General features: G+C 54.7%; 113 protein-coding genes and 3 pseudogenes (1 of these 116 running past the window's edge). 50 read left to right on the top strand and 66 right to left on the bottom strand.

From position 1 onward, the window contains the following. Nucleotides 1-181 precede the first annotated feature (181 nt). On the bottom strand, nt 182-748 hold the full coding sequence (gene gmhB, locus AC007G_RS15555; protein WP_004858176.1) for a D-glycero-beta-D-manno-heptose 1,7-bisphosphate 7-phosphatase: 567 nt from the start codon (nt 746-748) through the stop codon (nt 182-184). A gap of 188 nt (nt 749-936) precedes the next feature. Between gmhB and metN the strand changes: the two genes are divergently transcribed. The 6 genes from metN (at nt 937) to proS (ending at nt 6565) form a co-directional block, all read left to right on the top strand. Then, on the top strand, nt 937-1968 hold the full coding sequence (gene metN / locus AC007G_RS15560; RefSeq protein ID WP_032689395.1) for a methionine ABC transporter ATP-binding protein MetN: 1032 nt from the start codon (nt 937-939) through the stop codon (nt 1966-1968). Further along, entirely contained in the window at nt 1961-2614 is a 654-nt protein-coding gene (locus tag AC007G_RS15565; protein ID WP_032689396.1) for a methionine ABC transporter permease MetI, read from the top strand. The genes metN and AC007G_RS15565 overlap by 8 nt, the downstream gene beginning before the upstream one ends. 84 nt (nt 2615-2698) lie before the next feature. Next, nucleotides 2699-3514, top strand: coding sequence for a MetQ/NlpA family lipoprotein (locus tag AC007G_RS15570; protein WP_004858169.1), 816 nt, complete (start codon nt 2699-2701; stop codon nt 3512-3514). Between the two features lie 108 nt (nt 3515-3622). After that, nucleotides 3623-4030, top strand: a complete 408-nt coding sequence (rcsF, locus tag AC007G_RS15575) for an Rcs stress response system protein RcsF (RefSeq protein ID WP_004858168.1) — start codon at nt 3623-3625, stop codon at nt 4028-4030. Beyond that, a complete protein-coding gene (tsaA, locus tag AC007G_RS15580; RefSeq protein ID WP_032689397.1) occupies nt 4027-4734 on the top strand; it encodes a tRNA (N6-threonylcarbamoyladenosine(37)-N6)-methyltransferase TrmO in 708 nt (235 codons plus the stop codon). Before rcsF ends, tsaA begins: the two co-directional genes overlap by 4 nt. Before the next feature lie 112 nt (nt 4735-4846). Beyond that, on the top strand, nt 4847-6565 hold the full coding sequence (gene proS / locus AC007G_RS15585; protein WP_142630722.1) for a proline--tRNA ligase: 1719 nt from the start codon (nt 4847-4849) through the stop codon (nt 6563-6565). A gap of 157 nt (nt 6566-6722) precedes the next feature. Here the strand turns inward: proS and nlpE are convergent, their stop codons facing one another. From nlpE to AC007G_RS15600, 3 genes are read right to left on the bottom strand one after another with little or no spacing between them, the layout of a single operon-like run. After that, on the bottom strand, nt 6723-7421 hold the full coding sequence (gene nlpE, locus AC007G_RS15590) for an envelope stress response activation lipoprotein NlpE (RefSeq protein ID WP_085397085.1): 699 nt from the start codon (nt 7419-7421) through the stop codon (nt 6723-6725). Nucleotides 7422-7463: 42 nt separating this feature from the next. Continuing rightward, nucleotides 7464-7877, bottom strand: a complete 414-nt coding sequence (gene arfB / locus AC007G_RS15595; protein ID WP_032689400.1) for an alternative ribosome rescue aminoacyl-tRNA hydrolase ArfB — start codon at nt 7875-7877, stop codon at nt 7464-7466. Beyond that, nucleotides 7874-8419 (bottom strand): YaeQ family protein, encoded by a 546-nt coding sequence (locus tag AC007G_RS15600; RefSeq protein WP_032689401.1) that lies wholly within the window; start codon nt 8417-8419, stop codon nt 7874-7876. The genes arfB and AC007G_RS15600 overlap by 4 nt, the downstream gene beginning before the upstream one ends. A 196-nt stretch (nt 8420-8615) precedes the next feature. On the opposite strand from AC007G_RS15600, the gene AC007G_RS15605 reads away from it, so the two are divergent. Continuing rightward, entirely contained in the window at nt 8616-8816 is a 201-nt protein-coding gene (locus AC007G_RS15605) for a YaeP family protein (RefSeq protein WP_004858155.1), read from the top strand. After that, complete coding sequence (gene rof, locus AC007G_RS15610) at nt 8803-9063, top strand: Rho-binding antiterminator (protein WP_004858152.1); 261 nt, start codon at nt 8803-8805, stop codon at nt 9061-9063. The genes AC007G_RS15605 and rof overlap by 14 nt, the downstream gene beginning before the upstream one ends. A gap of 15 nt (nt 9064-9078) precedes the next feature. Here rof and tilS read toward each other — a convergent pair whose 3' ends face one another. From tilS to rpsB, 20 genes are all read right to left on the bottom strand, one after another. Continuing rightward, nucleotides 9079-10380 (bottom strand): tRNA lysidine(34) synthetase TilS, encoded by a 1302-nt coding sequence (gene tilS / locus AC007G_RS15615; RefSeq protein WP_032697304.1) that lies wholly within the window; start codon nt 10378-10380, stop codon nt 9079-9081. Between the two features lie 66 nt (nt 10381-10446). Beyond that, nucleotides 10447-10836, bottom strand: a complete 390-nt coding sequence (locus AC007G_RS15620) for a VOC family protein (RefSeq protein WP_032697300.1) — start codon at nt 10834-10836, stop codon at nt 10447-10449. Between the two features lie 42 nt (nt 10837-10878). Next, nucleotides 10879-13035: a lysine decarboxylase LdcC gene (locus AC007G_RS15625; protein WP_032698101.1), complete on the bottom strand. Its 2157-nt coding sequence runs from the start codon at nt 13033-13035 to the stop codon at nt 10879-10881. Between the two features lie 113 nt (nt 13036-13148). Further along, on the bottom strand, nt 13149-14108 hold the full coding sequence (gene accA, locus AC007G_RS15630; protein WP_015585101.1) for an acetyl-CoA carboxylase carboxyl transferase subunit alpha: 960 nt from the start codon (nt 14106-14108) through the stop codon (nt 13149-13151). Between the two features lie 12 nt (nt 14109-14120). Next, a complete protein-coding gene (gene dnaE / locus AC007G_RS15635; RefSeq protein ID WP_032697298.1) occupies nt 14121-17603 on the bottom strand; it encodes a DNA polymerase III subunit alpha in 3483 nt (1160 codons plus the stop codon). 37 nt (nt 17604-17640) lie between these two features. Further along, a complete protein-coding gene (gene rnhB, locus AC007G_RS15640) occupies nt 17641-18237 on the bottom strand; it encodes a ribonuclease HII (RefSeq protein WP_032689404.1) in 597 nt (198 codons plus the stop codon). Further along, nucleotides 18234-19382: a lipid-A-disaccharide synthase gene (lpxB, locus tag AC007G_RS15645; protein WP_099973317.1), complete on the bottom strand. Its 1149-nt coding sequence runs from the start codon at nt 19380-19382 to the stop codon at nt 18234-18236. Before lpxB ends, rnhB begins: the two co-directional genes overlap by 4 nt. Continuing rightward, a complete protein-coding gene (lpxA, locus tag AC007G_RS15650) occupies nt 19382-20170 on the bottom strand; it encodes an acyl-ACP--UDP-N-acetylglucosamine O-acyltransferase (protein WP_032689406.1) in 789 nt (262 codons plus the stop codon). Before lpxA ends, lpxB begins: the two co-directional genes overlap by 1 nt. Before the next feature lie 3 nt (nt 20171-20173). Next, nucleotides 20174-20629: a 3-hydroxyacyl-ACP dehydratase FabZ gene (gene fabZ / locus AC007G_RS15655; protein WP_004858132.1), complete on the bottom strand. Its 456-nt coding sequence runs from the start codon at nt 20627-20629 to the stop codon at nt 20174-20176. A gap of 171 nt (nt 20630-20800) precedes the next feature. Further along, a complete protein-coding gene (lpxD, locus tag AC007G_RS15660; protein WP_004858130.1) occupies nt 20801-21826 on the bottom strand; it encodes a UDP-3-O-(3-hydroxymyristoyl)glucosamine N-acyltransferase in 1026 nt (341 codons plus the stop codon). A 3-nt stretch (nt 21827-21829) separates the two neighbouring features. Next, nucleotides 21830-22315 carry a molecular chaperone Skp gene (gene skp, locus AC007G_RS15665; RefSeq protein ID WP_004858127.1) on the bottom strand — a complete coding sequence of 162 codons (486 nt, stop codon included), beginning with the start codon at nt 22313-22315 and terminating at the stop codon, nt 21830-21832. 122 nt (nt 22316-22437) lie between these two features. Further along, nucleotides 22438-24867, bottom strand: coding sequence for an outer membrane protein assembly factor BamA (gene bamA / locus AC007G_RS15670; protein ID WP_032689407.1), 2430 nt, complete (start codon nt 24865-24867; stop codon nt 22438-22440). A 31-nt stretch (nt 24868-24898) separates the two neighbouring features. Then, complete coding sequence (gene rseP, locus AC007G_RS15675) at nt 24899-26251, bottom strand: sigma E protease regulator RseP (RefSeq protein ID WP_032689408.1); 1353 nt, start codon at nt 26249-26251, stop codon at nt 24899-24901. Nucleotides 26252-26262: 11 nt separating this feature from the next. Continuing rightward, on the bottom strand, nt 26263-27120 hold the full coding sequence (gene cdsA, locus AC007G_RS15680; protein ID WP_032697297.1) for a phosphatidate cytidylyltransferase: 858 nt from the start codon (nt 27118-27120) through the stop codon (nt 26263-26265). Between the two features lie 12 nt (nt 27121-27132). Further along, nucleotides 27133-27891, bottom strand: a complete 759-nt coding sequence (ispU, locus tag AC007G_RS15685) for a (2E,6E)-farnesyl-diphosphate-specific ditrans,polycis-undecaprenyl-diphosphate synthase (RefSeq protein WP_004858119.1) — start codon at nt 27889-27891, stop codon at nt 27133-27135. 249 nt (nt 27892-28140) lie between these two features. Then, a complete protein-coding gene (gene ispC / locus AC007G_RS15690; protein WP_046853075.1) occupies nt 28141-29343 on the bottom strand; it encodes a 1-deoxy-D-xylulose-5-phosphate reductoisomerase in 1203 nt (400 codons plus the stop codon). Between the two features lie 239 nt (nt 29344-29582). Then, the gene (gene frr, locus AC007G_RS15695) at nt 29583-30140 is read right to left on the bottom strand and encodes a ribosome recycling factor (protein ID WP_004858114.1); all 558 of its coding nucleotides are present in this window, start codon (nt 30138-30140) and stop codon (nt 29583-29585) included. Between the two features lie 150 nt (nt 30141-30290). Then, nucleotides 30291-31016 (bottom strand): UMP kinase, encoded by a 726-nt coding sequence (pyrH, locus tag AC007G_RS15700; protein ID WP_004858112.1) that lies wholly within the window; start codon nt 31014-31016, stop codon nt 30291-30293. A gap of 147 nt (nt 31017-31163) precedes the next feature. Next, the gene (gene tsf / locus AC007G_RS15705) at nt 31164-32015 is read right to left on the bottom strand and encodes a translation elongation factor Ts (RefSeq protein ID WP_015585106.1); all 852 of its coding nucleotides are present in this window, start codon (nt 32013-32015) and stop codon (nt 31164-31166) included. A gap of 117 nt (nt 32016-32132) precedes the next feature. Next, nucleotides 32133-32858 carry a 30S ribosomal protein S2 gene (rpsB, locus tag AC007G_RS15710; protein ID WP_032689411.1) on the bottom strand — a complete coding sequence of 242 codons (726 nt, stop codon included), beginning with the start codon at nt 32856-32858 and terminating at the stop codon, nt 32133-32135. Between the two features lie 323 nt (nt 32859-33181). On the opposite strand from rpsB, the gene map reads away from it, so the two are divergent. The 4 genes from map (at nt 33182) to AC007G_RS15730 (ending at nt 38056) form a co-directional block, all read left to right on the top strand. Further along, the gene (map, locus tag AC007G_RS15715) at nt 33182-33976 is read left to right on the top strand and encodes a type I methionyl aminopeptidase (protein WP_032689412.1); all 795 of its coding nucleotides are present in this window, start codon (nt 33182-33184) and stop codon (nt 33974-33976) included. A 59-nt stretch (nt 33977-34035) separates the two neighbouring features. Continuing rightward, the gene (gene glnD / locus AC007G_RS15720; RefSeq protein ID WP_032698105.1) at nt 34036-36699 is read left to right on the top strand and encodes a bifunctional uridylyltransferase/uridylyl-removing protein GlnD; all 2664 of its coding nucleotides are present in this window, start codon (nt 34036-34038) and stop codon (nt 36697-36699) included. A gap of 35 nt (nt 36700-36734) precedes the next feature. Continuing rightward, entirely contained in the window at nt 36735-37559 is an 825-nt protein-coding gene (gene dapD, locus AC007G_RS15725; RefSeq protein WP_004858103.1) for a 2,3,4,5-tetrahydropyridine-2,6-dicarboxylate N-succinyltransferase, read from the top strand. 107 nt (nt 37560-37666) lie between these two features. Further along, nucleotides 37667-38056, top strand: a complete 390-nt coding sequence (locus AC007G_RS15730; RefSeq protein ID WP_004858100.1) for a DUF3461 family protein — start codon at nt 37667-37669, stop codon at nt 38054-38056. Nucleotides 38057-38146: 90 nt separating this feature from the next. Here AC007G_RS15730 and AC007G_RS15735 read toward each other — a convergent pair whose 3' ends face one another. The 3 genes from AC007G_RS15735 to dgt all read right to left on the bottom strand — a co-directional run bounded on the left by AC007G_RS15735 (nt 38147) and on the right by dgt (nt 42573). Further along, nucleotides 38147-39304 carry a CdaR family transcriptional regulator gene (locus AC007G_RS15735; protein WP_032689414.1) on the bottom strand — a complete coding sequence of 386 codons (1158 nt, stop codon included), beginning with the start codon at nt 39302-39304 and terminating at the stop codon, nt 38147-38149. Between the two features lie 179 nt (nt 39305-39483). Next, nucleotides 39484-40923 carry a serine endoprotease DegP gene (gene degP, locus AC007G_RS15740; protein WP_004858096.1) on the bottom strand — a complete coding sequence of 480 codons (1440 nt, stop codon included), beginning with the start codon at nt 40921-40923 and terminating at the stop codon, nt 39484-39486. A gap of 135 nt (nt 40924-41058) precedes the next feature. Next, the gene (dgt, locus tag AC007G_RS15745) at nt 41059-42573 is read right to left on the bottom strand and encodes a dGTPase (protein WP_142630723.1); all 1515 of its coding nucleotides are present in this window, start codon (nt 42571-42573) and stop codon (nt 41059-41061) included. Nucleotides 42574-42657: 84 nt separating this feature from the next. On the opposite strand from dgt, the gene mtnN reads away from it, so the two are divergent. The 3 genes from mtnN (at nt 42658) to AC007G_RS15760 (ending at nt 44915) form a co-directional block, all read left to right on the top strand. Then, the gene (gene mtnN, locus AC007G_RS15750) at nt 42658-43356 is read left to right on the top strand and encodes a 5'-methylthioadenosine/S-adenosylhomocysteine nucleosidase (protein WP_032697294.1); all 699 of its coding nucleotides are present in this window, start codon (nt 42658-42660) and stop codon (nt 43354-43356) included. After that, nucleotides 43349-44149 carry a vitamin B12 ABC transporter substrate-binding protein BtuF gene (btuF, locus tag AC007G_RS15755; RefSeq protein ID WP_032697293.1) on the top strand — a complete coding sequence of 267 codons (801 nt, stop codon included), beginning with the start codon at nt 43349-43351 and terminating at the stop codon, nt 44147-44149. The genes mtnN and btuF overlap by 8 nt, the downstream gene beginning before the upstream one ends. Before the next feature lie 142 nt (nt 44150-44291). Continuing rightward, nucleotides 44292-44915 (top strand): TRIC cation channel family protein, encoded by a 624-nt coding sequence (locus tag AC007G_RS15760; RefSeq protein ID WP_032689418.1) that lies wholly within the window; start codon nt 44292-44294, stop codon nt 44913-44915. A gap of 56 nt (nt 44916-44971) precedes the next feature. Here the strand turns inward: AC007G_RS15760 and erpA are convergent, their stop codons facing one another. Next, a complete protein-coding gene (erpA, locus tag AC007G_RS15765; protein ID WP_004858085.1) occupies nt 44972-45316 on the bottom strand; it encodes an iron-sulfur cluster insertion protein ErpA in 345 nt (114 codons plus the stop codon). 81 nt (nt 45317-45397) lie between these two features. Continuing rightward, nucleotides 45398-46816, bottom strand: coding sequence for a H(+)/Cl(-) exchange transporter ClcA (clcA, locus tag AC007G_RS15770; protein ID WP_049267597.1), 1419 nt, complete (start codon nt 46814-46816; stop codon nt 45398-45400). Between the two features lie 178 nt (nt 46817-46994). Here clcA and hemL point away from each other — a divergent pair, with 178 nt between their 5' ends. Next, complete coding sequence (hemL, locus tag AC007G_RS15775; protein ID WP_032689420.1) at nt 46995-48275, top strand: glutamate-1-semialdehyde 2,1-aminomutase; 1281 nt, start codon at nt 46995-46997, stop codon at nt 48273-48275. A 75-nt stretch (nt 48276-48350) separates the two neighbouring features. Here hemL and fhuB read toward each other — a convergent pair whose 3' ends face one another. The 5 genes from fhuB to mrcB all read right to left on the bottom strand — a co-directional run bounded on the left by fhuB (nt 48351) and on the right by mrcB (nt 57097). After that, the gene (fhuB, locus tag AC007G_RS15780) at nt 48351-50333 is read right to left on the bottom strand and encodes a Fe(3+)-hydroxamate ABC transporter permease FhuB (protein WP_032697291.1); all 1983 of its coding nucleotides are present in this window, start codon (nt 50331-50333) and stop codon (nt 48351-48353) included. Beyond that, complete coding sequence (gene fhuD / locus AC007G_RS15785) at nt 50330-51220, bottom strand: Fe(3+)-hydroxamate ABC transporter substrate-binding protein FhuD (protein ID WP_032689422.1); 891 nt, start codon at nt 51218-51220, stop codon at nt 50330-50332. The genes fhuB and fhuD overlap by 4 nt, the downstream gene beginning before the upstream one ends. After that, nucleotides 51220-52017: a Fe3+-hydroxamate ABC transporter ATP-binding protein FhuC gene (gene fhuC, locus AC007G_RS15790; RefSeq protein ID WP_032689423.1), complete on the bottom strand. Its 798-nt coding sequence runs from the start codon at nt 52015-52017 to the stop codon at nt 51220-51222. Before fhuC ends, fhuD begins: the two co-directional genes overlap by 1 nt. A gap of 46 nt (nt 52018-52063) precedes the next feature. Then, a complete protein-coding gene (fhuA, locus tag AC007G_RS15795) occupies nt 52064-54316 on the bottom strand; it encodes a ferrichrome porin FhuA (RefSeq protein ID WP_064793524.1) in 2253 nt (750 codons plus the stop codon). Between the two features lie 228 nt (nt 54317-54544). Beyond that, nucleotides 54545-57097: a bifunctional glycosyl transferase/transpeptidase gene (gene mrcB, locus AC007G_RS15800; protein ID WP_032689425.1), complete on the bottom strand. Its 2553-nt coding sequence runs from the start codon at nt 57095-57097 to the stop codon at nt 54545-54547. Between the two features lie 611 nt (nt 57098-57708). On the opposite strand from mrcB, the gene gspS reads away from it, so the two are divergent. After that, nucleotides 57709-58083 carry a type II secretion system pilot lipoprotein GspS gene (gspS, locus tag AC007G_RS15805; protein ID WP_032697290.1) on the top strand — a complete coding sequence of 125 codons (375 nt, stop codon included), beginning with the start codon at nt 57709-57711 and terminating at the stop codon, nt 58081-58083. 40 nt (nt 58084-58123) lie between these two features. Here the strand turns inward: gspS and gspB are convergent, their stop codons facing one another. Together gspB and pulA are read right to left on the bottom strand one after the other, a co-directional pair. Further along, the gene (gspB, locus tag AC007G_RS15810) at nt 58124-58672 is read right to left on the bottom strand and encodes a type II secretion system assembly factor GspB (RefSeq protein ID WP_032689427.1); all 549 of its coding nucleotides are present in this window, start codon (nt 58670-58672) and stop codon (nt 58124-58126) included. Nucleotides 58673-58760: 88 nt separating this feature from the next. Then, complete coding sequence (gene pulA, locus AC007G_RS15815) at nt 58761-62042, bottom strand: pullulanase-type alpha-1,6-glucosidase (RefSeq protein WP_032698110.1); 3282 nt, start codon at nt 62040-62042, stop codon at nt 58761-58763. Between the two features lie 290 nt (nt 62043-62332). Here pulA and gspC point away from each other — a divergent pair, with 290 nt between their 5' ends. The 13 genes from gspC to AC007G_RS15880 are packed head-to-tail and all read left to right on the top strand — an operon-like array spanning nt 62333 to nt 74002. Beyond that, nucleotides 62333-63193 carry a type II secretion system protein GspC gene (gspC, locus tag AC007G_RS15820; RefSeq protein WP_046853080.1) on the top strand — a complete coding sequence of 287 codons (861 nt, stop codon included), beginning with the start codon at nt 62333-62335 and terminating at the stop codon, nt 63191-63193. Nucleotides 63194-63235: 42 nt separating this feature from the next. Beyond that, nucleotides 63236-65176 carry a GspD family T2SS secretin variant PulD gene (pulD, locus tag AC007G_RS15825; RefSeq protein WP_046853156.1) on the top strand — a complete coding sequence of 647 codons (1941 nt, stop codon included), beginning with the start codon at nt 63236-63238 and terminating at the stop codon, nt 65174-65176. Beyond that, the gene (gene gspE, locus AC007G_RS15830) at nt 65173-66666 is read left to right on the top strand and encodes a type II secretion system ATPase GspE (RefSeq protein ID WP_142630724.1); all 1494 of its coding nucleotides are present in this window, start codon (nt 65173-65175) and stop codon (nt 66664-66666) included. Before pulD ends, gspE begins: the two co-directional genes overlap by 4 nt. A gap of 1 nt (nt 66667) precedes the next feature. Beyond that, entirely contained in the window at nt 66668-67882 is a 1215-nt protein-coding gene (gene gspF, locus AC007G_RS15835) for a type II secretion system inner membrane protein GspF (protein WP_047664070.1), read from the top strand. A 20-nt stretch (nt 67883-67902) separates the two neighbouring features. Then, nucleotides 67903-68325: a type II secretion system major pseudopilin GspG gene (gspG, locus tag AC007G_RS15840; protein ID WP_112150119.1), complete on the top strand. Its 423-nt coding sequence runs from the start codon at nt 67903-67905 to the stop codon at nt 68323-68325. Further along, nucleotides 68325-68843, top strand: coding sequence for a type II secretion system minor pseudopilin GspH (gene gspH / locus AC007G_RS15845; protein WP_032689433.1), 519 nt, complete (start codon nt 68325-68327; stop codon nt 68841-68843). Before gspG ends, gspH begins: the two co-directional genes overlap by 1 nt. Beyond that, entirely contained in the window at nt 68840-69205 is a 366-nt protein-coding gene (gene gspI / locus AC007G_RS15850) for a type II secretion system minor pseudopilin GspI (protein WP_032689434.1), read from the top strand. The genes gspH and gspI overlap by 4 nt, the downstream gene beginning before the upstream one ends. Beyond that, a complete protein-coding gene (gene gspJ, locus AC007G_RS15855; RefSeq protein WP_032689567.1) occupies nt 69205-69801 on the top strand; it encodes a type II secretion system minor pseudopilin GspJ in 597 nt (198 codons plus the stop codon). The genes gspI and gspJ overlap by 1 nt, the downstream gene beginning before the upstream one ends. Further along, entirely contained in the window at nt 69798-70784 is a 987-nt protein-coding gene (gene gspK / locus AC007G_RS15860; RefSeq protein WP_479466622.1) for a type II secretion system minor pseudopilin GspK, read from the top strand. Before gspJ ends, gspK begins: the two co-directional genes overlap by 4 nt. After that, nucleotides 70771-71973, top strand: a complete 1203-nt coding sequence (gene gspL, locus AC007G_RS15865) for a type II secretion system protein GspL (RefSeq protein ID WP_032697282.1) — start codon at nt 70771-70773, stop codon at nt 71971-71973. Before gspK ends, gspL begins: the two co-directional genes overlap by 14 nt. Next, nucleotides 71966-72460, top strand: coding sequence for a type II secretion system protein GspM (gene gspM / locus AC007G_RS15870; RefSeq protein WP_142630725.1), 495 nt, complete (start codon nt 71966-71968; stop codon nt 72458-72460). The genes gspL and gspM overlap by 8 nt, the downstream gene beginning before the upstream one ends. Beyond that, nucleotides 72450-73190 (top strand): type II secretion system protein N, encoded by a 741-nt coding sequence (locus AC007G_RS15875; protein WP_142630726.1) that lies wholly within the window; start codon nt 72450-72452, stop codon nt 73188-73190. The genes gspM and AC007G_RS15875 overlap by 11 nt, the downstream gene beginning before the upstream one ends. A gap of 14 nt (nt 73191-73204) precedes the next feature. After that, complete coding sequence (locus AC007G_RS15880) at nt 73205-74002, top strand: prepilin peptidase (protein WP_142630727.1); 798 nt, start codon at nt 73205-73207, stop codon at nt 74000-74002. A gap of 20 nt (nt 74003-74022) precedes the next feature. Here the strand turns inward: AC007G_RS15880 and hrpB are convergent, their stop codons facing one another. Continuing rightward, complete coding sequence (hrpB, locus tag AC007G_RS15885) at nt 74023-76452, bottom strand: ATP-dependent helicase HrpB (protein WP_142630728.1); 2430 nt, start codon at nt 76450-76452, stop codon at nt 74023-74025. A gap of 72 nt (nt 76453-76524) precedes the next feature. Here hrpB and thpR point away from each other — a divergent pair, with 72 nt between their 5' ends. The 9 genes from thpR to panD all read left to right on the top strand — a co-directional run bounded on the left by thpR (nt 76525) and on the right by panD (nt 83628). Then, nucleotides 76525-77061, top strand: coding sequence for an RNA 2',3'-cyclic phosphodiesterase (gene thpR / locus AC007G_RS15890; protein ID WP_142630729.1), 537 nt, complete (start codon nt 76525-76527; stop codon nt 77059-77061). Continuing rightward, nucleotides 77061-77777 (top strand): DNA/RNA nuclease SfsA, encoded by a 717-nt coding sequence (gene sfsA / locus AC007G_RS15895; protein ID WP_142630730.1) that lies wholly within the window; start codon nt 77061-77063, stop codon nt 77775-77777. Before thpR ends, sfsA begins: the two co-directional genes overlap by 1 nt. A gap of 164 nt (nt 77778-77941) precedes the next feature. Then, nucleotides 77942-78397, top strand: coding sequence for an RNA polymerase-binding protein DksA (gene dksA, locus AC007G_RS15900; protein ID WP_032689443.1), 456 nt, complete (start codon nt 77942-77944; stop codon nt 78395-78397). A 62-nt stretch (nt 78398-78459) separates the two neighbouring features. Next, a complete protein-coding gene (gluQRS, locus tag AC007G_RS15905; RefSeq protein ID WP_032689444.1) occupies nt 78460-79341 on the top strand; it encodes a tRNA glutamyl-Q(34) synthetase GluQRS in 882 nt (293 codons plus the stop codon). Nucleotides 79342-79391: 50 nt separating this feature from the next. Then, nucleotides 79392-80786: a polynucleotide adenylyltransferase PcnB gene (gene pcnB / locus AC007G_RS15910; protein WP_071824645.1), complete on the top strand. Its 1395-nt coding sequence runs from the start codon at nt 79392-79394 to the stop codon at nt 80784-80786. Continuing rightward, nucleotides 80783-81262 (top strand): 2-amino-4-hydroxy-6-hydroxymethyldihydropteridine diphosphokinase, encoded by a 480-nt coding sequence (gene folK / locus AC007G_RS15915; protein ID WP_032689445.1) that lies wholly within the window; start codon nt 80783-80785, stop codon nt 81260-81262. The genes pcnB and folK overlap by 4 nt, the downstream gene beginning before the upstream one ends. Before the next feature lie 122 nt (nt 81263-81384). Then, complete coding sequence (gene panB / locus AC007G_RS15920) at nt 81385-82176, top strand: 3-methyl-2-oxobutanoate hydroxymethyltransferase (protein ID WP_004858008.1); 792 nt, start codon at nt 81385-81387, stop codon at nt 82174-82176. 11 nt (nt 82177-82187) lie between these two features. After that, the gene (gene panC, locus AC007G_RS15925; protein ID WP_032689446.1) at nt 82188-83042 is read left to right on the top strand and encodes a pantoate--beta-alanine ligase; all 855 of its coding nucleotides are present in this window, start codon (nt 82188-82190) and stop codon (nt 83040-83042) included. Between the two features lie 205 nt (nt 83043-83247). Next, nucleotides 83248-83628, top strand: coding sequence for an aspartate 1-decarboxylase (panD, locus tag AC007G_RS15930; RefSeq protein WP_004858002.1), 381 nt, complete (start codon nt 83248-83250; stop codon nt 83626-83628). 59 nt (nt 83629-83687) lie between these two features. Here panD and AC007G_RS15935 read toward each other — a convergent pair whose 3' ends face one another. Then, entirely contained in the window at nt 83688-83930 is a 243-nt protein-coding gene (locus tag AC007G_RS15935; protein WP_032689447.1) for a hypothetical protein, read from the bottom strand. Then, the gene (locus tag AC007G_RS15940) at nt 83930-84133 is read right to left on the bottom strand and encodes a DUF2778 domain-containing protein (protein WP_260612549.1); all 204 of its coding nucleotides are present in this window, start codon (nt 84131-84133) and stop codon (nt 83930-83932) included. The genes AC007G_RS15935 and AC007G_RS15940 overlap by 1 nt, the downstream gene beginning before the upstream one ends. Nucleotides 84134-84141: 8 nt before the next feature. On the opposite strand from AC007G_RS15940, the pseudogene AC007G_RS15945 reads away from it, so the two are divergent. After that, nucleotides 84142-84339: pseudogene (locus AC007G_RS15945) on the top strand (aspartate 1-decarboxylase); the annotation flags it as partial. A gap of 284 nt (nt 84340-84623) precedes the next feature. On the opposite strand, the gene AC007G_RS15950 reads toward AC007G_RS15945, so the two are convergent. From AC007G_RS15950 to AC007G_RS15975, 6 genes are all read right to left on the bottom strand, one after another. Then, complete coding sequence (locus tag AC007G_RS15950) at nt 84624-85100, bottom strand: DUF2778 domain-containing protein (protein WP_134935618.1); 477 nt, start codon at nt 85098-85100, stop codon at nt 84624-84626. Continuing rightward, nucleotides 85097-85579, bottom strand: coding sequence for an Hcp family type VI secretion system effector (locus AC007G_RS15955; RefSeq protein ID WP_032698132.1), 483 nt, complete (start codon nt 85577-85579; stop codon nt 85097-85099). Before AC007G_RS15955 ends, AC007G_RS15950 begins: the two co-directional genes overlap by 4 nt. Before the next feature lie 277 nt (nt 85580-85856). Continuing rightward, nucleotides 85857-87104: a polysaccharide deacetylase family protein gene (locus AC007G_RS15960; RefSeq protein WP_032689569.1), complete on the bottom strand. Its 1248-nt coding sequence runs from the start codon at nt 87102-87104 to the stop codon at nt 85857-85859. 62 nt (nt 87105-87166) lie between these two features. After that, nucleotides 87167-87607: a PTS sugar transporter subunit IIA gene (locus AC007G_RS15965; RefSeq protein ID WP_032697273.1), complete on the bottom strand. Its 441-nt coding sequence runs from the start codon at nt 87605-87607 to the stop codon at nt 87167-87169. Between the two features lie 119 nt (nt 87608-87726). Then, nucleotides 87727-88497: an ABC transporter permease gene (locus AC007G_RS15970; RefSeq protein WP_032689450.1), complete on the bottom strand. Its 771-nt coding sequence runs from the start codon at nt 88495-88497 to the stop codon at nt 87727-87729. Beyond that, the gene (locus AC007G_RS15975; protein WP_004857993.1) at nt 88494-89420 is read right to left on the bottom strand and encodes an ABC transporter ATP-binding protein; all 927 of its coding nucleotides are present in this window, start codon (nt 89418-89420) and stop codon (nt 88494-88496) included. Before AC007G_RS15975 ends, AC007G_RS15970 begins: the two co-directional genes overlap by 4 nt. Nucleotides 89421-89526: 106 nt before the next feature. Between AC007G_RS15975 and can the strand changes: the two genes are divergently transcribed. Continuing rightward, on the top strand, nt 89527-90189 hold the full coding sequence (gene can / locus AC007G_RS15980) for a carbonate dehydratase (protein ID WP_032689451.1): 663 nt from the start codon (nt 89527-89529) through the stop codon (nt 90187-90189). A gap of 61 nt (nt 90190-90250) precedes the next feature. On the opposite strand, the gene hpt is transcribed toward can, so the two are convergent. Continuing rightward, nucleotides 90251-90787, bottom strand: a complete 537-nt coding sequence (gene hpt / locus AC007G_RS15985) for a hypoxanthine phosphoribosyltransferase (RefSeq protein ID WP_004857989.1) — start codon at nt 90785-90787, stop codon at nt 90251-90253. A 761-nt stretch (nt 90788-91548) separates the two neighbouring features. On the opposite strand from hpt, the gene AC007G_RS15990 reads away from it, so the two are divergent. Further along, the gene (locus tag AC007G_RS15990) at nt 91549-92433 is read left to right on the top strand and encodes an endonuclease/exonuclease/phosphatase family protein (RefSeq protein WP_142402409.1); all 885 of its coding nucleotides are present in this window, start codon (nt 91549-91551) and stop codon (nt 92431-92433) included. Beyond that, complete coding sequence (locus AC007G_RS15995) at nt 92420-92893, top strand: hypothetical protein (RefSeq protein ID WP_106510633.1); 474 nt, start codon at nt 92420-92422, stop codon at nt 92891-92893. Before AC007G_RS15990 ends, AC007G_RS15995 begins: the two co-directional genes overlap by 14 nt. Nucleotides 92894-92990: 97 nt before the next feature. Here the strand turns inward: AC007G_RS15995 and AC007G_RS16000 are convergent, their stop codons facing one another. From AC007G_RS16000 to AC007G_RS16025, 6 genes are all read right to left on the bottom strand, one after another. After that, nucleotides 92991-93182, bottom strand: a complete 192-nt coding sequence (locus tag AC007G_RS16000) for a hypothetical protein (RefSeq protein ID WP_106510634.1) — start codon at nt 93180-93182, stop codon at nt 92991-92993. A 108-nt stretch (nt 93183-93290) separates the two neighbouring features. Next, nucleotides 93291-93875 carry a hypothetical protein gene (locus tag AC007G_RS16005; RefSeq protein WP_479466623.1) on the bottom strand — a complete coding sequence of 195 codons (585 nt, stop codon included), beginning with the start codon at nt 93873-93875 and terminating at the stop codon, nt 93291-93293. 301 nt (nt 93876-94176) lie between these two features. Beyond that, nucleotides 94177-94698 carry a hypothetical protein gene (locus AC007G_RS16010; RefSeq protein ID WP_022065044.1) on the bottom strand — a complete coding sequence of 174 codons (522 nt, stop codon included), beginning with the start codon at nt 94696-94698 and terminating at the stop codon, nt 94177-94179. A gap of 18 nt (nt 94699-94716) precedes the next feature. Continuing rightward, on the bottom strand, nt 94717-95493 hold the full coding sequence (locus AC007G_RS16015) for a hypothetical protein (RefSeq protein ID WP_224354398.1): 777 nt from the start codon (nt 95491-95493) through the stop codon (nt 94717-94719). A gap of 26 nt (nt 95494-95519) precedes the next feature. Further along, nucleotides 95520-95696 carry a hypothetical protein gene (locus tag AC007G_RS16020; protein WP_022065042.1) on the bottom strand — a complete coding sequence of 59 codons (177 nt, stop codon included), beginning with the start codon at nt 95694-95696 and terminating at the stop codon, nt 95520-95522. A gap of 341 nt (nt 95697-96037) precedes the next feature. Beyond that, nucleotides 96038-96220, bottom strand: a complete 183-nt coding sequence (locus tag AC007G_RS16025) for a hypothetical protein (RefSeq protein ID WP_128696711.1) — start codon at nt 96218-96220, stop codon at nt 96038-96040. Between the two features lie 303 nt (nt 96221-96523). On the opposite strand from AC007G_RS16025, the gene AC007G_RS16030 reads away from it, so the two are divergent. From AC007G_RS16030 to AC007G_RS16040, 3 genes are read left to right on the top strand one after another with little or no spacing between them, the layout of a single operon-like run. After that, a complete protein-coding gene (locus AC007G_RS16030) occupies nt 96524-97381 on the top strand; it encodes a TIGR04255 family protein (protein ID WP_106510637.1) in 858 nt (285 codons plus the stop codon). Nucleotides 97382-97390: 9 nt separating this feature from the next. Next, nucleotides 97391-98089, top strand: coding sequence for a hypothetical protein (locus AC007G_RS16035; protein ID WP_106510638.1), 699 nt, complete (start codon nt 97391-97393; stop codon nt 98087-98089). 13 nt (nt 98090-98102) lie between these two features. Further along, nucleotides 98103-98990, top strand: a complete 888-nt coding sequence (locus tag AC007G_RS16040; protein ID WP_106510639.1) for a hypothetical protein — start codon at nt 98103-98105, stop codon at nt 98988-98990. 40 nt (nt 98991-99030) lie between these two features. On the opposite strand, the pseudogene AC007G_RS16045 reads toward AC007G_RS16040, so the two are convergent. From AC007G_RS16045 to AC007G_RS16095, 11 genes and pseudogenes are all read right to left on the bottom strand, one after another. After that, nucleotides 99031-99355: pseudogene (locus tag AC007G_RS16045) on the bottom strand (phage portal protein); the annotation flags it as partial. Nucleotides 99356-99490: 135 nt separating this feature from the next. After that, nucleotides 99491-99835, bottom strand: a pseudogene (locus AC007G_RS16050) (single-stranded DNA-binding protein); the annotation flags it as partial. 295 nt (nt 99836-100130) lie between these two features. Then, the gene (locus tag AC007G_RS16055; protein ID WP_479466624.1) at nt 100131-102485 is read right to left on the bottom strand and encodes a toprim domain-containing protein; all 2355 of its coding nucleotides are present in this window, start codon (nt 102483-102485) and stop codon (nt 100131-100133) included. Then, nucleotides 102475-102660 (bottom strand): DUF4222 domain-containing protein, encoded by a 186-nt coding sequence (locus tag AC007G_RS16060; protein WP_154987611.1) that lies wholly within the window; start codon nt 102658-102660, stop codon nt 102475-102477. Before AC007G_RS16060 ends, AC007G_RS16055 begins: the two co-directional genes overlap by 11 nt. After that, nucleotides 102647-102862, bottom strand: a complete 216-nt coding sequence (locus AC007G_RS16065) for a hypothetical protein (protein WP_479466625.1) — start codon at nt 102860-102862, stop codon at nt 102647-102649. Before AC007G_RS16065 ends, AC007G_RS16060 begins: the two co-directional genes overlap by 14 nt. Continuing rightward, complete coding sequence (locus tag AC007G_RS16070; protein WP_479466626.1) at nt 102859-103053, bottom strand: hypothetical protein; 195 nt, start codon at nt 103051-103053, stop codon at nt 102859-102861. Before AC007G_RS16070 ends, AC007G_RS16065 begins: the two co-directional genes overlap by 4 nt. Next, nucleotides 103046-104131 (bottom strand): host cell division inhibitor Icd-like protein, encoded by a 1086-nt coding sequence (locus tag AC007G_RS16075; protein ID WP_479466627.1) that lies wholly within the window; start codon nt 104129-104131, stop codon nt 103046-103048. Before AC007G_RS16075 ends, AC007G_RS16070 begins: the two co-directional genes overlap by 8 nt. Next, nucleotides 104121-104738: a BRO-N domain-containing protein gene (locus AC007G_RS16080; RefSeq protein ID WP_479466628.1), complete on the bottom strand. Its 618-nt coding sequence runs from the start codon at nt 104736-104738 to the stop codon at nt 104121-104123. Before AC007G_RS16080 ends, AC007G_RS16075 begins: the two co-directional genes overlap by 11 nt. Before the next feature lie 139 nt (nt 104739-104877). Then, complete coding sequence (locus AC007G_RS16085; protein WP_053289919.1) at nt 104878-105162, bottom strand: helix-turn-helix transcriptional regulator; 285 nt, start codon at nt 105160-105162, stop codon at nt 104878-104880. A 96-nt stretch (nt 105163-105258) separates the two neighbouring features. Then, a complete protein-coding gene (locus AC007G_RS16090) occupies nt 105259-106098 on the bottom strand; it encodes a hypothetical protein (RefSeq protein WP_479466629.1) in 840 nt (279 codons plus the stop codon). A 91-nt stretch (nt 106099-106189) separates the two neighbouring features. Beyond that, nucleotides 106190-107416 (bottom strand): tyrosine-type recombinase/integrase, encoded by a 1227-nt coding sequence (locus tag AC007G_RS16095; protein ID WP_465052608.1) that lies wholly within the window; start codon nt 107414-107416, stop codon nt 106190-106192. A gap of 400 nt (nt 107417-107816) precedes the next feature. Between AC007G_RS16095 and AC007G_RS16100 the strand changes: the two genes are divergently transcribed. Then, a complete protein-coding gene (locus AC007G_RS16100; RefSeq protein WP_032689452.1) occupies nt 107817-110207 on the top strand; it encodes a glucose/quinate/shikimate family membrane-bound PQQ-dependent dehydrogenase in 2391 nt (796 codons plus the stop codon). A gap of 90 nt (nt 110208-110297) precedes the next feature. Here AC007G_RS16100 and cueO read toward each other — a convergent pair whose 3' ends face one another. Further along, on the bottom strand, nt 110298-111923 hold the full coding sequence (gene cueO / locus AC007G_RS16105) for a multicopper oxidase CueO (RefSeq protein WP_142630731.1): 1626 nt from the start codon (nt 111921-111923) through the stop codon (nt 110298-110300). A 146-nt stretch (nt 111924-112069) separates the two neighbouring features. On the opposite strand from cueO, the gene AC007G_RS16110 reads away from it, so the two are divergent. The 3 genes from AC007G_RS16110 (at nt 112070) to speD (ending at nt 114301) form a co-directional block, all read left to right on the top strand. Next, the gene (locus tag AC007G_RS16110) at nt 112070-112417 is read left to right on the top strand and encodes a YacC family pilotin-like protein (RefSeq protein WP_015585138.1); all 348 of its coding nucleotides are present in this window, start codon (nt 112070-112072) and stop codon (nt 112415-112417) included. A gap of 205 nt (nt 112418-112622) precedes the next feature. Further along, complete coding sequence (speE, locus tag AC007G_RS16115) at nt 112623-113492, top strand: polyamine aminopropyltransferase (RefSeq protein ID WP_032689454.1); 870 nt, start codon at nt 112623-112625, stop codon at nt 113490-113492. A gap of 14 nt (nt 113493-113506) precedes the next feature. Beyond that, nucleotides 113507-114301, top strand: a complete 795-nt coding sequence (speD, locus tag AC007G_RS16120) for an adenosylmethionine decarboxylase (RefSeq protein ID WP_032689455.1) — start codon at nt 113507-113509, stop codon at nt 114299-114301. A 26-nt stretch (nt 114302-114327) separates the two neighbouring features. On the opposite strand, the gene AC007G_RS16125 is transcribed toward speD, so the two are convergent. Both AC007G_RS16125 and AC007G_RS16130 read right to left on the bottom strand, forming a co-directional pair. Continuing rightward, nucleotides 114328-115095: a DeoR/GlpR family DNA-binding transcription regulator gene (locus AC007G_RS16125; protein ID WP_032697270.1), complete on the bottom strand. Its 768-nt coding sequence runs from the start codon at nt 115093-115095 to the stop codon at nt 114328-114330. A gap of 9 nt (nt 115096-115104) precedes the next feature. Next, nucleotides 115105-115343, bottom strand: partial view of a D-threonate 4-phosphate dehydrogenase gene (locus tag AC007G_RS16130; protein ID WP_099001335.1) — the end only. The gene runs 745 nt beyond the window's last position; only the last 239 of its 984 coding nucleotides appear in the window; its start codon lies off the right edge, out of view; its stop codon occupies nt 115105-115107.

Here is a 115343-nt window from a genome sequence, read left to right on the forward strand (position 1 = left end):
CCCGTATAATACGTTTTCCTCTTGCAGAGTCAACCTCATTTTTCAGAAGTTTTCTCTTTCAACCCGGCGGCTTGTTTGCCGTTGTTCCGTGTCGATGGAGGCGCATTATAGGGAGCCGAACGGGAATGACAAGCGGAAAAATGCATTTTTATTTCAACCGCTCATCTTTTGTACTTAACGCCTATTTTTGCTGCTTTTTGATGGCTTCCGGCAGGTCTGCCAGGCTATTCAGCACCCAGTCTGCGGCATTTTCCGCTTCCGGCGTGACCGGCTTGCCGGTACGAACCAGGACTTTAGTCCCAATAGATGCGGCGGCGGCGGCCTGCATATCTTCTACTTTATCGCCAACCATATAAGAAGCAGCCATATCGATATGAAGATAGTCGCGTGCCGAGATCAGCATTCCCGGATGCGGCTTACGGCAATCACAGGTTTGACGAAACTCTTCAACCGTCCCCTGCGGGTGGTGCGGACAGTAATAGATACCGTCCAGATCGATACCGCGATCGGCCAGAGACCAGTCCATCCATTCGGTCAGCGTTTCAAACTGCGCTTCCGTGAACTTACCGCGCGCGATACCGGATTGATTGGTGACCACCACCAGGGCGAATCCCATCTCCTTTAGCTGACGCATCGCGTCAATGACGCCATCGATAAATTCAAAGTTGTCGATTTCGTGGACATAGCCATGATCGACATTAATCGTGCCGTCACGGTCGAGAAAAATTGCGGGTACTGACTTTGCCACCGGTTTGCTCCTGATAAAGGCTAGTCTGATTAGTATCGCATGTTTCTGGAGGCAAGAAAGTGCTCATTATACAGAGGCTGATTGATTTAGACGTCTGGATGCCTTAACATCCATTTCATTGACAGGCATCGCCTGGACACGGCAGAAGAAAATGCCACGGCAAACGGCTAAACGATAATAAATAACTGATGATTAAACTTTCGAATATCACCAAAGTGTTCCTGCAGGGGAATCGCACCATACAGGCTCTGAACAACGTCAGCCTGCATGTCCCTGCCGGACAAATTTATGGCGTGATCGGCGCATCCGGCGCCGGTAAAAGTACGCTGATTCGCTGCGTTAACCTACTGGAACGTCCGACCGAAGGCAGTGTCCAGGTTGACGGTCAGGAGCTGACCGCGCTGTCTGAAAAAGCGCTGACCCGCGCACGTCGCCAGATTGGCATGATTTTCCAGCACTTTAACCTGCTGGCCTCGCGCACCGTCTTCGGCAACGTGGCGCTCCCTCTGGAGCTGGATAATACCCCGCAGGCGGAAATTAAGCGCCGCGTGACCGAACTGCTGGATCTGGTCGGTCTTGCCGATAAGCATGATAGCTACCCGGCAAACCTTTCCGGCGGTCAGAAACAGCGTGTGGCTATTGCTCGCGCGCTGGCAAGCAACCCGAAGGTGCTGCTGTGTGACGAAGCCACCAGCGCCCTGGACCCGGCAACCACGCGCTCCATTCTGGAACTGCTGAAAGATATCAACCGTCGCCTGGGGCTGACTATTCTGCTGATTACCCACGAGATGGATGTCGTCAAACGTATCTGCGATTGCGTCGCGGTAATCAGCAATGGTCAGTTGATCGAGCAGGATACGGTGAGTGAAGTCTTCTCTCACCCGAAAACTCCGCTGGCCCAACAGTTTATTCAATCCACACTGCATCTGGATATTCCGGACGACTACCAGGCTCGCCTGAAGCCGACCGCGCTACCCGATAGCGTCCCTATGCTGCGCATGGAGTTCACCGGTCATTCCGTCGACGCTCCGCTGCTCTCTGAAACCGCCCGCCGCTTTAATGTGAATAACAACATTATTAGCGCGCAGATGGATTACGCCGGCGGCGTGAAGTTCGGCATTATGCTGACCGAGATGCACGGCACGCAGGAAGATACCCAGGCGGCCATCGCCTGGTTGCAGGAACACCATGTAAAAGTAGAGGTACTGGGATATGTCTGAGGCAATGATTTGGCTGCTGTTGCGCGGCGTATGGGAAACGCTGGCCATGACCTTCGTCTCCGGCTTTTTCGGTTTTGTCATCGGCCTGCCGGTGGGTGTGCTGCTGTACGTCACCCGCCCGGGACAGATTATTGCCAACGCCAAACTGTACCGGACGCTGTCCGCGCTGGTTAACATTTTCCGTTCCATCCCTTTCATTATCCTGCTGGTGTGGATGATTCCTTTCACCCGCGTGATTGTCGGTACGTCCATCGGGCTGCAGGCCGCCATTGTACCGCTGACGGTTGGCGCGGCGCCGTTTATCGCCCGTATGGTGGAGAACGCGCTGCTGGAAATTCCGACCGGGCTTATCGAGGCATCCCGCGCGATGGGCGCCACGCCGATGCAGATCGTGCGTAAGGTGCTACTGCCAGAAGCGCTGCCGGGTCTGGTAAATGCCGCAACCATCACCCTCATTACGCTGGTCGGCTATTCCGCGATGGGCGGAGCGGTGGGTGCCGGCGGTCTGGGGCAGATTGGCTATCAGTACGGCTATATCGGCTACAACGCTACGGTAATGAATACCGTGCTGGTATTACTGGTTATTCTGGTTTATTTAATCCAATTCTCTGGCGATCGTATCGTCCGGGCTGTAACTCACAAATAACATTATCTACACCCCCTCATTCGGGTCGTCTCCGCGCGGCCCAATGACTCGTGTACACACAGACTCTTACAGAAAGGAAATAACATGGCCTTTAATTTCAAAACCTTTGCGGCAGTCGGCGCATTAATCGGTTCTCTGGCTCTGGTGGGTTGTGGTCAGGATGAAAAAGATCCGAACCATATTAAAGTCGGCGTCATCGTTGGTGCCGAGCAGCAGGTTGCCGAAGTGGCACAAAAAGTGGCGAAAGAGAAATACGGTCTCGACGTTGAGCTGGTGACCTTCAACGATTATGTTCTGCCGAACGAAGCGTTGAGCAAAGGCGATATCGACGTTAACGCCTTCCAGCACAAACCGTACCTCGATCAGCAAATTAAAGACCGTGGCTACAAACTGGTGGCCGTGGGTAACTCCTTTGTCTATCCGATTGCCGGTTATTCCAAAAAAATCAAATCACTGGATGAGCTGCAGCCGGGCTCGCAGATTGCCATTCCTAACGATCCGACCAACCTCGGTCGTTCCCTGCTGCTGCTGCAACAGGTGGGCCTGATCAAACTGAAAGAAGGCGTTGGTCTGCTGCCAACCTCGCTGGATATCATTGAGAACCCGAAAAACCTGAAGATTGTTGAGCTGGAAGCACCGCAGCTGCCGCGTTCCCTCGACGATGCACAGATTGCGCTGGCGGTCATCAACACTACCTACGCCAGCCAGATCGGCCTGACCCCGGCCAAAGATGGTATTTTCGTAGAAGGTAAGGACTCTCCGTACGTGAACCTGATTGTTGCTCGCGAAGACAATAAAGATGCGGAGAATGTTAAGAAATTTGTTCAGGCTTACCAGAGCGATGAAGTCTACGAAGCCGCTAACAAAATCTTTAACGGCGGCGCAGTGAAAGGCTGGTAATCTCTTTTCACCGTAATATCATTCAGGACGGGCTTTATGCCCGTCTTGTCATTTATGCAAGCACCTGATTCAATAGCGCCCTGTTTGATCATTTATTGAGGAAATACTATGCGTGCTTTACCGGTCTGTTTGTTAGCACTCATGTTAAGCGGCTGTTCTATGCTAAGCAGATCTCCCGTCGAACCTGTACAAAGCACCGCAACCGCACCGGCCAAAACGGAGCCAGCCAAACCGAAAGCAGTACGTCCGGCGCCGGTAAGAATTTATACCGATGCCTCCGCACTGGTCGGGAAGCCATTCCGCGATCTCGGTGAAGTGACCGGCGAATCATGCCAGGCCAGCAATCAGGACTCGCCGCCCAATATCCCGACCGCCCGCAAGCGTCTGCAAATCAACGCAGCTAAAATGAAAGCTAACGCGGTCCTTCTGCACAGCTGTGAAGTCACCAGCGGCACACCAGGATGCTATCGCCAGGCCGTTTGCCTGGGTTCAGCGCTTAACGTCTCGGCGCAATGAGTGCTTTTCAGTTTGCGCAGATAGGCGTTATCCGCTCGCCATATAAAGAAAAATTTGCCGTCCCGCGCCAGCCAGGCCTGGTCAAACATGGCGGCGGCGAATTGCATCTGCTGCCGCCTTATAACCAGGCTGATGCCGTCCGCGGCCTGGAAGCATTCAGTCATCTGTGGGTGCTGTTTGTTTTCCATCAGACGATGGAAGGCGGCTGGCGCCCCACCGTGCGCCCTCCCCGCCTCGGCGGCAATGCGCGTATGGGCGTGTTCGCCACGCGTTCAACGTTTCGCCCGAATCCCATCGGGATGTCGCTGGTTGAACTGAAAGGTGTTCGCTGTCATCAAGATCAGGTCATCCTTCAGCTTGGCAGTCTGGATTTGGTAGACGGTACGCCGGTCGTCGATATCAAACCTTACCTGCCGTTTGCCGAAGCGCTGCCGGATGCCAACGCCAGCTACGCCCAGCAGGCGCCGCAGGCGGAGATGGCGGTCAGCTTTACCCCTGAAACGCAGGCGCAGCTCCTCGCCCTGGAACAGCGCTATCCGCACCTTACAGCGTTCATCTGCGAGGTGCTGGCGCAGGATCCGCGGCCGGCCTATCGTAAAGAGGAAGAAGCGGGAAAAACTTATGCCGTCTGGCTGCTCGATTTTAACGTACGCTGGCGCGTGATTCCGTCCGGTTTTGAAGTCTTTTCCCTTGAACCGCGCTAATTTTATTTTCCTCTCTTTTGGCATCTTTGCCACACTGGTAAACTAAACCACTTTTTTTGTTTCAGGCTGGTCCCCCAGCCTGTTCCGATCGTCCAAATGGAACCGTAACAACATGCGTACTAGCCAATACCTGCTCTCCACTCAAAAGGAGACACCTGCCGACGCCGAAGTCATCAGCCATCAGTTGATGCTGCGCGCCGGGATGATCCGCAAGCTGGCCTCCGGGTTGTATACCTGGCTGCCGACCGGCCTGCGCGTCCTGAAAAAAGTCGAAAACATCGTGCGTGAAGAGATGAACAACGCCGGTGCCATCGAGGTGTCCATGCCGGTAGTTCAGCCAGCGGACCTGTGGCAGGAGAGCGGTCGCTGGGAGCAGTACGGTCCGGAACTGCTGCGTTTCGTTGACCGCGGCGAGCGTCCGTTTGTTCTCGGTCCAACGCATGAAGAGGTCATTACCGACCTGATCCGTAACGAGCTGAACTCTTACAAGCAGCTGCCGCTGAACTTCTTCCAGATTCAGACCAAGTTCCGTGACGAAGTTCGCCCGCGCTTTGGCGTAATGCGCTCTCGTGAGTTCCTGATGAAAGATGCCTACTCTTTCCATACCTCTCAGGAATCGCTGCAAGAGACCTACGATGCGATGTATGCTGCCTACAGCAAAATCTTCACTCGCATGGGTCTTGATTTCCGCGCGGTACAGGCTGACACCGGCTCAATCGGCGGTAGCGCGTCTCATGAGTTCCAGGTTCTGGCGCAGAGCGGCGAAGATGACGTGATCTTCTCTGACAGCTCTGACTTCGCGGCCAACATTGAGTTTGCTGAAGCAGTTGCGCCGAAAGCACCGCGCGCGGCGGCAACTCAGGAGATGACGCTGGTCGATACGCCGAATGCGAAAACCATCGCCGAGCTGGTCGAGCAGTTCAACCTGCCGGTTGAGAAGACCGTCAAAACCCTGCTGGTTAAAGCAGTTGAAGGCAGCAGCTACCCGCTGGTTGCCCTGCTGGTGCGCGGCGACCACGAGCTGAACGAAGTGAAAGCAGAAAAACTGGCGCAGGTTGCCAGCCCGCTGACCTTCGCTACTGAAGCAGAAATTCGCGCCATCGTTAACGCAGGTCCAGGTTCTCTGGGGCCGGTGAATATGCCGATTCCGGTGGTTATCGACCGTACCGTGGCGGCGATGAGCGATTTCGCTGCCGGCGCCAACATCGATGGTAAACACTACTTCGGCATTAACTGGGATCGCGATGTGGCGACCCCGGAAGTTGCCGATATCCGTAACGTTGTCGCCGGCGATCCGAGCCCGGATGGCCAGGGTACGCTGCTGATTAAACGTGGCATCGAAGTGGGTCACATCTTCCAGCTGGGGACCAAGTACTCACAGGCGATGAACGCCTCGGTGCAGGGTGAAGACGGCCGTAACCAGGTGCTGACTATGGGCTGCTACGGTATCGGGGTAACCCGCGTGGTGGCTGCTGCCATTGAGCAGAACCATGACGACCGCGGTATTATCTGGCCAGATACGATCGCCCCTTTCCAGGTCGCTATCCTGCCGATGAACATGCACAAATCCTACCGCGTGCAGGAGCTGGCTGAGAAGCTGTATAGCGAGCTGCGCGCACAGGGTATCGAAGTGCTGATGGACGACCGTAAAGAGCGTCCGGGCGTGATGTTTGCCGACATGGAGCTGATTGGTATTCCGCATACCATCGTGCTCGGCGATCGCAACCTCGACAATGACGATATCGAATATAAATATCGTCGCAACGGCGAGAAGCAGCTGATCAAAACCGGCGATATCGTGAATTACCTGGTTAACGCTATTAAAGGCTGAACCCACCGCTAAACGTAAAAAGGCCCCGCATCTGCGGGGCCTTTTTTATGTTGGCAACGAGGTTCGCTGCTCCGTTTTCCGCAGCGTTTGTTTGCCGCGTTCGCGAGAAAACGACTTACTGGTTACACTCTTTGCCCGGCACGAAGCGAGAAAACACTTACTGGTTACACTCTTTGCCCGGCACGAATTTACTATTTTTATCCGCCATCAGCGTTTTCACCATCTCCCCGCTATCGGGGTTGGCTTCCAGCGTAAAGTGCCCTTCTACCACCAGCAGCACCGGGCGCGTTTGCGTCCCGCGAGCGGCGGCATAATCGCGCTCAAGCTGGGCATTGTTAGCCACCGCGATCCGCTTACCGGTCGCGCAGTCGGTGAAGGTGGCCGCATCCGCCATATAGAAATACATCCCGCGCATGGTCATCGGCGTAGTCGGCAGGCTGGCTTTGACCGATTTCAGGGTGTAGTTGAGCGTTGACTCAATGGGGTTACCTTCCCGATCGAGCATTTCCAGGGTTTCCCCCTTCGCGCGATAGTAGGACTTCTCCCCTTTGCTGTCGGTCAGGACCAGCTTATCGGCGGTCCGCGCCCAGGTCCCGTACGAGGCGAACGATGACGGTTCACGGCTGACGCCCTGGTAACGTTCGTTCATAACCCAGCTGCCATCCTTTTCGAGGAACAGCGAGGTTTCAATCCCTTCACAATCGGCGCAGGGCAAAATGCCACGCCAGCTTTGCTGCATCGGCTTCAGTTCTTCCATCGGCGCCGGCTGTAACATCTCGACATCCGAACGATGGTTGCAGCCAAATAGCGCAAAGAGCGAACACGCTACGGCAACGGAGAGTACGATTTTCTTCACTGTTAATTCCTTATAATCCATTCCACCCGTTCGCCATGCCGCCTACTGACGAACTTTCCCCCGCAGCGCTTTGACAGAGGACTTTTGCGCCTTCGAGGCAAGACGACGCTCTTTTGACGCCCGGGTCGGCCGGGTCTCACGGCGACTTTTTTGCACTGCGGTTAATTCTTTTATTAACGCAACCAGACGGGAAATGGCCGCTTCGCGATTCATTTCCTGGCTGCGATATTCCTGAGCCTTAATGATAACCACACCCTCGGCAGAAATTAAGTGGTGACTGGCGGCCAGTAATCGTTCTTTATAATAATCAGGCAGACTGGATGCTTTTATGTCAAAGCGCAGATGGATGGCGGTAGACGCTTTATTCACGTGCTGACCGCCCGCGCCCTGCGCGCGTATCCCGGACAAGGTTATCTCTTCATCCGGAATAACCACGCTGCGGCTAATCGTAATCATGCCGACGGCTGCCACGCCGTTAAATGAATTTCCAGATTATTCTTAGCGTCAGATAGCCAGATGCCGCCGTCCTGTAAAGTGGCCTGTAGCACCATTGAACGATCGGCAAAAGCGCTGAGCCTGGCGAGCTGCGCATCATCCAGATACCAGACCGTCAGTTTGCTAAACTGCGCCATTTTGCTCTTGTTCTGCTGCCACCAGATTTCCGCTGCCCGGCTATTGTAGGCAAACAACACCACCTCCTGCGCCCGTGAACACGCTTTTTTAATCCGCCGCTCATCCGGCAAACCAAGCTCAATCCACAGGTCAACGCCGAGATGATCGTTGAGTAGCCAGAGTTCTGCCTCATCCTCTGACGAGAGGCCGCGGGTAAACTGCAGACGTTCGTCGGCGTATTTGATCCACGCCAGCAGGCGTAGCATCATGCGCTCCTGGGTTTCCGACGGATGCTGAGCCAGCGTCAGGCTGGCATCCAGAAACTGGTTGCGATCGAGATCGGCAACGTTCACCGTAGCCTTATAAATTGTCGCTTTCAGCGCCATGAATACTCTCCTGAAATAAATGGCGTACATTGTAGCGAAACGGGCGACAAAAGGCTGCCGGCAATCGGCGGCTCTCTTTTCATCCTGCTGATATTGCTTAAATGACTATGGTATAGTCACCTTGCTAAACAGAGTGTATCTTCGTAGGCTTAAACTTGCATCCCACGGTTGAGTCAGAATACTGACAGGAGGGCATGTGGACCAATATTGTGAGTTAATACGCAAGCGGTATGCGGAAATAGCCAGCGGAGACCTAGGGTATATTCCAGATGCGCTGGGTTGCGTGTTGAAAGTATTGAATGAAATTGCGGCGGATGAGGCCCTTTCGGAGTCAGTCAGGGAAAAAGCCGCCTGTGCGGCAGCAAACTTACTGGTGAGCGATTATGTCAATGAATGATACTTATCAACCCATCAACTGTGATGATTATGACAACCTCGAACTTGCCTGCCAGCATCATCTGGTGCTTGTCCTGACGCTCAAAGATGGTGAGCAGCTGCAAGCGAAGGCAAGCGATCTTATCTCGCGCAAAAATATCGAGTATCTGGTGGTGGAACTGAGCGGAAACATTCGCGAACTACGCCTGGATAAAATCGCCAGCTTCAGCCACCCGGAAATCGGTACCGTGGTGGTCAGTGAGTCCTGAATAAAAACGGGTGGCTCAGCCGCCCGTTTTCCTCCATATCATCTCTACCCCTTCGCCTTCCCGCGCTTCCCCTTCGCAGGTTACGAACAGCGAATCCGCCGCCGCAATCAGCGTCTCACCGTAGAACAGTAGCGGTGTGGTATCGCGGCGCCAGGGGGCCACGCCCAGCTCCTGCCAGATTTTCTTCAGCTTGCGGCCACCGTGACGACCGACAATATGCAGATTCCCGCTGGCGCGAAAGCGCACCGTCACCGGCTCTTCACCACGCGGGGCGCGTAGCGGTCCGCCTGGTTGCAGCGCCAGTTCGCCAAGACCTTCAGGCAGCCGTAGCGGTTGTCGGTAGTCCGGCCACGGTAGCAGCGCATTCGTCTGGCCGGGTTGATACCTGACCCACCACAGCCGCTGCTGATAACGGCGCACGGAAAAATCGCCAAGACGCAGACAGGGAAAGGCATCCTCCCGCGCCAGCGCGACTTCGCGCCAGATTCGCTCCGTCATCTCGCGCGAGGGCATCGGCGCAGAGTGCCTGGCCAGCCAGCGCCGCAGCAGCGCGGCGCGGCGCGGCGCGCTCATGGACGCCAGCGCGTCGATAGCTAACGAACCGTCATCCGCCACCAGTTTTGCCAAATCTTCCGCCAGCAGTTCATCCAGCAGCTGCTCCTGTTCACCGCACAGGCTGGCGCTACGCGCGACCGCTTCACTAAAGTGGGGCCAGCGCGCGTTAAGCTGCGGGACAACGCGCAGGCGGAGGAAGTTACGATCGTAGGTATCATCCTGATTACTCTCGTCCTCAATCCAGCTGAGCTGATGAGCCAGCGCCCACTGGTGCAGCGTCTCACGACGGGTATTCAGCAGAGGACGCAGCAGCCGGGTAGCGGCAAACCCGGAGGACGCCGCCATCGCCGCCAGCCCGGTTGGGCCGCTGCCGCGTTTGAGCGCCAACAGGAAGGTTTCACACTGATCGTCGAGGTGTTGAGCCGTCACCAGGGCTTCTCCCGGCCGCAGCGCCCCCCGGAAAGCCTGGTAGCGTGCCTGACGCGCATGCGCCTCCACGCCCAGGCCGTCATCCGCCAGGGTGACGCGCTCGACCACCAGCGGAACCTGCCAGTGCTGACAAACCTGCTGGCAGTGCGCAACCCAGCTATCGGCATTCGCGCTCAGGCCATGGTGAATATGGATGGCCCGCAGCTGCAGCGTCGGGTCCCGTTCACGCCAGCAGACCAGTTGATGTAAAAGCACCGTCGAATCCAGACCGCCGCTGAAGGCGACTAAAAACTGACGATAGGGGTGTAGGGTGTGCGCAATATCGGGCGTCATCATCTTGATAGTGTCGCTGGGGAGATAGCCCGGCACGTTACCGGGCCGGGCGCGCTCTGGCAAGGGTTACTGCTGATAAATCTCCAGCGGCAGGCCGTCGGGATCGTTAAAAAAGGTGAAGCGTTTGCCGGTAAAAGGATCGATGCGAATTCCCTCACAGGCCACGCCATGCTTTTCCAGATGAGCCACCGCAGCGTCAATATCATCCACGCTAAAGGCCAGATGACGCAGCCCACAGGCTTCCGGACGGCTCGGACGAGCTGGAGGGAACGGGAAAGAGAACAGTTCAATAACATACTCGCCGTTCAATGCCAGATCGCCCTTCCACGAGTCGCGCTCTTCACGATAAAACTCACTCTGCAACGTAAAGCCCAGAATATCGCAGTAAAAGGCTTTGCTCTGCGCATAATTGGTCGCGATGATAGCAATATGGTGAACCCGTTTTAAACCCAGCATGTCTACTCCTCCAGTTAATGCCATCCAGGTTACTCGCGCCGCTTAGCGCGGTGCAAGCAGTGAGTCATTTTTTAAGACTCGTACCCGGTAGACGCCGTCGTCCCCGCGCTTCGCCCCGTGGATATCCGTTTCAAAGCCCGGATAATGGCGGCCAATCGAGCAGAGCATCAGCAGGAAATCGAGCACCGCCCGGCTCTCTTCGGTAATCATCTCTCCGGGCATCAACAGCGGTACGCCCGGCGGGTACGGCAGAATCATATTAGCCGAAATGCGCCCAACCAGATTTTCCAGCTCAATGGTTTCGACTTCACCTTTGATTTGCCGCTGCCAGGCCTGATGCGGCGTCATTTTCATTTCCGGCAGCACGTCAAACGCGCTCAGCATCAGCTGTGAAAGCTGGTGCTGACGGATCAGGCGATGGATCCCCTGCGCCAGATCCTGAATACGCATATTGCGATAAAAATCGGGATCTTCCGCGTAGAGATCCGGCAGCATGTTCTTCACTCGCAGGTTGAGATCGTAGGCGCGCTTAAACTCGGTTAAGCCGCGCAGCAGCCCCATCGCCCGGGTTTTATCGATGCCGATGCTGAACAGAAACAGCAGGTTGTAGGGACCCGTTTTTTCCACGACCACGCCGCGCTCATCGAGGAATTTCGCCACCAGCGCCGCCGGGATCCCCTCACCGTCCATATTGCCCTGTTCATCCATTCCCGGCGTCAGGATCGTCACCTTCACCGGGTCGAGGAACATATGATTATCGTCAGCGTCTTTGAAACCGTGCCAGTTCTCCCCCCCTGCCACCGGCCAGCACTGCACCTGCTCAATATCCTCCGGCTGCCAGATATCAAAGAACCAGCCGTCAGTCTCTTCACGCAGACGCTGGACCTCTTTGCGGAAATCCAGCGCTCGCTCAATGGAGCGTTGGATCAAACGCTTGCCAGAATTGCCGCGCAGCATGGCCGCCGCGGTTTCTATCGAAGCCACGATCGGATAGCTCGGCGACGTCGAGGTGTGCATCATAAACGCTTCATTAAAAGTCTCTTCGTCGTAGCTGCCTTTAATGTGGATCAGCGAGGCCTGCGACAGCGCGGCCAGCATTTTGTGCGTTGATTGTGTTTCGAAGACCACCTTACCCGGAATGCGATCGCCGCTCATCCCGCTTTTCCCCTGGTAGATCGGATGGAAATGAGTGTAAGGCACCCAGGCCGAATCAAAATGGATCGAGGGCACATCGAGCGTCTCTTTGATCCAGGTGGTGTTATACAGCAGCCCGTCGTAGGTGGAGTTGGTAATCACCGCATGTACCGGCCACCCGGCTCCGCTCGTGGTATCGACCTTCTGCTGAATGCTGTCGCGGGTGAATTCCCGTTTCGGTATGCCGCCCAGAATACCCAGCGCGTTACGCGTCGGTTTCAGCCACAGTGGAACGACATCGCTCATCATCAGCAGGTGCGCCAGTGACTTATGGCAGTTACGGTCAATCAGCAGCGTGCTGCCCGCCGGCGCCGAATACATGCCGACAATTTTGTTCGACGTCGAGGTGCCGTTCGTCACCATGTAGCTCTGCTCGGCACCAAAGGCGCGGGCGATATACTCTTCAGCCTCCAGGTGCGGCCCGGTATGATCGAGCAGCGACCCCAGCTCGGTAACCGAAATCGACACGTCGGCTTTCAGCGTATTGCCCCCGAAAAAGTCATAAAACAGGCAGCCAACCGGGCTTTTCTGGTACGCGCTGCCCCCCATATGCCCCGGCGTACAGAAGGTATATTTTCCCTCCTGCACATAGTTGAACAGGGCTTTGGTAAACGGCGGCGTAATGTTATCCAGGTATTCACGCGTGTACTGGGCGATTCGGGTGGCGATCTCTTCTGCCAGGCCAAGCGCGTATTCAAAGAACCACAGCGTCATACGCAGATCCTGACTGCTGACATCCATCGTCGAATGCGCGTTGATAAAGGCGTATAGCGGGAGATACTCATTCAGCTGATTGATATCGCTGCACAGATCGGCGTTGTACTCATCCCAGTCAAAGATGACCCCGCAGATCCGCGGATTATGTTCGATAAACTGCAGCAGGTCGGCGCTGTTTTGCGGCCAGATAGTCTGAAAGCCTTGCCGTTGCAGGGCCGCTTCCAGCTCTTTGATCGGTTCGTCTTTGTGGTAGACGCCGTGGGGCCCCATGATGGCGATGATATTCACGCTTTCCTCCTGGAATTGACCTGAGTCAGGCATCATAGCAATCGCGCTGGCGTATCGCACATAAAAAAGGGGCCGGAAAATCCGGCCCCAGGCAATATTGACGCGAAAAATAATCAGGCGTAGCCGTAGCTCATCAGACGCTGGTAGCGACGATTTAACAGCTCCTCTTCACTCAGGGTGTCGAGGTCAGCCAGATCCGCCAGCAGCTGCGCCTTCAGGCTTGCCGCAATGGCTTCCGGGTTGCGATGAGCGCCGCCCAGAGGTTCCGGGATAATTGAGTCAATCAGCTTCAGCTCTTTCAGACGCGGAGCAATGATCCCCATCGCTTCGGCCGCCAGCGGGGCTTTATCCGCGCTTTTCCACAGAATGGAGGCGCAGCCTTCCGGTGAAATGACCGAATAGGTGCTGTACTGCAGCATGTTGACCTTGTCGCCAACGCCGATCGCCAGCGCGCCGCCGGAACCACCTTCCCCGATAACGGTACAGATGACCGGAACGCTCAGACGCGACATTTCGCGCAGGTTACGGGCAATCGCCTCAGACTGGCCGCGCTCTTCCGCACCCACGCCCGGGTACGCACCCGGGGTGTCGATAAAGGTGATGATTGGCATTTTGAAACGCTCAGCCATCTCCATCAGGCGCAGCGCCTTACGATAGCCTTCCGGCGCCGGCATCCCGAAGTTGCGGCGAATCTTCTCTTTCGTTTCGCGCCCTTTCTGGTGGCCGATAATCATCACCGGACGCCCGTCCAGACGCGCAATACCGCCAACAATGGCTTTATCGTCAGCGTAAGCGCGGTCGCCAGCCAGTTCGTCAAATTCGTCGAATGCCAGGCGAACATAATCCAGGGTGTACGGGCGACGTGGGTGGCGTGCCAGTTGAGCAACCTGCCATGCCCCCAGATCGGCGAAGATTTTACGCGTCAGTTCAACGCTTTTTTCGCGCAGACGATGCACTTCTTCGTCGATGTTAATATCGAGTTTCTCATCCTGACGGCTTACCGCAGTCAGGGAATCGATTTTCGCTTCCAGCTCTGCAATCGGCTGTTCAAAATCAAGGAAATTCAGACTCATAGTATTCCTGTATTAGTCAAACTCCAGTTCCACCTGCTCCGAGCCGATAAGGCCACGCAGATCGTTGAGTAAACGATCGCTCGGAGAGACGCGCCATGTTGCGCCAAAACGCAGCCGCGCGCGCGCATCCGCCCTCTGATAATAGAGGTGTACTGGAATGGTTCCCGAACGGTGGGGTTCCAGAGACTGACGGAGTCGGTTTAAAAGCTGGTCATCAATTTGCCTGTCCGTCAGCGAGATAGCAAGCCCGCGAGCATATTTTTCCCGGGCTTCGTCAATGTCCATGACTTCACGGGCGGTCATTTTAAGCCCCCCGCTGAAGTCATCAAAGCTGACCTGTCCGCTGACGATAAGTATGCGGTCTTTTTCCAGCAATTGCTGATATTTATCCAGCGCGTCGGTAAATAACATCACCTCCAGACGCCCGGAACGGTCATCCAACGTACAGATACCGATACGATTGCCGCGCTTGGTGACCATTACCCGCGCAGCAATAACGAGCCCCGCCGCCGTGGTGACTTTACCACGATCGGTCGGATGCATGTCTTTGAGTCTCACGCCACCAACATAGCGCTCAATCTCTTTCAAATACTGGTTGATAGGATGACCCGTCAGGTACAGCCCCAGGGTCTCCCTTTCACCATCCAGCACCACCTGCTCCGGCCACGGCTGGCAGTTGGCATAGGATTGCTCGATTTGCTCCGGCTCTTCCGCCAGCACCCCGAACATATCCGCCTGGCCAATCGCCTCGGCTTTCGCATGCTGATCGGCGGCCTTCAGCGCATCGCCCAGCGAATTCATTAATGCCGCGCGATGCGGCCCGAGGCGGTCAAACGCCCCGGACATAATCAGTTTTTCCAGCACCCGACGGTTCAGCTTTTTGGTATCGGTGCGGGCGCAAAGATCGAACAACTCGCGGAAATAACCGCCGTTGTTACGCGCTTCAATAATGGCTTCGATCGGCCCTTCGCCGACCCCTTTAATCGCGCCGATACCGTAGACGATTTCACCGTCGTCATTCACGTGGAAATGGTACAGACCGGAGTTAATATCCGGCGGCAGGATTTTCAGGCCCATCCGCCAGCACTCGTCGACCAGCCCCACCACTTTCTCGGTGTTATCCATATCCGCGGTCATCACCGCCGCCATAAACTCGGCCGGATAGTGCGCTTTCAGCCACAGCGTCTGGTAGGAGACCAGCGCATAGGCAGCCGAGTGCGATTTGTTAAATCCGTAACCGGCGAATTTCTCCACCAGGTCAAAGATTTTGATCGCCAGCTCGCCGTCAATGCCGTTTTTCCTCGCCCCTTCCTCAAAGGTGCCGCGCTGCTTGGCCATCTCTTCCGGCTTTTTCTTACCCATCGCACGACGCAGCATATCCGCGCCGCCGAGGGTATAGCCTGAGAGCTCCTGGGCAATCTGCATGACCTGTTCCTGATACAGGATAATGCCATACGTCGGCTCAAGCACCGGTTTCAGACACTCATGCTGCCACTGTACGTCCGGGTAAGAGATCTCTTCGCGGCCGTGCTTACGGTCGATAAAGTTATCTACCATCCCCGATTGCAGCGGCCCCGGACGGAACAGGGCCACCAGCGCGATCATATCTTCGAAGCAGTCGGGCTGAAGGCGTTTAATCAGGTCTTTCATGCCGCGCGATTCAAGCTGGAAAACCGCAGTGGTTTCCGAGCGTTGCAGCATATCGAAGCTTTTCTTATCGTCCAGCGGGATCGCCGCGATATCCAGCGGCGGCTCGCCGTTCTTCGCCCGCCGCTTGTTGATCATCTCCAGCGCCCAGTTGATGATGGTCAGCGTACGCAGGCCAAGGAAGTCGAACTTCACCAGCCCGGCGTATTCGACGTCGTTCTTATCAAACTGGGTGACCGGATGCAAACCTGCTTCATCGCAATATAGCGGGGCGAAGTCGGTAATTTTGGTCGGGGCGATAACCACCCCCCCCGCATGCTTACCGGCGTTACGCGTGACGCCTTCCAGCTTACGCGCCATGTCGATCAGCGCTCTGACCTCTTCGTCAGCTTCGTAGATCTCCGGCAGCTGCGGCTCGGCCTCAAACGCTTTCGCCAGCGTCATCCCCGGGTCGGGCGGCACCAGTTTCGAGATCCGATCCACGAACCCGTACGGATGGCCAAGCACACGACCCACGTCGCGAATAACCGCTTTCGCCGCCATCGTACCGAAGGTGATAATCTGCGATACCGCATCGCGACCGTACATCTCCGCCACGTGCTCGATAACCTGATCGCGCTTCTCCATGCAGAAGTCGACGTCAAAGTCGGGCATCGATACACGTTCAGGGTTCAGGAAACGTTCGAACAGCAGATCGAATTCCAGCGGATCCAGGTCGGTGATTTTTAAGGCGTAGGCGACTAACGACCCGGCGCCGGAACCACGTCCCGGCCCTACCGGTACGCCGTTATCCTTGGACCACTGGATAAACTCCATGACGATCAGGAAGTAGCCAGGGAAGCCCATCTGGTTAATCACCTGAAGTTCGATATCCAGTCGCTCATCGTATTCAGGTCGGCGTTTAACGCGCTCTTCAGGATCAGGGAACAGAAAAGCCAGACGCTCTTCCAGGCCCTCTTTTGATTTTTTAACCAGATAATCTTCCGTCGTCATATCCCCGGTCGGGAACTGCGGCAGGAAGTATTCGCCAAGACGTACGGTAACGTTGCAGCGCTTGGCGATTTCGACGGTATTTTCCAGCGCTTCCGGAATATCGGAGAACAGCTCGCACATTTCATCTTCGCTGCGCATATATTGCTGCGGCGAGTATTTGCGCGGGCGCTTCGGATCGTCCAGGGTAAAGCCGTCATGAATCGCGACGCGGATCTCATGCGCATCGAAATCACCGGTTTCCAGGAAACGCACATCGTTAGTCGCCACGACCGGTATACCGCGCTCTTCAGCCAGCTGCACGGCGGCGTGTAAATAGGCCTCTTCATCGGCGCGACCGGTGCGGATCAGCTCCAGATAGTAGCGATCCGGGAAATGCTCCTGGTAGAAAGAGAGGCATTGATCGACCAGCGCCATATTGCCACGCGTCAGGCTGACACCAACATCGCCTTTACGCGCGCCGGAAAGCAGGATCAGTCCTTCCTGATGTTCGGCCAGCCAGTCCCGGTCAATCCACGGTCCCAGCGCGCCATAGCCGCGTTGATAAGCACGTGAAATCAGCAGCGTCAGGTTTTGATAACCCACATTGTTGGCCGCCAGAACCGTGAGTTCGGTGAACTCATCGCCCATCAGTTCGCTCTGGACGTGAAAATCCGCGCCGACGATGGGCTTCAGACCTGCGCCATGTCCCGCTCCGTAGAACTTCACCAGTCCGCACAGGTTAGTAAAATCGGTGATCGCCAGCGCAGGCATGCCAAGCGAGGCCGCCTTTTTCACCAGCGGCCCGGTTTTTGCCAGCCCATCGATCATGGAATAGTCGCTATGCACCCGCAGGTGGACGAAACGTGGTTCAGACATCTTCAGATTCCGGTTTACTTATTTCTCGACACAAGAATCAGGACGCAAGGCCCAGCGCGCGTTTTACCGGGCCAAAACTACGCCGATGATGCTCGGTTGCGCCATGTTCGATCAGTTTTTCCAGATGGAAAGCGGTAGGATAGCCTTTATGCTGCGCAAAGCCGTATTGAGGAAATTCAAGGTCCAGCTCAGCCATTTCCGCATCGCGCGCGACTTTAGCCAGAATAGACGCTGCGCTGATTTCTGCCACCCGGCTATCGCCTTTGACCACCGCCAGTGAAGGCACAGGTAGCGGCGGGCAGCGGTTGCCATCAATCAGCACAAACTCCGGCACCACCGGCAGCGCAGCAACGGCGCGCTGCATCGCCAGCATGGTCGCATGCAGAATATTCAGCTCGTCTATTTCGTGCGGTTCCGCACGGCCGAAACTCCAGGCTAACGCTTTCTCTTTGATTTCATCGAACAGCGCCAGACGACGCTTTTCGCTTAATTTTTTGGAGTCATTCAGACCGACAATTGGCCGTGCCGGGTCAAGGATCACCGCGGCGGTCACGACCGCTCCGACCAGAGGTCCCCGACCGACTTCGTCTACGCCGGCGACCAGGTGAGTATGCGGATACACAAACTCAATCATTTTGCTAACTCCAGTACGGCGTCCGCCGCCTGCTCATCCGCATTGCAGCGAATTTGTTGATGCAGCGCGCGGAAAGTGTCATGCATTTCATGGCTGGTTTTACCATCGGCCAGCAGCGGCCGCAGCGCATCCGCAAGCGACGCAGGCTGGCACTCATCCTGCAGCAGCTCTTTGACCAGCTCGCGGCCGGCCAGCAGGTTCGGCAACGAAACGTAGTCGGTTTTCACCAGGCGTTTCGCCAGCCAGAAAGTGAACGGCTTCATACGATAGCCAACCACCATCGGACACTTGGCCAGCATGCACTCCAGCGCCGCGGTTCCGGAAGCCAGCAGGGCCGCATCGCTGGCGATCATGGCATCGCGCGCCCGACCATCCAGCAGATGCACCGTAAGCTCCGGCGCCGTTTCCGCTTTAATTCGTTCGAACTGCTCCCGCCTTCTGGCATTCACCAGCGGCACCAGCACCTGCAGGTCGGGGTAATCGTTACGCAGAATCTGCGCGGTTTTCAGAAAGTCTGCGCTGAGCATTTCTACTTCAGCGCCGCGACTCCCCGGCAGCAGCGCCAGGCAGTGCGCATCCCGGGCAATGCCCAGGCGATCCCGCGCGGCGTCTTTATCCGGATCCAACGGCATGGCATCCGCCATGGTATGGCCGATAAAGCGGCAGGGAACGTTAAATTTGTCGTAAAACGCTTTTTCGAAAGGCAGAAATGCCAGTACCAGATCGGTGGATCTGCCAATTTTGAAAACGCGTTTTTGCCGCCATGCCCAAACCGACGGGCTGACGTAATGGATAGTTTTGATACCCTGCTTCTTCAGATTACCTTCGAGGGTGATATTGAAGTCAGGCGCATCAATACCGACGAATACGTCTGGTTTAAGCTCGGTAAATCGCCGGGTGAGATCGGCGCGGATATGCAGCAGGCGACGCAGGCGACCAAGCACTTCAACAATGCCCATCACCGCCAGCTCTTCCATCTCATACCAGGCCTCACAGCCTTCGGCCTGCATCAATGGCCCCGCCACGCCGACAAAGCGCGCATCGGGAATACGTGCTTTAAGGGCGCGGATGAGACCTGCGCCAAGAATATCGCCGGAGGTTTCTCCGGCGACCAGGGCAATCGTCAGGGGACGCTGTGCAGACATTAACGAATCAGACCGCGCGTGGAGCGGGCGAAGAAATCGACAAATGGCTGAACTTCAGGATACTGAGTCGCCAGCTCGGCGATTTCCGGCTTCGCTTCATCCAGCGTTTTCCCGCTGCGGTACAGCAGTTTGTACGCATTGCGAATCGCGGTGATGGCTTCGCGGCTAAAGCCACGGCGCTTCAGCCCTTCAATATTGACGCCATACGGCGTTGCGTGGTTGCCCTGGGCAATCACGAACGGCGGGACATCCTGCGCGACGCCGGAGCAGCCGCCGACCATGACGTGTGCGCCGATGATGCAGAACTGATGGACTGCCGTCATGCCGCCGATGATAACGAAATCATCCAGCGAGACATGGCCGGCGAGCGTGGCATTGTTGGCCAGAATACAGCGGTTCCCGACCGTACAATCGTGCGCGACGTGAGCGTTGATCATCAGCAAGTTATCGCTGCCCACCTTCGTTAATCCACCACCCTGTACTGTGCCACGATGGATGGTGACGCTTTCGCGGATGCGGTTGCGGTCGCCAATTTCCACACGCGTCGGTTCACCAGCGTATTTCAGGTCCTGGTTAACTTCACCGATGGAAGCGAACTGATAGATCTCGTTATCACGACCAATTTTGGTATGGCCGTTAACGACAACATGAGACTTCAGTACGGTACCTTCGCCAATTTCGACGTTAGCACCAACAATACAAAACGGGCCAATATGGGCGTTAGCACCGATAACGGCGCCTTCTTCCACGATGGCAGTCGGATGAACAAAGGCGGTTTTATCAATCACGTATCAGGCCTCCCGGCTACGCGCACACATCATCGTTGCTTCGCAAACCACTTTACCATCAACCAGCGCGACGCCTTTAAAACGCGTCAGGCCGCGACGGGTTTTCTCGAAAGTGACTTCCATAATCATCTGATCGCCTGGTACTACCGGACGTTTGAAACGCGCTTCATCAATCCCGGCGAAGTAATAGAGTTCACCCGGTTCGAGCTTGCCGACGCTTTTGAATGCCAGAATGCCGGTGGCCTGCGCCATCGCTTCCAGAATCAGTACGCCCGGTAAAATCGGTTTACCAGGGAAGTGCCCCTGGAAAAACGGCTCGTTAACAGAAACATTTTTTACTGCGCGCAGAAAACGACCTTCTTCAAAATCCAGCACACGGTCTACCAGCAGGAACGGGTAGCGGTGAGGGAGAAGTTCCAGAATCTCTTCAATGTGCAGAGTATGAGTTTCAGTAGTCAAAATACTCTTCCTGTCTAAATATACTAAAAGGCAATAATAACACGGCCTGCGGCAATCTTATGAATGCAACAGGCCGAAAATTTTTACACTACATCTCTCAGGCAGTATCCTGGTCAGCGGTGGTTGCCGCCCGGATACTGCTTTGCATGATTTTGTGTGTCAACGGATGCGCTAATCTTGCTGATTAACCTTACGCTCAATCGATTTGAGGCGTTTGTTTATCTCATCAATATTCATCACCAGCGCCGCGGTTTTACGCCACACCTTATTCGGTTGCAGCGGAATCCCTGAAGAATAGACGCCAGGCTCGGTGATAGGACGCATGACCATCCCCATCCCGGTGACGGTGACTTTGTCGCAGATTTCCATATGTCCGTTAATCACGCTGGCTCCGCCAATCATGCAGTAACGGCCAATTTTCAGGCTGCCTGCCATGATAACGCCACCTGCAACGGCAGTATTGTCACCAATCACAACGTTATGCGCAATCTGACACTGGTTATCAATGATAACGCCATTGCCGATCACGGTATCATCCAGCGCACCACGGTCAATGGTCGTACAGGCGCCGATCTCCACGCGATCGCCAATGATGACGCGACCCAGCTGCGGGATCTTCACCCAGTTGCCGCGATCGTTGGCATAGCCGAAACCATCGGCACCGATAACGGTGCTGGACTGAATCAGGCAATTCTCACCGATCTCAATCTCGTGGTAAACGGTCACGTTGGCCCACAAACGGGAGCCAGCACCAATTTTCGTCTTTTTCCCAACGAAGCACCCGGCGCCAATCACCACATTGTCACCAAGCACAACATCAGATTCGATCACGGCGTTAGGGCCAATCGAGACGTTTTTACCCAGCGTCGCCGTGGCATCAATCACCGCACTCGGGGCGATATCCTGCGCCGGCTGCGGCGTGGTATCCAGAATTTGAGCCATGCGCGCATAGGTCAGGTAGGGATTACGCACTACCAGCGCGGCGCTTTGGGCAAAAGGTAAATCATCCTGCGTCATGACAACGGCAGAAGCCTGGCAAGCGGCCAGGTGTTCACGGTACTTAGGGTTGACCATGAACGTAATATGACCTGCTTTTGCAGTCTGCATGGACGCAACGCCGGTGATGACGATATCGCCATCACCGTGTAATTCTGCATCCAACTGCTGTGCTAGATCAGCCAGTCGAATAGAAGGCATTACTTATTTAACCTGTTTCAGCACATCAGCGGTGATGTCTTTTACATCGCTGCTGTTGTATGCAACGGCATTAGAATCAACAACCAGGTCGATGCTCTGGCTGCTCGCTACGCTCTTCACAGCAGTCTGGATACGGTTAACCAGTTTGCCGCGCTCTTCGTTGGAGCGACGTGCACGATCCTGCTCAAAAGACTGCGCCTTCTGAGAGAAGGTCTGGCGCTGAGCCATGACGTCTTTTTCCAGCTTGGTACGATCGGCACCCGGTTTCATGGACTGCAGACGCTGCATTTTGGACTGCAGATCGCCTTCCATACGCTGCAGCTCGCTCGCGCGGCCTTTGAACTCGTTTTCCAGCGTGTTAGAAACGCCTGTTTTCTGGGCAACCTGTTGGAACAGGCTGTTCATGTTAACCATTGCAATTTTATCTGCCGCCTGAGCGGAAGTTACCATTGCTAAACCCAGACCTGCAGCTAATAACCACTTTTTCACAATTAACTCCTTACCATCCCATGAGTACCCAGGGGTACCGTTATTTGCGTGGCCAGGCGATAACCGTGATTATCGCCTAAAGTCAGCGCTATACTGCACTTACATTCCATTGCTGCCCGCAATTACCAGGTTTTACCAATGTTAAACTGGAACTGCTCGGCCTTGTCTCCTTCGTACTTTTTAAACGGTTGGGCGTAGGAGAATACCAACGGCCCCAACGGCGACATCCACTGCACCGCAATACCAGCGGACATACGGATGTTGCTCGGATCACCGTAATCCGGATAACCCGCATAAGCGCTCGAATCCCAGTGAGTATCCCACACGGTACCCATATCCCAGAAGAAGGAGGTACGGACCGAGTTAGCATATTTATCGCTGATAAACGGCGTCGGTGTAATCAGCTCCAGGCTGGCAACGGCCATGGCGTTACCGCCGACTGCATCATCCGATTTACACGGCGCAGACTCAGTGCTCTTACAGTTACTGTCATAGTTATCATCGCCATCGTGGCGATTGCTGGCCGGGAAATAAACCGCTTTCGGACCAATGGTGTTCGACTGGAACCCGCGCACGGTGCTTGAACCACCGGCGTAGAAGTTCTCGTAGAACGGCATCTCTTTGCTGCCAATACCGTCGCCATAGCCGAAGCGAGTACGTCCGAGAACCACCCATTTATGATCGTTGTCGATCGGTACATAGGTCGCCGTATCCAGCGTAGCTTTGTAGTATTCGTTATCCGAACCTGGAATGGTCACTTTACCATTCAGGTTGACACGCGAACCTTCCGTCGGGAAGAAGCCGCGGTCGAGCTTGTTATAGGTCCAACCGTAGTTGAAGGTGAAGTCGTTGGCGCTGAATGAGTTTTTATCATCGGTGTTTTCCGGATATTGACCCATCGAGTTCAGATAACGCCACATCGACACCTGCGGCTGCATATTGGACAGGGAGTTATGGACATACCCTAAGCCCGCGCGCAGCGTATTGTATTCGTTGATCGGGAAGCCCAGCGTAACGTCCGTACCATAGCTTTTGTTGGTATAGTCAGACAGATCCGCGTCGTTCGCGTCGAAGTCGTTATAGAAAATACGACCACCGAGACTCACGCCATCAACGGTGAAATACGGGTTAGTGACCGACAGTTCAGTATAGGTCTGGTAATCGTTTTTGGTGCCGTTAATTCCGACGGAATAGCCGGTACCCAGCCAGTTGTCCTGCTGAACGCCGGCCTGGAAGCTCACACCGCTTTCCGTACCGTAGCCGATACCAAAGTTGAAGCTACCGGTGTTACGTTCTTTGACCTTATAGACCACGTCGACCTGATCCGGGCTGCCCGGTACGCGCTGCGTATCGGTATCAACCGTTTCGAAATAGCCGAGACGATTCAGACGATCCTTACCCTGATCGACCAGGTCGCTACCCAGCCATGCCCCTTCCATCTGACGCATTTCGCGACGCAGAACGGAGTCTTTGGAGGTATCGTTGCCCTCGAAGCGAATTTTACGTACGTAGTAACGGTTGCCCGCATCGACGTTGACGTGCAGCTTCACGGTCTTATCGCTATCGTTAATTTCCGGCTGAGACTGGACGCGCGGATAAGCGTAGCCATAGCGACCGAGGAGTTTCTTAATATCATTCTCCATTTTGGTCACTTTGGCGCCGTTATACAGCTCGCCCGGCTCCACTTTGGTCAACGCTTCGATTTCTGCCGAATGCCCCGCCAGATCGCCCGTCACCTGCACACCGGACAGCTTGTACTGGTCGCCTTCGGTGATGTTTACGGTGATGTAGATGCCTTTTTTATCCGGCGTCAGGCTCACCTGGGTGGAGTCGATGTTGAAACGTGCGTAACCGCGATCCAGATAGTAACTGCGCAGGGTTTCGAGATCCCCGGCCAGCTTCTGCTTCTGGTATTTACGATCGCCGACCACGTTCCACCACGGCACTTCATCGCGCAGCTGGAATGTTGAGATCAGTTCATCGGTACTGAACGCATGGTTACCGACAATGTTAATCTGCTGGATTTTCGCCGAGACGCCTTCCTGGAATACCAGTTTCAGGTCGACGCGGTTACGCGGCAGCGGGGTCACGACAGCTTTTACGCTGGCGCTGTACTTACCGACGCTATAGTAGAAATCTTCCAGCCCTTTCTCGATATCAGCGAGGGTCGTGCGGTCAAGGGACTCCCCAACGCGAACGCCGGATGCCTCAAGGTTTTGCTTGAGCATGTCATCCTTCACCGATTTGTTACCGGAGAAAGTGATGCTGGCAATCGTTGGGCGCTCTTTCACCTGCACCAACAGGGTATCACCATCGCGCAGGACGCGGACGTCCTCAAAGTTGCCAGTGGCAAACAAAGCACGAATGGTGTTACTGATATCATCATCGGTCACCGTATCGCCAGGACGCACGGGCATACTGAGGAGGGCCGCACCAACAGCGACACGCTGCAAGCCTTCGAAATGAATGTCCTTCACCACGAACCCTTCAGCACCGTATACGGTTGCGCTGCTAAACAGCAGCGACGCTATGAGCAACTTTTTCATCGCCATCGTTATTATGCGTTCTTCCTAACAAACTCTCTTATAACCGAGAGAAATCATTGAAAAGTGCAAGCCCCATTAACAACACCAGCAGTATTGAGCCAATGCGATAACTAAAGTCTTGAACTCGCTCGGATACCGGCCCGCCCTTCAGCTTTTCAATCGCCAAAAATAGCAGGTGCCCCCCGTCCAGGACGGGAAGCGGGAACAGATTGATTATTCCGAGGTTCACGCTAATCAACGCAAGGAACATCAGATAGTAAATCAATCCAAACTCCGCTGACATTCCAGCCCCCTGGGCGATAGAAATCGGCCCGCTGAGGTTGTTCAGTTTGACATCACCGGTTATCAATTTACCCAGCATCCTGACGGTTAATGACATCAGTTGCCAGGTTTTATCCGTGGCTTCAGCAATGGCGGCAAACGGCCCGTACTGACGCACTGTCTTATATTCATCAGGCAGCGGGATGACCTTAGGCACTACCCCTGCAAACCCTTCGGCTTTACCTTTTGCGGCTCGGCTATCTGGCGTCAGCGTAACAGACAAGGGACTCCCCTGTCGCTCGATGTCCAGAATCAGCGCCTTACCCGGATTATCACGCACCAGATTTACAAACGTCATCCACTGCGTTAACGGTTGACCATCGACTTTAACGATCCTGTCGCCCGCTTGCAAACCGGCCTTCTGCGCCGCCGAGCCAGATTGTACTTCAGCCAGCACCGTATCAATCTGCGCGCTGCGAGGCTGAATACCCAACGAGGTCACCGGATCTTGTTTATCCGGCTCAAACGCCCAGTGCCGCAGATCGAGGATTTTATCCTGGCGCTGACTGCTCCCGAAAGGGGCGACCGTAACTATTGTTTGCTCGTCGCCAATCTTCGAGACCAGCGCCATACGCACTGCATCCCAATCAGGCGTTTCGATGCCATCTATCGCTTTAAGTTCCGTTCCTTTTGCAATTTGTGCGTGTGCGGCAATCGAGTCGGGTACTATTTCACCAACAACCGGACGGACGCCAGGAACACCGATGATAAACACCAGCCAGTAGGCAAAGATGGCAAAAATGAAGTTGGCGACAGGGCCTGCGGCAATGACGGCCGCACGCTGGCCAACGGTTTTGTTATTGAAAGCGTAGTGGCGCATCTCTGGCGCCACCGGCTCGACGCGTTCGTCGAGCATTTTGACATAGCCGCCGAGTGGAATAAGAGCGATGACGAATTCCGTTCCCTGCTTGTCAAAACGTCGCCATAACGCTTTACCAAAGCCGATGGAAAAGCGTTCAACGCGAACGCCGCAGCGACGAGCCACCCAGAAATGGCCAAACTCATGCACGGTGATCAATACGCCCAGCGCAATGATAAAGGCAGCCAAATTCCAGAGAACGCTTAGCATAAAACCTTCCGTCAAATCGTCCTGAAGACCAACAATAGCAGACAAGCAAACACCGGTACCGCCGCCGTCAGGCTATCGATACGATCCAGTATTCCACCGTGTCCGGGAATCAGATGACCGCTATCCTTAATGCCGGCCTCTCGCTTAAACATACTCTCTGTCAGATCGCCCAGCACCGATGCCAGTGCCGCAACAACGGAGCACACCAGCAATACCGTTGGGGTAACATCCAGATTTGCCCACTGGCCGTAGGCCCAGGAGATGACCGCCGCCGTCACCAGACCACCGAAGAACCCCTGCCAGGTTTTACCCGGAGACACTTTCGGTGCCAGCTTATGCTTGCCGAACATCTTGCCAAACATATAGGCGCCAGAATCCGCGCCCCAGACCAGAATCATCACGTACAGCAGCCACAGCGCGCCGCTGTAATGGTTATCCGCATAATGCCAGGCACGCAGCGCCAGCATGCCCCAGAAGAACGGGACGATAGTCAGAATACCAAAGATCAGCCGCAGCACCTTCGAGTTGCGCCAGAAAGCCGCGGACGCCGGGTAAGAAAGCACCAGCAGCAGCGCCACAATCCACCAACCAAACGACGCCCAGAGCGATCCTTCAACCAACGGTTGATGAACGTCGTAGTGATATTCCGGCATCAGGAAAAGCATCAACGCCAGTAACAGGCCACACAGCAGCGCCAGCCAGATGCGTTGTGAAGTTGAAGTGAAACCGCTAAATTGCCCCCACTCCCACGCAGCGAGCATACACACCACGAGCGTGACGATGGCAAAACCCGCAGGCGGCAACAGAAAAAGCGCCGCAATGACTACGGGGATTAAAACGAAAGCCGATATCAGGCGATACTTCAGCAAAAGTGACCCCCATCAGGCATGATTGCCACCCGGCTCAGTGCCGCCGAAACGACGCTCTCGATTAACAAAGGCATGGAGTGCACCTTCAAAGTCCTGTTCTGCAAAATCGGGCCAAAGAACATCGGTAAAGTAAAGTTCGGCATACGCAATTTGCCAAATCAAAAAATTACTGATGCGATGCTCTCCCCCGGTCCTAATAACTAAATCTACAGGTGCCAGTTCATGCATACAGACCTGCTGACTCAGCATGTCTTCCGTGATCTGTTCGGGCCGAAGTAACCCGTTCTGAACCTGTTCGGCCAGATTGCGGACACCCTGAATAATATCCCAGCGCCCACCGTAGTTCGCCGCAATATTCAGCGTTAAGCCGGTGTTGTTCTCCGTCAGCGCTTCCGCTTTGCGGATACGCTCCTGCAGGCGCGCATTAAAACGCGTCGTCTCGCCGATGATCCGCAGGCGGACGTTATGCCGATGCAAGCTTTTCACTTCGCTATCCAGCGCCCAAACGAACAGCTCCATCAGAGCACTGACTTCCTGCTCCGGGCGGTTCCAGTTCTCGCTGCTGAATGCATATAGCGTCAACGCTTCAATACCATTGTTCGCCGCGAAGGAGACCGCGCGACGAACCGACTTCGCCCCGGCTTTATGGCCGAATGCGCGAATTTTTCCTTGCTGTTTCGCCCAACGACCGTTGCCGTCCATGATAATGGCGACATGACGACAGCCATGCGCAGGCGATATTTCGCTGACAGTGTGATTAGCAGACAACATAACGCGTTTTAAGTCCATAATAAGGATTAGCCAAGCCACTAAACGCGAGCAACCGGTCAGCGCTGTATACGCATTTTTATCCAGTGCCGAAGCTACAGCTAATCGCAGAGAACAACCCAAAGCTTTACGCAAAAAAGCCGTGTTTTTCCACGGCCACCACAATCTTTTACAACAAAATGCAACGATTGGGTGGCGCAGACTATATCACCGAAGCCCAGCGCCCACAAATATCACAACGTGTCGTGAGGTTCAGCCCCGCGTTGTCAGATGTTTTATCTGCTTCTGCGCAACGACCCTGGCCTGAGCGTCAATAACCAGCACTTCATCAATGCTTTGCGGCTCATCCAGCGTCAGTTGATCCAGCACCGCCAGGTTGACTCCCGCAATATCGGTAAAGCGAATCTCTCCGGCCAGGAAGGCTGCCACTGAGATTTCGTTTGCCGCATTCAATGCCGTTGTAGCCGCCTGACCTTGGTCAAATGCGTCCATCGCCAGCTTGAGGCACGGATAGCGCCCGTAGTCCGGCGCGGAAAAGCTCAGCTGGCTCAACTGGCAGAAGTCTAATGCCGGCACGCCAGAATTCAGGCGGTCTGGCCAGCCCATCGTATGGGCGATAGGCGTGCGCATATCCGGTTCACCGAGCTGTGCAATGACGCTGCCGTCAAGATAACGCACCATCGAGTGAATGACGGACTGCGGATGGATCAGCACTTCCATCTGCCGGGCTGAAGCGTTGAACAGCCAGCGGGCTTCGATATATTCCAGCCCTTTGTTCATCATCGTGGCGGAATCGACAGAGATTTTGCGTCCCATTGACCAGTTGGGGTGACGGCAGGCCTGATCCGGCGTCATCGCCGCCAGCTCCGCTATCGCCGTTTCCCGGAAAGGACCACCGGAACCGGTCAGCAGAATCGACAATACGCCGTTCTGCGTTAAGTCAGCGTATCCAAGATTATGCTGTACGGTTACAGGCATACTCTGAAAAATCGCGTTATGTTCGCTGTCCACGGGCAGCAGGTGCGCACCATACTGCTGTACCGCATCCATAAACAGGCGTCCGCAGGTGACCAGCGACTCTTTATTCGCCAGCAGCACCGTTTTGCCGGCACGGATGGCGGCCAGCGTAGGCACCAGTCCCGCAGCACCCACAATCGCCGCCATCACCTGGTCAACGTCGTCCAGCGCAGCCACTTCAGCGGCAGCCTGCTGGCCGCTTAATACCTCAGTGCGGCTACCGCTTTCACGCAGGCGGATGCGCAGCGCGTCGGCGCTTTGTACATCGTCCATAACCGCGTAGCGGGGAGAAAATTCCAGACATTGTTCAACCATGCGGTCGACATTTTTCCCTGCGACCAGCGCAGCGATGGAAAAGCGATCGGGGTTATGGCGCACCACATCCAGCGTGCTGCAGCCAATTGAACCGGTCGAACCGAGAACGGTTAATTGCTTCATGAGATGTCCAGAAGAATTGAGACAGGATAAAAAGAAAAACGCCGCCAGTAAGCCCTTACGCCACAATTACCCGGGAGCAGGTCGGCGGTCTATCACCTTCAGCAAGCGTGCCAAAGGCTACAGGGCCGACCGTTTTAACACAATCCCAGGAATTGAGCGTTCGGTCTTCTGTACGGCGTTTCAGACTTAACGCCCGCAGCCCATCAATAATAGTGGGCGGCGAGCGTATCGGCAGAGAATCAGAACTGCATCAGTTCCGCTTCTTTATCGGCCAGCGCCGCATCCACTTTCTTAATGGCGGCGTCAGTCATTTTCTGCACGTCGTCCTGAGAACGGCGATCGTCATCTTCGCTGATCTCTTTGTCTTTCAGCAGCGCTTTAACTTTGTCGTTAGCATCACGACGCACGTTACGGACAGACACGCGAGCCTGTTCGGCTTCGGCACGCACGATCTTAGTCAGATCTTTACGACGTTCTTCGGTCAGCGGCGGCAGCGGAACGCGGATGTCGGTACCCGCAGAGCTTGGGTTCAGACCGAGATCGGAAGCCATGATCGCTTTCTCAACGGCCGGGCTCATCGAGCGATCGAATACGTTGATTTTCAGAGTACGGGAGTCTTCTACCGTGACGCTTGCCAGCTGACGCAGAGGCGTCGGCGTGCCGTAATATTCCACGACAATGCCATCCAGCAGACTGGGAGAAGCACGACCCGTGCGTATTTTGCTGATTTGGGTTTTGAACGCTTCGACGCATTTTTCCATGCGTACTTCAGCATCTTTTCTGATATCGCTAATCACGTTACGAATCCTTGAAAACTTGTCTCAGACAGACCAGACGGTCGCTCACCGTAAAAGTGAGCTAAGTATAGTCAGGTTTAATGCAAATCACCGGGCAATAAGCCCGCGAAAGTAAGGCGGAATATTACCCGGATTTGGCGCTGACGGGAATTATTCCGTAATCAATGTGCCTTCTTTTTCGCCCATCACCACGCGACGCAGTGCGCCTGGTTTATTCATGTTGAAGACGCGAATCGGCAATTTATGGTCACGCGCCAGGGTAAAGGCGGCTAAATCCATGACTTTCAGTTCTTTATCGAGCACTTCGCTGTAAGTCAGCTGATCGTACATGGTGGCAGACGGGTCTTTGGCCGGGTCAGCGGTAAACACGCCGTCGACTTTGGTGGCTTTCAGTACCACATCGGCTTCGATTTCAATACCACGCAGGCAGGCAGCGGAGTCGGTGGTGAAGAACGGGTTACCGGTACCTGCAGAAAGAATCACTACGCGATTGTTACGCAGCAGGCTGATGGCTTCCGCCCAGCTGTAGTTATCACACACGCCATTCAGCGGAATCGCTGACATCAGGCGAGCGTTCACATAGGCGCGATGCAGTGAGTCACGCATTGCAAGGCCGTTCATCACCGTTGCCAGCATGCCCATGTGGTCGCCCACAACGCGGTTCATCCCCGCTTTCGCCAGCCCAGCACCACGGAACAGGTTACCGCCACCAATCACTACGCCAACCTGAATACCCAGTTCAACCAGTTCTTTGATTTCCTGAGCCATACGGTCAAGTATGCTTGCATCAATACCGAAGCCTTCCGAACCCTGCAGAGCTTCGCCACTTAACTTAAGCAGAATACGTTTGTAGACGGGTTTTGCATTGGTAGCCATGTTTCTTTCCTGAGACTGTCAACGAGTGAGATGAGTTAATTCTGGCGACATTGTATGCCGCTTTTCAGCACAGCCACTATAAGCGATGCGCTGAATTTACAAAACGGGCACAAAAAGAAGCCGCCCTCAGGCGGCTCCTTTTGAAAATTAAGACTGCTTGGACATCGCAGCAACTTCTGCTGCAAAGTCAGTCTCAACTTTCTCGATGCCTTCGCCCACTTCAAAGCGGATGAAGCCAGTAACGTCGGCATTGTGCTCTTTCAGCAGTTGAGCAACAGATTTGCTCGGGTCCATAACGAAAGGCTGGCCGGTCAGAGAAACTTCGCCGGTGAATTTCTTCATGCGGCCTTCAACCATTTTCTCTGCGATTTCTTTCGGCTTACCAGACTGCATCGCGATGTCCAGCTGAACCTGGTACTCTTTCTCAACCACTTCAGCAGAAACGTCTTCCGGCTTAACGAATTCCGGCTTGCTTGCTGCGATGTGCATTGCCAGCTGTTTAACCAGCTCCTGGTCAGCGCCTTTAGCCGCAACCAGAACACCGATACGTGCGCCGTGCTGGTATGAACCCAGAACGTCGCCTTCCAGGGAAGCCACGCGACGGATATTGATGTTCTCACCGATTTTAGCAACCAGCGCAACACGCTCTTCTTCGAACTGTGCTTTCAGAACTTCAACGTCAGTGATTTTGCCAGCGACTGCAGCGTCCAGTACTTTATTAGCAAATGCCTGGAAACCACCATCTTTAGCAACGAAGTCAGTCTGGCAGTTAACTTCCAGAATGATGCCGTAGGTACCGTCGATCTTAGTGATGATCACGCCGTCAGCAGCAACGTTACCTGCTTTTTTCGCCGCTTTGATTGCGCCAGATTTACGCATGTTTTCGATTGCCAGCTCGATGTCGCCGTTTGCTTCGGTCAGCGCTTTTTTGCAATCCATCATGCCTGCGCCAGTACGCTCACGCAGCTCTTTTACCAGGGATGCGGTAATTTCAGCCATTCTTAAATCCTCGGGAGATGTGAACTGCCCGGCCGGGGGCCAAACAGTATAAATTGAAAAAAGGGGCCGAAAATGGGCCCCTATTCATACACGGTACTAATAAGGGGTGAAACCTTATTATTCAGCTTCTACGAAGCTTTCTTCCGCCTGAGAAGCCAGATCCTGAGAACGACCTTCACGCACGGTTGCAGCTACAGCGCCCAGGTACAGGCTAACAGCGCGGATTGCGTCGTCGTTACCCGGGATAACGAAGTCTACGCCGTCCGGATCGGAGTTAGTATCAACGATAGCAAATACCGGGATACCCAGGTTGTTTGCTTCTTTGATAGCGATGTGCTCGTGGTCAGCGTCGATAACAAACAGTGCGTCCGGCAGGCCGCCCATGTCTTTGATACCGCCCAGGCTGTTTTCCAGCTTGTCCAGCTCACGAGTGCGCATCAGCGCTTCTTTCTTGGTCAGCTTCTCGAAAGTACCGTCCTGGGACTGAGTTTCCAGGTCTTTCAGACGTTTGATGGACTGACGAACGGTTTTCCAGTTAGTCAGCATGCCGCCCAACCAGCGATGGTTCACGAAGAACTGGTCGCAGCTGTTAGCAGCTTCTTTTACCGCTTCGCTTGCAGCGCGTTTAGTACCAACGATCAGAATCTTGCCTTTACGAGCAGAGATCTTGTTCAGTTCAGCCAGAGCTTCGTTGAACATCGGTACAGTTTTCTCAAGGTTGATGATGTGAACTTTGTTACGCGCGCCGAAGATGAAAGGCTTCATTTTCGGGTTCCAGTAACGGGTCTGGTGACCAAAGTGAACACCAGCCTTGAGCATGTCGCGCATGGAAACAGTTGCCATGTTTAAAACCTCTATAGATAAAGTTGGGGTTATGCCTCCACGTATCCCATATTACCGACCCTAAAGGGCACCCCGGAATATGTGTCGATACGTGTGTGTTATTTACACAAAGTGAGATTTGTCGCTTCAGTCCATCCTGTGTAGTACGAAATGGAACGGAAGTCCGGCGCGCTTTATACCACAAAACCCGATCGGAAACCAACTGTTGTTGACGCTGAGTGCTGTTAATGATTCTCAATTTGGCACCAGGACACCCGGACTGTTAACATTGACAGGAATAACTCTATTATTGTCGAAAAAACCGACACAGCTGGACACAATCCATGGCTATATCTATCAAAACATCTGAAGACATCGAAAAAATGCGCGTCGCCGGCCGCCTGGCCGCTGAAGTGCTGGAAATGATCGAACCCTACGTTAAACCGGGCGTCAGCACCGGCGAACTGGACCGCATCTGTAACGATTATATTGTTAACGAACAGAAAGCGATCTCCGCCTGCCTCGGCTACCACGGTTACCCGAAATCCGTGTGCATCTCTATTAACGAAGTCGTCTGTCACGGGATTCCTGACGACGAAAAACTGTTGAAAGACGGCGACATCGTCAACATTGATGTCACGGTAATTAAGGATGATTTCCACGGCGACACCTCTAAGATGTTCATCGTCGGCAAACCGACGATTCTCGGCGAGCGCCTGTGCCGCATTACCCAGGAAAGCCTGTATCTGGCGCTGAAGATGGTTAAGCCAGGAATCAACCTGCGCGCGATCGGCGCAGCCATCCAGAAATTCGTCGAAGCGGAAGGTTTCTCGGTGGTGCGTGAATATTGCGGTCACGGTATCGGCCGCGGTTTCCATGAAGAACCGCAGGTGCTGCATTACGACTCTCCTGAGACCAATGTGGTGCTCAAGCCGGGCATGACCTTTACCATCGAACCAATGGTTAATGCCGGCAAGAAAGAGATCCGCAGTATGAAAGACGGCTGGACGGTGAAAACCAAAGACCGGAGCTTGTCTGCGCAGTACGAGCATACTATTGTGGTGACAGAGAACGGCTGTGAGATTCTGACATTACGCAAGGATGACACCATCCCGGCGATAATCTCGCACGACGCATAACGAAAAGCCGGCGCCCGCCGGCTTTTTTATGGGCGATAGTTTTTTCTTATGGTGACGCGATGAGCAACTCTTTACCTGACACTGTCTCCCCTACCCTCTCCGGTCAGCCTGAGAATCCGGGTAGCTGGCCGCAAGGTGATTTGAACTGTGCCGCCATCAAGGCACATCTCGATATTTTCCAGCGCTGGCTGGGCGAAGCGTTTGATAGCGGTATCGCCGCCGGGCAGCTAATCGAAGCGCGAACCGAATTTATCGACCAGCTGCTCCAGCGTCTGTGGATTGATTACGGCTTTGGTCCGGTCAGCGACCTGGCGCTGGTGGCGGTCGGCGGATATGGCCGCGGCGAGCTGCACCCGCTCTCCGACGTCGACCTGCTGATTCTCAGCCGCAAGAAGCTCTCCGACGAGCAGGCGCAGAAAGTCGGCGAACTGCTGACCTTGCTGTGGGACATCAAGCTCGAGGTTGGCCACAGCGTGCGCACGCTGGAAGAGTGCCTGCTGGAAGGACTGTCCGATCTTAGCGTCGCGACCAACCTGATTGAATCTCGCCTGCTGATTGGCGATGTAGCCCTGTTTCTTGAACTGCAGAAACATATCTTCAGCGATGGTTTCTGGCCCTCAGAGAAGTTTTTTGCCGCCAAGGTCGAAGAGCAGAACATCCGCCACCAGCGCTACCACGGCACCAGCTATAACCTCGAGCCGGACGTGAAAAGCAGCCCCGGCGGCCTGCGCGATATCCACACCCTGCAGTGGGTCGCCCGCCGCCACTTCGGCGCCACCTCGCTGGATGAAATGGTTGGCTTCGGCTTTCTTACCGAAGCCGAACGTAACGAGCTTAACGAATGTCTGCACCAGCTGTGGCGGATTCGCTTTGCACTGCACCTCGAGTTAAACCGTTACGACAACCGCCTGTTATTCGACCGCCAGCTCAGCGTCGCCCGCCGGCTGCGCTACGAAGGCGAAGGTAATCAGCCTATCGAATACATGATGAAGGATTTCTTCCGCGTCACCCGGCGGGTCAGCGAACTGAATCACATGCTGCTCCAGCTGTTTGATGAAGCAATCCTCGCTCTCACCGAAGATGAAAAGCCGCGGCCCATCGATGATGATTTTCAGCTGCGCGGCACGCTGATTGACCTGCGCGACGACACGCTGTTTATCCGCGAACCGCAGGCAATCCTGCGCATGTTCTATATTATGGTGCGTAACAGCAACATCACCGGCATCTACTCGACGACCCTTCGCCACCTGCGCCACGCGCGGCGCCACCTGACGCAGCCGCTGTGCTATATCCCGGAAGCGCGCGCGATTTTCCTCAGCATGTTGCGCCACCAGGGGGCGGTCAGCCGGGGGCTGTTGCCGATGCACCGTCACAGCGTACTGTGGGCCTATATGCCGCAGTGGTCGCATATTGTGGGCCAGATGCAGTTTGACCTCTTTCATGCCTATACGGTCGATGAACATACGATCCGCGTGCTGCTGAAGCTGGAAAGCTTCGCCAAAGAAGAGACCCGCAGCCGCCACCCGCTGTGCGTGGAACTGTGGCCTCGCCTGACCCACCCGGAGCTGATTCTGATTGCCGCCCTGTTCCATGATATTGCCAAAGGTCGCGGCGGCGATCATTCGGTCCTCGGCGCCCAGGATGTGCTGAAATTCGCCGAGCTGCACGGACTTAACTCACGGGAAACCCAGCTGGTGGCCTGGCTGGTGCGCCATCATCTGTTGATGTCAGTCACCGCTCAGCGCCGTGATATCCAGGATCCGGAAGTCATCAAGCAGTTTGCCGAAGAGGTGCAGACCGAAAACCGCCTGCGCTACCTGGTGTGCCTGACCGTCGCCGATATCTGTGCGACCAACGAAACCTTGTGGAACAGCTGGAAGCAGAGCCTGCTGCGCGAGCTCTATTTCGCCACCGAAAAACAGCTGCGTCGCGGGATGCAAAGTACGCCGGATATGCGCGAACGAGTACGCCATCATCAGCTGCAGGCGCTGGCGCTGCTGCGGATGGAAAATATTAATGAAGAGGCGCTGCATCAAATCTGGAACCGCTGCCGCGCCAACTACTTCGTGCGCCATACGCCTAACCAGCTCGCCTGGCACGCCCGCAATTTGCTCAAACATGACCTGAGCAAACCGATGATCCTGCTTAGCTCGCAGGCCACGCGCGGTGGGACCGAAATTTTTATCTGGAGCCCGGACCGCCCGTATCTGTTTGCCGCCGTCTGTGGTGAACTGGATCGCCGCAACCTCAGCGTCCACGATGCCCAGATTTTTACCACCCGCGACGGCATGGCGATGGACACCTTTATTGTGCTGGAGCCGGACGGCAGTCCGCTTTCCGCCGATCGCCATGAAATGATCCGTCACGGTCTGGAACAGACCATCACCCAACGTAGCTGGCAGCCTCCGGCCCCGCGCCGTCAGGCGGCGAAACTTCGCCATTTCTCCGTCGTTACCGAAGTCAATTTCCTGCCGACGCACACCGACAGAAAATCGTTTCTTGAGCTGATTGCGCTCGATCAGCCGGGTCTGCTGGCTCGCGTGGGTCAGGTGTTCGCCGACCTCAATATTTCGCTTCACGGGGCGAGAATTACGACAATTGGTGAGCGAGTAGAAGATTTATTTATAATCGCGACGGCGGACCGGCGTGGGCTTAATAATGCGCTACAACAAGAAGTACAACAACGGTTGACAGAGGCCCTCAATCCAAACGATAAAGGGTGACGAACTTTTAATGTGTAAAGAGAAAGAGTAAAACAATGCAGCAATTACAGAATGTTATTGAGTCCGCTTTTGAGCGTCGCGCCGACATCACGCCGGCAAATGTGGATACCGTAACCCGCGAAGCGGTTAACCAGGTGATTTCTCTGCTTGATTCCGGCGCGCTGCGTGTCGCTGAAAAGATCGATGGCCAGTGGGTCACCCATCAATGGCTGAAGAAGGCGGTTCTGCTCTCTTTCCGTATTAACGATAACCAGGTTATCGACGGTGCGGAAAGCCGCTACTTCGATAAAGTGCCGATGAAATTCGCTGACTATGATGAAGCGCGTTTCCAGAAAGAAGGCTTCCGCGTGGTTCCGCCGGCGGCGGTTCGTCAGGGCGCATTTATTGCCCGCAACACCGTGCTGATGCCGTCCTACGTCAACATTGGCGCCTACGTTGATGAAGGCTCCATGGTAGATACCTGGGCCACCGTGGGTTCCTGCGCGCAGATCGGTAAAAACGTGCACCTGTCCGGCGGCGTCGGCATCGGTGGCGTCCTGGAGCCGCTGCAGGCTAACCCGACCATTATCGAAGACAACTGCTTCATCGGCGCACGCTCTGAAGTGGTTGAAGGCGTGATCGTTGAAGAAGGTTCCGTGATCTCCATGGGCGTGTACCTGGGTCAGAGCACCAAAATTTACGATCGCGAAACCGGCGAAGTCCATTACGGCCGCGTTCCGGCGGGCTCAGTGGTGGTTTCCGGCAACCTGCCGTCGAAAGATGGCAAGTACAGCCTGTACTGCGCCGTTATCGTGAAGAAAGTGGATGCGAAAACTCGCGGCAAGGTCGGCATTAACGAACTGCTGCGTACCATCGACTAAGCAGAATAAAAAGCGGGAGATATCCCGCTTTTTTTATATTTGAAGCTGGCGGAGATGGATCTTTTCGTTAATTATTCAAAGGTTATGATGATATCAAAGGTACCGTTATGTACGATAATCTGAAAAGTCTTGGCATTACCAATCCTGATGAGATCGATCGCTATAGCCTGCGGCAGGAAGCCAACAACGACATTCTGAAAATCTATTTTCAGAAAGACAAAGGCGAGTTTTTCGCCAAAAGCGTCAAGTTTAAATACCCGCGTCAGCGTAAGACCGTTGTCGCAGATGGCGTAGGCCAGGGGTATAAAGAGGTTCAGGAAATTAGCCCGAATCTGCGCTACGTTATCGATGAGCTGGATCAGATCTGCCAGCGCGATCGTACCGAAGTCGACCTCAAACGTAAGATCCTTGACGATCTGCGTCATCTGGAAAGCGTCGTCACTCATAAGATCAGTGAAATTGAAGCCGATCTGGAAAAACTGACGCGCAATAAATAAGTGGGTTTTAGCTCCCTGGCCGGCGATGCTTTCCGGGGAGAGACCAACAACAACCCGGATAAGGCATTGTGTCGCTATCCGGGCTCTCTTCTAGCGCTGTTCATCCAGCTGCAGCGCAATATAAAGCAGCAGACGATCGTCAAAATTCCCCAGGTCCAGCCCCGTCAGTTCTGCGATACGATTCAGGCGATACTCCAGCGTATTACGATGAATAAACAGCGCCTTTGACGTCGCCAGCGGCTGCACGTTATGGCGAAACCAGGCTTGTAGAGTACGTCGCAGCAGACCGTTATTATCCATCGCCTTCAGCCGGACCAGCGGACGGGCGAGCTCATTGGCCTGCCAGCCGCCGCGCAGGCTATCGAGCAGCACCGGCAGCATCAAATCCTGATAAAAAAAGCTGCGGCTCTCGGGCATCCGCTGCTTACCGACCATCATCGTGGTGCGCGCGGTGCGGTACGAACGGGCGATGCTGCCGGGGCCGGTAAAAAAGTTACCCAGCGCCACACGAAAGCGCAGCTGGCCGTTTTCTTTCATTCGGGCGATCAGCTGATCGATTCGTTTGCAGTGATCCTCCGCGTCCCAGCGGCCAAACGCATTCAGCGCGGGCTTGAGGACCACCATCTCGGTCAGGGAGACAATCGCCACCAGATTATTGCGATCCGGCGTGGTCAGGGCGGTCTGCAGCTGCTGTAGCTCGGCCATGGCGCTGTCCACGCCAAGCTGGCCGCTATCCACTTCAATCATGGCAACCACGCGGGGCTGGTTCAGATCGATACCCAGCCGTTGCGCCCATTCGGTTAACGCGGGCGTATTCTCTTCTGCCTGAATCAGGTTCATCACCAGCTCTTCACGCAGGCGGCTATCCTGGGCCAGAAGATGCATCAACCGCGACTGCTCCAGCATCATCTCGGCGGTCATGCACACCAGCTCGCCATATTTGCGCAGCGTTTCGGGTTCGCCGGTGAGGCCAATCACACCGACGATCTCCCCCTCCAGACGCAAAGGCAGGTTAATCCCCTGACGCACGCCGTGTAGATGACGAGCAACCGCATCGTCAATATCCACGACCCGCCCCTGAGAAAGCACCAGCAGCGCCCCTTCGTGCAATTCCCCAATTCGCTCGCGATCGCCGCTACCGATAATGCGCCCACGGGCGTCCATTACATTGATATTGGTATCAATGATGCGCATCGTACGCGCCACGATATCCTGCGCCATGTTGGTATCAAGATGCCAGCCAGCCATGTAACCCTCCCGTCAACAGGGGGTCAGCATAAAAGAGTTAACCGAACGTCGCATTGTGCATATGCATAAAGCAAAGCACAGAAGTATGGAGTTGCGGGTGGAGTCACAGAAAGGAGAGCGGGGCAAAAAAAAAGCCCCTTCCCTCGGCGAGGAGAAGGGGCGGGTTTAGCCGTTAGCGATTACTGCATCAGCAGATAGATAGTGCTATCGCCACGCTGGATGTTCAACGCCAGCACCGAAGGTTTGGCATCAAAGATTTTGCGCAGATCGGCGATATTTTTCACCGGCTGCTGGTTAGCGCCGACGATGATGTCGCCTTTCTTGAGGCCAATTTGTGCCGCCGGAGTCCCCGCTTTCACATTATTGACCACCACACCTTTGTCCTGACCTTTGTTGCTCATTTCCGCACCTTCAATACCATTGAAGATGGTGCTGGAGTCAACCTGAGTCTGGTTGCTCTGCTGCAGTTCGACGGTCGCATTGACCGCTTTGCCGTCGCGTACCAGTCCCAGCTGGACTTTGCTACCGATAGGCATCGTACCCACCTGAGCACGCAGCGCGGCGAAGCTGCTGATAGGCTTACCGTTCAGCGAGGTAATCACGTCACCGGCTTTGATCCCTGCTTTCGCCGCCGCAGAACCCGGCATCACCTGGCTGACGAAGGCACCGCGCTGCGCATCGACCTTCATGGCTTTCGCCAGTTCAGAGTTCAGCTCGGTCCCCATAATACCCAGCTCGCCGCGTTTCACCTGGCCATACTTGACCATCTGCTCGGTCAGGTTTTTGACCATGTTGCTCGGGATGGCAAAACCGATACCGATATTGCCGCCGTCCGGCGCCAGGATCGCGGTATTAATCCCGATCAGTTCGCCGTTCAGGTTAACCAGCGCACCGCCGGAGTTACCGCGGTTGATCGCCGCATCGGTCTGGATAAAGTTTTCGTAGTTTTCTACGTTCAGGCCGCTACGGCCAAGCGCGGAGACAATACCCGAAGTGACGGTTTCACCCAGACCAAACGGGTTACCGATCGCCACGGTATAGTCGCCGACGCGCAGCGCATCGGAATCTGCCAGCTTAATCGCCGTCAGGTTTTTCGGATCCTGAATCTGGATTAGCGCAATGTCGGAACGCGGATCTTTGCCAACAACTTTGGCATCAAACTTACGTCCGTCGCTCAGCTGTACTTTAATCGTGGTCGCATTATCCACAACGTGGTTATTGGTCACGACATAGCCTTTAGCCGCATCGATAATGACCCCGGAGCCCAGAGCCATAAATTTCTGCTGCTGGCCGCCATCACCCGGCGCCCCGCCGCCCTGTCCACCGCCCTGACAGAACGGAGAACTCTGGAACGGCGAACCATCCTGGCAGAACGGCGAATTATCACCAAAGAACTGCTGGAAGTTACGCGGCATCCGCGGCGTGTTGACCGTCGTGCTACCCTCAACATTAATGCTGACAACCGACGGCATCACTTTTTCCAGCATTGGAGCCAGGCTTGGCATTTGCTGTGTACTTGAGGCCGAAGAGGACGTTTCTGCCGCGCTCGCAGAGAGCGGGGATAACGCCAGACCTAAACTCAGAGCCAGTGCACTCATTGCTAACGTGGTTTTTTTCATATGTCTCATATCTCGATTTTAGATAACGCAAATTGCTATGTATGTGACTATCAGAGTCATTTTATCGCGCTAAGTTCCGGAATTAAGCATCTGGAAAAAGTAAAAATTTATTGTCCGTCTTTACAAAACCTGTACTTATTCCACCGCCATCAAGCGCCGATATTCATCCCATGCATACAAATCCGTCATCCCACTGATATAGTCCTGTATCAGACGGCAGCGATAATAATATTCCATCACAGGAAATTCTTCATCATCGCGCGAAATCTTATTTACCGCTTCAACATAGGCCAGCCGATGACGCGTCGAAAGTTTCTGGAACAAGCGTGAGGCGATAGGTAAGCTCCTCACCCGCTCTTTCTCCACTAATAAGCTGAACTCCTCCAGCGATAATTTTAACAGCGGCTCATAGATATCCAGAAGACCGCTAATCACCCGATAGCCTTGCAATTCCAGCTGTTCCACGTCAGGATGACTAAACACATGTTTTATCGCGACATTTTTATATAGTTCCAGCAGCTGACTGCAGTCGCTATCGTCCTCAAGCAGCGCATGATTAAAATCACCGGCAAAGATCTTCGGCAAATTATCGATAAACCGGCGAGCTGCATAGGGCACCAGTTTATTCAGCGTATTGACTCGTAAATACATAAAGAACTGATCTTCCGTACTTCGACTCAGAGAATTCGCGCGCGATTTGTCCCATGCATTTTCTACCACCTGCGAAAATAAAGATCCTTTTTCATGCTGCCCCCACGCCTCGTGAAGCAGCTGATAAAGTTGCTCTACGCTGAAAATACGTTTTTCTACCGCATCCTCAAGATCGGCCACACAATATGAGATATCGTCCGCCGCCTCCATAATCCAGGTCAAAGGAAAACGATTGTAAGGAGCCAGATCCAGTTCTTTACGCAACCTCGCAATATAGCCCTCTTCGGCTAAATAATAACCAGGCTTCTTCATCAAATAACTGTGGCTGGAGGGAAGTTCTCCCCGCCACCACGCCGGGCGCGTATATTTTAGAATGCAGCCAACCTGCGCCCATGTCAGATTCATCCGCATCAGGGTATGCACTAAGCGAATACCCTGCGCGTTGCCTTCAAACCAGCACAGATCTTGACGAACTTTGCTCCGCAGCCCATTCAGTTCGTCAGCGCCCTCCTGCAAACGGAGCGCCGCCACCGTGCAGCTATCCTGCGCTAACGACGCACCGGCCGCATCGTCAGGCGCGAGCCGCTGACGGAACCAGTCATTAATCGCCGCCTCGCCAAAATGGCCGAACGGCGGATTGCCGATGTCATGCATCAGACAGGCCATCTCCACCACGCTCTCAAACGGCCCGCTGAGCTCATCCAGCCCGTAGGCTTCCAGCAGACGCTGCTCTTTCAGGCGGCTGAGGATCTCTTTGGCGATATAGCGCCCCACCTGCTGAACTTCAAGGGAGTGGGTTAAACGCGTACGCACCGCGGCATTACGTTCCAGCGGGAAGACCTGGGTTTTTTGCTGTAAACGGCGGATTGCCGGCGAGTTGATAATGCGCCCGCGGTCGCTTTCAAAAATACGCAGGATCTCACGTTCCGTTTCGACCCCCTGCGGCGAGCGGTAGCGCCGACGCCAGTTAATCTTGTTGCGAAAATCAATCTTTGCCATGGCCTCTCCCGCGCGAGCAATAACGTTTCCCTTTGAGTGCATGATAGACTATGCAACTAAACCTGACACATCGCGAGTAAATCTATGAAAATCGGCATTATTGGCGCTATGGAAGAAGAAGTTACCCTTCTGCGCGACAAAATCGAAAACCGTAAGACGTTGACCCTTGGCGGAAGCGAAATTTATACCGGCCAGCTGAACGGCACCGAGGTCGCTCTGCTGAAATCGGGTATTGGCAAAGTGGCGGCCGCCATGGGCGCAACCCTGCTGCTGGAGATTTGCAAGCCGGACGTGATTATCAACACCGGCTCCGCAGGTGGACTGGCGTCGACGCTGAAAGTCGGCGACATCGTCATCTCCGACGAGACACGCTACCACGATGCCGATGTCACCGCCTTTGGTTATGAGTATGGCCAGCTGCCAGGCTGCCCGGCAGGCTTCAAAGCCGACGATAAGCTGATTGCCGCTGCGCAAAGCTGTATCGAAGCGCTGAATCTGCACGCGGTGCGCGGCCTGATCGTCAGCGGTGACGCCTTCATCAACGGGTCGGTCGGGCTGGCGAAAATCCGCCACAACTTCCCGCAGGCCGTAGCGGTTGAAATGGAAGCAACGGCGATTGCCCATGTTTGCCATAACTTCGGCGTGCCGTTCGTGGTCGTACGCGCGATTTCCGACGTTGCGGATCAGCAGTCTCATCTGAGCTTTGATGAGTTCCTCGCCGTTGCTGCCAAACAGTCCACGCTGATGGTGGAAAAGCTGGTGCAGACGCTGGCGCGTGGCTAAGTTGCTAAAACGGGCGCTTGCCGCCCTGCTGCTGCTTACCCCGGCGTGGCTCTTCGCCGCGCCACGGGTTATCACGCTGTCACCATCCAATACCGAACTGGCCTTTGCCGCCGGCATTACGCCGGTTGGCGTCAGCAGCCATTCCGATTATCCACCGGAAGCGGCCGGTATCGAACAGGTCGCCAGCTGGCAAGGGATGAACCTGGAACGCATCGTCGCGCTGAAGCCGGATCTGATTCTGGCATGGCGCGGCGGCAATGCCGAACGGCAGGTTAATCAACTGAGCGCGCTGGGGATCAAGGTACTCTGGGTCAATACCGCGACGATTGAAGAGATCATTTCGACGCTGCGACAGCTGGCACAGTGGAGTCCGCAGCCGGAAAAGGCTCGCGCATCCGCGCAGCGAATGCAGGACGACTATGATGCCCTCAAAGCCCGCTACGCACATACGCCGAAAAAACGCGTCTTTCTGCAGTTTGGCGCCAATCCTCTTTTTACCAGCAGTCGGGGATCGATTCAGGACCAGGTACTGACGTTGTGCGGCGGCGACAACATTTTTGCCTCCAGCCCGGTTCCCTGGCCCCAGGTGAGTCGTGAACAGGTCCTGGCGAGGCAGCCTCAGGCGATTGTTATCCCTGGCGATGTCAGCAGACTCCCTGCTGTTGAACGCTACTGGCATCAGCAGTTAAAAATTTCCCTGATTGCAGTAGATGGCGACTGGTTTGAACGCGCAAGCCCGCGTATTATCCTCGCCGCAAAACAGCTCTGCGAGGCGCTCGGGCAGGTCAAATAGCACCGCTTGCGCAGGGCAATAACGACATCCGCTACAGAGAACGCCAGTGTAACCGACATACGTCCGGTTGGCGGAAGCTGTGCGGATGCAATTTGGTGAGTAAAAATAGCCTGAGGAACCGGGCGCTTAACGAGAACTGACGATGCTTGTCTATTGGCTGGATATTATTGGCACCGCCGTATTTGCTATCTCGGGCGTATTGCTGGCCGGTAAACTCCGGATGGACCCCTTTGGCGTGCTGGTGCTCGGCGTTGTCACCGCCGTGGGCGGTGGAACCATTCGCGATATGGCGCTCGCCAACGGCCCGGTGTTCTGGGTAAAAGACCCCACCGACCTGGTGGTGGCGATGGTCACCAGCATGATGACCATTCTGCTGGTGCGCCAGCCACGCCGGCTACCGAAATGGATATTGCCGGTGCTTGATGCCGTTGGTCTGGCGGTATTTGTCGGCATCGGGGTGAATAAAGCGTTTCTGGCCCACAGCGGCCCGCTGGTCGCTATCTGTATGGGTGTCGTCACCGGCGTCGGCGGCGGGATCATTCGCGACGTACTGGCGCGCGAAATTCCGATGATTTTGCGCACGGAAATCTATGCCACGGCCTGTATTGTCGGCGGTATCGTGCACGCCACGGCCTATGACACTTTTCATGTTTCGCTGCAGAATTCGGCGATGATGGGGATGGTCGTCACGCTGATGATTCGCCTTGCGGCTATCCGTTGGCATCTGAAGCTGCCGACTTTTGCTCTCGACGATAACGGGCGCTAAACGGGGAAATTGCCCCGGCGGAGAAGAGCTACCGGGGCGAGAATCCAGTGCGGGAATCAGACGCTGAATGAAGACCCGCAGCCGCAGGTGCTTTTCGCATTCGGGTTGGTCACGATAAAACGCGAGCCTTCCAGGCCTTCAGTGTAGTCGACGGCACCGCCGACCAGATACTGCAGGCTCATCGGATCGACCACCAGGCCTACGCCCTGTTTTTCGATGGTCATATCGCCTTCGTTAACCTGATCGTCAAAGGTGAAGCCGTACTGAAAACCACTGCAACCACCACCGGTGATATACACACGCAGTTTCAGGTTTGGATTGTCTTCATCTGCAATCAGGAATTTTACTTTTTTGGCTGCAGCTTCAGTAAACTCCAGCGGCAACGCTACGTCATCACTCATTTTATGCTCCCATTGATACTTCTGACCGGTTAAAGAATAACCCGACCTTATGAGCCATTATCTAATACCCTGGTAAATCGTTCAAGTATTCTCCCCGGCAACCTGCTGCGCTTTTGCCGCCTGTTCTGCGGCCTGCTTCGCCAGCGTGCGCTCCAGGATCGTGGAATACAAAGGCTTACCGCCAAGGAATTGCGCCAGTAGTGTTGCGCCAAGACAGGTAATAATCATTGGCAAAATGAGCTGATAGTTATCGGTCATCTCCAGCACCAGCACAATCCCGGTCAGCGGAGCGCGGATTGACGCCGCCAGCAGGGCCCCCATTCCGGCAATCGCAAAGGTCCCGGCATCCAGATGATAGGCCGGCAGCATCGGCGTGACCGCCATCCCGAAGGCGGTTCCCAGCAAGGTTCCCAGCGCCAGCATCGGCGCAAAAATGCCGCCGGGCGCCCCGGAGGAGAAACAGAGTAATGTGGTTATCACGCGGGCGATAAAGATAAACAGCAGCAGTCCCACGGAAAAGTTGCCCGCCGCAGCAATCGGAATCAGGTTAAAGCCGCCCCCCGCCGCCGCCGGTTGAATCAGCCCGAGAACGCCGCACATCCCGCCGATTAACCCGCCGATTAGCACCCACTTCTTCGTATTGCCGCCATGAATACGCTGGAACATATCCTGGGTGCGCAGCACCAGGCTATTAAACAGCGGGCCAACGCAGCCAAAAATCATCCCCAGGATCAGGTACAGCCACAGCGTATTCACCGGCGCATCGCTCAGCTTGCCGACCTCAATAATCGCCGATTCGCCATTAAAGATACGGAACACAATGCTCGACATGATCACGCCGGTAAAGACGGCTTTAATCGAAATCAGGTTGTAGCGAAACTGCGGGCGCATCTCTTCGATAATGAATAAAATCCCCGCCAGCGGCGCGTTAAATGCCGCAGAGAGCCCCGCCGCAGCCCCGGTGGCCAGCAACGTGTGGCGCGCTTCGGGGCTGCGCATGCGGAAAATATCCAGCACCATTCGTCCGACGTTGCCGCCCAGCTGTACCGTTGGCCCTTCGCGACCGAGCACCATGCCAGCGCCCAGCGTCCCCATCCCGCCGATAAATTTCACCGGCAGCACTCGCCACCAGCGAACCGGACGCAGCTCTTCCAGCGCCCCTTCGATCTCCGGTATGCCGGATCCCCCCGCCTCCGGCGCGAAACGGCGCACCAGAAAATAGCCCACCATCGCCAGCAACGCAGATAAAATAAAGGCCAGCGGCCAAATCAGGAACCCGTGATCCGCCACCTGCACCAGCGAACCGATGCGCATGTTCTGCACCCAGTTGACGCTCTTTTCAAAGGCGACCCCCACCAACCCTGCCAGCGTGCCGACCACGGCGGCCATCAGCAGCACCGCCAGCGGCGTTTTGTCACGTTGAACTAATCGACGTACCACATCGCCACGACGCAAGCGCACGATTTGTTTTGCTTCAAAAGTAGAGGCTTCTGTTTTCATACTCTTATCGTCAATAGTCATACAAATACGAAGGGGACATTTTAGCCTTCTGAACGTCCTACGTCGCGGGAAAAATGCACCGGCTGCGCTTTGTTTCAATTGGGCAAAACTTTCATAACTATCCTGGAATAACTTAGAATAACCAGCAAAACATTTATCACGAACCAGGATCATGGCAATGAGCAAATCTGAAACACTCTATAGCGCCGCACGTGAACTCATACCCGGCGGCGTGAACTCGCCGGTCCGTGCCTTTAGCGGCGTGGGCGGTACACCGCTGTTTATCGAACGCGCCGACGGCGCCAGACTGTACGATGTCGACGGTAAAGCGTATATCGATTATGTCGGCTCATGGGGACCTATGGTGCTGGGCCATAACCATCCGGCCATTCGCAACGCGGTGATTGAAGCCGCGGAACGCGGCCTGAGCTTTGGCGCACCGACGGAAATGGAAGTCAAAATGGCGGAGCTGGTGACCGAACTGGTCCCCACGATGGATATGGTGCGGATGGTGAACTCCGGTACCGAAGCAACCATGAGCGCCATTCGCCTGGCCCGTGGCTTTACCGGCCGTGACAAAATCATCAAGTTTGAAGGGTGCTATCACGGCCATGCCGACTGTCTGCTGGTGAAAGCGGGCTCCGGCGCGCTGACGCTGGGCCAGCCGAACTCACCGGGCGTACCGGCTGATTTTGCTAAACATACCCTGACCTGTACCTATAACGATCTGACTTCCGTTCGCGCCGCGTTTGAGCAGTATCCGCAAGAGATTGCCTGCATCATCGTCGAGCCGGTAGCCGGCAACATGAACTGCATCCCACCGCTGCCGGAGTTCCTGCCGGGCCTGCGGGCGCTGTGCGACGAATTTGGCGCGCTGCTGATTATCGATGAAGTGATGACCGGCTTCCGGGTGGCGCTGGCGGGCGCGCAGTCATACTACGACGTAGTCCCGGATCTGACCTGTCTGGGCAAAATCATCGGGGGCGGCATGCCGGTCGGCGCATTTGGCGGTCGTCGCGAGGTGATGGATGCCCTGGCCCCGACCGGCCCGGTGTATCAGGCCGGAACCTTGTCTGGTAATCCGATAGCCATGGCAGCCGGTTTTGCCTGCCTGACCGAAGTCGCGCAGCCGGGCGTCCACGAAACGCTAACGGATTTAACCAATCAGCTCTCTCAAGGGCTGCTGGATGCCGCACGCGAAGCGGGCATTCCGCTGGTGGTGAATAATGTGGGCGGCATGTTCGGCCTCTTCTTTACCGATGCCGAGACGGTCACCTGCTATCAGGATGTGCTGAAGTGCGACGTTGAACGCTTTAAGCGTTTCTTCCATCTTATGCTGGAAGAAGGCGTCTATCTGGCGCCATCGGCGTTTGAGGCCGGCTTTATGTCGATAGCCCACACCCCTGATGATATCAACGATACCATCGCCGCCGCCCGTAAGGCGTTTGCGAAGCTGTAATGCAATGCCGGGCGGCGCAAGCTTGCCCGGCCTGTGTTTGTGTCGCCCCGCTAAGCGAAACGCCAGCGGGGAAAATTATCGGCTCTGTTTCCTCAGCAGATAAATAAAGTACGGCGCGCCGATAAAGGTCGACAGCAGACCTGCGGGGATCTGATACGGAAACATCATCATTCGCCCGCACCAGTCGGCAAAGACCAGCAGCAACCCACCAATCAGCCCGGCCATCACCATCTGCGGCATCGTCCGGCGGAATCCCATCATGCGCGCAATATGCGGCGCCATCAGGCCAACAAAACTCAGCGGGCCAATAGTCAGCGTGGCGGCTGCCGTCAGGCCGGCGGCCAGCAGCAGCAGAGCAACCCGCGACGGCGTCAGCGCCATGCCTACCGCGCGAGCGGCTTCCCCCCCCAGCGGCAGAATCATCAGCCAGCGCCGACACAGCGGCACCAGAATCAGCAACAGCACCATCGCAATCCCGCTGCGCACCACCATCTCCGGCGTGGCGCTGTAGGTCGAGCCGGAAATCCACGTCAGAATCTGCGCCATTCGCGGATCGCCGCTGGCCTGCAGCATCATCAACAGCATAGTGAAGGCGGTGCTGAGCGCCATCCCCGCCAGCAGCATCCGGTGCGGTGAGAAACCGCCGCGCCCGGCAGCAACCAGGATCACCAGCAGCGTCGCCGCCGCCCCCAGGCTACCGGCAGGCAGCAGCCAGCCGAAAGCGTTGCCGGGAACGAAAAACAGCATCAGGACAATACCAAAAGCCGCGCCGGAGCTGATGCCCAGCACTTCCGGGCTGGCCATCGGGTTACCGGTCAGACGCTGGATAATACAACCCGCGACCGCCAGCATCACCCCGGCGAACAGCGCGGCGAGCACCCGCGGCCAGCGCCACGGCATCAGTTGATCCAGCAGCGTGCCGCTCGCCCAGTGCCAGCTCTGGGCATCTCGCCCAAAGGCCAGCGCCACGAGGAGCGCCAGCAGCAGAATCAGCAAGCCGCCAAACGCAAATCCCCGTACGTTTTGCCGTTCCACCAGCACTTTATCGCCGGCATTCATCACCGGCGCACTGATGCTGCGCAAGCGCGGCAGCAGCCACAGCAGCAGCGGCGCGCCGATCAGCGCCGTTACGGAACCGGTGGACACTTCCCGCCACACCCGGGTCAGCCACAGAATAATTTGGTCAGACAGCCAGAGAATGAGCGCGCCAATCACCGCCGCCAGCAGCAGACGCGACAGCAGACGACGCGCGCCGAGCATTTTCGCCAGTAGCGGCGAAAACAGGCCGATAAAACCGATAATCCCCACCGCATTCACCAGCATCGCGCTGATCACGATAGCCAGCGTCAGCGTGGCCAGGCGCGCCAGAGAGAGCGCCAGTCCGAGATTACGCGCCACGCCATCATCCAGCCCCATCAGCGTGAGGGGGCGCAGCAGCAGCAGCGTTAAAATGAGGCCACCGAGCAGCTGCGGCCACAGCCGTTGCACCACGCTCCAGTCGGTTTGCGTCAGCGTACCGGTGCTCCACAGGAACATACTTTGCAGCTGATCGTGATGGAAAATGACCATCAGCTGGTTCAGCGCTCCGCAGTACAGACTGACCACCAGACCGGCCAGAATCAGGGTTACCGGCGACAGCCGTTTTCCCCACGAGACGCCGAAAACCAGCGCCCCGACAAGACAGGCCCCCGCCAGCGCGGCGAACTGCGAAGCCAGAACGCCGGGAATCGCCCACAGCGTCGTCACCGTCATCCCCAGCTGAGCGCCGGTCGCGACCCCGAGGGTGGTCGGTTCCGCCAGCGGGTTGCGCAGCACCTGCTGGAACAGCACGCCCACCAGTCCGAGCCCCGCGCCAACCAGCAGCGACACCGCCAGTCTCGGCAGCAGGCTGTAGTGGAACAACATCTGCGCGATATTGTCGATATCCGGCTGCCACAGCGCCTGACGCCACTCGTGCTGCGGCAGCGCCGCCTGGAGATTGAAGAAGCTGAGCGTAAACGCGGCAATCGCCAGCACCGTCAGCAGCAGAGCCGCCAGAGGAGACAGTCGCGATCTCATGCCTCACCTCCCTGAGCATCCGCCAGTACGCGGGCAAAATGCATCGCCGACAGCGTCGCGCCGTAGAACCAGACCGCCGGCACGCGCTGGAAGCGCCCTTCGCGGACAAACGGCATCGCCTGCCAGAGCGGCGTACTCATCAGTTGGCTCATTTCGGCATGATTACCATGATCAAAGCAGATAACATCGGTCTCTTTGTAGGCGGCCAGCCGATCGATGCCGACGCTGACGCTGCCCCAGAAGGCGGTTTCACCGCGCCAGGCATTTTTAATCCCCAGGCGATCGAGCACCTCCTGAAACAGGCAATTATTGCCGAAAACCAGGACATGGCGGGGATCGAGCAAGGTGATCATCAGCAGCGGACGATCGCCTCGACGGGCGAAACGCGGGCGCAGGTTCTCCATCAGCGCATCAAATTCCGCCAGATGGCGCTTCGCCGCCTGCTGGCGGCCAATCAGCTCGGCCATCTCGTTGAGTGACTGCTGCGCCATCAGCAGCGGTCGTTTACCGTCGCTGAAGGTGAATCCCCGCCCCGGGGCAATACGCGCCAGTTTCTCTGGCGACGGCCCGTATCCGGCCGACCAGACGATAAACGACGGTTTCATCTGCGTCAGCAGCTCGAGATTCGGCTCCGTACGCAGCCCGACATCAATCACCGAGGAGGGCAGCGCCGGTTCATTCACCCACAGGTTATAGTTCGGGATATCGGCCACGCCGTAGGGCGTCACGCCAAGCGCCAGCAGGAGTTCTGCCGGTAGCCACTCCAGCGCCACAATACGCTGCGGATCGAGGGTTGCGGCCTGGGCGCCGCGCATCTGCCACAGCAGGGGTGACAGGGCCATCGCCGCCAGCAGACGGCGACGGGTTATTAAAGGCGTCTTTTCCATCAATAGACAAAGCTTACCGGCGCGCTACCCGCCGGATGCGGCAGAATACCCATCGGAATACCGTAAATTTGCTCCAGCGTTTCGCTGCGCATCAGCTGCGCGGGCGTTCCCTGAGCAATCATCTCACCACCGCGTAACGCGACCAGATAATCACAGTAACGGGCAGCCATGTTGATATCGTGCAGGACGGCGATCACCGTTAACCCGCGCTGTTGACTCAAACGATGCACCAGTGCAAGGACATCAACCTGATGGGCGATATCCAGCGCCGAGGTGGGTTCATCCAGCAATAAACAGCGGCTGTCCTGCGCCACCAGCATGGCAATCCACGCCCGCTGCCGTTCACCGCCGGACAGGCTGTCAACCAGCCGGTGCGCCAGCGGCTTAAGACCGACCAGCGCAATCGCCTCTTCCACTTTCTCGCGGTCGGCGGCGCCAAAACGCCCCAGCGCGCCGTGCCACGGATAGCGGCCGATTGCCACCAGCTCACGCACCGTCATCCCTTCCGCCGGCGGTAACTGCTGCGGCAGGTAGGCCACTTTACGGGCAAAGGCTTTGCTGCTCCAGCTGTCCAGCGGCTGCCCGTCCAGCAGCACATCGCCTTCCGACGGCGGCTGATGACGGCCGAGCATTTTCAGCAGTGTGGATTTGCCGGAGCCATTATGGCCAATCAGCCCCGTCACTTGTCCCGCCGGGAAAGTTAAGGAGAGAGGATGCAGCAGCGTACGGCCAGGTACGCGGAAGGTAACGCGATTCAACGAAAACGTGGTATCAGAGTGCGGAGAGTTTTCCTGCATAGCGGCGACCTGGTGAACGGCGCGGCGAACCGCGCCCGGTAAGTGATTAGAAGCGGAAGGTTGCGGTCGCAACGACCTGACGCTCCGCGCCCCAGAAGCAACCATAGGTATTAAAGCAACTGGCGACGTACTCACGGTCAAACAGGTTGTTCACGTGGAGCGCCACGTTGGAACCCGCCATACCTACGCGTGCCAGGTCGTAGCGCACTAATGCATCCACCACCGTGTAGCTACCCACCTTGAAGGAGTTCGCCGGATCGCCATAGCTGGAGCCCGTGAAGCGACCGCCGGTACCGACTGTCAGGCCAGACAGCGGGCCATCAAAGAAAGTGTAATCGCCCCACAGCGACGCCATATTTTTAGGCACCTGCGCAGGCGTGTTGCCCTTGTAGTTGGTGTCCGTAGTGTATTGCGCATCGGTGTAAGTGTAGGAACCGACCACGTTGATACTCGCGGAGAGTGCCGCTTTCGCTTCAATTTCCACACCGCGTGAACGAATCTCACCGCCCTCAACCGAGAAGAACGATCCTGCCGGATCGGCCATCAGGTTGTTGGTTTTGGTCAGTTGATAGACTGCGCCGGTAATAACGATAGGACGATCGCTCGGAACGTATTTCACGCCCGCTTCGTATTGCTTACCTTTGGATGGGGCGAAAATATTGCCGTCCGCGCCGGTCTGGGAAGCAGGTTCAAACGATTCACTATAGCTGAAATAAGGCGTTACACCGTTATCGAACAAATAGTTAACACCGCCACGCCAGGTGAACTCTTTATCGTCTCGAGAATCCTGAGTCGAGCTAACGCGGTTCAGAGAGTCCTGCTTAGCCCAGTCGTAACGGCCGCCGAGGGTAACCAGCACCTTATCCCACTGTATCTGATCCTGGATGTAGAGACCGGTCTGTTTCTGTTTATTCAGCACCTGATACGCGCCTGACGGCCCAGGGTGTGAACCAAAATCAAAGTCACCACGGTCGAGGTTATAGATGTCGGACGGCGGGACGGAACCAGCATAGCCAAACCAGGAGTTGATATCATTACGCATGCGCATAAAGTCAACGCCGGTCAGCAGGGTGTGATCCAGAGAACCGGTCGCAAACTTGCTTTGCAGCTGAGTATCGACAGAGAAGTTCTGCAGTTTCTCATTATCGATCACGTACTGACGAGTCAGATAGTGGCCCCATTCTGAGGGGGCTACGCTGGCACAAGGGCTGCTCTTAGGATCGCTGGAATAGAGCGGATCGGAGCACATGCCGTAGCCGTAGACGCTGTTCTGCGAGACTTTATTTTGCGCGTAACGCAGGTTCTGACGCACAGTAAAGGTATCGTTGAACTCATGGTCAAAGCTGTAACCCACCATTTTCTCATTACGAGAATAGGTATTGTTGTTCGCGCCTTCATTGAAATCGGTAGAAAGACGCTTACCGTTCGGCAGCGTCGTTACCGTCCCCTCTTTCGGCAGCCAGCCGTAGTAGCCGGTTTCCGGCTCATTCTGGAAGTAAGAGAGGAAGGTAAAATTGGTTTTGTCATCCGGACGCCAGGTGAAGGCCGGCGCAATGGCGTAACGCTGCTCTTCCGCTCCCTTCTGCTGGGCGTTGGCAGAACGCGCCAGACCGGTTAAGCGATAGGAGTAGACGCCATCATCATCCAGCGTATCGCTGAAGTCAAAGCCGGTCTGGAACAGACTATCGGTGCCCATTTTGAACTGAATTTCTTTCAGCGGTTCCGTAGTCGGACGCTTACTGACCATATTCAGCAGACCGCCCGGGTTGCTCTTACCATAGAGAACAGAAATCGGGCCGCGCATCACTTCAGCGCGCTCCAGCATATAGGGGTCAATCACCGCATCATTGTAGAAGTTACCCTGCATCTTCATGCCATTCAGATAGTTATTCTGACTTTGGCCGTCAGCAGCGAAACCGCGGATGATCAGATAATCGTAAGTGTTGGAAGCACCACGGGTACCCACGGCGACACCCGGGGTGTAACTCAGCGCTTCTTTAACCGATTTCGGCTGATGCAGCGCCATCTCCTCGGCGGTCACCACGGAAATAGACTGCGGAACCTTTTGAATCGGTGTATCCGTTTTGGTCGCCGTCGCAGATTGTCTGGCAGCAATGGTCGCCGCCGGCCCCCAGGCACTCTCTTGCGGGGCTGCCGTCGCGGTAACAGTAATAGTTTCTTCTTTTTTCGGTTCAACTGCTGCCTGCGCATAGACAGACATGCCGCTAACCGCCGTGGCTACTACGACTGCGATTTTACGCAGCGAGTGATTTGGCTGAGCAGTTTTTGGACGCGCCATGGGTATATCTCTGATGAAAGTGAATGATAACGTAAACGAGAATTATTATTATGACCGTTGCATAATAGGCGAAACGCAGAATACAAGGCAAGTGGTATGCCCCGCGCTGGAGACTGAAGGACGAAATAATAACCAGGCAGTTATTGTGGGGTTAAGTGACTGTTAAGTAATGTGCAGAAATAAAAAAGCCCCCTGATACATCTGTATCAGGGGGCCTGGTGACGACGATCAGTTACCGCCGAACATATCCTTAATCCAGCCTGCTACGCCATCGCTCTTTTCCTGCTTCGCGGGCTGTTGCTGCTGCTGTTGCTGCTGCGCCGGCTGCTGCTGCCCGGACTGATTGAACGGATTGTTCTGCTGTTGCTGCTCCAGCTGCTGCTGTTGCATCTGCTCGCCCTGGCGACACAGCGCATCCGGCGTGGTTGTCCAGACCGGAAGCGAACGCATCCCCCCGCTACATACGAAGTTGCCATTGCTGTCCACGCCCATATCCACCACGTCTTCCGGTGCCGTCAACACCAGCGGCGTCGGCGTCTGGTTAGCCAGATAGCGCTGGTAAATAGACATGGCGCCGCTGGCACCGTAGAGTTTCGTCGGCTGGTTGTTATCGCGACCCACCCAGGTAATGGTCACCTGACCGCCGTCAATACCGGCAAACCAGGTGTCGACGTTATTGTTGGTGGTCCCGGTTTTCCCTGCCAGATGCAGGCCCGGATACTTCGCGCCAAGCTGACGACCGGTACCACGCTGCACAACCTGCTGCATGGTCCACAGCGTCATGTACGCCGCCTGCGCCGGCACCGCACGCTCTGCCTGCGGATAGCTCTGATACAGCACGGTACCATCTTCGGCGATGACCGAACGCAGCGCCGAAAGCGTCGCGCGGTTACCGCCGCTGGCGATGGTCTGGAACGCCTGCGCGACTTCGATCGGCGTCAGGTTCAGCGCCCCGAGAATCATCGCCGGTACCGGGTGCAGCTGATCTTTCGGCGCCCCCAGTTTGACCCAGGTGTCGGTTATCGCCGGCAGGCCCAGCGCCATCCCGAGGTTAACGGTCGGCACGTTCATCGAGCGCGTCAACGCATCCACCAGCATCACCTGACCGCTAAAGCGACGATCGTCGTTCTGCGGAGACCAGGTCTGACCGTTTGGCAGACGGATGGTGATCGGGGCATCGGCAATCGACGTGTTCAGGCGATACTGGTTCGGCAAGCTCAGCGCCGTCAGATAGGTCGCCGGCTTGGCCAGAGAACCGATTGAACGGCGGGCCTGCATCGCGCGGTTGTAACCGGCAAACTGCGGCTCCGCACCGCCGACCATCGCCCGCACTTCACCCGTAAAGCGGTCAACCACAACCATCGCGGTTTCCAGATCCGGCAGCTTACGCTGTTTCTTCAGGGCCGGAATGCCGTCGGTCGCCGCTTTCTCTGCCGCATCCTGCGCAACGGAGTCAAAGGTAGTAAAGATCTTCACGCCGGAGAGATCTTTCACCTTATCGCCCAGTTTCGCCTGCAGCTCCTGACGAACCATCTGCATAAATGCCGGCTGTGGAGAGATCACGCCGCCGCGCGGCTGCACGCCCAGCGGACGCGCGCTCAGCATGTCATACAGCTCCTGATCGATCACGTTCTGCTGCTGCAGCAGACGCAGTACCAGGTTGCGTCGTTCCAGCGCCAGCTTCGGATTACGCCACGGGTTGTAAATCGATGCGCCTTTCACCATCCCGACCAGCAGCGCCTGCTGATCGAGGCTGAGTTCTTCCACCGGGCGGCCAAAGTAATAGAGGCTCGCCAGCGGGAAGCCGCGAATTTCGTTGTCGCCGCTCTGACCGAGGTATACCTCGTTCATATACAGCTCAAGGATACGATCCTTGCTGTAACGCGCATCAACGATCAGCGCCATATAGGCTTCGTTCGCTTTACGCCAGTAAGAACGCTCGCTGGAAAGGAACAGGTTTTTCACCAGTTGCTGGGTCAGAGTACTGGCCCCCTGCACCGTGCGCCCGGCCGTCAGGTTCGCCAGCACCGCACGACCAATCGAATACAGGCTGATCCCGTCGTGTTCATAGAAGTGACGGTCTTCGGTCGCCAGCAGCGTATCCACCAGCAGATCCGGGAAGCCGCTGCGCTTCACAAACAGACGCTGTTCGCCATTTGCCGACTGCAGCATGGTGATCAGCCGCGGATCGAGACGGAAGAAGCCGAACTGGCGGTTGTTCTCCATATTCTCAATCGTTTCCAGATGATCGCCGTCAAAGGTCAGACGCGCGCGCACCTGCCCTTCTTTACTATCAGGGAAATCAAACGGACGACGGATCATCTCAATGCTGTTGGCCTGCACGGTGTACTCGCCCGGGCGCGTCATTGCGCTGACCTGGCGGTACTGCGTGGCATTCAGCAGACGAACCATTTCATTTTTGCTGATCTGCATATCCGGTTCGAGGTTCACCATGCGGCCATAGACCGCCGCCGGAAGCTCCCAAACTTTGCCGTCGATACGGCTACGGATTTTCTGATCGAGGTAGACACCGTAAGCGGCAACCAGCACCGCGACCACGATCCCTAGCTTGAACAGTAGCCATAGCCAGGTACGTTTACGCCGAGGCTTGTTACCTTTGCCTTTTGCTTTCTTCGGCATCGGCTCTTCATCCTCATAATCATCATCGTCGTAATCATCGTCGTAGTCCTCATCCCGGACCCGACGACGAGTCACTTTTTGTTTTGCCGGACGCGAGGGCTTTCCCTTACGTCCGATAGGCTCGCGGTCATCTCCCGCCATGCTTTTTCTCCGCAACTTTCAGGCGTAAAAGCCTGATTCTCAATACTTCCTCTTGAAAGAGGAAGAAGATATCTCTCAAATTCACGCCCGGAGGTCTCAACCCGCAGGCCACTACCTCGGTATCACAGCGCTTCGCGTCACAGGGCGCGGTCATGATGTATGTTTATGTACTCCTGGAGAATTCATAATATAAATCATCATGTTACACACATCGCCTGACGAGAATTTTGGGACATAGCACAAATAGTCCAGGTGACACAGGATAGCACTAAACCGGGACAGGCTTAACCAGCATTTTACTCCCTCACGACGTAACAAAAGCGAAAATATTATGTTTTTTAATAACATAAAAAATATCCTTCGCCGTTCATCGTCGCAGCGGTCTGCCTGAGGACCTCTGCAGCGATAAAAAACAAAAACCTCAGCGCTGGTTGAATATTATATTGTGAGTGTGACAACAAATATTCTGGTAAGAAGTAAAGAGAAACATTAAGCCATTTGACGATAAAAACGGGAGCGCCTTAACAAATATCTATAATAATATTTCCTGATGACAGCATGGAAATATTTGTTAAACTGTCCTCCAGTTAACCCGATCTGTTTAATATATTATGCGAACTTCCATTATATTTCCGCTGCTCATGATTGCCGTTCTCGCGGGTTGCCAGCAGAACCGTTCGTCTACGCTCAGCCCCACTATCAGCAACGAAGCGCAGCTGGAACAGCTCTCTTCCGTCGCCGCCGGCGCGCGTTATCTGAAAAACAAATGCAGCCGTAGCGATCTTCCTTCCGATGATGCTATCGACCGCGCGGCATGGAATGTCGGTAAAAAGAGAGGATGGGGTAATATTGATTACGCCACGCTCAGCCAGCGCAGCACGCAAATGTATCAGCAACTGCAGCAGGACAGTACGCCGGAAACCACAAAATGCAGCCAGTTTAATCGCCAGCTGGCGCCATTTATTGATAGCTTACGCAGTCAATAAAATGACGAAATAGCCCTACTGTTTTTTATTTCATACCGCTTTATTCCCCTTGAGGGCTATCTTCAATAATGCCTCCCGGCCAGTCGTCGAGAGCGGCAAGGGTAAATGTCTTACCGTTAAAACTGAACAGCGTGACATCCTGCTGAATTTGCTCAATCACCAGATTCGGCAGCGGCGACTCCCCCTCTTTCCAGGACTGACCATTTAAAACGATGCTGCGTTTCTCCGCCGACGACGCGTAAACATGCGCGCTATAGCGCAGCGCGGGCAGATTATCTTCATCAACGATAGCCTCGGGCTTCGCTTTCACTTTCTCAGGTTCCGCAGCGGCTACCGGCTTCGCCTCTTTTTGCGCTGAGGAAGCCATTGGCACCAGTGCCGCATGCGCCACCGGCACAACCAACGCTGACGTGACAGGGGGATTGCGCCACTGCTCGCCAGCAAACCAGCCGAGGGCAATCAGCAGTGCGGCATAGACTGGCACTATCGGATACGGCACCTGCACCATGCGTCCGACCACCACCGGCGGTTCGCCCTCATGCGCAATGGACGCGGGCAAACGGCACGCTTTGTCATCAGAAACGATCACGCTCTCTCCTTTCCCCATAAAACAATAGCCCGGCAACGTCTGCCGGGCTATCAGGCTCCCTTCGCAGAGAGCGGCACAAGCCCCGGCGTTACTTACTGCTCACCGGCAGCCCTGTCCCCTGGGCATCGCCCTGAGGTTTTTCCAGTACCGCCACGGACCAGGCTGGCAGGGTAATCGCGCCATTGGCCGCAATCTCCACGCCGCTCGCCAACGATCCGTCACCGGCTGCCTGCTGGATTGTGCTCAGCTGCAGATTGTCGCCGGTGAAGTCATTGAGAGTCCGGCTCTCGGATGCGGCGTTGATCGCTACCACCAGTCCATCAACCCGGCTATCGAGACTCGCCCCTGCCTGCACGCCATCATCGATAGTCATGATCAGCAGACCAGCCTGCTGATCCGGCCCGGTATTACGGAAATCCACGCGCTTCATCACCGCACTGCCGTCACCTAAGGTGAACAGCGGGGAGGATTTACGCAGCTCGGTCAGCTCCCGGTAGAACGCGGTCATCTGCTTCAGCTCCGCTTCGCCAGGCGTGGCAACCATCTCTTTAACGCGAGAAATCACGTCATAGTTGCTGCCGTCATCGCTGATGCGCGGCATCCCGACATTAAAGTTATTGTCCTGCATGGCATAATCCACGCGGTTAAACCAGTCGCCGGAATCGTAGGAGTCGCGGGTAAAAGATTTCGAGCGCAGCAGTTCAGAACCCTGCTGGTCGAAAGCAATCCCCTGCCCCAGCATCACCGTCGCCAGCGATACTGCCTGCATCCGCACGCGCGTATTCAGGTCAGCCTGCTGCGCGGCTTTGTAGGTAATCATGTCCCACAGCGTCTGGTTGTCGTGCTTCGAAACATAGTTGACGACTTCCGTCGGGTCAGCGGCATAGCCGCCAGGCGCGCCGTTATAGTCAATTTCGCTGCCTTTCTTCACCGCACCGTCTTTATCGATCAGGATAAAGTCGGCAAGGTTACCGGCCATCCCCAGACGAGTCAGATCGGCCAGGTGATGAACCTGGTCGTCGTTCAGGGTGGCCAGCTCGTTTGGCAACACGCCCGCGCCGCTGCCAACCCCCTGGTTTTCACGCAGCGCATCGCCGGAATCGAACGGGCCGCCGCCGCGCACGGCGTCACGCAGACGATCGGAGAACGTACCGATGCCGGTGCCTTTCAGGTTGATCTGCGAGGCGATTTCAAAGCGATCGCTCTGGTTAGAGTCCCAGCCTTCGCCGAAGAAGTAGATATCCGGGTTCAGGGCTTTAATGCGATCCCACGCCGAGAGAATTTGCGCTTTCGGGTGATAGCCCATCAGGTCGAAGCGGAAACCATCGATTTTATAATCCGTGGTCCACACCGCCAGCGAATCGGCAATCAGCTTCGCAAACATACGATGTTCAGGCGCTGAATCCGAACAACAGGTGGCCGACTCAACGCTGCCGGTGCTTTCATTCAGACGCTGATAGTACCAGGGGACTATCTTATCCAGCACCGACGTACGGTCAGTCGGTCCCGCGGCATTGGTATGGTTGTACACGACATCCATAATGACGTTCATGCCCAGATCCTGCTTGATCGCCTGAATCATGGTGCGAAACTCTTTGATGCGCGTCGTGCCTTCCGGATTGGTCGCGTACGAACCTTCCGGCACCGTATAGTGGAACGGATCGTAACCCCAGTTATAGGAGTCGGTCTGCGCCACCAGGGTGTTCAGCGCCTGAACCTGCGGATTGTCCTGACTATCGCTCTGCTTCAGCTGATTGAGCACCTCTTCAACGGTGGAGCCGCTGGTGCAATACCCGGCAAACTCGCTGCTCTTCACCGCGCTATTAACTTCGCACAGGTGGCTGAACGACTGCTGGATATCGGCAACTTTATCGCTGAACTCGTTGACCGTCGCCAGATCGAAGACCGGCAGCAGCTCAACGTGCGTGACGCCTGAAGCGGAGAGCTTCTTCAGATGCTGCACCATATTGCTGTCGCCGGCGGTCAGCGCAAGGTATTTACCGCGCAGTTCAGCCGGAACGGTTTGATCCCAGGCGGAGAGATCGCGAATGTGCGATTCATGAATCGTCATTTTCGCCAGATCGGCTTTGGTTTTCTGGGCATGCGGCATCGTCAGACTATCCCAGCCTTCTGGCTTAAGATCGCTGTCGTTGAGGTCAACGACCTGACTGTATTCCGAGTTAGTGGATAAGCTATGGGAGTAGGGGTCGGTCACTTCATACTGTTCAACCTGGCGCGACTGCGGATGGTAAACCGTCAGCGCATAGCGATAGAACGCCCCTTTCAGGTCGCTACCGCCCTGCCACGTCCAGGAACCCGATGTGCTATCACGGGTCATCGGATGGCTGGCCAGCACTTTTTTATCCGCGCTGTAGAGCACCAGATCGACCTGCTGCGCGGTGGGCGCCCACAGACGGAAATTGACCCCGCCGTCGCTTACCTGCGCACCGTAGTTCAGCGCTTCCGCCGCCGGCGCATAGGTGTCATCCAGCACGCCCGCCGTCTGCACCTGGGTGGCGGAAATCAGGATCCCGTCCTCGGCGGCGGCAATGGCTACCGTTTCCCCCTGCAGCAACTCATCCGTTTTGGCGTCATCCGGCAGTTTAAACGCCGCATAGCCTGAAAGCTGCGGGAAACGCATGCTGACCTGCTGGCTGATGGTGGTTGGCGTCAGCTTCAGGTAACGGTCGGTAAATTTTCCTTCGCTATCGGCCGCCACTTTGCTGCTGTGGCTATAGTACAACCGTACGATTGGCTGGTCTTCGCCAGCCGGCCACAGCAGCGTCGTTTTATCAACCCAGTGAGCTTCGGCAAGCGCCACGCCGAACGCGGCGCGGAAGGCATCAGCACGAGAGTCATAGATCGCGCTGTTACCCGCGATCACCGATACCGTGCGATCCGTGAAGTCGCCAAACGACACGCGCAGGTCGCTGTCGATCAACTTGTTGGTGCCATCTCTGACGATGACGTTGATACAACCGCTCTCTTTATTCAGCGGAATGACCCAGTACGGGCCGTATTTATCGCTGCCGGCTGGCGTAGTGCTGACGTCATTCCAGTCGGCTACCGGCGCGCTTAATGCATCGCAGGTTTCATTATTCCAGAGATACAGGTTCTTACTGCTGTAATCCGCCGGGCTGGTACCGGTGATCCCGGCAATATCGACCAGATGGATGACGGCCTGATTCGCCGTCGCCATCACGGCTTCGCCAGGAACCGCCACATCGGGTAAACGAACAACGACATCCTGGTTATCAGGATTGCCAGGATTATCAGGTGAACCAGAGGAAGAAGATGAAGAACTATTATCGCAGCCGCTAAGTAAAATCAACGAGCCAAGGAATAGGGCATTACAGGTATATCTGAGCATTCGATAGTCCCTAATATGCTTAATAATTTATGAAAGGTAAGAAAAGATGTTTATCTGTAAAGCATCGCAATTAGATATTTTTGTTTTCTCCGGTTCAATCATCCATTAACAATTAATGGGGGGGCGTAGGTGGCCGGGGGAGTAAAAATAAAAAGGGAATGACGACCCGGATAGCGAAACTCATTATGATTCACGACGACAAATCCGCTTTCTCGCAATAAAAGCTCGCAATATAAAAAAACCACCCACCAATATAGGTAGGGGTACTGTATCGCCTCGAGGGAAATAAAATGAGCAACGGAATAAAAAGATATATTTCTGTGATGCAGTTAACACTAATAAATAAAAAACACATGCATTACGCACCGCATATTGCCATGCTCGTCACCTTATTACTGATTGGCCAACAGCTGGCAAAATTAAGCTGGCGAATGATACTCCCTGCATACTCTCCGGCTATTGAGATGAATGACGCGCCGGAGATCTCCCCGCTCATCCCGGCGCCAAAAACGGAATTACCGGTATTCACGCTATTCGGTCGCGCAGAAAAAAAGCCGCAATCATCGGCCCATGACGAGAGCCTTGACCAGGCCCCGCTCTCGTCCCTTAAACTGCGGATTACCGGCCTGCTCGCCAGCAGCGACGCGGCTCGTTCGATTGTCATAATGGCAAAAGGAAATCAACAGGTTAGCCTGATGACCGGCGACAGCACACCGGGTAATGAAGCCCGGATTATCGCGATTCTGCGCGATCGCATTATTGTCAACTACCGGGGCAGAAATGAAGCGATTTTACTCGCGGATGACGGCTCGATGAAAGCCGCAGGCGCCCCTGACACCGCGCTTAATTCACCACTCAGCAAGATTCGCCAGCAGCCGCAAAATATCCTTAATTACCTCAATATTTCCCCGGTTATGGTTAACGAGCAGCTCAGCGGATATCGACTTAATCCCGGCAAAGACCCCACGCTTTTCCGTGAATCGGGTTTACATGAAAACGATCTGGCGGTCGCCTTGAACGGGCTTGATCTTCGCGATCGGCAACAGGCTCAGCAGGCATTAAAACAGCTCCCGGAGCTCAGTGAAATAACGCTAACCGTCGAACGCGAAGGCCAGCGACAAGATATCTATTTAGCATTGAGGGATGAATAATTGGCAAAGACAACGATTTTCCGCCTGATTTTCACCACTCTGATGATATTCAGTTCGCTGCTATTCAGGCCGCTGCACGCGGAAGAATTCTCCGCCAGCTTTAAGGGCACCGATATTCAGGAATTTATTAATACCGTGAGCAAGAACCTGAATAAAACGGTCATCATTGATCCCAGCGTACGCGGCACCATTACCGTCCGTAGTTACGATATGCTCAACGAAGAGCAATATTATCAGTTTTTCCTCAGCGTACTGGATGTCTATGGTTTTGCCGTTATCAATATGAATAACGGCGTGCTTAAAGTGGTACGTTCGAAAGATGCCAAAACCGCCGCGGTCCCGGTCGCCAGCGATGCCGCCCCCGGTGAAGGGGATGAAGTCGTGACCCGCGTGGTTCCGCTGACCAACGTGGCTGCCCGCGATCTGGCACCGCTGCTGCGCCAGCTCAACGATAACGCCGGCGCGGGCAGCGTGGTGCACTACGAACCCTCTAACGTCCTGCTGATGACCGGACGCGCCGCGGTGATCAAACGCCTGCTGACCATTGTCGAACGCGTCGATAACGCGGGCGATCGCAGCGTAGTGACGGTCCCGCTATCCTGGGCCTCCGCCGCCGACGTAGTCAAACTGGTCACCGAGCTAAACAAAGACACCAGTAAATCCGCGCTTCCCGGTTCGATGGTGGCGAACGTAGTCGCTGACGAGCGCACCAATTCGGTACTGGTGAGCGGCGAGCCGAATTCGCGGCAGCGCATCATCACCATGATTAAACAGCTCGACCGCCAGCAGGCGGTCCAGGGCAATACCAAAGTCATCTACCTCAAGTACGCCAAAGCCGCCGATCTGGTGGAAGTGTTAACCGGCATCAGCAGCACTCTGCAGAGCGACAAACAGAGCGCGAAACCGGTGGCCGCGCTGGATAAAAATATCATTATCAAGGCCCACGGTCAGACCAACGCCCTGATTGTCACCGCCGCGCCGGACGTGATGAACGATCTTGAGCGGGTGATCGCCCAGCTGGATATTCGTCGTCCGCAGGTGCTGGTGGAAGCGATTATTGCCGAAGTCCAGGACGCCGACGGCCTCAATCTCGGCGTCCAGTGGGCCAACAAAAATGCCGGGATGACCCAGTTCAACAACAGCGGTCTGCCGATGTCGACGGTGATTGCCGGCGCCAATCAATACAACAAAGACGGCACGGTCACCACTTCGCTTGCCAGCGCGTTAAGCTCGTTTAACGGCATCGCCGCCGGGTTTTACCAGGGCAACTGGGCGATGCTGCTGACCGCGCTCTCCAGCAGCAGCAAAAACGATATTCTCGCGACCCCCAGCATTGTCACACTCGACAACATGGAAGCCACCTTTAACGTCGGCCAGGAAGTCCCGGTGCTCAGCGGCTCGCAAACCACCTCCGGGGATAACATCTTCAACACCGTTGAACGTAAAACCGTCGGTATCAAGCTCAAGGTCAAACCGCAGATCAACGAAGGCGATTCGGTGCTGCTGGAGATCGAACAGGAGGTCTCCAGCGTCGCCGACTCCGCCTCCAGCACCAGCTCCGATCTAGGGGCCACCTTCAACACCCGGACGGTGAATAATGCGGTGCTGGTGGGCAGCGGCGAAACGGTGGTGGTCGGCGGACTGCTGGACAAAAGCGTCACCGATACGGCGGATAAAGTCCCTCTGCTCGGGGATATTCCGGTTATCGGCGCCCTTTTCCGCTCCAGCAGTAAGAAAGTCTCCAAACGGAACCTGATGCTGTTTATCCGCCCGACGATCATTCGCGATCGCGATAGCTACCGTCAGGCCTCTTCGGGCCAGTACAACGCTTTTAACGAAGCCCAGACTAAACAGCGCGGCAAAGAGAACAACGAGGCGTTGCTGAGTGACGATCGGCTGCATATCTACCCGCAGCAGGACACCGTTGCTTTTCGCCAGATAAGCGCCGCCATCGATGCCTTCAACCTGGGAGGCAAGCCATGACGCCAGCAACCGAGTCCCGCCCGCTGCTGCCCTTCGTCTACGCCCGCGCCCACAATATCGTGCTGCTCAGCGATGGCGCGGCCTCTCGGGTCCACTGCCTGCGCAGCACGCCCGCTCAGGCGTTGCTGGAGGCGCGGCGGGTCGCGGATGGTCCGATCGCCGTTGAACATCTCTCCGCTGAAGAGTTTGAAAAGCTGTTGGTGCTGAGCTACCAGCGGGACTCCGCGGAAGCCCGGCGCATGATGGCCGATATCGGTAACGAGCTGGATTTATACACCCTGGCCGAAGAGCTGCCGGATACCGACGACCTGCTGGACAGCGAGGACGATGCGCCGATCATTCGCCTGATTAACGCCATGCTCACCGAGGCCATCAAAGAAAAAGCCTCGGATATTCATATCGAAACCTACGAACGTCATCTGCAAATTCGCTTTCGGGTGGATGGCGTCCTGCGCGAAATCCTGCGCCCGCAGCGCCGCCTCGCCGCCCTGCTGATCTCCCGCATTAAGGTCATGGCAAGCCTCGACATCGCGGAGAAACGCATTCCGCAGGACGGGCGCATGGCGTTGCGCATTGGCGGGCGCGCCGTTGATGTTCGCGTCTCAACGTTGCCTTCCAGTTACGGCGAGCGCGTGGTTTTGCGTCTGCTGGACAAAAACAGCGTCAACCTCGATCTGCTCACCCTGGGGATGCCTCCCGCGCTGTTGCAGCAGGTCGACGATCTGATGGCTCGCCCGCACGGCATCATTCTGGTTACCGGCCCCACCGGTTCAGGCAAAAGCACCACCCTGTACGCCGCCCTCAGCCGGCTCGACGCCCGGGAGCGCAATATCATGACCATCGAGGATCCGGTCGAATATGAGCTGGAGGGTATCGGCCAGACTCAGGTCAACACCAAAGTGGAGATGACCTTTGCCCGCGGGCTGCGCGCGATTTTGCGTCAGGACCCGGACGTGGTGCTGGTGGGGGAAATTCGCGATGGCGAGACGGCGCAGATCGCCGTGCAGGCCTCGTTGACCGGACATCTGGTGCTCTCCACGCTCCATACCAACAGCGCGCTGGGGGCCATTTCGCGTCTGCAGGATATGGGCGTCGAGCCGTTTTTGCTCTCCACGTCGCTGCTGGCCGTCATGTCGCAGCGTCTGGTGCGCCGCCTTTGCCCGCACTGCCGCCAGTCGCAGCCGGCCGATACGCAAACCGCCGGCCAAATGGCCATCGCCCGCGGAACGCCGCTGTGGCGGGCGGTCGGCTGCGCGGAGTGTAGTTTTACCGGCTATCGCGGACGTACCGGGATCCATGAACTGCTGCGGGTTGACGATCGGGTGCGCATGGCCATCCACCGGGGAGAAAATGAATTAACGCTGATTCAGCAGCTGGGGGCGGACTACACCACTCTGCGGGATGCCGGGCGGGACAAGGTGCTGGCCGGAATCACCAGTTGGGAAGAGGTGGTCAGAGTGACCGAACAGCGCACGGGAGAAGCAGACTAAAATGGCTGTCTTTCGCTATCAGGCGCTCGATGAGCATGGCAAAACCCAGCGCGGCGTGCAGCAGGCCGATTCCGCCCGTCACGCCCGCCAGCTGCTGCGGGAAAAAGGCTGGCTGCTCCTTGAGATTCACGCCGTCGCGCAGGCAACGCCGGGCTCCCCTCGATCGCTGCTGACGCGGCGCACCAGTGCCAGCGATCTGGCCTTGCTGACCCGCCAGCTGGCCACGCTGGTGGCGGCCGCCATCCCGCTCGAGAAAGCGCTGGATGCCGTGGCGCAGCAGTGCGAAAAAGCCCCTCTCAGGACCCTGATGGCGGGCGTGCGCGGCAAGGTGCTTGAAGGCCATTCGCTGGCGGAATCCATGCGCGGTTATCCGGGCTGTTTTGATCAGCTGTACTGCGCCATGGTGGCCGCCGGGGAAACTTCCGGTCATCTTGACAGCGTCCTGAACCGACTGGCGGACTATACCGAACAGCGCCAGCAGCTGCGCGCCCGTCTGCTGCAGGCGATGATCTACCCTATCGTCCTGACGCTGGTCGCCATCAGCGTGATCGCCATTTTGCTCTCCACGGTGGTGCCCAAAGTCGTCGATCAGTTTGTCCATATGAAGCAGGCGCTGCCGTTCTCAACCCGCCTGTTGATGGCCCTCAGCGATCTGGTCCGCACCGCCGGCCCCTGGCTGTTGCTGGCGCTGATCGGCGGAGGCCTGCTGCTGCACTACGCCTTACGTCAGCCCGCGCGACGCCTGCTGTGGCACAAACAGCTGCTGCGCCTGCCGCTGATCGGTCGGGTCGCCCGCAGCATCAACAGCGCCCGCTATGCCCGAACCTTAAGCATTCTGAACGCCAGCGCCGTTCCGCTGCTGCTGTCGATGCGCATCAGCGCGGAAGTGCTGAGCAACGCGTGGGCACGCCGCCAGCTGGAGGCGGCCACGGAGTCGGTACGCGAAGGCATTAGCCTGCATCGCGCCCTGGAAATGACCGCCCTCTTCCCGCCGATGATGCGCTACATGGTGGCCAGCGGCGAACAGAGCGGAGAACTCAACGGCATGCTCGAACGTGCCGCCGACAACCAGGACCGCGAACTGAGCGCGCAAATTCAGATGGCGCTCAGCCTGTTTGAACCTTTGCTGGTGGTGGCAATGGCTGGAATGGTGCTGTTTATCGTTCTGGCGATCCTGCAACCGATCCTGCAACTCAACACCCTTATGAGTATGTAATTGTCTTAATGGAGAAAAATATGCAACGGCAGCGCGGCTTCACGTTACTGGAAATTATGGTGGTGATTGTCATCCTCGGCATTCTCGCCAGCCTGGTGGTGCCCAACTTAATGGGCAACAAAGAAAAAGCGGATCGCCAGAAGGTGGTCAGCGATCTGGTGGCGCTGGAGGGGGCGCTGGATATGTACAAACTGGACAACAGTCGCTACCCCAATAGCGAGCAGGGTCTCCAGGCGCTGGTCAGCCGGCCTGCCGCCGAGCCGCAGGCGCGTAACTACCCGGAGGGCGGCTATATCCGCCGTCTGCCTCAGGATCCGTGGGGCAACGACTATCAGCTGCTCAGCCCCGGCCAGCACGGTCAGATCGACGTGTTTAGCGTTGGCCCTGACGGGATGCCGGATACCAATGACGATATTGGCAACTGGAATATCGGGAAAAAATAGTGCGACAGCGCGGCTTCACGTTACTGGAAATGATGCTCATTTTGCTGTTGATGGGCGTCAGCGCGGGCATGGTGATGCTGGCGTTTCCGACATCACGCGAGGATGACGCGGCGCACACTCTTGAGCGATTTCAGACGCAGCTGCGCTTTATCCGCGAACGCGGGCTCCAGACCGGCCAGTTCTTTGGCATCTCGATTCACCCCGATCGCTGGCAGTTTATGCTGCTGCAACCGCGCGATGACGCTGCGGCGAATCCCGCTACGGAGGAGAGCTGGTACGGTTATCGCTGGCTGCCGCTGCCGCCGGGCCGCGTCGCCACCGCAGGCCAGGTCGCATCGGGAAAACTGACCCTGAGCTTCCCGCATGATGCCCAATGGACGCCGGGCGAACAGCCCGATGTCCTGCTGTTTCCCGGCGGCGAAGTCACGCCGTTTCAGCTGCAGATCGGCAGCGCCGAAGGGATTGCCGTCGATGCCCGCGGCGCAATCCGCTCAGCCCGACAGGATGATGGACGATGAAAGCACAATCCGGAATGACGCTCATCGAAGTCATGGTCGCCCTGGTGGTCTTCGCCCTGGCCGGGCTCTCCGTCATGCAGGCGACCCTCCAGCAGACCCGCCACATGGGGCGGATGGAAGAGAAAACCCTCGCCGGCTGGCTCGCCGATAACCAGCTGGTGCAGCTGAAGCTGGAAAACCGCTGGCCGGCGCTGAGCAGCTCGGAAACCGAGGTACAGGCGGCGGGAAGCCGCTGGTATATCCGCTGGCAAGGCGTGGAAACGGAGATCCCGCAGCTACGCGCGCTGGATGTCGAGGTCCGTCACGATAAGCGTGATAAGACCCCGATCGCTTCGCTACGTACCTACGTGACTCAGCCATGATGATACGCACGATGCGCGGTTTTACTCTCGTGGAGATGCTGCTGGCGCTGGCGATTCTGGCGGCGCTGAGCATCGCTGCGATGGCGGTTCTGCAAAACGTCCTCCGCGCCGATAGCCTGACCCGGGAAAAAACGCTGCACGTTGAGGCGCTGCAACGCACCTTCAGCCAGATGGCCGCCGACTTCAATCAGATTATCCCGCGTCGCAGCCGCGAGAGCGCCAGCCTCTTTTTTGCCGGACGTTTTCAGCTCAACAGCGATGACTGGGCGATAGCCTTCAGCCGCAACGGCTGGCCGAATCCGCTGGGGATGCTGCCGCGTTCCGAGATCCAGAACGTCAGCTACCGTCTGCGCCAGCAGCAGCTGGAACGGCTGAGCTATGATCAGCAGGACCCGCTCACCGGCGTCGAACCGACGGTGGACGTCCTGCAAGATGGCATCCAGGCCTTCCGTCTACGCTTCTATGCCAATGGCCGCTGGCAGGAGCGCTGGGACAACACGCAAAGCCTGCCCCAGGGCCTCGAAGTCACCCTGACGCTGGATGGCTACGGGGATATCACGCGCCTGTTTCTGATAACGCCCGGAGCCAGCCAATGAACCACCGACAGCGCGGCGTCGCGCTCCTGATGGTACTGCTGATCCTGGCCCTGATGATGGTGCTGGCAAGCGCGATGACCGAGCGTACGGCGCGCCTCTATCAGCAAACCGCCACCACCCTCGATAACCTGCAGGCGAAATGGTATGCGCTAGGCGCGGAAACCATGGCCGCCGCGCTGCTTCAGCGCGATGCGCTGGACTCCCCGAACCAAACCCATCTGGCGCAAAACTGGGCGCAGGAAGGACGCCGCTTCACGGTCAACGACGGCGAGATTAACGCGATCATCACCGATGGCCAGGCCTGCTTTAACCTCAATGCTATCAACCACGGCAGCGGCGAGGAAAGCGAAGCGATCCCCTGGCCGGCGCGCGCCTTTACCCGCCTGCTGGAAAACCTCGGCGAAGAGCCGCTACGGGCGCTTCAGCTCACCGCCGCGCTGCGCGACTGGATCGATGGCGACCGGGAGCCGCGCCTCAACGGCGGCGAAGATGAGGTATACATGGCGCGCTCGCCGGGATACCTCGCCGCGAATCAGAAGATCCAGGACGTCAGCGAACTGCGGCTGATTGCCGGAATGGACGCCGCGCTGTATCTGCGCCTGCTGCCCTTTGTTTGCGCCCTGCCGGACGACGCCCTGCAGCTCAACGTCAATACGCTCAGGGTAGACCAGGCCCCGCTGCTGATGGCGCTCTTTCCTACCGGAGTCAATCTCCAGCAGGCGCGCCAGCTGCTGCAGGATCGCCCGCGCAGCGGCTGGAACAGCGTTGCCGCTTTCCTGGCCCTGCCAGCTTTACAGCAAAGCGATACCGCCGCCGCCCGCCCGTGGCTGACGGTTCACAGTCAACGGTTTGTGGCCGCCTTCACCGTGGTGATGGGCAGCACGCGTTATCAGCAGCGGAGTGTCCTGCAAAAAGAAGGTCGTACTTTCCGTATTATCCAGCGGCATTATGGACTCTATAGGGTGGCCGATGAATCACGATAAAACCGCACAGCGAGAGATGCTCATTGTGCGTCTTGCTGCCCCCGAGCGCCCCGTCGCCTGGCGACTGGTCTGCCCGGGTGACCCGCAACGGGAAGCCTGCGGCGAGTGGTCCGCCACCGGCGCTGACGCTACGCTCCCCGAACTGGCGCAACGCTATCCCGCCTGGGTACTGGTCCCGGCCAGCGACTGCGCCTTCCACCACGTCACGCTCCCGGCGGGTCTGCGCAAAGCTCCACAACAGGTGGTGCCGTTTTTACTGGAAGAGCAGCTGGCCACCGACGTCGACGAGACCCACTTCGCCCTGCTCCACCGTCAGCGTGAGCGCTGTGCCGTCGCGGCGATAGCGCGGCAGAAGATGGCCGCCTGGCTCGCCCGCTGCGACGAACTACGGCTTCATATTCTCGCGCTGACGCCGGATGTATTGACGCTGCCCTGCCTCCCCGATCGCTGGAGCGCGGTACAGGCCGATGACCAATGGCTGATTCGCCAGGACGCCTGGTGCGGGATGGCGGTAGAAACCCCGTGGCTTGCGGAAGTACTCGCGGCCTGGGAAACGCTGCCGCCGATCGATTGCTATTCCCCACCGCCTGCCATCTCCGCCCCCTGGCGCGCGCTCGCACCGCAGGATGTGCTCGCTCTGGCGGCGGCGAACCCGGCGGCCCGGCAGATCTGTTTACGTCAGGGGACCTTTGCACCAAAGCGTCGCTGGCAGCCGGCCGGCCGGCGCTGGCGCCCGACGCTCGCCGCGGCGGCAGCGCTGATGCTGCTGTGGAGCACCAATGCCGTGCTTGACCACCTTGCCCTGAGCCGCCAGGCGGATGCGGCCCAGGAGGCCAGCCGGGCGTTTTATCGCCAGTGGTTCAAAAACGATAAAAACGTTATCAACCCGCGCCTGCAGATGCAGCAGCACCTGCACCAGCTGGAAGCGACAACCGCCGCCTCACCGCTGGTCGCCCATATTCGCAGCTTGCAAAATATGGTCTCCGACACCCCGGGGATTCAGCTGCGGTCGTTGACCTGGGATGCCGCGCGCAATGCGCTTCAGCTCGATATTTCGGCGGTTTCTTCACGGGCGCTGGAGCAGTTCACCACCCGCGCACAGGCCGGTTTTCGCGTGCGGACAGGAGAAATGAAACCCCGCCCCGACGGAATTGAAGGGCGTCTGACGCTGGAGGGCAACGATGGCTGATTGGGTTATGTTATGGCAACAGCGCACCCGTCGCGAACAGCGCCTGTTAATCGGCATGGGCCTGCTGCTGTCGGTGGGCATCATCTGGTACGCGCTCTGGCAGCCGTGGCTCAGTCGGGAAGCCCGCTGGCAACAAACGCTCATCAGAGAGCAGGCAACCCTGCGCTGGATGCAGCAGCAAACGCCCCGGCTCCAGCAGCTAGCCCGCCAGACACCGGGGGCCGCGACCGCGACGAAGGAGGATCTCTCCGCCGCCATCATGCGTGAAGCCACCCGCCTGGAGCTGGCGATTGTCCGGCTACAGCCGCAGGGCGCCCGGGTGAACGTGACCTTGCCGGCCTGTACTTTTCAGGCGCTGATGACATGGCTGGACGCCCTCGCCCGCCAGGGCATCTTCGCCTCTTCTCTGGCCGTCAGCGCTCAACCGACGCAACCCGGTTGGGTGACGGTGACGACCCTGGTGCTGGAGCGTCCGCATGCCCCGTAAAGTCGCGTTCGGCCTGCTGCTCGCGGGAATGTATCTGTGCTGGCTGCTGTTGACTGCGCCGGCCCGTCTGCTGACTTTCGCCCTGCCGGACGGCGTCAGAGTCGGCGAGCTCAGCGGAACCGTTTGGCACGGTGAGGCCCGGCAGTTAGCCTGGCGCGGCGTTCGCCTCGCCCACCTTCGCTGGACGCTGACCTTCTCTTCCGGCCTTCCCGGCTGGCGGGTCACGCTCGACGATCCCGACGGCTTACGCGGACACGTCTCGCTCTATGGAATGACCACGCTCCGCTTGCAGAACGGCCTTTTGACCATCCCCGCCAACCTTGCCAGGCGCTGGCTCACGCCGGCGCTGCCGGCCGAGGCCAGCGGCCAGATCGCCCTGAACCTGTCGGAAGGTCGCTTTAACCAGGCCGGCTGCCAGCAGGTGTCCGGCGGCCGCCTGCAGTGGCAGGAAGCGCAGCTAAGCTCCCCGGCCGGCTCCCTCGAGCTGGCCCGCGTAAGCGGCAAATTTAGCTGCACGCCCGCAGGGGCGCTGGCGCTCACCCTCAGCCAGGACTCTCATCAGCTCAGCCTCACTGGCCAGGGCACCCTGAGCCCCGATGGTCGCTACGCCTTTCACGGCAAGCTGCAGACACGTCAGTCAACCCCAGCCCTCCTCACCCTGCTCGTTGCCCAACATCAGCGCCAGGATGAGCAGGGACGCATCCCCTGGCAGCTGCAGGGGAAATGGTAATCACAGGAGACATCATGACGCTACTTAGCGCATTTTCGTTGCAGTTCCCCCTGTTATGGGGCGGATTTTTGTTTATTTTCGGCCTGACGTTTGGCAGCTTTTTTAACGTGGTTATCCACCGTTTGCCGCTGATGATGCGGCAGGAAAAGTCCGCACGATTCAACCTGTGCGTTCCCGCCTCCTTCTGCCCCCAGTGCCAGCGGCCTCTCATCTGGCGGGATAACATTCCTCTGCTCAGCTATCTCTCACTCAAAGGACGCGCCCGCTGCTGCCAGGCGCCCATTTCCCAGCGCTATCCGCTGACGGAACTGGCCAGCGGACTGCTATTTGTGCTGGCCGGATATCTGCTGACGCCGGGGTTGCCGCTGTTGGGGGGGCTGATCCTGCTCTCCACGCTGCTGGTGCTGGCGATCATCGACGGCCAGACTCAGCTCCTGCCGGATCGGCTGACTCTGCCGCTGCTGTGGGCCGGTCTGCTGTTTAATCTCAACGGCACATTTGTCCCGCTCAGCGAAGCGGTGATCGGCGCCATGACGGGCTATTTATCGCTGTGGACGGTTTACTGGCTGTTTCGCCTGTTGACCGGCAAAGAGGCGCTCGGATACGGAGATTTTAAGTTGCTGGCGGCACTCGGCGCATGGTCAGGCTGGCAGATCCTGCCGCAGACGCTGCTGTGCGCCTCGGCCAGCGGCCTGATCTGGACCTTGCTGCAACGGCGGATCACCCTCCAGTCCCTGGATCAGCCGCTGGCCTTCGGCCCCTGGCTGGCGCTGGCGGGCAGCGGCCTGTTTCTGTGGACTCAGACGCTGTAACCGGAGCTCGACAAGCCCGGCTACGAATACTTTTTGGTGCGCCGCGTCGGCGCGGTATTGGCCGGGTCGTCCGGCCAGACATGTTTGGGATAACGCCCCTTCATCTCTTTTTGCACCTCGCGATAGGTCCCCTGCCAGAAAGCGCTGAGGTCGCGGGTAATCTGCAGCGGACGCTGCGCAGGCGACAGCAGCTCCAGCACCAGCGCGATCCGGCCCTGGGCTATCGTCGGCGTGGCGGCTTCGCCGAACATCTCCTGCATACGTACCGCCAGCGCGGGCGGATTATCGGCATGGTAGCGGATCGCTATCCGGCTCCCGGTCGGCACCGTGTAATGGGTTGGCAGTTCGCTGTCCAGCTTCTGTCGCAATGACCACGGCAGCCAGTTTTGTAGCGCCTGGCGTACATCCAACGCTTTCAGCGCGCGCAGCGAGTGCACTCCGCTCATCTGCGGTAGCAGCCAGGCTTCAAGCGAGTCCAGTAGCGAGGCGTCGTCGACGGCCGGCCACGCCTCTTCTGGCAGCCATTGTGCCGCGCAGAGCAGACGCAGACGCAGCTGTTCGGCTTCCGGCGTCCAGTTAAGCACGCCGAGGCCCTTATCGCGGATGCCGTTGAGCATCGCCTGATGCAGCTCCTCTTCCGAGGGTTTCGCCAGCGGCTGGGTTTTTAACACCAGTTGACCGATGCAGGTACGTCGCCAGGCCTTCAGCGTCCCCTGCGCTTCATCCCATTCGACGGTATCGGAACGCTGCGCCAACCCGGGGCACTGCGCCAGCAGCGCATTGACATCCAGCGGCAGCGCCAGGAGGATCCGCGCGTCCGGCGAGGCGCTTCCCTGCAGGAGCAGAGGCGCAATCAGCCATTCGTGGCGCCCGAGCGCATCGTCGGCGTCCAGCATCGCCCCCATCCCGTTGGCGAGCTGATAGCGCCCTTCCTGACCGCGGCGACGGGCGATCCGGTCGACAAATGCCGGCGCCAGCAGCGGCGCCAGGCGCTGTGCATCGGGCTGTGCATCGCGGCTGCCCAGCCGCTTCAAAAGCTGCTGCGCCCGCTGCTGCCAGTTCGGCTGCTGGCGGGCAAACGCCGCGCCGAGATCGCTGTTTCCGCCGCGCGGAGGCTCTTCGAGGATCGCCGCCAGTTTCGCCGCGGTCGCCGCATCATCCGGATCGGTTGCCGCCGTCAACATGGCCGCGAGACGCGGGTCATTACCCAGGGTGGCCATTTGGCGCCCGCGCGCCGATAACCTGTCGCCCTCCAGCGCCGATAGCGTCGTCAGCAAGCGTCGGGCCGCTGCCAGGTTTGCCTCAGGCGGTAAATCGAGCCAGTGCAGCTGCGCCGGATCGCGGCATCCCCACTGTAAAAGCTCCAGCAGCAGCGCTGAGAGATCGCTGTGCAGTATCTCAGGATCGCTCTGTGCCGCCGCGCGTTCCGCCTGTTCTTTGCCGATCAAATGCAGACAAATCCCCGGCTCCAGACGGCCGGCGCGACCGGCGCGTTGGGTCATTGACGCCTGGCTGATGCGTTGCGTAATCAGTCGGGTTAAGCCGGTACGGGCGTCAAAGCGGGCGACGCGCTCCTGGGCGCTATCGACCACCAGCCGGATGCCTTCGATGGTTAAGCTGGTCTCGGCGATATTGGTCGCCAGCACCACTTTGCGCTGACCTTCGGCGGCCGGGAGAATCGCTTTACGCTGCTCGCTCAGCGGCAGCGCCCCGTACAGCGGACAGAGCACCACATCGTCGGCCACCCGTTCGGCCAGCTGCGCCTGCACCCGCTGAATTTCCCCCACGCCCGGGAGGAACAGCAGCATCGAGCCGCGCTCCTGGCGCAGCAGTTCCGCAGCGGCGATGGCGACCGCTTCATCGAAACGCTGATGCGCGGCAAGCGCCTGAAAGCGTTTTTCCACCGGGAACGCACGCCCTTCAGAGCAGATTGTCGGCGCCGAAGGCAGCAGCCGCTGCAGACGATCGTTATCCAGCGTCGCTGACATAATCAGCAGTTTAAGATCCTCCCGTAGCCCCTGCTGGACATCCAGCAGCAGCGCCAGCGCCAGATCCGCCTGCAGGCTGCGCTCGTGGAACTCATCGAGGATCACCAGCCCGACGCCGCTCAGTTCGGGATCGTGCTGGATCATCCGCGTCAGAATGCCTTCAGTCACTACCTCCAGTCGCGTATTCGGTCCGATGCAGGTTTCCGCGCGCATCCGGTAGCCGACGGTCGCCCCCGGTTTCTCACCCAGCAGCTCCGCCAGACGTTGTGCCACGTTGCGGGCGGCTAATCGCCGCGGCTCCAGCAGAATAATGCGCCCGTCGATATGGCCATCGGCGAGTATTTGCAGCGGCAGCCAGGTCGATTTCCCGGCGCCGGTTGGCGCATTGAGCAATACCTGCGGCGCCTGCTGCAGTGCAGAAAGAAGTTCAGGGAGGACGGCGGCAACCGGCAATTGGGACACGAATGGCTCCGGAGGTTAACATTTGAGGGCAAGCATTGTAGCATCCTGATAATTCATTACCGAGTCTCTATCATGTCCGAGCCGAAAAGGCTGTTTTTCGCCCTTGAGCTGCCTGCTGAAGCCCAGCGGCAAATCGTTCACTGGCGCGCGGCGAACTTTCCGGAAGATGCCGGACGGCCGGTGGCCGCAGATAACCTGCACCTGACGCTGGCCTTTCTCGGCGAAGTCAGCGCGGACAAGCAGCGTGCGCTGGCGGCGCTGGCCGGGCGCATCCGCCAGCCCGGTTTTACGCTCACGCTCGACGATGCCGGCCAGTGGCTGCGTTCCCGCGTGGTGTGGCTCGGCACCCGCCGGCCTCCGCGCGGCCTGCTACAGCTGGCTAACATGCTGCGCGCCCAGGCGGCACGTAGCGGCTGCTATCAAAGCCCGCAGCCGTTTCATCCGCATATCACCCTGCTGCGCGAAGCCCGCCACGCGGTGCCCATTCCGCCGCCGGGCTTCAGCTGGACTTTTGCCGTCAGTGAGTTTGTGCTTTATGAATCCCGTTTTTCCCGCGGACGCACCCGCTATACCGCGCTGGAACGTTATCCCTTTAACAAGGAAAACTGATGCAGTTCACTCCACCTTTACAATCCGCCATCCTGATTAAGCGTTACAAACGGTTTTTGGCGGATGTGGTCACCCCCGACGGTCGGGAGCTTACGCTACACTGCCCGAATACCGGCGCGATGACCGGCTGCGCAACCCCCGGCGATACCGTCTGGTACTCCACGTCGGATAACCCGAAACGCAAATACGCCCATACCTGGGAATTAACGCAAACCCAGCGGGGCGCAATAATTTGTGTTAATACTTTACGCGCGAATATACTGGCAAAAGAGGCGATACTTGCGGGGAGCATTGTCGAACTTTCTGGATATAACACGCTGAAAAGTGAAGTAAAATACGGCGAGGAAAAGAGTCGTATCGATATTATGTTACAGGCAGAAGAGCGACAAAACTGCTATATTGAAGTGAAATCGGTTACGTTGGCGGAAAATGACAGCGGTTATTTCCCCGATGCTGTGACCGAGCGCGGTCAAAAGCACCTTCGGGAGCTGATGAGCGTGGCGGCGGCAGGCGACCGGGCCGTAATCTTGTTCGCCGTGCTCCATTCGGCGATCGACCGTTTCTCACCCGCGCATCATATTGATGCCAGATACGCACAGCTGTTGATTGAGGCGCAAACCAAGGGGGTAGAAATTCTCGTTTATAAAGCGGAACTTTCTACTGAAATGATGACTCTGAATAAGCCGATTACCGCGGTGTTAACCCCCGGTAAATAAACGGCTAAATTGTGTCCGGGTCGCGAGCGCAAATACGCTTTTCTTCACAGGGTTGTCAAGTGTAACGTTTAGATAATTGCTATCCGGAAAAGCATCTGCTATTTATAGCGGCCTGATTTTTCCCCCAACATGGGGATCGATAGTGCGTGTTAAGGAGAAGCAACATGCAAGAAGGGCAAAACCGTAAAACATCGTCCCTGAGTATTCTCGCCATCGCTGGGGTGGAGCCATATCAAGAGAAGCCGGGCGAAGAGTATATGAACGAAGCCCAGCTGGCGCACTTCAGGCGTATTCTTGAAGCATGGCGTAATCAACTCAGGGATGAAGTGGATCGCACCGTATCGCACATGCAGGATGAAGCAGCTAACTTCCCGGATCCGGTAGACCGTGCCGCTCAGGAAGAAGAATTCAGCCTGGAACTGCGTAACCGCGACCGCGAACGTAAACTGATCAAAAAGATCGAGAAAACGCTGAAGAAAGTCGAAGACGAGGATTTCGGCTTCTGCGAATCCTGTGGCGTTGAGATTGGCATTCGCCGTCTGGAAGCGCGTCCGACCGCTGACCTGTGCATCGACTGCAAAACGCTGGCGGAAATTCGCGAAAAGCAGATGGCTGGCTAATCCGCTTCGCTATCGTATCTCCGGCGGGAGTCTCTCCCGCCTACATGTTTTATTAGTCACCCATGAATGACTCACACTATATTGGCCGCTTTGCCCCCTCACCTTCCGGCGAACTCCACTTCGGCTCTCTGATTGCCGCACTCGGCAGCTATCTTCAGGCCCGTGCGCAAAACGGTATCTGGCGCGTACGCATTGAAGATATCGATCCGCCGCGTGAAGTCCCCGGCGCCGCCAGTACGATTCTGCGCCAGCTGGAGCACTACGGCCTGCACTGGGACGGCGAAGTGCTGTGGCAGTCGCAGCGTCACGAAGCCTACCGCGAGCGGCTGGCCTGGCTGCATGAACAGGGGCTTTGCTATTACTGCACCTGTACCCGGGCCCGTATTCACGCCGTCGGCGGCGTGTATGACGGCCACTGCCGCGATTTACGACTCGGCGCCAACGACGCCGCCCTGCGCTTACGTCAGACGCGGCCGGTCCTCGCGTTTTATGACCGTCTGCGCGGTACCCTCGTCGCCGATGAGGCGCTGGCGCGGGAAGATTTCATTATCCACCGCCGCGACGGTCTGTTCGCCTATAATCTTGCGGTGGTCGTGGACGATCATTTCCAGGGAGTCAGCGAAATCGTCCGCGGGGCGGATCTTATCGAACCGACGGTGCGCCAGATTTCGCTGTATCAGCATTTTGGCTGGCAGGCTCCGGACTATGTCCATCTGCCGCTGGCGGTGAATGCCCAGGGGAATAAACTCTCCAAACAAAACCACGCCCCGGCGCTGCCGGAGGGCGATCCGCGTCCCGAAATTATGCGGGCGTTAATGTTTCTTAATCAGGATATTGAGCAGGAATGGCGAGCGTTAAGTATTGAGGATTTACTGAAGAATGCGGTAGCCAACTGGGACCCGCAAAAAATCCAGCATTCTCAAATGACTCTCGCTGAGCTATGATTAGCCGCTATTTTTTGTCCTGAAGTCCGTCTGACACTACGAGGTGCAACATTTTTACCCGAGTCGCTAATTTTTGCCGTAAGGTGCTAAGCCGTGAAGAGCGCGACGCAGAAGCCGCCGTTGAACAAACGCATATGACGGTTATCCCGCGTGAACAGCATGCAATTTCCCGCAAAGATATCAGTGATAATGCCCTCAAGGTGCTCTATCGACTGAACAAGGCGGGCTATGAAGCCTATCTCGTCGGCGGTGGCGTACGTGACCTTCTGCTTGGTAAAAAACCTAAAGATTTTGACGTAACAACCAGCGCGACGCCGGATCAGGTTCGTAAACTGTTCCGCAACTGTCGTCTGGTGGGTCGTCGTTTCCGCCTGGCGCACGTGATGTTCGGGCCGGAAATCATCGAAGTCGCCACCTTCCGCGGCCACCATGAAGGGCACACCACCGATCGTGTGACTTCACAGCGCGGCCAGAACGGGATGCTGCTGCGCGACAACATCTTCGGCTCGATCGAAGAAGATGCCCAGCGTCGCGACTTCACCATTAACAGCCTGTATTACAGCGTGGCCGATTTTACCGTGCGCGACTACGTCGGCGGCATGAAAGATCTGCAGGAGGGCATGATTCGCCTGATTGGCGATCCGGAAACCCGCTACCGCGAAGATCCGGTCCGCATGCTGCGCGCTGTGCGCTTTGCCGCCAAGCTGAATATGAACATCAGCGCGGAAACCGCCGAGCCGATTCCGCGTCTTGCCGCGCTGCTCCATGACGTTCCCCCGGCGCGTCTGTTCGAAGAAGTGCTGAAGCTGCTGCAGGCGGGCTATGGCTATGATACCTACATGCTGCTGCGCGAATATAACCTGTTCCAGCCGCTGTTCCCGACCATCACCCGCTACTTTACCGAGCGCGGCGATAGCCCGATGGAACACATCATTACCCAGGTGCTGAAGAATACCGATAACCGCATCCATAACGATATGCGCGTTAACCCGGCGTTCCTGTTTGCGGTCATGTTCTGGTATCCGCTGCTGGAAATGGCGCAGAAAATCACCCAGGAGAGCGGTCTGGCCTACAACGACGCTTTCGCGCTGGCGATGAACGATGTGCTGGATGAAGCCTGCCGTACGCTGGCCATTCCGAAGCGTATTACCACTCTGGTACGCGATATCTGGCAGCTGCAGCTGCGCATGTCCCGCCGCCAGGGCAAACGCGCCTGGAAGCTGATGGAACATCCGAAATTCCGCGCCGCCTACGATCTGCTGGAGCTGCGTGCCGGCGCCGAGAAAAATGGCGAACTGCAGCGTCTGACCAAATGGTGGGGCGAGTTCCAGGTTGCCGCGCCGCCAGATCAAAAAGAGATGCTTAACGAGCTCGATGACGAACCCGCACCGCGCCGCCGCCATCGTCGCCCGCGTAAACGCACCCCGCGTCAGGGTGGCGCATGACCCGCGTCTACATCGCGATCGGCAGCAATCTGGCTTCTCCTCTGGAGCAGGTCAACGCTGCCGTGACGGCGCTGGCTGCCATTCCAGACAGCCGGATGGTTGCGGTCTCCTCTTTTTACCGCACGCCGCCGCTGGGGCCGCAGGATCAGCCTGACTACCTCAATGCCGCCGTCGCCCTGGAGACGGAACTGCAGGCTGAAGCCTTGCTGGATCATACCCAGCGCATCGAGCTGCAGCAGGGCCGTCAACGCAAAGCCGAACGCTGGGGCCCTCGTACGCTGGATCTCGATATCATGCTGTTTGGCGATGCCGTGATTAACAGCGAGCGCCTGACGGTACCGCACTACGATATGAAAAACCGCGGCTTTATGCTGTGGCCGCTGTATGAGATTGCCCCGACGCTTCATTTCCCCGACGGCGCCACTCTGCGCCAGGTGCTGGAAAACCTCGGCGCCGAAAAGCCGGCGATCTGGTAGTTCCCCCTTCCCCATTTTTAGCCATTACGGCGATCGTCGTTATCGGTCGCCTAAAACCATTGCCCCTCTGAATGCTGCTGTTAGAATGCCGGTTAATATGACTTTCATCATCAGGAAACGTTATGAAACCGACCACTATCGCCCTGCTGCAGAAATGCAAACAGGAGAAGCAGCGCTTCGCCACCATCACCGCCTATGACTACAGCTTTGCGAAGCTGTTTGCCGATGAAGGGATCAACGTGATGCTGGTAGGTGACTCGCTGGGCATGACGGTGCAAGGGCACGATTCGACCTTGCCGGTGACCGTGGAAGATATCGCCTACCACACCCAGGCGGTACGTCGCGGCGCCCCCCATTGCCTGCTGCTCGCTGACCTGCCGTTTATGGCCTACGCCACCCCGGAACAGACCTTCGCTAACGCCGCCATTGTGATGCGCGCAGGCGCCAACATGGTCAAGCTTGAAGGCGGCGCCTGGCTTGCGGAAACGGTGAAAATGCTGGCGGAACGCGCGGTGCCGGTTTGCGGCCACCTTGGTCTGACCCCACAGTCGGTCAATATTTTCGGCGGCTATAAAGTGCAGGGCCGCGGCGACGCGGCGCAGGCGCTGTTCGACGACGCGCTGGCACTGGAAGCGGCTGGCGCACAGCTGCTGGTCCTTGAGTGCGTCCCGGTCGAGCTGGCTCAACGTATCACCGAGGCGTTAACCATTCCGGTTATCGGCATTGGTGCGGGTAACGTCACCGACGGCCAGATCCTCGTGATGCATGACGCTTTCGGGATCACCGGCGGCCATATCCCTAAGTTCGCTAAAAATTTCCTCGCTGAAGCGGGCGACATGCGCGCCGCAGTGCGGCAGTATATTGCCGACGTGGAGTCCGGCGTTTATCCGGGCGAAGAACACAGTTTCCATTAAGGAGTCTTGTTGTGCTGATTATTGAATCCCTGCCGCTGCTGCGCCAGCATATCCGCCGTTTGCGCCAGGAAGGTAAGCGTATCGCGCTGGTTCCCACTATGGGCAACCTGCACGACGGTCATATGCAGCTGGTGGATACCGCAAAAGCCAGCGCCGATGTCGTGGTGGTCAGTATTTTCGTCAACCCGATGCAGTTCGATCGTCCTGACGATCTGTCGCGCTATCCGCGTACGCTGCAGGATGATTGCGAAAAGCTGAACAAACGTAAGGTGGATTTTGTTTTCGCCCCCGCGCCGGCAGAGATCTATCCGCACGGCACCGAAAACCAGACCTGTGTGGATGTACCGGGGCTGTCGACCATGCTTGAGGGTGCCAGTCGTCCGGGCCACTTCCGCGGCGTATCGACCATCGTCAGCAAGCTGTTTAACCTGGTCCAGCCGGATGTCGCCTGCTTTGGCGAGAAGGACTTCCAGCAGCTGGCGCTGATTCGTAAAATGGTCGCCGACATGGGTTACGATATTGAGATAATCGGCGTGCCGATTATTCGTGCTAAAGATGGTTTGGCGCTGAGCTCACGCAACGGCTACCTCACCGCAGAGCAGCGTAAAATTGCGCCGGGCCTGTACAAAGTGCTGAGCGCCGTCGCCGATAAGCTTGCCGCCGGTGAACGTAACCTGGATGAAATCATTACCCTTGCCGGGCAGGAGCTGAACGAGAAAGGCTTCCGCGCCGACGATATCCAGATCCGGGATGCGGATACGCTGCTGGAGCTGACGGAAACCAGTCAACGTGCGGTGATCCTGATGGCCGCATGGCTGGGACAGGCGCGGTTGATCGATAACCAAATCGTCGAACTGGGTCAGTAGACAAGGGTTAAAAATCTGGCAATATTGCCGGACATTTACTCAAAGCGGATGTCATGTCCGCTTCGTATCATTTAAGGTATAGACCCTGACTAATCCGCTTGCAGACCGGCGGCAGGCAAGAGCACTACCGTCCCCCATCAGGGGAAAGTCGCTCGCCCGCCACGCCCCTGCACTCTGAAGCAGGACGGGAAGAAAGGTAGACATCATGATTCGTAATATGCTGCAGGGCAAACTCCACCGCGTTAAAGTCACGCAGGCCGACCTGCACTATGAAGGTTCCTGCGCCATTGACCAGGATTTTCTGGATGCGTCCGGTATTCTTGAAAACGAAGCGATCCACATCTGGAACGTGACTAACGGCAACCGTTTCTCCACCTATGCCATTGCCGCCGAACGTGGCTCGCGAATCATTTCGGTGAATGGCGCTGCCGCGCACTGCGCCAGCGTGGGTGACATTCTGATTATTGCCAGCTTCGTCACCATGCCTGATGAAGAAGCCCGCCGCTGGCAGCCGAAAGTGGCCTATTTCGAAGGCGACAACGAAATGAAGCGCCAGGCAAAAGCCATTCCGGTACAGGTTGCCTGATAGCCAATCGCTGACGGTGCGCCGCCCAGACGGGGCACCGTTTATTTATAACAGAATACTCAAGATAAACGTCTTTTAATCGCAGCCGTTATATAAACCACTATTGCCACGATGAACAGTGAAGCAATACAAAGCGACAGAAAGTAATACTTATCCCATATATCACCAGGTATAACTTCTGTATAGCGTCTGATCAGATAGTAGGTTTTGACTTCCGGCATAAATAAAAACAGCAGTACGAACACTACTGTATATAGTAATGCTTCGCCAATCCATAATAGCGCGTATTGTATCGGTTTCATTAGTACACCTGTAAGGTCCCGAAGGCAGTTAATGACGCTGTTACCTGTATTGTGGGCGTATTAAGTAATGCAGCACGTAACAACATAAAATCAGATAGTCGGGGTAGAGTAATACAACCTTCACTAACTCCCTTATAACCTGCGGGATGAAGTCTAAAATGTCCCCTCTGTACTTCTCCCCCCCATGTTAGATCGTCTATCATGCCATTTCGCCGAACGTGGCTCGCGAATTATTTCGGTGAATGGCGCTGCCGCGCACTGCGCCAGCGTGGGTGATATTCTGATTATTGCCAGCTTCGTCACCATGCCTGATGAAGAAGCCCGCCGCTGGCAGCCGAGAGTGGCCTATTTCGAAGGCGACAACGAAATGAAGCGCCAGGCAAAAGCCATTCCGGTACAGGTTGCCTGATAGCCAATCGCTGACGGTGCGCCGCCCAGACGGGGCACCGTTTATTTATAAACGTCTTTTAATCGCAGCCGTTATATAAACCACTATTGCTACGATGAACAGTGAAGCAATACAAAGCGACAGAAAGTAATACTTATCCCACGTAAAATCGGACATAAATCCTGTTAATTCTGTAATCCATTTGTACATCTTTATTTCTGGTATCAGCACGTATAACAGGACAAACACAACGGTAAACAGTAATGCTTGTCCAAACCATAATAGTACGTATTGTATTGGTTTCATTAGTACACCTGTATGGTACCGAAAGCAGTTAATGACGCTGTTACCTGTATTGTGGGCGTATTAAGCAACGCAGCACGTAACAACATGAAATCAGATAAACGGGGTAGAGTAATACAACCTTCACTTATACCTTGATAACCGGCAGGATGAAGTCTGAAGTTTCCTCTTCGAACATGACCAATAAAAGTATGATCATCAATCTGTGAATCATGTCGATACAGCGCAAACCATATTGAACGATCCGAACCAGAAATAAACGATGCTAAAGAATCGCTGACCATCGTAACGACTCCTCCGGTACCACGCGTAACGATATAGTACAGGCCAGTCGGTAATGGTCCAATAGAGGGTACAGCCACCGCATCAGGATCGTTACGTGATGTTCCGGTACCCGAATAGGCAGGGAAAAAACCGATTCCCGGGCAACTCAGGTTACTTAGCTGATTTCCGTTGAGACAGAAAGTACATCGAATCATCGCTCATTCCATGCGTCAGAAAAGAGAATATTGCCATCACAATGTTTCCATGTAATTTTTTCATAACGTAATGAAACTGCTTCCAGGTGATTATATTTTTCAGTTGCCGGATTTTTACAATCATGCATCATTGGACAAATAGAGATAACCTTAACGTTCTCAAGTAACATATTAAAGTATTCTTGTTCCTGTCCACAGTCGTTAATTTTATACCATTTAACTTCTACGCTTTTCAGCGTTTGCCCCTTTGCGACGGCTTTATAAATATATGGACTTGATGAATCAAACTCTTTTTGAAATATTAATGGTGAATGTAAACGTGTCCCCGTAATCTTACCGGTGCTGTTATCGGTTGGAAGATGTAAACCATGACTAAAACCGAGAACTTCAATACTCCCCTCACGATCCTGAACATCAACCGCGCCTTTGATATCAGCACCGCCATCATCTTTCATCCATAAATAAGCCGGAATTGCCATTCTGCACATCCTTTTTCTATGATTAGATCGAATAACCATAAATAAAAGATGGACTTTATGCTATCGAATAAATTCTAAAAATAAATAAGATTATTAATTGCATGATATAATAAAGAGCCTGCTCAGAAACTCACCTGTAGGGTATCTGATATCACATCACCGGCAATGGAATCTTATTCTTAGCGCTATTTTGCCGCTCCGTGAGTACGTGCAGCCAGAACTTTGCGCCTGCATTTTCCGCTATCGTACGAGTTTTCAGCCCCGGACCAGCCACCATTTATCCCTGCGGCTGGTTGCTGATCAGCCGTGACATCGTCTCCAGCGAATCGGTCCGCAGAATATAGAGTCTTTTCAGTAAGAACGGGTTATCGCCCGGCTTCACCTTGCCTCTCACCGTGGTCACCGCCATATGAAAACCGGCGTCGTTCGCCGCCCTGACCGCCGTCGCGTTATAGCCGCCAAACGGATAAGAGAGATACAGCACGTGCGGATTAAACTGGGCCAGCGCGCGCCGCGAACGCTCAAAATCGAACAGCACATTATGGTAGCTGCGGCTTAACAGAATCGGATGATGCTGGGCATCAACCCGGTGCAGGAAGTGCGTATGGGACTGTATATCAAAAACGTCCTGAATCTGCTTGAGCTCGGAAACGCTCATAAACTGCAGCGATTTCGGCTCCCACTTCTGCGGGTGACGTTTGATACGCGATGAGATAATAAATGCCGTCGCGTGAAAGCCATACTGCTTCAGTATCGGGTACGCGTAGCGGTTAACCGACTTCAGACCATCGTCAAAGGTAATCACCACCGAGCGGGCCGGCAGATTGATTTTATTACGCAGATAGCCTTCCAGCTGATACATCGTCAGCGTGGTGTAGCCCCGATCGCGGAGCCAGGTCATCTGGTTGCTGAAGGCGCGTACCGAAGTCGTGGTAGAGGTGTGGCGAAAACGGGTGTTCTCTTCATCGCGCAGAATGTGATGGTAGGTCAGCATCGGGATACCGCGATCTTCCTGAGCATCCAGGCTACTGACCCACGCCAGCCGGTTACCCATGCGAATTTGAAACCAGGTCTGGTTGAGACGGTCTTTCAGCTTGCTGATAATGGGATAGCGCAGATTATTCGCCAGGGTGCCAAACGGCGCGCTGCCGACGGAAGGCGCATCGTACACCGGCGTATCTTTCCAGGTGAGCAGGTTCTGGTTACTCAGCGGTTTATGCAAATCGCCGAGGTTGTCTTCAACCCGCTGCTTGCCCTGCACCGGTTCGAGGTGGCCTTTATCGATAAAGCCGGTGCCGAAACCGAAGCTGAATTCGTAATAATCGGCGGACGTCGGCACCACGGCGATAATTTGCCCGCCCCGAATGTTCCCCACGCTCACCACGTCATTCCCGACCTGCGCCCAGATAACCGCATCTTCCGTCGTCTGCATATAGCGGGCGGGGGTGCCCTGCTGGCTAAGCAGGCTGGCTGAAGCGCTGAGCGATGTCAGCAAAAGGAACAGGGCAACAATTCGGGCAAACATGCAGGTCGGACCGCTAGAGAAATCAGCCGCCATTGTAACAAAAGCGGCATCAATACCAATGCTTAATTGCCGAACGCATCATGGCGCAGGCGGAAAGGCGGATTTTTTTGCTGTTGGTGCCAGAGGCTACTGACGACCGGGCCTCCGCTGCTCACGATCGCGTCGCGAAACGCTTCGCTGCTCAGGGTGTCGCGCAGAAGATACATCCGCTCCAGTAATGGATAGCTGATACCAGAGATCACTTCACAATGAGTATGTTTATGGCTCATCAGGGCCGCCACGCGATAGGGAGGTGCCCCGGTGTGGTCAGTCAAAAAAATCACGCCATCGCCGCTGTCCGTGGCGTGCAGCGCATCGCACATCATCCGGCTCAACATATTGCTGCTAAGGTTACGCCAGTAATTTACCGCCCGGCATTGCGCCAGCGGGCCAAACTTTTTTTCCAGACGATCCAGCAGTTCCTCCGCTTTCTCATCATGACAGGTAATCACCCAACCCAACATAGACAGCCTCCTTAGCAGAGAAACACTGTAACAAAGGGGATGAGGCAGATGAGTGATGGCAGTCAAGATTAGCAAATAGCGCCTGGTCTTCAGGCCAGACGCTATTTGCCGACGCGCGGTTAGCTGCGCAGACCGCGTCCACGCTGGATCAGATACCAGCACAGCGCGTAGAACAGAACAATAAAGACCACCAGTACGCCAAAGGTCGTAACCAGCGGAACATCGTTGATGCCGAGGAATCCGTAGCGGAAGCCGCTGATCATGTAAACAATCGGGTTGAGGTGCGACAGCGCCTGCCAGAATGGCGGCAGCAGGGTCAGGGAGTAAAACACCCCGCCGAGGTAAGTCAGCGGCGTCAGCACGAAGGTGGGGATCAGGCTGATATCATCAAAGGTCTTGGCAAAAACCGCGTTCAGCAAACCCGCCAGCGAGAAGAGGACCGCAGTCAGAATCAGCGTCAGTCCAACGAATAGCCAGGAATGCACCTGGAACGGCACGAAGAATAACGATATCGCGGTAACCAGAATCCCTACGCACAGCCCGCGCGCGACCCCGCCGCCAACATAGCCGGCGATAACCACGTGCGTCGGCACCGGTGCCACCAGCAGCTCTTCGATATTGCGCTGAAATTTCGCGCTGAAGAACGAGGAGGCCACGTTGGCGTAGGCGTTGGTGATCACCGCCATCATGATCAGACCCGGCACAATAAACTGCATATAGGTAAAGCCATGCATTTCGCCGATCCGCGAGCCGATCAAATTGCCAAAGATGACAAAATAGAGGGTCATGGTGATCACCGGCGGTACCAGCGTCTGGATCCAGATACGCATAAAGCGATGAATTTCCTTGGCCCAGATGCTTTTCAGCGCGACCCAATAAAGCTGCATCATGCTGATTCTCCTTTTCTGTCATGCACCAGCGTGACAAACAGCTCTTCCAGCCGGTTGGCTTTGTTACGCATACTTAACACCTGAACACCCTGAGCACTCAGCTGGGCAAATACGCTGTTAATCCCCTGCTCGCGCAGCACTTCGACTTCCAGCGTGGAGGTATCCACCAGCCGATACTGATAACCTTCCAGCGTCGGCAGCGGGCTTTTCGGCGCCAGATCGAGGATGAACGTTTCTGATTTCAACTTGGCAAGCAGCGCCTTCATTGAGGTGTTTTCCACCAGCTCTCCCCGTTGAATAATCCCGATATTGCGGCACAGCATCTCCGCCTCTTCCAGGTAGTGAGTGGTCAGGATGATGGTGGTGCCTTTATCGTTCAAATCCTTGAGAAAACCCCACATCGAGCGGCGAAGTTCGATATCCACCCCCGCAGTAGGTTCATCAAGGATCAGCAGTTTGGGTTCATGCATCAACGCGCGGGCAATCATCAGGCGTCGCTTCATCCCGCCGGAGAGCATCCGTGCACGTTCGTTGCGCTTTTCCCACAGATCGAGCTGTTTTAAGTACTTTTCGCTGCGCAGAAGCGCTTCTTTATGCTCAACGCCGTAGTAGCCGGCCTGGTGAACGACGATCTGCTGGACGGTTTCAAACGGGTTGAAGTTGAACTCCTGCGGCACCAGTCCGAGCTGACGCTTGGCATTTACCACGTCCTTTTGCAGGTCGTAGCCAAAGACGTTGACCTCGCCGGAGGTTTTATTTACCAGCGAACTGATAATGCCAATCGTGGTGGATTTCCCCGCCCCATTAGGGCCGAGCAGCGCATAAAAGTCCCCTGCTTCCACCTGCAGATCGATTCCCCGAAGCGCCTGAACCCCACCGGGGTAGGTCTTGGTGAGCTGTTTTAATTCCAGAGCAATGGTCATTAAATATCTCTTCTCGTGTCATGACACGCGATGGGTTGTTTTAAATAAAGTGAGGTTAACCTATATTAGCCCAACGCACTTACTTGGTTACAGGCCGTAAACGTCCATGAATGATATAGATACACTCATCAGCAATAATGCACTATGGTCAAAAATGCTGGTGGAAGAAGACCCCGGCTTTTTCGCGACATTGTCGCAAGCGCAGAAGCCACGCTTTCTGTGGATTGGATGTTCTGATAGCCGTGTTCCTGCGGAACGCTTAACCGGCCTTGAGCCCGGTGAACTGTTTGTCCATCGTAACGTAGCCAATCTGGTGATTCATACCGACCTGAACTGTCTTTCCGTGGTGCAGTATGCCGTCGACGTGCTGGAAGTCGAGCATATCATCATCTGCGGCCACTACGGCTGCGGCGGCGTGCAGGCGGCGGTCGAAAACACCGAGCTGGGGCTTATCGACAACTGGCTGCTGCATATTCGCGATATCTGGTTCAAACACAGCTCGCTGCTGGGCGAAATGCCCGAAGAGCGCCGGCTGGATACGTTATGTGAACTGAACGTGATGGAGCAGGTTTATAACCTGGGCCACTCGACCATTATGCAGTCGGCGTGGAAGCGGGGGCAGAAGGTCACCATCCACGGCTGGGCCTACGGTATCCATGACGGGCTGTTACGCGATCTTGATGTGACTGCCGTCAGCCGCGAAACCCTTGAACAGCGCTACCGTCAGGGAATTTCCAACCTCAAGAGCAAACACATCAACCACAAGTAACCCGCCCGCTTCAGAAAACCCCGGCAGCGCAGTGCGCCATCGTCCGGGGTTGCATAAAACCTTACTCGTCCAGCAGCACCACTTTGCCGACGTACGGCAGATGGCGATAGCGCTGAGCGTAATCAATCCCGTAGCCGACCACGAACTCATCCGGGATAGCAAAGCCAACAAACTCTACCGGCACGTTCACTTCACGACGGCTCGGCTTGTCCAGCAGCGTACAAATCGCCAGAGATTTCGGCTCACGCAGGCTGAGAATTTCACGCACTTTAGACAGCGTGTTGCCGGAATCGATAATGTCTTCCACAATCAAGACGTCTTTACCGCGAATGTCTTCATCCAGATCTTTGAGGATTTTAACGTCACGGGTCGTCGACATGCCGCTGCCGTAGCTGGAGGCGGTCATAAAATCGACTTCATGCGGCACCTGCACTTCACGACACAGATCGGCCATAAACATAAATGAGCCGCGCAGCAGCCCCACCAGCACCATTTCGCTGCCGCTGTCTTTGTAGCATTCGTTGATTTGACGACCCAGTTCGGCGATACGCGCTTTGATCTCGGCTTCCGGGATCATCACTTCTACAATATGTTTCATTATCTATATATCTCACTGATTTTAATCAGTTAAATTCAATCCCATGCTATGCAATTCAGTAAATATTGATACACCGATTGATATACGGACTATCACACAACCCCGAAATGATGCGAAAGCATGAGTACCGAAGAAAGGCGGCGAGTATACAGTATTATGTTCAGAGAAGAAAAATGCAGCACTGGCTATCACTTCAAACTGTAAATCTTAGGCAAGGCATCGTATTCTGGAGATCTGTTAAATGGGAAAGGAGTAGCAAGATGAGCCACCAAGAAGACTACGCTCGTGGGTACAGCGATGGCTACAAATCAGTACAAGGAAACGTCATTCCTCCAATCGCGCCAATTGGCCCAATGACCCCATTAGGCTCAGATCCCTATGAAGAAGGATACAAAGCCGGAGTTGAGGCCGCTGGCGGTTAGCAGGTTGACACTAATCAGTTAGGCTTTGATTAGAAAGGCGATCTTCTGCATGGGAATTCGCTTTTTTTATTGAAATGACTACACAACTAGCTACACATGAGACTGAACTACAACGAACGATGAAGAGAGTTATCGACGTGGACTCCTCAGATTTCTCCACTCAAATTACACCAGTATTCATCCTGTTGGGATGCCGTTCATTCGTAGCGAGGCAAGCCGCAACCCTGATGATATTAATTATTTCTCATACTATCGTACCTGTGGGTATAATTCAGGGTGTCATTATCTGAATGGTGGAGGGGTTCCTTGGATTTTCGTTTCGCATTCTGGAATTGCGCGATGTCACCACCAGGTCGAAAGGAAATGCAATCGCCAGCTAATATGGCTGATGCGGTTGAGATAATCGCCGATCTGTTTACGAAGCACGAGATATTTTTTTTAGCGCTATGTGAGGTTAACAAAACGTCATTTGAATACATTTCAAATGCACTTACTGGCTTTGGATTATCTCTTTCAGCACAATTTATGCCGGATAAGACCTCAACTGGAAGTGAATTTGACATTGGTTATTTCTATGATTCGACTCGCGTTGCCGTCCAGCATGGACTCGCACATGCCGGTAGCCTAGGTACGTCTTCTGTAAAAATTGCTCAACAGTTGTTTATGGTTGTCAACGAAGAGTGCCCCACTGTCATAAACGTTCTCGTCTCACATTGGTCTGGTCAACTACTTAAGATCGCAGAAGATTTTAGGGAGGAGTGTTCGAAAGGCTTACGCCATTTTGTAGAGAGTCTAATTAAAGATAATCAACAGGTTATACTGATGGGGGATTATAACGACGAACCATACTCCCATAGTTTATTTAAGAATATCCGCGCCACGAACGACCGAGCTTTAGTGCTTTCAAATCCCGATTTTTGGCTCTACAACCCCTATTGGAAAACCCTAGCAGCCAGAATGCCATTTACATTTAATGAGCAACAGCATGACTTCGGTACCTGTTACAGTAAGTCAGGAAATCGTAACCATTGGTCTACATTTGATCAAATTATTTTCTCAGGTCATTTCCTAAATTCTGGCCCATGGTATCTGCAAGAATCAGCCACCGGTATCGTTTTGACTGATAAACTACGCGCTGCCATAATGGACGGTAAACATTGTTTTGACCACATACCAGTGATCGGATGCATTAGTAAAAGAGAGGCTAAAAATGTTTCAATTTAAAGAGCTTATTCAAACAGGCATGGAGTCCGCAAGCAATGTTGAGCAGAATCGTAAAAGCGTTGATGATGTTTTTTCCTCATTGAATGATGAATTAAAGAAAGAGACCCAGGGGCTTATCACCATTGAACGTTATAATAAACAAAAAAACGTGTTAGTGGATATAATAAATACCTACACTATGGTAACTCAAGGGTCTGAGCCGGTATTGGAGATTAATAAAACCCCTGACTCCGGAACATTAAAAATAGTATTAAAAAATGGTTTGAATGCCTCCGTAGCCCGTTGGGAGCAACATCAAGACGGCTATCCTTTTACCATTGAATTCTTGGGTGAGCGTACCGACTGCTGGGATCAAGAGGCTTTGGTTAATGCGTTAGGAAAAATTGTGGTATCTGGGCAATTATGGTTAAAGGTAAAAGAACTGAGCTCTCAAACTCCACCGGAGCCAGAATTGAGTTAACTCTCCGCTATAGCCTGCCAAGTACCATATTGGTAGTGCGTTATACGGATGGCGCAGGTGACATAGACGCAATAGAAGGCAAATATGTGCATATCATTCAGCGTCGCGGATTATCCGGTTTCTTCCACTGATAAGCTGGTGCCGTCATCCGCCGGCGGTGCCGTTCTTTTGCTGCGAGCGTTGCTGCCACCCTGCACCGTAACTCCAGCATATCGGCAGAGTTCAACTCATGTCCCTGCAGGCGGGCCAGCGCTTCAATTACCGCCTCGATCTTCTTCTGTTTTAACATAGTGATATCCTCCTGCCCTACAGGCCCCACCGGCTATGCCCTGAGCAAATATATAAAAAGCCAGCCCCGAAGGGCTGGAATAACAGGAGCCCGCTGGCACACTTTGGTTTAGTCGGTATCGTCGGCCAGGGCGTACAGTAACGAAGGGATAACCCTCCGCATGGCTGTTTCTTCGGTTTCATCACTCATGAGAGTCAGGGTGTAATCCCGGCACTCGTAAACCACATCATCAGCAGACAGGCCAAACGCGCCACCGGCGATGATCTGCCCGATTTCATCATCTGGCGTTTCAACAATCGACAGCCGGTAGCTGCCAAATGTCACTGGCGGGTTATAGGGGCCTTCGCTTACAAACAGCTCTACGGCCTTTGCAGCAACCAGGGCTCGTTCGTCCGGATCCATCCCGGCCAGCTTGGTGACGCCTGACGCTATGATGCGTTTAATCTCCGCAACACTCATCTCTACCAGAGCGCTACCAGCAACAGTGCGGCCATCGGATACCACCGCTTTGCTTTTCGCGTTCTGAGCGCGCGGATCATGGCTGTCACGGTAACGGGACAGGTAAGCATCGCAAGCCTCCTGGTCAATCTTCCCGTCAACCCGCGCCGGGAATCCCTGCTTACTTTCCCAGTTGTAAAATGACCGGCGACTCATGCCGCTATGCTCGGCGTACTGACTTACTGACATTAACATAACAACCTACCTCGCTGACGGAGTGTGAACCCTTCACACCGACTGTGCACACAAAGTGTGAAGGGTTCACACTTTTTAGACTGAATGTGTAAATCAAACTGTGAATCAAAAATTACCGAAACTTCCCGCTATACCTTGCCACCACTCACAATTAACAAACCAATAACAAAAAGTGACAAGTGTGAAAGTGCGCAAGTGTGAATCAAATTCAAAACCTGTAGCTACAAAAACACTGCGGCGCGCAATGCCCGTGCCTTACAAAAGTCTCAGGAAGGACCCATTTTTTATTTGATAATGGTTCTCACCTCCGAAGAGGTTGATGTCGGCCAGCATTCCCATGTCCTTGCCTCCCTTTTTCTATGAGCGAATCAGCGATATCGTCAAACGTAACTGGCTCTACAAACTTCTCCAGCGCCGACAGAGCAGCGTTAAAACCAGCCCGATAGCCGTTGGTGTCGCCGTTAATCATGCTGTGCTGGAATGCCGCCATGTTCTGGTCTTCGGCATCAAGGAGCTCCCAGCCAGGGTAAACGTTCTCCATAACTCGCCGGGTAAACTGACTAAGCTGGCGAGCACGGACCTGTAATCTGGCGATGGCCCGCTGGTGTGGGAGCCCATCGGCGATAAGATGAAATGCCAGTATCGGGTTTTGTTTTGCCTCCCTGCTCACAGCGATCAGATGTGCATCAGAATGGCGGCATTCAGGGGATTGCTCATCTTCAACAGATTGCTGAAGCCGGTGCGTGCGCTGCATACGGCGCCCGGAAAAGCCATATGCCTGCGCATCGTGCTGCGGCGGAGTGAGATGCTGAAAGTTAATCATAACTACCTCAGCGCCCAATCAAAGAGGGACCTGTGATTTCAGGAGCTCGACTTCGCCGTTTGGTCCTTCAATCTTGCCATTAACGCGACGAGTATCTCCCGGCAAGCTCACACCAGATGCCCGGATACGATCATTGCGGCGTGCGGCCGCCTGTGCGACTTCCTCACGATACTCTTCATCAGCCTTACGGCGGGCTCTCACGTTGTCAGGCGACATCGGGTCGTAATCGTTTTGCATTTTAGATGCTATGTCGGCTAATGCCTTGACCTCATCCTCTGTCAGAGGCTCTTCCATTTTCTTCAATGCTTTGAGAGCGCTGGTTTTGGCAGCGATATAACCATTTGCGTCGCGATTCTGCGTCGAAAACATCAGCGCCGTGCGGGCTTTTTCTTCATCGTCCTGAAATTCCCAGGTTGGATCGTTCTCTTCCATAAATTTCATGGTAAAGACAGAAAGGGCCGCCGGTGACGATGCCAGTTTCAGCTTAATTTTCTTCGAAGAAAGCTCGGTCTCCTTCAGCAAACGAACCGCCAGAACCGGGTTATCTTTAGCTTCAGTCGATACCGCGACATTGTGGCCGCGACTGTGCTGCTTAGGTCGGGTGATCTGGGTGTCGTCATTGTCCAGTTTCAGCGGCGCATTCCCGTTATCGGACTCGCCTTTCGTTTTGGTTTTTCCTGACAGATGCGAGAAATCGAACATGGATGGGTTTTCCTCAGATAGTTGGGGCTGTTTTTTCTTACCTTTCGTACCGAACGCTGTTAGCGCCCATGTGGGTAATTTCATTAACGGCATTGGTTTCTCCTTTTCGGGTGGTAGCGTTACTTCTTGCCCGCCTCATGCCGGTGGATGCCCTGGCGCAAAAGGTGACGCGCCAGCTCCTGAATGCTTGGCGCTGCGCCTACGGTAGAACGTCGGCATTCATCATCCCGAAGGCGCTGTAAGCCTTCGAGAATCGGCTGATCGACAAGAATCGGCTTTTTGCTGGTTACTGCCATTTTCCTGACCTCCTGACACTGGTTAAACATACAGACTTCTTCTGTATACGCTTAACTTATGATCAATAAAATAAATCGTCAAGATAAAATATTTTAATCAAAAGAATTACGGACTACATGAGGGGTGCTGATTGCGTTACAAAATGGAGGGGAAAAATTAAGCAGCCTTCAGGACTGAGGAAGAGATTTGCGGATATGATGGCGAGCTGGGCCCTTGTCCTTGCCAGATGGACCATAAATCTGCCCTTATAGGCAGAACACATCATTCCTGCCATACATAGCCAGAACACACCGTTTCTGCCTATAAATAAAATATGGGCATTTTGATGAGGCTTTTGATTTTACATATAGTGTTGAAACTGCCACGCAGTGATGGCCACCAGCATGAACAGAACGACAAGGACTACACTCAGCCCCCTGCGCTGCGTAAAGAATGCCCCTGTTGCAGAGAGACCAATTAACGACAGTGTGACTGGCCAAGCGGCAATCGCCGTCAGGTAGGCCAGCAGGTAGCCTTGTATCATGCCCCCTAGCCCGCATTCAGGTTGCCAAAAGCCTCTCCACTGGTCCCATTAACCGCCTTTCCATCCATTTCTTGCGGGCTTTTTCGCCTCTCATGCAGGTGCATGAAAACCACTACACAAAGCGGGCAGGCGTGGCGGGGATACGATCGCGCGCTTAAATGTAGAAGTCTATATGTTGTGTGTTTTTTAAGGCGCATTCCTACATATAGTGCTACCTCAAAGGTAAACATAATGTTTAGGCTGAATGGAACTTATGAGCTATATTATGTCTAAAAAAGTGTCTAACCAAATGAGGCATGATGAATGAGTGGAAGATACATAAAAGCCCCCCTATCGTATGTTGTAGGGAGAATTACAACCAGTGCTTTGGCTGACTTAAAGTCAGAACAGATGGCTGAATTGCAGCAAAGTTTAACTATGCTTGGTTTCATTAACAAGGAGATCTCTACTGCTCATGAGTTGGATTTTGCAGCATTAAATCCAAGTCTGGATATCGGTGCATCTTTCAATCAAGTGAAGAGGACTGCATTTTTAAATATTGATAGTACTAAAATTATTATCTTTGATTCTGATTCAATAGAATTTAGAATCACTTCTTATATAAAATATGATTATTTCATGGAAGAGTTTAATTCTGTATTAAAAGCTTTTATTGATTCGGTTCCTGCTTACGGAAAGGCCGCTATTAATGAAGCTATTTTAGCCTATGTAGATGTCATTGTGCCTGTGGATAAATACCAGCTAAGTGATTTCTTCAATTGCGGAGAAAATACTTTACCAATGACTTCATTCGGTAAAAGAAATAATATATTTGCTGTCGCAAAAACAGAATTAAATGAGATCATTGATGCAACACACAGAATTTATATTTCATTGGAACAGTTGCCTCAGCGCGTAAGAAGATTTGTTCCTGATGCTATGATGGAGCCTGAACCTAAATTTGTAATGCCTATATCCATTACGTATGAGCCAAAAAAAGAAAGCCATGAACCGTATATTATATTGACCACGCAAGCGGCTCAGTTACATGCAGGAAAAATTTTGGAAGAAATGAGCGCTCAACAATTGTTTAGTGATTCTCATTTAAATTGTGGCAATGCATTTAAAGAAATGTTGAATAAAGAAGTTTGTAACATTGTTTGGGAATACTCAGAGGAATAAGGGGGGCATATGTCAGCAATGTTTTATGATGATTTTAGTGATAGCTATAGCCCGTTTGCAGGGAAGAGTATTAATATTGCACACGGTAATATTAATAGAGAAGAGATTTATTTGTATTCCTATACCGCAGAGCGTGATGACACAGTTAATAGAAAACGTTTTTTCAAAAACATGAGCTTGGATAGAATATTGCGCCATCATAATCATGATAAGCATGTACTTCCGTTGATTGAAAATTATACTTCAGGCGATAAACGTGTGCCTTATGGAGACTATCTTTATTTAATAGAGTCTTTAATTTCAGATTCTGCTATCGATTTAGACTGTTACACCGTTTCGGATATGGTTGATAAAATTAAAAAAACTTTTGGTTTGTCAACTTCAAATATTGCCATAATAGTTGGTGTCTCAAGGGCTACGATCTATAACCATATTTCTTGTTCATCTTCAGTAGATGTCAGTGAGTACTTAAATCTTTTTCACTTAGCAAAAGCTGTTGAGGATAGAGGATATAATGTTTCTAAAGGGCTGAAATCTGTTTCTGTCGAGGGGAAAACTTTGTTGAAGCATTTAACTACAGAAACTTTTGAATTTGAAAAACTCATTGAAATCTGTAAGGTTGTTTCTTTTAAACTAAAAAACATGAATACCGCTCGAGCGGCGACTATTTATGATCAAAAATTAACATCAATAATTAGCAATAGATAATTAGAGGTTAATTATGAGCGTTTTGATTGACTTGGGAGTTAGGCAATTTAAGTTTATGTCGTTGGAGTGTTGTGATGCCGACTTCATCGCCTCTCTATCGCAATGCCGCGCGACAGAGTCATTTCGTAGTAAGACTGCAAAGAAAGAAGATTTCCTTTTAATAATCAGTCAGGATTGTGATATAGATAGCCATTCTTTTGATTATATTGAGGTGCTTGTTTTCAGAAAAGCTAAATCTAGAGAGCGTCGGGGAGCAAAATCCATTGAATATGCTAGGAATGTCCATAAGATTTTCTTGAAAGATACTGACGAATACGTCTTAAAAAAAGAAGAGGTTAGTCTCTTATCAAAAGAAATTTTTATTCAAGAGTTAGAAAGGTTGAAACGGAATGATGAACTCCACTTGTGTGAGTTTAATGTTGAAAATAATAAAAGCATCTTATTGTCATGGTTGGTGAACTATTATGCGAGGAGACCATTGCCTGATGGGTTTAATCGCTCGCTTTTTGATAAATACATTAAAAATCCTGAAGGACATCCGTTACAGAACTTTTTGATTAAGTATTATAACGAGATCTTAGATGTTTATGCTTTCGTCCATCCTATGGATGAAGAGGACGCACCTGAGTATGACGTCACTTTGACTGCACTACTTAGCCAAACATGTACAGAAGAGCAAGGGGGTGTAATTTCAAATGAACTAGAACTAATTATAGGTGAAATTAATAAACAAGATGCAAAGCTAAATATGATGCAGGCTTCAGGAAATGTTCTGCATGATGCTGCATTAAGTGACTATGTATTAATGCCGAATGAATTTTCAATGGAAAACCAAATTCAAACAAGAAAACTTACACTGGATTTTCTGTGCTGGATGCCTAAAGAAGAAGATGAACCCTGAAATCATTCAGGGTTCATCCCGATAGGTTGGCATTTGTTTATCAGCTTTGCATATCAAGTATATACGATGAAAAGGTAATGACATCATCTTGTATCCATTCATTAAACTCCGATATTCTTTTTTGTAATGGAATTAATTCGTTACGTACAAAGACATGGCTAGCTTTTTCAATATATCCCCCCCCCCCAACATTATTCGGCATAATCCCCATCATTTGCGGTGGCACGCGGTGCGCCGCCATCACGTCATCCCGGCTGACGTTTTGATATTCATAAATGCATCCTTTGCTGCCACCTCTGAGAATGGGATGATCTAGATGCCGTCTTTTTCCCGTTAGGGGAGTACATTAACAGTTTGCGGAAGTCAGGAAACACTCAAGTGCCTAGCATTCAGCTTACTATCTAAAAATCATCGTCATACGGCGTGGTCTGGTCGAATCCTTCATACTCGGTAGTGGGCGTTTGATGTTCGTGAGCCCGTCGTAGGGCATCAGTAGCCTATCCTTGTTGACCTGCTTTACCGCCTGGGCGTGCCGTTATGGCACTGAGTACGCTGTCCGCAATGACCTGATAGCCTTGCTGTGTGCCGCCATCCTTGCCCGTCCACTGGTTGAGCTGCATATTGCCCGCCACGCTGACAAGGTCGCCTTTCACATGCCGCGCCAGCGCATCAGCCTGCTTACCAAATGCGAGAACACCCAGCCAGAAAGTAGCCTGTCCATCCTCAGCGGCATTACAGGGCAGTGATACTGCCAGCAGCGCCATTGCCATATTTGTACCCTTGCCCGTTGTTCTGGTATTCGGATCGGCCACCAGACGCCCGTATGCTGATATCTGTGCTGTCATTCTAATACTCCCCACAGTTATAAATTAAAATTTGTACCTTAAACTGTCTACCTGTCTACTCTTTGATTTTTTACTTTAATATTCATTATGTTACACGGTAGAGAGTTACCTTTTAAAGTGTCTACTACTGTCTACCAGACTCTCTACCATTGTGCAAAAAACAAACCGAAAGTAGACACGGTAGATACCTTACCAAACACTGTTTACCAAGTGTCTACCCATCTAACCAATTGTTATTTAATATATTATTCATAACAGTAGACACGGTAGACACTTTATCGATAATTTTTAAATTCTACCCCTGCTCACCATTATTATTTCCTGTTGCTGCTGGTAGCCACCCATCAGCATCATCACCTAACAGGACATTTGAGATCGTACGCCCTTTATCCGGCCCCCGGGTGCACTGTTTGCGCTTGTACTCTTTGCCATACTCAGACATTGCCCCCGGCATATCAGTGCCGAACCGCGTCAATGATACGGGTTTACCCAGGCCATGCGCTGACATGTAGGCAAGGTATGAGTGGTACAGATAACGCCTCGGGCTGAATGGCACCATCTCAGCATTGCCAACAATCATTCCCTCGCACTCAACAAGCGCCATCAGGTAGCCGCAAAAATCCACCAGTGAATCACCTTCTCTTTTGATGGCCAGCGCTTCTTCTGATTTCTGCTGCTCATGCAAAAGCTGTTTGGCTTCGTTCTGGCTGGAAAATCGCACAAGAAGATGCCGGATGATTACCGCAAGCTCTCCTTCAATCTTCTCGGCCAGCATCGGATCGCGTTCGTTTTCCGGCACTACTTCGGTGAAGTTGAAAATCACCCGTCGCCGTGAAATACCGCCGCTGCGGTCACTGAACGTCATAGCATTGTTATTGACGGCCAGCACCACCGCCGGGATACGGGTTGAATATGGCGCTTTGTGTTTTGGGTCGATAGCCACCTTATCCCCGCCAGTGATCGCTTTAATCCCTGCGCCGTCGCCAGCGTACCGGGTCATATCAGGCATGATAATTAGCGAATAGCCCACCACCAGCGCCCTTTCCCTTGGGTTCTCCAGCGCCGCCATGCTCGCCGATACGGTGTTGGCCTTGCCCGCCAGCATCGTGCAGATCTCCGCCATGACGCTTTTACCGCTGCCGCCGGGTCCCGTGACCTCAAGAAACAGCTGCCAGTCGTACCGGTTCGCCAGAACCATAAACAGCGCAGCCAATACACGATCGGTCTTTCGGTCATTACTGGCCACAGAACGGCGAAGCCATTTCCAGAAGTTTGGCGCATGGGTTGCGAGGGTCTCGCCTTCTGCTTGTTCGCTGAACGGCAGATCACTCGCAACGAGAAGCCAGTCTTTTCGGTTGTGAGGCCGGAACTGTCCTGAGCGGGTATCAAAAACCCCATTGCTGAAACCAATCAGGTTACGGGCTGTTGTACCCATTACCGGAAGTCCCAGCTTCATTGTATCGACTGCTGATTTGATAGCGTTCTGTGAATACGCCACCTCCGCATCGATGTAGATCTGCGCCATTTCTCGCTGCAATTCTTTGTCTGTCAGAGGAACCCATACCACACCGTTGTAATGGTGTACCGTGTCGGAATCTGCATGGATCGCAAGGTCGCCATCGTAGTGAGCCAGCAGGACTTCTCCGCGCTGGCTAGCCCCCATTTGATTAAGTGCAGGTGTAACAGCTTCGTGTTGATTCTCTTTTCCGCCGTCAATTGCCTTGAGTTTTACCACCACCTTCTCGCCCTCCGGCTGGTACATCGAATCATTAAATGCTGCTGCCGCTGCTTCCGGCCCATGTTGCTGGTGAAAATCATTCCAGTCGGCCTTTCCCTCGGTCTGAGGTAAAGCCACCCAGCCAGAGACAGCTTTAGCGGCATTTTCTGCGGCTGATTTTCCCGTGTTTGGTTCGCCGGGCTTAATATCGTTATCTGCGGCGATGATGATCTGCGCACCCGGGTAACGCTGTCGCATCACCTGCGCAACTGGCAGCAGGTTCCCGGCGTCAATTGCTGCGATAATTGTCGCATCAGGGCGGAACTGCTGAACTGAAAGCGCCGTTGCCAGTCCTTCGGCGATAATCACCGTCTCCGGCGTTTCACCGGAATTAACCACGCAAAAAGAGCCTTTCTTTACCGTTCCGGCCACCAGCCGCTTACTGCCATCAGGTTTAATCACCTGTGCGCCTGTCGTTGTGCCAGCGCCGTTTTTCAGCACCAGCAGCAGCGATCCATCTGACAGCATCGGGAAGGAACACAGAAGCCCCTTTGATGTGAGGTAGGCAGACTGCCCCGGAGAAGCTTTCGCGGTCAGCGCCGCAACTTTCCCGGCGATATCCGTTTGAGGCTTCTCTCCGGCTGGCTTCGGTTCAGGTAACGGCAGTGCCATTGCGTCGGCCACCAGCTCCGCCGCTTCTCTGGCACCACATTGATTGACCTTCATCACCAAATCCAGACCGGTACCCGCACCACAGTGTGAGCAGTAGTAAGTGCCACGCCCGTCTTTGTCGTCGAAACGGTAGCGAGTTTTACCTCCGCATGCCGGGCACGCCCCCTCACTTCGGTTCGTCGGAATAGCAAGCCGTTCCAGTATTGACGGCCAATAACCATTCGCCCTGCTGCGCACATCGTTAACAAAATCATTTCGCATCAGGCATACCCCAACTGATAAAACTGAACTCTTTAACAAACCTTTCCTGTGGGAAGATGCAGGGAAATTCGTAACCCTCGCGAACAAACGTTACCCGGTTAAAGGCAATATCTTTCACCGTGACCATTTCGCCGCGCTTATCCTTCCAGCGGTCATTGATTTCAGGGTTTCGCACTGTAGGCCTCCTGCGCTTTCAGCAGCTCACCGATAGATTTATGCAAAAGCGTCATGATCGCACTCACCCGGCACGCTTCACCGTGGAACTCAACGCCATTGGGTATGCTGTCAAGCCACATACTCAGGATCTCATAAGCGCCTTCGCTCTCAGAAAGCGCATTCTCAGCGTGCATCAGGACTTCAAAAGGAACTTGTCTCATTTGGTGTCTCCCTTGCCCGTTACAGCGATTAATGCCTTGTGAATTTCCTGATTAAGGTCACATGCCAGAGAGATGTGATTAAGGAGGGTCTCTGAGCACTCAGCACAGGCTTTCTCCAAAATGGTTTTGAACAGTGAGGCGGCCAGTGCGGATTTATATTCGGCCTGGTCTAAGGTGATATGTTCACGCATGGCTACCCCCTACCATTTCATTCAGGTATGAAATATCAGTTCCAAGGAGGCTCCAGAGCGTCATGCTGTCTGGGCAAGTCCACGATGCACTAATCGAGCTTTCAGTGCGGATCTTCGCGGCAAAGGTTAACTTCCAGCCGCTGAACTCGGCACGGGCATCATCTTCGGTTGCTGCGGTCGTGCGTAGCACAACGGGTGTGCATGACGTACCGGCAGGAGTGCCAAGAAAGAGCCATGTAAATTTAGGGTGAGTTTGGGTATGCTGTGATCCAGCCATAACTGTTACTCCAATTAACGGTTTGTGGTTAGACGCCTCGGCAGTGGTTCCAAGCACTCCGGGGCGTTGACATTCATGCTTCACCCTGAAAGGTGGCATGCACTTAACATAGAACAAAGTGAATGCCACTTTCAAGCCTTGATTGTGTTTTATTTTTGCATATACTGAATGCCACCAATCAAAGGGAAACACAGTCATGGCAACAGGTTCAAGAAACAACAAATCACAACAAATCGTCTCACGAGTACCATTAGACTTGATTGATGAACTTGAAAAAGTTAAAGAGGAAGGTGAAAGCACCGCCGGTTTTGTTGTCGCCTCAATCAAAGGCGAGATCAAGCGACGCCAACGCAAGTTGCCGAAAAAATCTATAACGGAGTAAATAATAAAATGATTAAGATTACCCGTAATCAAGCAATTGAAATTATTAAAGCTTATTACCTTCCACTTGAAGTTATTGATGATGGAAATACAAACGAGGGTGATCCAATTTCCTTTTGTATTTATCTCTCCGAAAATAATGATAAGCGTATTGGGCCTTTTTCCATAAATCGCACAGATTTTATAAACGAGGAAAGACTCATCAAAGGAATAGAGTTTATTAAGGAAAACCGTATCAAGTAACGAACACTGTTTTTTCGATATGATAAATTTTTTAACTCTTTGATTACGTGGCAACTCGTATTTTTGTGCTCCGTCTATACTTTGACCACCAGCACTAATCCTGGTATGCTGGCTCTGCTTGAATATTCCGTAGTGACATTGGCAGCTCTGCAAAGCTGCCTTTGTTTTATGCATCATCTTCAATTCCCTCCAGTAAGCCGGGTTGATACTTTCTCCATAATCCAATTTCTTCCATCTCAAGGCGGGCTTTCTCTCCTTTGCACGCCTGTAGGTCACTACCGCACTTACTGGCTTTCTTTGTGTACTGATCCTTACGACGACTGAAGTCATTCAGGAATGAGAACGGGACGCCGTATGAACCGGTTTTACGTATGGACGGGATAACTTCGCGGAACACCCAATTGCTGAAGCCGTGGGCGAACGTACCGGGCGTGGAGGCTTTACGGCTGCGGGCGATCAGTTTGTAGAAGCCGGACTCAGCAGCCATATTCCAGCTACGCGCTCCGCCACGCTTACCGGAATGACCCTCAGTTAAAGTTAGGGTCATTACCTCGTCACCATCCAGAGAGGTAACGGCACTGGTTGGGTTGCTGATTTCCAATGCCTGGCACACATCAGACACAACGAACCACGGCTCACCGAAAACATTCACAATCCTGACCGTGCGTCCTTCAAATTTAATTACAGAAATATCATTTTCATTTGCCGTGAAATTAGCCTTTTTGCTGGCTTCAGGGTGAGTCTTTCCGCTGCCAGTTAAGGCAGTTAATTTTTTCCGAGTCATTTCTATCGCTCCAAAAAGTTGTTATTCAGAGCCGCCGCGACAGCGTTAGGTATGCTGCAATATTTTTAACGCAACGCCACGCAACAAATTCTCTTTTCGCTGATCAGACGAAGTTGCGTGTGGTTGCATTGGTTTTCTGTTAGGCCGATTTACGGCTATATGGGTTATTGACGTTAGGTACAGCAGGGGGATTACGAACCCACCAGAGCACATCGGACAAAAGCCAAGCGCAGCTATTGCGGCCAAAGTGGCAGCGCGGAGGAAAGCGGCCCTCTTGCTCCATCTTCCAACGACTGGAGCGGGAAAGGCTTGTGATTTCGCCACATTCATCTTCACGAATCCGGCGATCAAACTTGAAGCCGTACTCCTCAAGAAGGTTACGGCGTTGTTCGGGGTTAGGTGGGGTAAAGATAATATTGTTCATACTGCCTCCACTGTTTCTAGGTTTGTGGAGGTTATTGTTATCAATCAAAAAGAACTTGTCTGAAATATTCCGGAAAATTAACGGAATTTCCGCAGATTACTCATCGACAGAGAAAGGGATATCAACATTATCAACCCATCCCTGAACAGCCCTTCCTGAGGGTGCCACGATGTTAAGATTTTTAAAATCTTTGCTTATATCACTGTCATTTTTATCAAGAAATCGGCGCGGATTTTCTGCCACCTCGTTTCCATAATGAATGCGCAAAAGCGACTTTATAAACTGAGCACGTTTATTTATGGTTTTTGCTGAGTGAGCTTCATCGGGATTTTTTGACGGTTCTATCTTTTCTTTTCCACCATTAATATAACTTGGAAATTCATCACCATCATTACATTTTTTAATTGAAACAAAATCAGATTTAGAAATATAGAGATCTTCAACCTCGAAATTAAGAAATTCATCCGTTTCAAAAGAAACAAACATCTTGCTTTCTGCCGAAAGCCAAAAATCATCCATACTTGGCTGAAAACTATAAAGCACGGTCATTCCGTATGCATTTTGCGGCAAAGCCCATAATCCGCTAAATGAGCAGGGATAAAATCTTTCTTCGCGTGGGAGGCTGTCTAAATCTATATCTTCATATCTCATTAATGAGACAACTCTGGAAAATTTATCGATGGTATATTTTTCTTTAAAAAGTTCATCTCTGAGAAGTTGGGCAGATTCAAATTGTTCCTCTGTGAATCTATCTAAATTCCTTTTTTCTTTTTTTACACCATCACCAATAAAACGGACATATCCATGTCCTTCCTCAAAAGAAACAAACAACTTGATTGCTCCAATCGAAGCCCAATGAAACAAATCTTCAACTTTACATCCGAGCAACTCAGCAGCGCGAACTACTGAGTAATATTCCCGTAATGGCATTCCCATATCGTCACCCTCAACGCCCTAAATAACTTGCGGGCCAGGCGGGTAGGGTTTCCCGCTTTTCGGTTGGCCGACCTAGACCCGCAATATCAGTTTAATCTCTATTCGCTACAGGTAACAGAACCACATTTTGATGATTACCCGCAAGAAGCTCCAAACGTTCATGCCATTTGTTCAGAGCATCGAGCTTCTCCGGCAAGTACAGGCTACGGTTGTAAATAGCCATCACGCCCGGTAGAGCATGACCCAGCAGCAGCTCTACAATATGCGGTGCTATGCCCATATTGTTTAGCCCTGTGGAGAACGAGCGACGCAGATCGTGAAGAGTCCACGGCTCGTTATGGTGGAAATCTTTAAAAAGCCTGCGCCCTTTCAATGATACAGCCTGACGGGTGCGATCTTCTCCAAGCAGTAGCCCCGTTTTGCCTGTCTCGCGTTTTAACTCTTCCAGCCACGGACGTATTGCTTCAGGTATCGATCTAACTATTTTCTCGCGAGTTTTGCTGTGCTCTTTCGGTACTGTCCAAATCCAAGATGTAAAATCCCACTCTGACCATCGAGAAAGGCGAACTTCCATCGTTCGAGCGCCAAACAGCACCAGCATTTTGAGAAGACGTGAATAATACGGCTGCTGATCATCACTGTCTGTGCAGCGCCACACATCAGCCAGCTCGCTGTCTGACAATACGCGGTCACGTTGGCCGGATGGCTGGCCTACATCCTGAATGGTGAGAAAGGCCAGAGCATCACTGGCGGCATAGCGGCGAACCTTGCAAAAACGTAACGCCTGTTTAGAAATCTGGAACATGCGACCGGCGGTCATGGGTTTGGTCTGGTTTATTTCGTCAAAACAGGCTACCCAATGGCGGGTTTCGCATCTGGTCAGTGGATAACGACCAAGGCGCGGGTAAATATGCTTGCGTAGCTGTGCCCTTACCAGTTCCTCATCACTGCGCTTTCTCCTGGCGTAATTCACCAGCCAGTATTCGAGAGCATCCTGTACTGTCACAGGTTTAAGCGTTTCTTCGGTGCTCAGTTCAAGCTCTGTTTTTGGATCAAGACCACCGGCCAACCACTGGCGACACTTTTCCCGCTTTTCTCTCGCAGCTTTTAGCGACAAATCAGGGTAACGGCCAAGCGTTAAACGTTCGAGTTTGCTACCCCTTCCACCCAACCGGTACGAGAATACCCAACTCAGTTGACCCTGTTTTGATGCCCTGACGCTTAAACCTTCACCATCTGCATACATTTCTGGCGCATCACGGCTGGCCCCCTGGAGTGCCTTGAGCTTTTTATCACTTAGCTTGTTAGTGCCCGCCATAGCCCGCCCCGCCTGGATTCGTGATTGCGATTGATACACCGATTGATATACCGTTCGTTGCTACAGTCAAAAAAACCGCATAAACATACGAACAAAAAAAAGCGTATCTTACTGATAATAAAAATCAAAATGGAGAATTCACGAAATCATATAAAAGCATGAAAACACGAAGTTTTTTTCTTCTACAGTATGTTTCATTAAACTAACCATTTGATTCTTAAGATAAATCATCAACACCGCTGCGAATGCACCGACATTGACCGGCAAGCTATGCAGTATACCAGTAAAAAGAAATATGCGATGCAGGGAATAATAAAGCCCATTTTGTGATTCCGATCACACTTGTTAAATCCTATAATTAATTGCAATTAAAAAATTAACAAACAACGAGTGTCTTTCTATGGCAGAAACAAAGTCTCAACAATCACGGCTTCTCGTGACGCTGACAGCTCTCTTTGCAGCGTTCTGCGGCCTGTATCTTCTTATTGGTGGGGTATGGCTGGCAGCCATTGGCGGCTCCTGGTATTACCCTATTGCGGGCCTGGTCATGCTGGGCGTCACCGTAATGTTGTGGCGCGGCAAACGTTCAGCGCTGTGGCTCTATGCCGCACTGCTGCTCGCCACCATGATCTGGGGCGTCTGGGAAGTCGGCTTTGACTTCTGGGCGCTGACGCCGCGTAGCGATATTCTGGTCTTCTTCGGCATCTGGCTCATTTTGCCTTTTGTCTGGCGTCGTCTGCCGATCCCATCGGGCGGCGCAGTCGCCGGTCTGGTCGTTGCCCTGCTGATCAGCGGCGGTATCCTGACCTGGGCCGGTTTTCATGATCCGCAGGAAGTGAACGGTACCCTGAATGCCGATGCGACGCCTGCGGCGCCGATCTCCGCGGTAGCCGATGGCGACTGGCCGGCGTACGGCCGTAACCAGGAAGGCCAACGTTATTCACCGCTGAAGCAAATCAATGCCGATAACGTGAAAAACCTGAAGGAAGCCTGGGTGTTCCGCACCGGCGACCTGAAGCAGCCGAACGATCCGGGTGAAATCACCAACGAAGTGACGCCGATTAAAGTCGGCAATATGCTGTACCTGTGTACCGCCCACCAGCGTCTGTTCGCCCTTGATGCGGCTACCGGGAAAGAAAAATGGCACTTTGACCCGCAGCTGAATGCGGATCCGTCCTTCCAGCACGTCACCTGCCGCGGCGTCTCTTACCACGAAGCGAAAGCGGATAACGCGCCGGCTGACGTCGTCGCCAACTGCCCGCGCCGGATTATTCTGCCGGTCAACGATGGCCGCCTGTTCGCCATTAATGCCGACAACGGCCAGCTGTGCGAATCCTTTGCCAACAAAGGGATTCTCAATCTGCAGACCAATATGCCGGTTACCACGCCGGGGATGTATGAACCGACATCGCCGCCGATTATTACCGACACCACCATTATCATCGCCGGGGCGGTCACCGATAACTTCTCTACCCGCGAGCCGTCAGGCGTCATTCGTGGTTTTGATGTCAACACCGGTAAACTGCTGTGGGTGTTCGATCCGGGCGCGAAAGATCCGAACGCCATTCCGGACGATGAACATCACTTCACGCTGAACTCCCCTAACTCCTGGGCGCCGGCGGCCTATGATGCGAAGCTGGACCTCGTGTACCTGCCGATGGGCGTGACCACTCCGGATATCTGGGGCGGCAACCGCACGCCGGAACAGGAACGCTACGCCAGCTCGATCGTGGCGCTGAACGCCACCACCGGTAAACTGGTATGGAGCTATCAGACCGTTCACCACGATCTGTGGGACATGGATATGCCGTCTCAGCCTACGCTGGCGGATATCGACGTTAACGGCAAAACCGTTCCGGTCATCTACGCACCGGCCAAAACCGGGAATATCTTCGTCCTTGACCGTCGTAACGGCGAACTGGTCGTCCCGGCACCGGAAAAACCGGTTCCTCAGGGCGCAGCCAAAGGCGATTATGTCTCTAAAACTCAGCCATTCTCCGACCTGAGCTTCCGTCCGAAGAAAGATTTGACCGGCGCGGATATGTGGGGCGCCACCATGTTCGATCAGCTGGTGTGCCGCGTTATCTTCCATCAGCTGCGTTATGAAGGCATCTTCACTCCGCCGTCAGAGCAGGGCACTCTGGTCTTCCCGGGTAACCTGGGGATGTTTGAGTGGGGCGGGATTTCCGTCGACCCGAACCGTCAGGTGGCGATTGCCAACCCGATGGCGCTGCCGTTCGTATCGAAACTGATCCCGCGCGGCCCGGGCAACCCGATGGAACCGCCGAAAGATGCGAAAGGTTCCGGTACCGAATCCGGTATCCAGCCGCAGTATGGCGTACCGTTCGGCGTGACCCTCAACGCCTTCCTGTCGCCGTTTGGCCTGCCGTGCAAACAGCCGGCCTGGGGTTACATCTCCGCGCTGGATCTGAAAACCAACGAAGTGGTATGGAAAAAACGTATCGGTACGCCGCAGGATAGCCTGCCGTTCCCGATGCCGATCCAGCTGCCGTTTAACCTGGGTATGCCGATGCTGGGCGGCCCAATCTCCACCGCGGGCAACGTGCTGTTTATTGGCGCTACCGCCGATAACTACCTGCGCGCATACAACATGAGTAATGGTGAAAAACTGTGGCAGGCCCGTCTGCCGGCAGGCGGCCAGGCTACGCCAATGACCTATGAAGTGAATGGCAAACAGTATGTGGTCATCGCCGCTGGCGGCCACGGCTCGTTTGGCACGAAGATGGGCGACTATATCGTCGCCTATGCGCTGCCTGATGAAGCGAAATAAGCCCTGAGTAAAAACGCAGTAACAAAACAGAAGGCCCGGTGAAAACCGGGCCTTTTTTACGCGAGCACAATCTCCCCGGCGAGGGGAAAACTAGACCGTAAAGCCGAGCATCATGCCGGTATCTTCATGTTCCAGCAGGTGGCAGTGCGCCATATAGGCATGCTCTTTCGACGCCTCGTGATCGAACTTCACCAGCACTTCACTGACGCCACCCTCAACCCGTACGGTATCTTTCCAGCCTGAACGATGCGCGGCAGGCGCAGCGCCATTCTCCGACAGGATACGGAACTGGGTACCGTGAATATGGAACGGGTGCAGCATCATGTCGCCTTTGCCGGAAATCACCCAGCGCTCATATTGCCCTTTTGCTGCGGCAAACATCGGCAGATTCATATCAAAGGCTTTGCCATTGATCCGGTTAGCATTATGGAAATCGAAACCGTCAGCGCCGTGGTTCATCTGCCCCATGCCGCCGTGGTTCATGTTCCCCATATCGCCATGATTCATCTGACCCTTGTCGCTCATATTACCCATCATGGAATGGCCCATATTGCCGTGATCCATCATGCTGCCGTGGTTCATGCCGGACATCGCCTGGTTACCATATTTTTGCATCAGCGCCTGCATTCCCATCATATCCAGCATCGGATCCATCGACAGCTGGAGCGTACGCTGAGTCAGCCCCTCCAGCGACGGCAGCGCCGGCATACTGACCAAAGAATCCGGCAGTTTGCCGGAGGCCTGGATAGTCAGCGGCTGGATGCGCAAGACCGGCTGCGGCTTATCAAACGGCGCGATCGCCATCCCCATCTGGCTCACCGGCAGCGTGATCAGATCGAAAGCTTTACCGTCGCGGGTATCGATCAGCACTTCAAAGCGCTCGCCCATTAACATCGGCAGTTCATTCACCTTCACCGGCTCGGCAAGCAGTCCACCGTCGCTGGCGATAACGTACATCGGCCGATTATCGCTGGTGGAGAAATTCAGCGAGCGGGCGTTACAACCGTTGAGTAAACGCAAACGCAGCCAGCCGCGCGGCGCGGCGTGTTCCGGGTAAAGTGCCCCGTTTGCCAGCAAGGTATCGCCAAACCAGCCGACCGCCGCGCTCATGATGTCGAGCTGATAATCGATCTCCCCGGCAGCGGTAAAGCGCTTATCCTGCACAATCACCGGTACGTCATCGATCCCCCACTGCTTCGGCAACAGCAGCTGCTCGCTTTCTTCATCAGAAATCAGTACCAGTCCCGCCAGCCCCATCGCCACCTGACGACCGGTTTTTCCATGCTGGTGCGGGTGGAACCAGCAAGTCGCGGCCCGCTGGCTGGGGGTAAAGTTCACGCTGCGGGTGGCGCCAGGCGCAATGATCCCCTGCGGACCGCCGTCGACCTCACCCGGCACCTCCAGCCCATGCCAGTGTACGGTCGTCTCTTCGGCCAGGCGGTTGTGAATATCCACGGTCACCGCCTCCCCTTTTTTGAGCTTCAGCGCCGGCCCCAGCAGATTTCCGTTATAACCCCAGGTGGTCGCCTGATGCGGACCAAACTGCGTTTTTCCGGTCTGGATGGTTAATGTGATGCGATTACGTGCGTCGGCGGTCAGAAGATCGGGCACCGGCAAGGCCGGACGGCTGGCGGCGAAAACCGAACGGCTCCAGAGCGGCAGCGCGCTGAATACGCCGGCCGCCGCGGTTAATTTGATAAATTCACGACGTTGCATTTTCACATCCTTTTTATTCTGCTGGTGAACTTTTGAGCTTAAACCTTCCACCAACAGGAAGGTCAAGCAGAAGAGTAAGAATAAAGCTCTACGTAGTGTAAAGAAGTATGCTAACTTTGAGCGTCCGTGATTCAATGGTAGAGAAAATGAAGACGCTTTTCAGAACAATAGTGCTCGGCAGCCTGCTTGCTCTGTCCGCCAATAGCTATGCGTTAAGCGAGTCCGAAGCGGAAGATATGGCTGATTTAACGGCGGTATTTGTCTTCCTGAAAAACGACTGCGGTTACCAGAATCTGCCGAATACCCAAATTCGTCGCGCGCTGGTCTTTTTTGCTCAACAGAACCAATGGGATCTGAGCAACTATGACAGTTTCAATATGAAGGCGCTCGGTGAAGACAGCTACCGCGATCTCAGCGGTATCAAAATCCCCACGACCAAAAAATGCAAAGCGCTGGCCCGCGATTCGTTGAGCCTGCTCGCTTACGTTAAATAGTCCACCCGCCGGCCCGGACGCCATCCCGCCGCCTGTACAAGGTGGCCTGGTCTCCCCATCCCGCAGCCCGGCAATATTCCTGCCATTCAGCCCTGCGCCATGCGAATTGCTGAAATATCCACCGTGCATCATCATCTATAGTTGGCTATGATGTTGCGCTCGTTTTTTCGAGTGAACCGGACGTTCACAATGGAGGAATCCGCCCGTGGCTGATAACAATCTGTGGCATGAAACGCTGCACGACCATTTTGGTCAGTATTTTGCGGTTGATAATGTGCTGTATCACGAAAAGACCGATCACCAGGATTTGATCATTTTTGAGAACGCCGCCTTTGGCCGCGTGATGGCGCTGGACGGCGTGGTCCAAACCACCGAACGCGATGAGTTTATCTATCATGAGATGATGACCCATGTGCCGCTGATGGCCCACGGCCAGGCGAAACATGTGCTGATTATCGGCGGCGGCGACGGCGCGATGCTGCGAGAAGTCTCTCGTCACCGCACCATCGAAACCATCACCATGGTCGAAATCGACGCTGGCGTGGTCTCATTCTGCCGCCAGTATCTGCCAAATCACAACGCCGGCGCCTATGACGATCCGCGCTTTACGCTGGTGATTGACGATGGCGTCAATTTTGTTAACCAGACGACGCAAACGTTTGATGTGATCATCTCCGACTGCACCGACCCTATTGGTCCCGGCGAGAGCCTGTTCACCTCGGCCTTTTACGAAGGCTGCAAACGCTGCCTGAATCCCGGCGGCATTTTTGTGGCCCAAAACGGGGTCTGCTTTCTGCAGCAGGATGAAGCGATCGACAGCCACCGCAAGCTCGGCCACTATTTCAGCGATGTCAGCTTCTACCAGGCCGCGATTCCGACCTATTATGGCGGCATTATGACCTTCGCGTGGGCGACCGATAATGATGCCCTGCGCGACCTGTCCAATGAAATTATCCAGGCGCGTTTTCACAAAGCGAACCTGAAGTGCCGTTACTATAATCCGGCTATTCACAAGGCGGCATTTGCCCTACCGCAATATTTACAGGATGCGCTGTCCGCCAGCGATCTTCAGTAAGGGGGTGAACTAAATTGAAAAAACTGAAGCTGCATGGCTTTAACAACCTGACCAAGAGCCTGAGTTTTTGTATTTACGATATCTGCTATGTCAAAACGGCAGAGGAGCGCGATGGCTACATCGCCTATATCGATGAACTCTATAACGCCAACCGTCTGACCGAGATTTTGTCAGAGACCTGCTCAATCATCGGCGCCAACATTCTGAACATTGCTCGCCAGGATTATGAACCTCAGGGCGCCAGCGTGACGATTCTGGTCAGTGAAGAACCCGTTGACCCACAGCTTATCGACCAGACCGAACACCCGGGCCCGCTCCCGGAAGCTGTCGTCGCCCATCTCGACAAAAGCCATATCTGCGTGCATACCTACCCGGAAAGCCATCCGGAAGGCGGACTGTGCACCTTCCGTGCCGACATCGAAGTCTCTACCTGTGGGGTTATCTCACCGCTTAACGCGTTGAATTATCTTATCCACCAGCTGGAATCTGACATTGTCACTATTGATTATCGCGTCCGCGGTTTTACCCGTGATATCAATGGCATGAAGCACTTCATTGACCATGAAATCAATTCAATTCAGAACTTTATGTCCGAGGACATGAAAGCGCTGTATGACATGGTGGACGTCAATGTCTACCAGGAAAATATCTTCCACACCAAGATGCTGCTGAAAGAGTTCGATCTGAAGCACTACATGTTCCACACCAGACCCGAAGATCTCAGCGCCGCAGAGCGCAAGTCCATCACCGACCTCCTGTGGAAAGAGATGCGGGAAATTTACTACGCCAGAAATATCCCTTCCATCTGAACATCTGACGGCGCCTGCGGGCGCCGTTACTCGGGCTGAACCAGTTTGAGGGTAACGTTCTGCTCTTTGAGCGTGTTCTGAACCGCCTGCGAGAGATTAACGTCGGTCACCACTTCGCTAAAACCGGCAAGCGGCGCCACGGTAAATAATGAATGTGCGCCATACTTGCTGCTGTCGGCCAGCAACACTTTACGCTGGGCGTTGGCAATGATTTCCTGCTTCAATCCAGCCTTCTCTTCCGTCGGTGTAGTCACTCCGGTTTCCGCACTCCATGAGTTACAGCTCATAAAGGCAATAGTCGGGAAAACGCTACGCAACATTTTGCGGCCATACTCACCAATGCAAGACTGACTGCTGTCATCAATTCGTCCGCCGACGATGGTCACTTCAATTTGCCTGAATTCGGATAAAAACAGGGCAATATGCAAGTCGACGGTTATAACCCGCAGCGGCAGATGGGTTAAGCACTTTGCCAGCTCCAGCATGGTCGTCCCGGCATCCAGAACCACCGCATCCCCAGGATGTACCAGAGAGGCAGCATAGCGCGCAATGGCTCTTTTTTCGGCAGGCGATCGCAGCTGCTTTTCATTCGTAGTGGGCTGTACAGGTTCAAAGCGGCGTAACGCTACGCCGCCATGGCTTCGACTGATAACGCCCTGTTCATCCAGTTTGATCAAGTCACGTCGGATAGTGGCCGGGGATGCATCCACCGCCTCAACCAGTTGCTCTACCGTAACCAGCGTATGGTTTTTCAGATACGCCACTATTTTATCCAGACGGTGTTGTCCTTTCATAACAGGGAATTACGCCAGTTGCATTGCCAGTTTTATCGATATAGCCATGCTCTCAGATTTTGCTTTTCCCGTCCAGGCGATATCAAAAGCGGTCCCGTGATCGGCTGACGTCCGGATAAACGGCAGGCCGGCAGTAATATTAACGCCATCATAGAAACCTAATAATTTCAATGGAATATGTCCCTGATCGTGGTACATGGCGACCACCATATCGTATTGCCCTTCATAGGCCTGAAGAAAAATCGTAT

This window comes from Klebsiella sp. CSG-1, from assembly GCF_056521145.1.

Excerpts from the sequence above, each read along its gene's own strand:
- bamA (WP_032689407.1), bottom strand. The coding sequence starts at position 24,867 with ATGGCGATGAAAAAGTTGCTCATAGCGTCGCTGCTGTTTAGCAGCGCA.
- AC007G_RS16025 (WP_128696711.1), bottom strand. The coding sequence starts at position 96,220 with ATGATACAAGGCTACCTGCTGGCCTACCTGACGGCGATTGCCGCTTGG.
- AC007G_RS15940 (WP_260612549.1), bottom strand. The coding sequence starts at position 84,133 with ATGATAGACGATCTAACATGGGGGGGAGAAGTACAGAGGGGACATTTT.
- gluQRS (WP_032689444.1), top strand. The coding sequence starts at position 78,460 with ATGAATGACTCACACTATATTGGCCGCTTTGCCCCCTCACCTTCCGGC.
- rseP (WP_032689408.1), bottom strand. The coding sequence starts at position 26,251 with ATGCTAAGCGTTCTCTGGAATTTGGCTGCCTTTATCATTGCGCTGGGC.
- AC007G_RS16010 (WP_022065044.1), bottom strand. The coding sequence starts at position 94,698 with ATGATTAACTTTCAGCATCTCACTCCGCCGCAGCACGATGCGCAGGCA.
- hemL (WP_032689420.1), top strand. The coding sequence starts at position 46,995 with ATGAGCAAATCTGAAACACTCTATAGCGCCGCACGTGAACTCATACCC.
- AC007G_RS15955 (WP_032698132.1), bottom strand. The coding sequence starts at position 85,579 with ATGGCAATTCCGGCTTATTTATGGATGAAAGATGATGGCGGTGCTGAT.
- AC007G_RS16110 (WP_015585138.1), top strand. The coding sequence starts at position 112,070 with ATGAAGACGCTTTTCAGAACAATAGTGCTCGGCAGCCTGCTTGCTCTG.
- AC007G_RS15990 (WP_142402409.1), top strand. The coding sequence starts at position 91,549 with ATGTCACCACCAGGTCGAAAGGAAATGCAATCGCCAGCTAATATGGCT.
- gspS (WP_032697290.1), top strand. The coding sequence starts at position 57,709 with ATGCGAACTTCCATTATATTTCCGCTGCTCATGATTGCCGTTCTCGCG.
- pulD (WP_046853156.1), top strand. The coding sequence starts at position 63,236 with ATGATATTCAGTTCGCTGCTATTCAGGCCGCTGCACGCGGAAGAATTC.
- thpR (WP_142630729.1), top strand. The coding sequence starts at position 76,525 with ATGTCCGAGCCGAAAAGGCTGTTTTTCGCCCTTGAGCTGCCTGCTGAA.
- metN (WP_032689395.1), top strand. The coding sequence starts at position 937 with ATGATTAAACTTTCGAATATCACCAAAGTGTTCCTGCAGGGGAATCGC.
- AC007G_RS16035 (WP_106510638.1), top strand. The coding sequence starts at position 97,391 with ATGTCAGCAATGTTTTATGATGATTTTAGTGATAGCTATAGCCCGTTT.
- rnhB (WP_032689404.1), bottom strand. The coding sequence starts at position 18,237 with ATGATTGAGTTTGTGTATCCGCATACTCACCTGGTCGCCGGCGTAGAC.
- proS (WP_142630722.1), top strand. The coding sequence starts at position 4,847 with ATGCGTACTAGCCAATACCTGCTCTCCACTCAAAAGGAGACACCTGCC.
- AC007G_RS16040 (WP_106510639.1), top strand. The coding sequence starts at position 98,103 with ATGAGCGTTTTGATTGACTTGGGAGTTAGGCAATTTAAGTTTATGTCG.
- panD (WP_004858002.1), top strand. The coding sequence starts at position 83,248 with ATGATTCGTAATATGCTGCAGGGCAAACTCCACCGCGTTAAAGTCACG.
- AC007G_RS16125 (WP_032697270.1), bottom strand. The coding sequence starts at position 115,095 with ATGAAAGGACAACACCGTCTGGATAAAATAGTGGCGTATCTGAAAAAC.
- accA (WP_015585101.1), bottom strand. The coding sequence starts at position 14,108 with ATGAGTCTGAATTTCCTTGATTTTGAACAGCCGATTGCAGAGCTGGAA.
- AC007G_RS16055 (WP_479466624.1), bottom strand. The coding sequence starts at position 102,485 with ATGCGAAATGATTTTGTTAACGATGTGCGCAGCAGGGCGAATGGTTAT.
- pulA (WP_032698110.1), bottom strand. The coding sequence starts at position 62,042 with ATGCTCAGATATACCTGTAATGCCCTATTCCTTGGCTCGTTGATTTTA.
- AC007G_RS16080 (WP_479466628.1), bottom strand. The coding sequence starts at position 104,738 with ATGACTCGGAAAAAATTAACTGCCTTAACTGGCAGCGGAAAGACTCAC.
- dgt (WP_142630723.1), bottom strand. The coding sequence starts at position 42,573 with ATGGCAAAGATTGATTTTCGCAACAAGATTAACTGGCGTCGGCGCTAC.
- gspL (WP_032697282.1), top strand. The coding sequence starts at position 70,771 with ATGAATCACGATAAAACCGCACAGCGAGAGATGCTCATTGTGCGTCTT.
- cueO (WP_142630731.1), bottom strand. The coding sequence starts at position 111,923 with ATGCAACGTCGTGAATTTATCAAATTAACCGCGGCGGCCGGCGTATTC.
- AC007G_RS15960 (WP_032689569.1), bottom strand. The coding sequence starts at position 87,104 with ATGTTTGCCCGAATTGTTGCCCTGTTCCTTTTGCTGACATCGCTCAGC.
- AC007G_RS16030 (WP_106510637.1), top strand. The coding sequence starts at position 96,524 with ATGAGTGGAAGATACATAAAAGCCCCCCTATCGTATGTTGTAGGGAGA.
- fhuC (WP_032689423.1), bottom strand. The coding sequence starts at position 52,017 with ATGCAGGAAAACTCTCCGCACTCTGATACCACGTTTTCGTTGAATCGC.
- AC007G_RS15735 (WP_032689414.1), bottom strand. The coding sequence starts at position 39,304 with ATGGCTGGCTGGCATCTTGATACCAACATGGCGCAGGATATCGTGGCG.
- AC007G_RS16100 (WP_032689452.1), top strand. The coding sequence starts at position 107,817 with ATGGCAGAAACAAAGTCTCAACAATCACGGCTTCTCGTGACGCTGACA.
- ispC (WP_046853075.1), bottom strand. The coding sequence starts at position 29,343 with ATGAAGCAATTAACCGTTCTCGGTTCGACCGGTTCAATTGGCTGCAGC.
- gspI (WP_032689434.1), top strand. The coding sequence starts at position 68,840 with ATGAAAGCACAATCCGGAATGACGCTCATCGAAGTCATGGTCGCCCTG.
- AC007G_RS16015 (WP_224354398.1), bottom strand. The coding sequence starts at position 95,493 with ATGCCGTTAATGAAATTACCCACATGGGCGCTAACAGCGTTCGGTACG.
- AC007G_RS16020 (WP_022065042.1), bottom strand. The coding sequence starts at position 95,696 with ATGGCAGTAACCAGCAAAAAGCCGATTCTTGTCGATCAGCCGATTCTC.
- mtnN (WP_032697294.1), top strand. The coding sequence starts at position 42,658 with ATGAAAATCGGCATTATTGGCGCTATGGAAGAAGAAGTTACCCTTCTG.
- lpxD (WP_004858130.1), bottom strand. The coding sequence starts at position 21,826 with ATGCCTTCTATTCGACTGGCTGATCTAGCACAGCAGTTGGATGCAGAA.
- rpsB (WP_032689411.1), bottom strand. The coding sequence starts at position 32,858 with ATGGCAACTGTTTCCATGCGCGACATGCTCAAGGCTGGTGTTCACTTT.
- gspK (WP_479466622.1), top strand. The coding sequence starts at position 69,798 with ATGAACCACCGACAGCGCGGCGTCGCGCTCCTGATGGTACTGCTGATC.
- fhuB (WP_032697291.1), bottom strand. The coding sequence starts at position 50,333 with ATGAGATCGCGACTGTCTCCTCTGGCGGCTCTGCTGCTGACGGTGCTG.
- dnaE (WP_032697298.1), bottom strand. The coding sequence starts at position 17,603 with ATGTCTGAACCACGTTTCGTCCACCTGCGGGTGCATAGCGACTATTCC.
- AC007G_RS15970 (WP_032689450.1), bottom strand. The coding sequence starts at position 88,497 with ATGATGCAGCTTTATTGGGTCGCGCTGAAAAGCATCTGGGCCAAGGAA.
- AC007G_RS15600 (WP_032689401.1), bottom strand. The coding sequence starts at position 8,419 with ATGGCGCTGAAAGCGACAATTTATAAGGCTACGGTGAACGTTGCCGAT.
- AC007G_RS15965 (WP_032697273.1), bottom strand. The coding sequence starts at position 87,607 with ATGTTGGGTTGGGTGATTACCTGTCATGATGAGAAAGCGGAGGAACTG.
- mrcB (WP_032689425.1), bottom strand. The coding sequence starts at position 57,097 with ATGGCGGGAGATGACCGCGAGCCTATCGGACGTAAGGGAAAGCCCTCG.
- gspJ (WP_032689567.1), top strand. The coding sequence starts at position 69,205 with ATGATACGCACGATGCGCGGTTTTACTCTCGTGGAGATGCTGCTGGCG.
- AC007G_RS16085 (WP_053289919.1), bottom strand. The coding sequence starts at position 105,162 with ATGAACAATATTATCTTTACCCCACCTAACCCCGAACAACGCCGTAAC.
- tsf (WP_015585106.1), bottom strand. The coding sequence starts at position 32,015 with ATGGCTGAAATTACCGCATCCCTGGTAAAAGAGCTGCGTGAGCGTACT.
- rcsF (WP_004858168.1), top strand. The coding sequence starts at position 3,623 with ATGCGTGCTTTACCGGTCTGTTTGTTAGCACTCATGTTAAGCGGCTGT.
- AC007G_RS16000 (WP_106510634.1), bottom strand. The coding sequence starts at position 93,182 with ATGTTAAAACAGAAGAAGATCGAGGCGGTAATTGAAGCGCTGGCCCGC.
- AC007G_RS15975 (WP_004857993.1), bottom strand. The coding sequence starts at position 89,420 with ATGACCATTGCTCTGGAATTAAAACAGCTCACCAAGACCTACCCCGGT.
- can (WP_032689451.1), top strand. The coding sequence starts at position 89,527 with ATGAATGATATAGATACACTCATCAGCAATAATGCACTATGGTCAAAA.
- gspF (WP_047664070.1), top strand. The coding sequence starts at position 66,668 with ATGGCTGTCTTTCGCTATCAGGCGCTCGATGAGCATGGCAAAACCCAG.
- sfsA (WP_142630730.1), top strand. The coding sequence starts at position 77,061 with ATGCAGTTCACTCCACCTTTACAATCCGCCATCCTGATTAAGCGTTAC.
- pyrH (WP_004858112.1), bottom strand. The coding sequence starts at position 31,016 with ATGGCTACCAATGCAAAACCCGTCTACAAACGTATTCTGCTTAAGTTA.
- AC007G_RS16065 (WP_479466625.1), bottom strand. The coding sequence starts at position 102,862 with ATGAGACAAGTTCCTTTTGAAGTCCTGATGCACGCTGAGAATGCGCTT.
- gspC (WP_046853080.1), top strand. The coding sequence starts at position 62,333 with ATGAGCAACGGAATAAAAAGATATATTTCTGTGATGCAGTTAACACTA.
- AC007G_RS15995 (WP_106510633.1), top strand. The coding sequence starts at position 92,420 with ATGTTTCAATTTAAAGAGCTTATTCAAACAGGCATGGAGTCCGCAAGC.
- gspG (WP_112150119.1), top strand. The coding sequence starts at position 67,903 with ATGCAACGGCAGCGCGGCTTCACGTTACTGGAAATTATGGTGGTGATT.
- dapD (WP_004858103.1), top strand. The coding sequence starts at position 36,735 with ATGCAGCAATTACAGAATGTTATTGAGTCCGCTTTTGAGCGTCGCGCC.
- AC007G_RS15880 (WP_142630727.1), top strand. The coding sequence starts at position 73,205 with ATGACGCTACTTAGCGCATTTTCGTTGCAGTTCCCCCTGTTATGGGGC.
- fhuA (WP_064793524.1), bottom strand. The coding sequence starts at position 54,316 with ATGGCGCGTCCAAAAACTGCTCAGCCAAATCACTCGCTGCGTAAAATC.
- AC007G_RS16070 (WP_479466626.1), bottom strand. The coding sequence starts at position 103,053 with ATGCGTGAACATATCACCTTAGACCAGGCCGAATATAAATCCGCACTG.
- AC007G_RS15570 (WP_004858169.1), top strand. The coding sequence starts at position 2,699 with ATGGCCTTTAATTTCAAAACCTTTGCGGCAGTCGGCGCATTAATCGGT.
- rof (WP_004858152.1), top strand. The coding sequence starts at position 8,803 with ATGTCAATGAATGATACTTATCAACCCATCAACTGTGATGATTATGAC.
- map (WP_032689412.1), top strand. The coding sequence starts at position 33,182 with ATGGCTATATCTATCAAAACATCTGAAGACATCGAAAAAATGCGCGTC.
- gspM (WP_142630725.1), top strand. The coding sequence starts at position 71,966 with ATGGCTGATTGGGTTATGTTATGGCAACAGCGCACCCGTCGCGAACAG.
- fhuD (WP_032689422.1), bottom strand. The coding sequence starts at position 51,220 with ATGGAAAAGACGCCTTTAATAACCCGTCGCCGTCTGCTGGCGGCGATG.
- glnD (WP_032698105.1), top strand. The coding sequence starts at position 34,036 with ATGAGCAACTCTTTACCTGACACTGTCTCCCCTACCCTCTCCGGTCAG.
- AC007G_RS16075 (WP_479466627.1), bottom strand. The coding sequence starts at position 104,131 with ATGATGCATAAAACAAAGGCAGCTTTGCAGAGCTGCCAATGTCACTAC.
- panB (WP_004858008.1), top strand. The coding sequence starts at position 81,385 with ATGAAACCGACCACTATCGCCCTGCTGCAGAAATGCAAACAGGAGAAG.
- lpxB (WP_099973317.1), bottom strand. The coding sequence starts at position 19,382 with ATGTCTGCACAGCGTCCCCTGACGATTGCCCTGGTCGCCGGAGAAACC.
- folK (WP_032689445.1), top strand. The coding sequence starts at position 80,783 with ATGACCCGCGTCTACATCGCGATCGGCAGCAATCTGGCTTCTCCTCTG.
- tsaA (WP_032689397.1), top strand. The coding sequence starts at position 4,027 with ATGAGTGCTTTTCAGTTTGCGCAGATAGGCGTTATCCGCTCGCCATAT.
- hpt (WP_004857989.1), bottom strand. The coding sequence starts at position 90,787 with ATGAAACATATTGTAGAAGTGATGATCCCGGAAGCCGAGATCAAAGCG.
- degP (WP_004858096.1), bottom strand. The coding sequence starts at position 40,923 with ATGAAAAAAACCACGTTAGCAATGAGTGCACTGGCTCTGAGTTTAGGT.
- AC007G_RS16095 (WP_465052608.1), bottom strand. The coding sequence starts at position 107,416 with ATGGCGGGCACTAACAAGCTAAGTGATAAAAAGCTCAAGGCACTCCAG.
- arfB (WP_032689400.1), bottom strand. The coding sequence starts at position 7,877 with ATGATTACGATTAGCCGCAGCGTGGTTATTCCGGATGAAGAGATAACC.
- dksA (WP_032689443.1), top strand. The coding sequence starts at position 77,942 with ATGCAAGAAGGGCAAAACCGTAAAACATCGTCCCTGAGTATTCTCGCC.
- ispU (WP_004858119.1), bottom strand. The coding sequence starts at position 27,891 with ATGTTGTCTGCTAATCACACTGTCAGCGAAATATCGCCTGCGCATGGC.
- gspE (WP_142630724.1), top strand. The coding sequence starts at position 65,173 with ATGACGCCAGCAACCGAGTCCCGCCCGCTGCTGCCCTTCGTCTACGCC.
- erpA (WP_004858085.1), bottom strand. The coding sequence starts at position 45,316 with ATGAGTGATGACGTAGCGTTGCCGCTGGAGTTTACTGAAGCTGCAGCC.
- AC007G_RS15875 (WP_142630726.1), top strand. The coding sequence starts at position 72,450 with ATGCCCCGTAAAGTCGCGTTCGGCCTGCTGCTCGCGGGAATGTATCTG.
- AC007G_RS16090 (WP_479466629.1), bottom strand. The coding sequence starts at position 106,098 with ATGGGAATGCCATTACGGGAATATTACTCAGTAGTTCGCGCTGCTGAG.
- AC007G_RS15950 (WP_134935618.1), bottom strand. The coding sequence starts at position 85,100 with ATGATTCGATGTACTTTCTGTCTCAACGGAAATCAGCTAAGTAACCTG.
- AC007G_RS15565 (WP_032689396.1), top strand. The coding sequence starts at position 1,961 with ATGTCTGAGGCAATGATTTGGCTGCTGTTGCGCGGCGTATGGGAAACG.
- clcA (WP_049267597.1), bottom strand. The coding sequence starts at position 46,816 with ATGAAAACAGAAGCCTCTACTTTTGAAGCAAAACAAATCGTGCGCTTG.
- AC007G_RS15620 (WP_032697300.1), bottom strand. The coding sequence starts at position 10,836 with ATGCTGGGTTTAAAACGGGTTCACCATATTGCTATCATCGCGACCAAT.
- AC007G_RS15760 (WP_032689418.1), top strand. The coding sequence starts at position 44,292 with ATGCTTGTCTATTGGCTGGATATTATTGGCACCGCCGTATTTGCTATC.
- AC007G_RS15730 (WP_004858100.1), top strand. The coding sequence starts at position 37,667 with ATGTACGATAATCTGAAAAGTCTTGGCATTACCAATCCTGATGAGATC.
- AC007G_RS16005 (WP_479466623.1), bottom strand. The coding sequence starts at position 93,875 with ATGTTAATGTCAGTAAGTCAGTACGCCGAGCATAGCGGCATGAGTCGC.
- tilS (WP_032697304.1), bottom strand. The coding sequence starts at position 10,380 with ATGACGCCCGATATTGCGCACACCCTACACCCCTATCGTCAGTTTTTA.
- AC007G_RS15935 (WP_032689447.1), bottom strand. The coding sequence starts at position 83,930 with ATGAAACCGATACAATACGCGCTATTATGGATTGGCGAAGCATTACTA.